Source organism: Streptomyces sp. NPDC036764 (assembly GCF_055609385.1).
Genome location: NZ_JBVJPT010000009.1, coordinates 234279 through 328257 on the forward strand (window position 1 = coordinate 234279; position 93979 = coordinate 328257).

Here is a 93979-nt window from a genome sequence, read left to right on the forward strand (position 1 = left end):
CGGCTCACCGGACCCCTGCTGGTGCTCGTCCTGTGGGCCGCCGCGTCCGCCGCCGAAGCGCTCGACCCCGCCGCGATACCCGCACCCTGGACGGTCGTGGAGACCGGCGCCCGGCTGTGGACCGACGGGACCCTGATCACCGACGTCCTCACCTCGTTGCAGCGGGCCGCGTCCGGCTTCGCGATCGGTCTGACCGCCGGCGTGGTGCTGGCACTGGCCTCCGGGCTCACCCGCACCGGGGAAGCGCTGATCGACGGCACGGTCAACCTCAACCGGGCCATCCCGACCCTCGGTCTGATCCCGCTGTTCATCCTCTGGCTGGGCATCGGCGAGACCTTCAAGATCGCGATCATCGCCATCGTCGTCTACATCCCGATCTACCTCAACACGCATGCCGCCCTGTCCGGCATCGACAACCGGTTCGTCGAGCTCGCCGAGGTGCAGGGCCTGAAGAAGCTGCGCTTCATCCGCGAGATCGTCATCCCCGGCGCGCTGCCCGGGTTCTTCGTGGGACTCCGGCTCGGCGTGACCGGCTCCTGGCTGGGCCTGGTGGTCCTGGAGCAGATCAACGCCACCAGCGGCCTCGGCTACATGATGTTCCAGGCCACGAACTACGGCCAGTCGGACGTCATCCTCGTCGGCCTGGTCGTCTACGGGATCTTCGGTCTGGTCTCGGACAGCACGGTCCGCCTCATCGAACGGAGGGTGCTGTCGTGGCGCCGCACACTGAGCAACTGACCCGCCCCGCCGTCCGACTCCGCTCGCTGACCCGCTCGTTCGACGAACGTGTCGTTCTCGACGGCATCGACCTGGACATCCCCGCCGGCCAGTTCGTGGCCCTGCTGGGGCACAGCGGCTCCGGCAAGAGCACCCTGTTGCGAGCGGTCGCCGGTCTCGACCACGAGGTCACCGGCAGCGGCCGGCTCACCGCCCCGGACCGGGTGTCGGTCGTCTTCCAGGACTCCAGGCTGCTGCCCTGGCGTCGCATCCTGGCCAACGTCCTCCTCGGACTCGAAGGCAGGGAGGCGGAGCAGAAGGGCCGCGAGGCCCTCGCCGAGGTCGGGCTGGAAGGGCGCGAGCGTGCCTGGCCCAACGAGCTGTCCGGCGGCGAGCAGCAGCGTGCCGCGCTGGCCCGCTCGCTCGTCCGCGAGCCCGAACTCCTGCTGGCCGACGAGCCGTTCGGGGCGCTGGACGCCCTCACCCGGATCAAGATGCACAACCTGCTGCGGGAGCTGTGGGAACGCCACCGCCCCTCCGTACTGCTCGTCACCCACGACGTCGACGAGGCGATCGTGCTCGCCGACCGGGTGCTCGTGCTCGACCGGGGCCGCATCGGCCTCGACCTGACCATCGACCGACCGCATCCGCGGACGTACCGGGATCCGCTGCTCGGCGAGTACCGCGAACGACTGCTCGCGGCGCTGGGCGTAACAGAGGACCACTGATGACCAGACAGCTCCACCTCAACGCGTTCCTGATGAACACCGGCCACCACGAGGCGTCCTGGCGGCTCCCCGAGAGCGACCCGTACGCACACGTGGACCTGGCCCACTACGTCCGCCTGGCCCGTGTCGCCGAGCGCGGCACCTTCGACTCCCTCTTCCTCGCCGACGGCCCGCAGTTGTGGAACAACCTCGCCCAGCGGCCCGCCGGCGCCCTGGAACCGCTCACGCTGCTCACCGCGCTGGCGACGGCCACCGAGCACATCGGCCTCATCGCGACCGCGTCCACCTCCTACAACTCCCCCTACAACCTGTCCCGCAAGTTCGCCTCGCTGGACATCATCAGCGGCGGCCGGGCGGGCTGGAACATCGTCACCACGGCGGGAGCGGAGGCCGCCCGCAACTTCGGCCTCGACGCGGAGCCCGCGCACGCCGAGCGGTACGCCCGTGCCGCCGAGTTCCTGGACGTCGCCCTGAAGCTCTGGGATAGCTGGGAGGACGACGCGATCGTCGCCGACAAGGCGGCCGGCGTGTGGGGCGACGACGCCAAGATCCATCCGCCCCGGCACCAGGGGACGTACTTCCAGGTCGAGGGCGCCCTCAACGTCCCGCGCAGCCCGCAGGGCTATCCGCTGCTCGTGCAGGCCGGGTCCAGCGAGGACGGCAAGCGCTTCGCGGCCCGGTACGCGGAGGCGGTGTTCACCGCACAGCAGACGATCGAGGACGCGCGGGCGTTCTACGCCGACCTCAAGGCGCGTACGGCGGCGGCCGGCCGCGACCCCGACCACATCAAGGTGCTGCCCGGCATCGTCCCGGTGATCGGCTCGACGGAGGCCGAGGCGCAGGCGGCCGAGCAGGTCCTCGAGGACCACATCGTGTACACGCACGGGGTGGGCCGGCTGGAGAGCCTGCTGCAACTGGAGCCCGGTGCACTGGAGTTGGATGCCCAGCTCCCCGACGACCTGCCCTCCGAGGACGCCGTCGAGGGCGCCAAGAGCCGCTACACACTCGTGGTCGAGCTGGCCCGGCGCGAACGCCTCACCGTGCGGCAGCTCATCGGGCGGCTGGGCGGCGGCCGCGGCCACCTCACCTTCGCCGGTACGCCCGAGCAGGTCGCCGACGCCATCGAGACCTGGTTCACGCAGGGCGCCGCCGACGGCTTCAACATCATGCCGCCGGTGCTGCCCTCCGGCCTCGACGCCTTCGTCGACCACGTCGTCCCGATCCTGCGCGCCCGCGGCCTGCTCCGGCAGGAGTACGGCCCGCGCCGGACCCTGCGCGAGCGCTACGGCCTCCCGCGCCCCGCCAACCAGTACACCGCCCGCGAGAACGCCCTCGTCTGAAAGGACCGCCCATGTCCGGCATCGAAATCCACAAGGTCACCGCGCACATCGGCGCCCGCGTGTCCGGGGTCGACATCAACCGGCCGCTCGGCTCCGACACCGTCGCCGCCCTGCGCGAGGCCCTGAACGTCCACAAGGCGCTCGTCTTCGACGACGTGAACCTGGACGACGACACCCAGCAGTCCTTCGTCCGCCACTTCGGCGACGTCACGACCGCCCATCCGACGGTCTCCTCGATCGCCGGGACCCCGAACGTCCTCCCGGTCGACAGCGAACGGGGACGCGCCGCCAACCACTGGCACACCGACGTCACGTTCGTCCTCAACCCGCCGCAGGCCACCACCCTGCGCAGCATCACGATCCCGCCGTACGGCGGCGAGACCCTGATCGCCAGCTCGGCGGCCGCCTACCGCCAGTTGCCCGAGCCGCTGCGGAAGCTGGCCGACACCCTGTGGGCGGAGCACACCAACGACTACGACTACGCCGTACCGGACGAGGAGGTCGACGAGCAGCAGGCCGCCAGTCGCGCCGAGTTCACGTCGATCAAGTACCGCACGGTGCACCCGGTCGTCCGCGTCCATCCGCTGACCGGTGAGCGCGGACTGTTCATCGGCGGGTTCGCGCAGCGGATCGTGGGCCTGTCGCCGGGTGAGTCCCGCAAGATCCTCGACCTGCTCCAGGCGTACGTCACCCGGCCGGAGAACATCCTGCGGCACCGTTGGTCCGAGAACCAGCTCGTCGTCTTCGACAACCGCATCACCCAGCACTACGCCGTCGACAACTACGACGGACAGCCGCGCCGCCTGCACCGGGTGACCGTCGCCGGTGACGTCCCGGTCGGCATCGAGGGCAAGGCGAGCTACTCGATCGAGGGCGACGCGTCGCACTACACGCCCGTTGCTGCGTGACAGTGGTGTCACTCACCGTGCGGTGAGTGTCCGCATAGTGGTCGGTCTCTCCTTCTGAACGGAGAGACCGACCACACTGTGGGCGTTTTTTGCCCTCTCACGCATTGGACGAGCCGCGCCCATGCAGAACAGCACCACCGCAGAGACGCCCGCGAAAGCGGAGGACGTCTCCCTCTCCCACGGCCTAAAGCAGCGTCACCTGTCGATGATCGCCCTCGGTGGTGTCATCGGCGCCGGTCTGTTCGTCGGGTCCGGGGCGGGTATCGCCGCCGCGGGCCCCTCGATCGTCATCGCCTATGTCATCTCCGGCCTCCTCGTGATGCTGGTGATGCGGATGCTCGGCGAGATGTCGGCCGCGTATCCCTCCTCCGGTTCCTTCTCCGCGCACGCCGAGCGGGCGATCGGCCCCTGGGCGGGCTTCACGGCCGGCTGGTCGTTCTGGGTCCTGCTCTGCACGGCCGTCGGCCTGGAGGGCATCGGCGCCGCGAAGATCGTGACGGGCTGGCTGCCCGGGACGCCGGAGTGGGCCTGGGTGGCCCTGTTCATGGTCGTCTTCTGCGGCGCGAACCTGGCCGCCGTGAAGAACTTCGGCGAGTTCGAGTTCTGGTTCGCCGCGCTGAAGGTCGGCGCGATCGCGCTGTTCCTGGTGCTGGGCGGGCTCGCCATCGCCGGCGTCCTGCCCGGCACGGACGCGCCGGGCACCGCGAACCTCACCGGTGAGGGCGGATTCCTCCCGAACGGCACCGAGGGACTGATCATCGGCTTGCTCGCCTCGGTCTTCGCCTACGGCGGCATGGAGACGGTCACCATCGCGGCGGCCGAGTCGGAGAACCCGGTCAGCGGTGTCGCGCGCGCGGTGCGCACGGCCATGTGGCGCATCGCCCTCTTCTACATCGGCTCGATGGCGGTCGTGGTCACCCTGGTCCCCTGGGACTCCAAGGAGGTCGTCGACAAGGGCCCGTACGTCGCCACGCTCGACCACCTGGGCATCCCCGGCGCCGGCGAGCTCATGAACGTGGTGGTCCTGGTCGCCCTGCTGAGCGCCATGAACGCCAACATCTACGGCTCCTCGCGCATCGCGTACTCCCTCGTCCAGCGCGGCCAGGGCCCCGCGGCGCTGGGCCGGGTCTCGGGCGGCGTCCCGCGCATCGCGGTCCTCGCGTCCTCGGTGTTCGGCTTCGTGTGCGTCGTCCTGTCCTACTGGCGGCCGGACGACGTCTTCCCCTGGCTGCTGAACATGATCGGCGCGGTCATCCTGGTCGTCTGGATCTTCATCGCCGTCTCCCAGCTCCGCCTGCGCCGCCGCCTGGAGCGCGAGACCCCGCAGAAGCTGGTCGTCCGCATGTGGGCCTTCCCGGTTCTGACCTGGGTCGCCATGGCCGGCATGGCGGCGATCTTCGTCCTGATGGCCCGCGAGCCGGACACGCGGGTGCAGCTCTACTCGACGGGCGCCATGACGGTCCTCCTGGCGGCCGCCGGGTACGCCTGGCAGCGCAGGCGCGCCAAGGCCTGACCCGCCCCGGACCGCGACAAGGCCCCCGTGTGATCCACACGGGGGCCTTTTGCTGTTAGCTTGTTGTTGCAAGCTACTTGCAATAAGAGCTCTGAGGGGACCCTTCATGCCCGTCTACACACTCCCGGAACTGCCCTACGACTACTCCGCGCTCGCGCCCGTGATCAGCCCCGAGATCATCGAGCTGCACCACGACAAGCACCACGCGGCCTATGTGAAGGGCGCAAACGACACACTGGAGCAGCTCGCCGAGGCGCGGGACAAGGAGTCGTGGGGGTCGGTCAACGGCCTGGAGAAGAACCTGGCCTTCCACCTGTCCGGGCACATCCTGCACAGCATCTACTGGCAGAACATGACCGGTGACGGAGGCGGCGAGCCGCTCGCGGCGGACGGTGTGGGCGAGCTGGCGGACGCCGTCGCCGAGTCCTTCGGTTCCTTCGCGGGCTTCAAGGCGCAGCTCTCCAAGGCCGCCGCGACCACGCAGGGTTCGGGCTGGGGTGTGCTGGCGTACGAGCCGCTGAGCGGGCGCCTGATCGTCGAGCAGGTCTACGACCACCAGGGCAACGTCGGCCAGGGCGCCACGCCGATCCTGGTGTTCGACGCCTGGGAGCACGCCTTCTACCTCCAGTACAAGAACCAGAAGGTCGACTTCATCGAGGCCATGTGGCAGGTCGTCAACTGGCAGGACGTGGCCCGGCGTTACGAGGCCGCCAAGTCCCGCACGGACGTCCTGCTGCTCGCGCCCTGACGGCACGAGGCCGTACCGGTCGTCCTGCCTCGTGATCGTCTTCTCACCTTTCGCGAACGGCAGGCGGAATGAAGGAAGCCCCCGCGAGGACGTGACTCGCGGGGGCTTCCCGTGTCTGCGGCCATGCCTGCCCGACCAGGGATGACCGCGCCCCGAGGGCTGCCCCGGGTGGCTTCACCGGGATTTCACGCGGCCGGACAAACGTAACTGGCATGGACAGGCCCAGCCGGACACGCCGCCGGCGAACAGGTGCTGTCACGTCAAGTCCGTTGCCGCTGGCGGCCGTTCATGCTGCCTCACGGGGAGAGCCATGACCTTCGACACGAACGAGCCCGGGCCGGTCACCGAGCCTCCGGGTGATGGGCGGCCGGGTCCGCCCGGCGGACCCGAACTCGGGCCCCGCCCCTATGTGCGGCTGATGGCCGCGATCGGCGGGATCGGGATCGCCGCCGCGACGGCCGCCGCGATCGTCGGCCTCACCACCGATCCGATGTTCCGGCTGCCGGAGACGATGCCGAGCATGCCGACGCCGGGGCAGACCTCCCTGCCGAGCGGATTCCTCAGCGCGCTCCCCACCGAGTTTCCCTCCGACCTGCCGACCGACTACACGAGGCCGACGCAGTTGCCGAGCGACTTCCCCACCGGTTTCCCCACCGACCTGCCTACCGGTTTCCCCACCGACCTGCCTACCGGTTTTCCCACCGACCTGCCCTCGGACTTCCCCGGCATGTCCGACCTCTCCCAGGCCGGAGGTGCCTCATGACCGCGGCGGCGGGGGCCGTACCGCCCGTCCCGGGCCGGCCGCCCGCGCGCGTGCCCCGAAACGGCATGGCGGGCGCGATCGTCCTGGCGCTGTCGCTGTCCGCGGTCTACGCGGTCGGCCAGATCCTCTTCTGGACCGCGCCCGAACTCACCTCGCGCTCGCCCTGGATCAGGTTCTTCCTGCTGCCCGCGCCGAAGCCCTTCCAGGTGACGAGGGTCCTGCTCCTGATCGGCTGGGGCGTCGCGGCCCTGCTCGCCCTCGGCCTGCTGCTCACCCGGCGCGGTGGCACCCCAGAGGCGGACTCCGGGGCTCGCGCCAGGTCCGGACGGGCCGTGCGTAGCTGCCAGTTCGGCATCCTCGGCGCCCTGCTGCTGCCGTTCACGGCGATGCCGCTGGCCGGCGCGTTCGCCAACCTGCCGCAACTGCTGATCTGTCTGCCCACCACGCTGGCGGTGCTCCTCCTCGTCCACCGGGTCCAGTTCTACCGGCGGATGCCGGGGTGGCTGCTGCTGACCGCTTTCGGGTGGGGGGCGCTGATCGGCGGCGGGTTCGGCATGGTCATGATCACCTGGTTCCAGCGGACCATGCCCGGCTACTTCATGTCCCGTTACTGGGAGCGCCCCCGCGACAGCGTCCGCGAGCTCTACACCCTGTTCCCCCTCAACACGGCCGTCGTGACGGAGCTCGGCAAGGCGGCCGGGGTCGCCGTCCTCTTCCTGCTCTTCCGGCGCCACATCGACGGCGTGGTCTCCGGAGTGGTCCTCGGCGCGGCCGTCGGACTCGGGTTCAACCTCACCGAGACGGTCCACTACCTGGGCTTCGTCAACCCCGAGCATCACTTCACCCAGTTCTGGGACCGGCAGGTGGTCGGGCTGATGGCGGCCCATGTGGCGTTCTCCGCGCTCGCGGGCGCCGGGATCGGCGCGGCCCGCTGGCTGCCGGCGCGCCGGGACCGGCTGCTCACCGTCGGCGGCGGACTCCTGGCCGCGGTGGGCGGGCACTTCGAGACGGACGTGATGCTGATGCATCTCGACAACCGCAGGGCGCGCTGGTACGCCGACGAGACCCTCGGTCTGCTCGTCGGAATCCCGGTGATGACGGTCGTCACCTCGGGTGTGTTCGTGGCGCTGTACGTGCTGATCCTGCGGCGCGGGCTCAAGGCCCAGGCGGCGGGACTGGCCGACGCGCTGCGCGCCGAGGTCGCCTCCGGCCACGGCGCGGTCACCGGGCCGGAGATCGGCCTGCTGCTCTCGCCGCGCCGCCGCCTCCTGCTGGAACTGCGCGTGTGGCGCCGGGACGGCACGGCCGGGCTGCGCCATCTCATGCGGTTCCAGCAGGCGCAGCTCGATCTCGCCGTCCAGCGCCGGCACCGCGCACGTCCCGGTGCCGACTCCTTCATCCCGCCGGAGCAACAACTGCGGGAGCGCGTACTGGAGTTGAAGGGCGCCCCCACGACCTCGCAGACACCTTCGCTGCCCGCCCAGGAGGCGCTGTCATGACCGGCCCCCGCATCGCACGGCTGTCCGCGCTGGTGACCGCCACCGCGACGCTCGTGCTCGGCACCCCCTCGCCCGCCTCGGCGGAGTGCGCGGCCCCCACGTACCACGGCGGCCTGCCGCTCCACGTCGGCGAGTGCCCGGAGGCGGTCGCCGGCGGTGCGTCGGCCGGCGTGTGGGCGCTCCTGATCCTGGCCGCGGGGCTGTGGCTCGCCGCGGCGTTGTCCCGGTCGCGGCGAGCCACGGACGCCGATCTGGCCACGGTCGACGAGGTGTTCAGCCAGGGCACGGCGGCCGAGCCGACGCCGCCGTCCGCTTCCGCCCCGACCTCCACACCCACCTCCCCGGAAGGCGGACGGTAGATGGACTCGCTCATTCGACGCACCCGGTTGGCCTCCTCCTGGGCACGAGGGCCGGCAGCGCTGCTTCTGGCGCTGCTCGTCCTGTTCGGCTCGGCACCGCCAGGGATGGCCGACGACAAGCGGCCCCCTGGGGCGGCCAAGGGGCGCGACCTCTCCACGCAACACGACAATCCGCTGCTGACCGCGCCATTCGAACCCGTCGAGAAGCTGCGCTACGACTTGTGGCGCAACTTGCCCAAGGCGGACAAGGACCTTGCCTGGGACCCGTACCGCAACGGAGCGGCCGTCTATCTGGATCCGACGGTGCTGGACTACGACGACCAGATCATGCCGCTCCTGCACGAGACCACCACCTACAGCTACACGGGCCGCGATGCGTTGGCGGCATCGATCGTCCCGTTCGACCCGCTGCGGGACTATCTGAAGCGCGCAGCCGTCCGGCGGCTGGTCGACGCGAAGGTGGGCGGACTCATCGTTGTCAGCGCGTTGAACGTCCGGGGGGACAAGAGGAGGCACTCCGAGAATGTCATCCAAAAGGCGCTGGACAAGTACGACATAGGCGACGAGGCGGAACTCCTCGGCAGCTCCGAACGACAGCATTGCTCGCGATGCGCCCAGTTGTACCGCCCGGACACACCGCTCGTCTTCGGGCACGAGTACGACCTCAGCGTGCGGGAGTGGGTCGACCGGAAAGCGGAGATCGCACAGGCACGGGCGAAGGTTTCGCACCTGGGCCCGGAGGCGGAGCGCAGGGCAGAGAAGAGGGTGATGGAAAAGTACGCGGAGAGGGTGAGGACACGGAACGCCACCACCAGGGCCAAACTGGTGACCGACGTCGACGAGGCGCGGCGCACGCTTCAGGCCCAGTACGGCAACGCGCCCTCCCCCGCTTTCTCCGTTGCCCCGAAATGCCCTGACCAGGGCGCCCAGTCACAGGGCCTCCAGCAGACGTTGGTACTCGCGGCGGCAGCCAAGGCCGCCGATCCATGCGGCGGCTCGGAGGACACCGGCGCCAAGGACTCCGCTCGCGCCACCACAGGCCTGGGCAACGTGCTCGCCGCCCCCGGGATGGGCACCGGTGGCATCGACTTCTCCAGCATGGAGTTGCGCTATCTCTCGGACCCCGGCGACGGAAGCGGCCTGCAGTACTCGTTCAGCGCCGACTTCAAGCCCTTGAAGGGGGACGCCCGCACCGCCACGGGACGCGCGGCCCTGTCCCAGTCCTCCGACGCCTTCTTCGTCTGGCTCTCCCTCAGCCCCCAGGACTTCTGGGTCAACCTCAACCCCAACGAGCCGGACCGCATCGTCGACGACGAGCTGGGGCGTACGGACGCCGGGCGGGTGCTGCTCGAAGCCGATCTGCGGATGAAGAAGACCGTCGGCAAGCTCATCCATCCGCACAGCTCGCTCGGCCGGAAGTTCTGGGCCGGGGTCCGGGGCGACTGCATGTCGTTCCGCAACTGGATCCTGCCGGCGACCGCGTCGGTCCACCAGGACGGAGACAAGCTCTACATCCTCGACGCGCCTCTCGACGTCCAGATGGAGACGCAGTATCTGGCAAAGAACGGGGCGTCGTCCGCTCGGTCCTGCCCCGAACAGGACAAGGCCACCGAGGACCACAACGAAGCGCTCTACCGCGACCTGATCCTGCCGAAGCTCAAGAAGGCCATCAACACCGCCCCCGAGTACGCCGCGCTGCGCCGCGTCTATCTCTCGCGGGTCGCCGCCGAGTGGTACCGCGAGCTGAGCCGGACCAAGGACACGACCTACGGCGACCTCATCGACAGCGGCGACGTCGACACCTGGCGGACCACCGACGACTGGCAGCCCGTCGACACCTTCGACCGGTACGTCGACTCGTACACCAAGGGCGAGTTCAAGGTCACCGACAAGACCACCGAGGGCAACACCACTTACGTACGCAGCTACGTCTACGGCGGCGTCGACCTCACCAGGATCCCCCTGGAGAAGGTCACGGACGACCGTTTCACCGCGGACTTCGCCGGGCTCCCCCAGAGCGTCGACCGTTCGCTGAACGCGCCGTCGGCCGCCGAGGGAGACGAGACCGTCCTGCTCGGCTCACCGACCCCGCGCCAGGCGGCCGTTGCCGGCACGGGCCCCGGTGCGCCCGAGGAGGAACCCGCGTCCATGAGCACCTGGGCGCTGCGGCTGCTGCCCGCGCTCGTCCTCGTGCTGATCGCGCTGCTGTGGCTGCGGCGGCGCCGTCTGAACACCGCCCGTCGGGCAAGTCCCCTGCGCCGGACCGCCGTAGGGGGGCGACGGAGGTGAGGCACGGGACGGCCGCCGCTCGGTGGCCGTCCCTTCGTCCTCGTCCTGGACCCGTCGGTCAGGGCTTGCGACCCACGCCGCCGTGCTGGCCGATCGGGCGGGGGGCCTCGTCGGACGGCTCGGGGCGCCACAGCGGGACGGAGACGATGCCCGGCTCGACCAGCTCCAGGCCCTCGAAGAACGCCTCGATCTTGTCGACCGGGCGCAGGAAGTACGGGACCGCGCCGGTCTCGTTGTAGGCGTCCTGCGCGTTCTCGTAGTCCGGGTCGGTGCCTCGGGAGCCTTCGTTGACGCAGAGGTAGCTGCCGGAGGGCAGGCCGGCCAGCAGGCCGCGGACCAGCTCGCGGGCCTGGTCGTAGTCGGCGACATGGCCGAGGATGCCGCTGAGGATCAGGGCCGTGGGGCGGGAGAGGTCGAGGGTCCGCGAGGCGGCCTGAAGGATCTTCTCCGGCTCGTACAGGCTCAGGTCCTCGTACGCCGTCACACCCTCGGGGGTGGAGGTGAGCAGCGCGCGGGCGTGGGCCAGGACCAGCGGGTCGTTGTCGACGTAGACGATCTTCGACTCGGGGGCGTGGCGCTGGGCCACCTCGTGGGTGTTGTCGACGGTGGGCAGCCCGGTGCCGACGTCGAGGAACTGGCGTACGCCGGCCTCAGTCACCAGGTACCGGATGCTGCGGCCCAGGAAGGCGCGGCTGCTGCGCGCGATGGTGACGATGCCGGGGAAGACGGCGGTGTACGCGTCGCCCGCCGCCTCGTCCACGGGGTAGTTGTCCTTGCCGCCCAGCCAGTAGTTCCAGATCCTGGCCGAGTGCGGTACCGAGGTGTCGATCTCCGTCATGTGCCCATGGTGCTACGGCAGGTCGGGGTCGCAGGGCACATTGAGGGAGAGAAGTGCGGCGGATCCGTCTGTTTTCACGAGGAGTTCGCTGATCGCGGCGTTGCGCAACCGGGGGAACACTCTGCGGTACTCCCCGGCCGGGATCGACAGCAGTGTGCACAGCACCAGACGGAAGAGTGTGTTGTGCGCGACCACGAGGACGCGCTCGCCCGGGTGGGCGGCGGCGATCCGGCGCAGGGCCGCCGCGCCGCGTTCGGCGGCGGCCGACGGGTTCTCCGCCCGGGGGAACGGGTGGGCCACCGGGTCGGTGCGGAACGCCTCGGCCGCCGCCGGGTCCTCGGCCGCGAACTCCGCGAGCGTACGGCCCTCCAGCACGCCGAAGTCGCATTCGCGCAGGCCGGGTTCGCGGTGCGGGGTGAGACCGAGGGCCCGGCAGGCCGGCTCGGCGGTGGCGACGGCACGGGACAGGGGCGAGGTCCAGATCGCGTCGACCGGGTGGGCGGCGGCCCAGCGGCCGAGGGCGTCGGCCTGGGCGCGTCCGGTGTCGGTGAGGGACACGTCGCTGATCCCGGCGTAGCGGTTCTCGGCATGCCAGACCGTCTGTCCGTGCCGGGCCAGCAGCAGCGTCGCATGGGTGCTCGTGCTCATGAGTGAGCAGTATCCCCGTCCAAGCGGGCGTGCGCGTGCGCCGCGACCGGTGGGGGCAGCCAGCCTCGGCTCGTCAGTTCGTCCACGAGGCGGGCGTACGGCTCGGCGAAGCGGGCCGTGCGGTCGGGGCGGGGTTCGACGGTCGTGCCGATGCGGACCATGGCTTCCGCGGCCTCGGCGAGAGCGGGCGCCGCGCCCGTGCCGTACGCCGCCAACGCGGCCATTCCCAGGGCGGGTTCCGTCTGCTGCGGTACTCGGGCCGGGCGGCCCAGGACGTCGGCGCGGAGCTGGTTCCAGTACGGGCTGCGGGCGGCGCCACCTGTGAACGTGAGGGGGCCGTCGAGGGGGGCGCCCAGGTGGTGCAGGTAGTCCAGGCAGAGGCGTTCGGTGAAGGCGACGCCCTGGAGCAGCGCCGCCCACAGATCGGCGTCCGACTCCGGTTCGCCGAGGACCAGCGCGGTGGCCTCCGGAGCGAGGAACGGGAAGCGCTCGCCGGGTGACACCAGCGGGTAGGCGATCGCGCCGGACGGCTCGTACGCGGCGGCCAGGGCGTCCATGGCCGCCGGATCGGCGCCCGCGAACGCCGCCGTGAGCACGCCCGCGCCCACGCTGGAGGCACCGCCGGGCAGCCAACTCCCGTCCGGGGCACGGTGGTTGTAGACGACGCCGGTCGGGTCCCGGACCGGCGTCGCGGACGCGCCCTTGAGGACCAGCGTGGTGCCGAGCACCGAGTTCCAGGAGCCGGGGCGCAGCGCGGCGGAGGCGATCTGGGCCGCGCAGCCGTCGGTCATCCCGGCGACGACGGGCGTGCCGGCGGGGATGCCGGTGGCGTCGGCGGCGCTCGCGCAGACCTCGCCGAGCGGGCTGCCGGGGCGGACGACCTCGGGGAAGGCGGTGCCGGACAGGCCGAGCCGGGGCAGTATGGCCGGCCAGGCGTCGCGCTCCAGGTCGTAGCCGGTCTTCAGGGCGTGACTGGAGTCGGCCGGGGGCAGCTCGCCGCTGAGGAGGGAGACGACCAGGTCCGGCTGGTGGGTGATCCGGCCGGGGCCGTACGTCTCGGTCAGCCACACCGCCTTCGGCAGCGCCCAGGTGTCCTGCACGCCGAGCCCCGCCATCCGCGCCCGCGCCGCCTGCACGGTCGCCCGTCCGTCGTCGTACATCAGGGCGGGGCTCATCGGCCGCCCCGCCCCGTCCGTCAGCAGCACGGTCCCGGACGTCCCGCACACCGCGAGCCCACCGACCCGCGCCCTCGCCCGCGGGTGCTCCCGCAGCGCGGCCCGGGACGCCGCGCACACGCCCTCCCACCACTCCCCCGGATCCTGCTCGTGCCGCACACCGTCGCGGCGCCCGGCGAGCGGTGCCGAGCCGCTGCCGAGGACCGTGCCGTCCCCGGTGACCAGCAGGACCCGCACGCTCTGGGTGCCCAGGTCGATCCCCAGCCAGGCCTCGTGCTCGTCAGTCATCCGGCCTCCCGCACATCTGGATCCGTTAACTTCTCACTCTGCACTGAGATTTTCCCGTGCGCGAGGGATTGACGCCCAACTTCCGCCGTTCCACCCTCTGTTAACGAGTCGACTCGCCGTGTTAACCCGAGCAATTGACCGAGCCCCACGTGGAGGTCACGGATGGACACGCACGTGCACGACCGCCGACGGTTCCTGGCGCTGAGCGCCGCCCTGGCCGCCACGCCTGCCCTGACCGCGTGCGGTGCCGGATTCGGCGGCGACGACAGCAAGAGCGACGGCTCGGCGGCGGACGACGTCACCGGCTCCTTCGACTGGAAGCGGGAGAAGGGCACCACCGTCAAGGCGCTGCTCAACAAGCACCCGTACACCGACGCGCTCATCGCCGACCTGAAGTCGTTCACCGAGCAGACCGGTATCAAGGTCGAGTACGACGTCTTCCCCGAGGACAACTACTTCGACAAGCTCACCGTCGACCTGTCCAGCGGACGCGCCTCGTACGACGTGTTCATGCTGGGCGCGTACATGGTCTGGCAGTACGGCCCGCCGGGCTGGCTGGAGGACCTCGGCCCCTGGATGCGCAACTCCTCGGCCACCGGTGCCGAATGGGACCAGGCCGACTTCTTCCCGAACCTCCTCCAGGCCGACCAGTGGTCGCTGAAGGCGGGCGCGCCGCTCGGGCAGGGCGGGCAGTACGCGCTGCCGTGGGGCTGGGAGACCAACGTCGTCGCCTACAACACGGACGTGTTCGGCAAGCTCGGTCTCAAGCCCGCCGAGAGCTTCGACGAGCTGCGCGAGATCGCCGGCGTCATCAAGCGCAAGGCGCCGGGCGCCGGGTTCGACGGCATGTACGGGATCGCCGTACGGGGATCGAGGAGCTGGGCGACCATCCACCCGGGGTTCATGACGATGTACGCCCGCAACGGCCTGCGCGACTTCACAGTCGAGGGTGGGAAGCTCACACCCGCCATGAACACCCCGGAGGCCGTCGCGTTCACCGAGGACTGGGCAGGCATGGTCAAGCAGGGCGGGCCGCCGTCCTGGACGTCGTACACGTGGTACCAGTGCTCCAGCGACCTCGGCGCGAAGAAGGCCGGGATGCTGTTCGACGCGGACACGGCCGCCTACTTCCAGGCGGTTCAGGGGGCGAGCCCGGCCTCCGGGAAGATCGCCTTCCACCCCGGACCGAAGGGACCGGACGGCTCCCTCGCCACCAACATGTGGATCTGGTCGCTCGGGATGAACGCCAAGAGCAAGAAGAAGAGCGCCAGTTGGCTCTTCCTGCAGTGGGCGACCGGCAAGGAGCATCTGCGCAAGAGCGCGATCACGCACAACCACATCGACCCGGTCCGCAAGTCGATCGCCGACGACTCCGCCTACAAGGACAAGATGCGGCACCTGCCGGGCTTCATCGAGACCTTCGAGACCGTGGTCGACCAGACGAAGATCCAGTTCACCCCGCAGGCGCAGTTCTTCGACGCCACCACGAGCTGGGCGGCCGCCCTCCAGGAGATCTACGGCGGCAAGGGCGCCGAGTCGGTCCTCGGCAGGCTGGCGGGCGACCTCGCCGACAAGGTGGGCTAGCGCGATGGGATGGCGGCTCGCCCTTCGCCCGTACGTCCTGATCGTCCCCGCCCTGCTGCTGACCTGCGGGATCCTCTACCCCTTCGGGCTCGGCCTCTACTACACGCTGTTCGACTTCTCGGCGAGCAAGCCACAGCCGGACATGGTGCGGTTCGAGAACTACGAGACCGTCTTCACGCAGGAGGCGTTCTGGAACTCGGCGTGGGTGACGGTGCTGTACGCGGTGGGGGCGGCCGCCGTGGAGACCGTGCTCGGCGTGGCCGTCGCGCTGCTGCTGCACCGGTCGTCCATCGTCGGGCGGGTGCTGGAGAAGATCCTGATCCTGCCGTTGATGATCGCTCCGGTGATCGCGGCGATCATCTGGAAGCTGATGCTCCAGCCGTCGGTCGGGGTCGTGAACTACCTGCTCAGACCCTTCGGGCTGGGCGGAGTGCAGTGGACGGACACCCCGACCGGCGCGCTGCTGTCGTCCATCGCCGTGGACGTGTGGGTGTACACGCCGTTCGTGGCGATCCTCGCGCTCGCCGGGCTGCGCTCGCTGCCCACCTCCCCCTTCGAGGCGGCGGCCGTCGACGGGGCGGGCTGGTGGTACACCTTCCGGCGGCTGACGCTGCCGATGCTGTGGCCGTACGTCCTGGTCGCGGTGATCTTCCGGTTCATGGACTCGCTGAAGGTGTTCGACATCATCTACGCCCTCACCGAGGGCGGGCCCGGTGACTCGACCGTGGTCCTGCAGATCCGGGCCTATCTGGAGGCGATCCGCTTCCAGCGCTACTCGTTCGGCATCAGCTACACGATCGTGCTGTGGGCCGTGGTGTATCTCGCCGCGATGGTGCTGGTGAAGCACCTCGGGAAGATCCAGCGGAAGGCGGCGGAGGTGAAATGACCCTACGAAAGCGCCTGCTCGGGTGGCTCGCGGACGCCGCCCTCATCCTCTACTTCGTCTTCGCGCTGTTCCCGATCGCCTGGATGGTGATCCTGTCGCTGAAGCCGGCGAACGAGCTCTTCTCCACCTACTTCTCCTTCTCCCCCACCCTCGACGGCTACCGCACGGTCCTCGGCGACAGCGAGGGCATCCCGTTCGTGCGGTTCTTCGTCAACAGCCTGGTGGTGTCGGTGGGCGCGGTGGTCCTGTCGCTCCTGGTCGGGCTGCCGGCCGCGTACGCCTCGGCGCGCTGGCGGTTCAAGGGCTCCGAGAACCTGATGTTCACGCTGCTGTCGTTCCGGTTCGCGCCCGAACTCACCGTGATCATCCCGCTGTTCGTGCTGTACCAGAAGCTCGGCCTGTTCGACACGTACGTCGGCATGGTGTGGGTGCTCCAGTTGGTCACGCTGCCGCTGATCGTGTGGATCATGCGGTCGTACTTCGCCGACCTCACGCCCGAGCTGGAACAGGCGGCGCTGCTGGACGGCTACACCCGCAAGCAGGCGTTCGTGCGGGTGGCGCTGCCGCTGGTGAAGCCGGGGGTGGCGGCCGTGTCCCTGCTGGCGTTCATCTTCGCCTGGAACAACTTCGTCTTCCCGTTGATCCTGACATCCAACGAGGCCCAGACCGTGACCGTGGGCGCGCTGTCCTTCCTCGGCGGCGACCGGCCCAAGTACAACCTCACGGCCGCCGCGGCGCTCGTCTCCGTCGTACCGCCGCTGCTGCTCGCGCTGACGATCCAGCGGTATCTGGTGCGCGGGCTGTCGTTCGGGGCGGTGAAGTCATGATCGTGCTGCGCGGCATCAGCAAGACCTACGGCAGGGTCACCGCGCTCGACGGGCTGGAACTGGACGTGCGCGAGGGCGAGTTCTTCTGCCTGCTCGGCCCGTCCGGAGCCGGCAAGACCACGACCCTGAAGACCGTCGCCGGGCTTGAGCTCCCCGACGCCGGCACCGTCGAGCTCGACGGCAGGGACATGCGGGGCGTCGAGCCGTACGACCGCGGCGTGGCGATGTGCTTCGAGAGCTACGCCCTCTACCCGCACAAGTCGGCCTACGACAACCTGGCCTCGCCGCTGCGCTCCCCGCGCCACCGCCTCCCCGCGGAACAGGCCCGGGAGCGGATCGGCGAGGTCGCCGAACTCCTCGGCATCTCGGCCCTGCTGGACCGTCCGGTGGGCCGGCTCTCCAACGGCCAGCGCCAGCGTGTCGCCCTCGGCCGCGTCCTGGTCCGCCCCGCCCGCGCCTTCCTCCTCGACGAGCCGCTGTCCCATCTGGACGCCAAGCTGCGCCAGCAGATGCGGGCGGAGCTGAAGGCGATCGGGGCGGTTCGGCGCACGACCACCCTCTACGTCACCCACGACTCGGTCGAGGCGCTGGCGCTGGGCGACCGGATCGGGGTGATCCGGGACGGGCGGATCGTGCAGACGGGCACCCGGGAGGAGATCTGGTACCGGCCTCACGACACGGAGGTCGCGCGGGCCTTCGGGCGGCCCCGGATCAACCTGCTGCCGGGGACGGTGACGGCCGACGGCGGCTTCCGTTCCGCCGACGGCGAGGTCGAGCTGCCGATCCGGGCCGCCGCGGCGTCCGGCACCCAGGTGCTGATCGGCGTCCGGCCCCGCGATCTCACCTTCGGCGAGGGCCCCGGGCACGAACTCACCGGCACCGTCTACGTCACCGAGGTGCTCGGCCGGTCCGTGGAGGTCACCGTGCGGCTCGGCGAGCAGCACCTGTCCCTGGTCGCCCCGCGCGGCGAGGCGGCCTCGCTTCGGCCCGACGATCCGGTACGACTGTCGGTCCGGCCTGAGAACCTGCTGCTGTTCGAGGCCGACCGGCCGGAGCGTCCAGGACGAAGGATCGGACCATGAACAACGCACAGCAGGGCCCCGCCGCCCGCCAGGCCGCCATGGCCGAGCAGGTCCTCGCCGACGGTTCCGCGACGGCCGCCGAGCTGGCCGAGCGGTTCGGGGTGAGCCTGATGACCATCCACCGGGACCTCGACGAGCTCGAACGGCAGGGGATCGTACGGAAGTCCCGGGGCGGGGTGACCGCGCAGCCGTCGGGGGTGTTCGAGTCGAACGTGCAGTACCGGCTGAAGACGATGCGCGCGGAGAAGGCCGCCGTCGCCGACCGCGCCCTGAAGCTGGTCGAGCCCGGCATGGCGATCATGCTGGACGACTCCACCTCCACCCTGGAGATAGCCCGCAGGCTGCGGCTCGGGGAGGTGACCCCGCTGACGGTCGTCACCAACTTCCTGGAGGCGATCAACATGCTCTCCGACCAGCGCGGCATCCACCTCATGGCCCTCGGCGGCGACTACGACCCGCTGCACTCCTCCTTCCTCGGCGTCTCCTGCGTCGAGGCGATCGAGCAGTTGCGCGTGGACGTCTGCTTCGCGTCGACGTCGGCCGTGCGCGGGGGTTACGCCTACCACCAGGAGCAGCACATCGTGTCGGTGAAGCGGGCGATGCTCGACGCGGCCGCCCGCAACGTCCTGCTGATCGACCACACCAAGCTCGCCCGCGTCGCCCTGCACCGGGTGGTCCCCCTGTCCCGCTTCGACCTGCTCCTCGTCGACGACGGGGCGTCGGCGGAGGCACTGCGGGACCTGGACGAGCACAAGGTCACCTACGAAGTCTGCGCGAAGCCACCGACCGTGACGAAGGGCAGCGATGACCGAGCTGGAGCTACGTGATCTGCGCAAGACCTACTCCGCGCGGGGCCGTCCGTCGGTGGACGCCGTACGCGGCATCGACCTGGCCCTGCGCTCCGGCGAGCTGCTCGGGCTGCTCGGTCCGTCGGGCTGCGGGAAGTCCACGACCCTGCGGATGATCGCCGGCCTCGAGACGGTGACCGGTGGAGACGTCCTGGTCGGCGGCTCGTCGGTGATCTCCCGGCCGGCCCGGCAGCGCAACGTCGGCGTCGCCTTCGAGAACTACGCCCTCTACCCGCCGCTCTCGGTGGCGGAGAACCTCGCCTTCGGCCTCAAGGCACGCAAGCGGGCCGACCGGGCCGACGTGGCCCGCAGGGTCAAGGAGATCGCCGAGCGCGTCGACCTCACCGGCATCCTCGACGCCCGCCCGGCCGGCCTGTCCAGCGGCCAGAAGCAGCGCGTGTCCCTGGCCCGCGCGCTGATCCGCGAACCGGACGTGCTGCTGCTCGACGAGCCGCTGTCCCACCTCGACGCGGCCCAGCGCGACACGACCCGCCGCGAACTCAAGCGCATCCAGCGGGACTTGGGCCATACGACCATCCTGGTCACCCACGACCAGGAGGAGGCCCTCTCCCTCGCCGACCGGATCGCCGTGATGAAGGACGGCGTGATCCAGCAGCTCGGCACCCCGTACGAGATCTACGACAGCCCCGCCAACCTCTTCGTCGCGGACTTCGTCGGCGAGCCCGCGATCAACCTCCTGCCCGGCGTGGCGACGGACGACGGCCACGCCCGGCTCTCCGACACGGCACGGATCGCGCTGCCGGTGCCGGTGGCGGCGGGCCGGGACGTGGTGGTCGGGATCCGCCCGGAGGACCTGGCGCTGACCGGCGAGGGCGGACTCGCCGCCCGCGTCGTGGCCCACGAACCCCTGCTGGAGTCGGGCATCGCGACCCTCGCCCTCGACGGCGTCGAACGCCCCCTCGTGGTCCTCACCGACGCCGAGGTACGCCTCGCCCACGACGACCGCGTCCACGTCACCGCCGACCCCGACCTCACCCATGTCTTCGACGCCGAGACGGGAGACTCCCTGCGATGACCAACGGGAACCGCGTGCGCGTGGTGGCCGCCGGCGACCATTTCATCCTGCCGTCGCTGATCAAGGACGCCCTCGCCCATGAACTTGCCTGCGATGTGGGCGAGTTGACGCTCGGCTGGCCGCTGGAGCCGTTCGGCCCGGTGGCCGAGGTGACCGAGGCGAGCGACGCCGAGGACGAGCTGATCGGCGCGCTCGCCGGGGCGCAGGCGCTGGTCACGCAGATGGGCCCGGTGACGGAACGCGTCCTGGACGCCTGCCCCGAGCTGCGGCTGGTGGTCGTGTGCCGGGGCGGCCCGGTGAACGTCAACCTGGACGCGGCCAAGCGGCACGACGTGCGGGTCTGCTACGCCCCCGGCCGCAACGCCGCCGCCACCGCCGAGTTCACCGTCGGCATGCTGCTGGCCGCCCTGCGCCGCATCCCGCAGGCCCACCACCTCTTGGCGCTGCGGGGTAGCTGGGACGGCTCGACGTACTACACCTACGACCACAGCGGCCTGGAACTGGAGGACCTGCCCGTCGGGCTCGTCGGCTACGGCGCCGTCGGCAGCCGGGTCGCGCGGGCGCTGTGCGCCTTCGGGGCGCAGGTGATGGTCTACGACCCCTACGCCCGCGGCGAGATCCACGGGCTGCGCCTCGCCTCCCTCGACGAACTCCTGCGCCGCTCCCGCGTCGTCACCCTGCACGCCCGGCTCACCGCGGAGACCCGCGGTCTGATCGGCGCCCGGGAGCTGGCTCTGCTGCCGCGGGGCGCGGTCGTCGTGAACGTGGCCCGCGGCCCGCTGCTGGACGAGGACGCGCTGTGCACGGCCCTGGAGGACGGGCACCTCTCGGCGGCGGCCCTGGACACCTACGTACAGGAGCCGCTGCCCGCGAACTCGCGGCTGCACGCCCTCGCCGACCGTGTCGTGCTGACCCCGCATCTGGGGGGTGCGTCGCGGGCGGTTGCGGAGAAGGCGGCGGCGATCGCGGCGGCCGAGGTGGGGCGCTGGGTGCGCGGGGAGCCGCTGGCGCACTGCCTGACGTGACGGGACTTCAGGAGGTCGGCATGTACGTCGGTATCGATGTGGGCACGTCCATGGTGAAGGCCGCCGCCTTCGACGACGCCGGTCTCGAACTGGCCGTCGCGGCCCGGCCGGTGGGCCTCGCGCTGCACGGCGGGTTCGTGGAGCAGGACATGGAGGAGGTGTACGGGGCGGTCGTCGCCGTGCTGGAGGAGGTGACCTCCCGGGTGCCGGAACCCGTCGAGCTGGCCGGGCTCACCGGGCAGGGCGACGGGGTGTGGCTGGTCGACGCCGAGGGGCGGCCGGTGCGGGCGGCGGCGTCCTGGATGGACGGGCGGGCGCACGAGCTGGTCGACCGGTGGCTGGCGGACGGCACGTTCGAGACGGTGTTCCGGCGGACGGGCAGCGCGATGTTCCCGGGCTGCCCGGGGCCGCTGCTGGCGTGGCTGGAGAGCCATGAGCCGAAGGCGCTGGATGCCGCGGCGGCCGCCCTGTACTGCAAGGACATGGTGTTCCAGCGGCTGACGGGGGCGGGGCCGGCCACGGATGTGTCGGACGCCTCGATGCCGTTCCTGGACCCGCGGACGCGGAGTTACGACAACCGGGTCGTGGAGCTGCTCGGGCTGGCCCACCGGCGCGGGCTCCTCGCGCCGGTCAGCGATCCGGTCGCGACGGCGCCGGCGCGCGGCGACGGCCTCGCGGCCGGGACCCGGCTCGCGAACGGGCCGTACGACCTGCCGGCCTGCGCGCTGGGCGCGGGCGTGACCTCGCCCGGCGACGGCCTCCTCATCGTCGGCACCTGTCTGGCCAGCCTCGTCGCCACCACCGACCTGGATCTGACCGGTGAGCCGGCCGGCCTGTACATCAGCACCGACCGGCCCGGGCACTGGCTGCGCGCGATGCCCGCGATGGTCGGTACGGCGGCGCTGGACTGGGTGCTGTCGACGACGGGCGTGCGGCACGAGGAGGTCGACGGACTGCTGGCCGAGACCCCGACGGGGGCGCACGGGGTGCGGGTGCTGCCGTACTTCGCGCCGTCGGGTGAGCGCGCGCCGTTTGTGGAGCCCCGGCTGCGCGCCGAACTGACCGGCGTCTCCCTGGAGTCGACGCGTGCCGATCTGGTCCGGGCGACCTGCGAGGGCATCGGCTACGCGGCCCGGCACTGTCTTGAGGCGGCCGGGCTGACCGGGACGCTCGCCGTATGCGGCGGCGGGACGCGCAGCCCCGCCTGGATGCGGCTGCTCGCCGACGTCCTGGGGCGGCCGCTCAGGGTCGTCGAGGGCGAGGTGGGCGCGCGCGGCGCGGTGCTCGCGGCGGCCGAGCGGTACGGCCGGGCACTCGACGCCGAGGCGTGGACCCGGCCGACGGCGGTGATCGAGCCGGACGCGGCACGGGCCGCGTACTACGCGGAGGCGTACGGGGAACACCTGACCCGCCTGAGTCAGGCGCGCGCCCGGGCCCGCGCCTGAAGAACCCCGCGACGAAAGGGAGTTGGATGCATCCGAGACGTAGATCCCTGCTGCTCGCGGCCGCCGGCACCACGGCGGCCGCCGCCGTACCCGCGACCGCCACCGCCGCACCCGGGTCCCACCCCGCGCGAAGGCCGCTCGTCATCGGCCATCGCGGCGCGGCCGGCTGGCGTCCCGAGCACACGGCGGCCTCGTACACGTACGCCGTGCAGACCGGCGCCGACTGGATCGAACCTGACCTGGTGCCGACGAAGGACCATGTGCTGGTGGTCCGGCACGAGAACGAGATCTCGCAGACCACCGACGTGGCCTCGCACCCGGAGTTCGCGGGCCGCCGGACGACGAAGACGGTGGACGGGCGGGCGGTGACGGGCTGGTTCACCGAGGACTTCACGCTGGCGGAGCTGAAGACGCTGCAGGCGGTGGAGCGGCTGCCCCAGGTCCGCAACCGCAACACCGTGTTCGACGGCCGCGAGGAGGTCCTCACCCTCCAGGAGGTCGTCGACCTGGCGCGCGGGCTGTCGAAGACGTACGGCCGGACGATCGCCGTGTTCCCGGAGACCAAGCACCCGACGTACTTCCGCTCGCTCGGCCTGCCGTTGGAGCCGAAGCTGGCGCAGGTGATCCGGCGCAACCGGCTGGGGCGGCGCGAGTGCGTCGTGCAGTCCTTCGAGCCGACGAGCCTGAAGCGGATCGCGGCCGAGAAGCTGGGGCTGGATCTGTGGCAGGCGCTGGGGACCACGGGCGGGCCCTACGACCTGGTCTCCTCCGGTGATCCGACGACGTACAAGGACATGATGACCCCGGCGGGGCTGGCGCGGATCGCGGCGTACGCCGAGTGGATCGGGCCGGACAAGTCCTCGCTCGGCGGCACCTCGCTCCTCGCGGACGCGCACGCTGCGGGGCTGCGGGTGGGGCCGTACACCTTCCGCGCGGAGAACCAGTTCCTGCCGCCGGACCTGCGGCGGGGAACCGGACCGAACGATTTCGGGGACGCGTTCGCGGAGTACGCGCTGTACTACGGGCTGGGGGTCGACGCCGTGGTGACCGACTTCCCCGATCTGGCGGTGATGGCGAGGAGGGGTTGATGAGGACCCGCACACTGGACTGCCCGACCTGCGGAACCATGCAGATCTTCCGGATCCTCGACAAGGAGGAGAGGGCGGCGGTACGGGAGAAGGAGGGACCCGGCTACTTTCTGGACAACCTGTGGCGGTGCACCGGCAAGGGCTGTCTGACGTACTACCCGCAGTTCAACAAGGCCGGCTACGGCCGCCTCCCCGAGAAGTTCCTCGCCAAGGAGACCGCAGCCGGCGAGTGAGCCCTACAGGTTACTGAAATCCGGGCCCTTGGTGCGCGTCCGCTTGATCTCGTAGAAGCCCGGCACGGAGGCCACGGCGAGGGTGCCGTCCCAGAGCCGGGCGGCGTCCTCGCCCTTGGGGGCCGGGGTGACGACCGGGCCGAAGAAGGCGATCTGCTCGCCGTCGGCGCCGGGGACGGCGATGACCGGCGTGCCGACCTCCTGGCCGACCTTGTCGATGCCCTCCTTGTGGGAGGCGCGGAGCTGCGGCTCGTACGCAGTGCCGTCCCAGTGGTCCATGAGGGACTCGGGCAGGCCGACCTCCTTCACGGCGGCGGCGACCGCCTCCTTGGTCGGGCCCTCGCCCTGGTTGTGGATGCGGGTGCCGAGCGCGGTGTAGAGGTCGCCGAGCACCTCGGCGCCGTGCTCCTCCTGCGCGGCGATGACGACCCGGACCGGGCCCCACGCCTTGGTCTCCAGCAGTTCGCGGTACTCCTCGGGCAGGTCGTCCAGCTTGTCCTCGTTGAGGACGGCGAGGCTCATCACGTGCCAGCGGACCTCGATGTCACGGACCTTCTCCACCTCCAGGACCCAGCGCGAGGTCATCCAGGCCCAGGGGCACAGCGGGTCGAACCAGAAGTCGACGGGGGTCTTGTCCGACATGTCTCTCCTCATGAGGCAAGCAGGTCTCGGCTGAACCTCTGGGGGAACACCGCTGCTCGCCCGGCCATTCCCCGGTGCCAGGGGTCGGGGGCACATGGCAGGATCGGGTGCTGTCCGCATACTGAACGCCACCCCAGGGAGTGTCACCCGTGCCCGGTGAGAATCTGTCCCGCGACGAGGCCCGGGAGCGGGCCGCCCTGCTGTCCGTCGACGGGTACGACGTGTCCCTCGACGTCCGTTCCGCGCTCGGCGACGACGACTCCGACAGCGGCGGTCCGCGCACCTTCCGCTCGGTGACCACCATCCGCTTCCGCTGCAACGAGCCCGGCGCGACGAGCTTCGCGGACCTGATCGCGCCGAGCGTGACGGCCGTCTCCCTCAACGGCAAGGACCTCGACCCGAGCGAGGTCTTCGACGGCTCGCGCATCGCCCTGGAGGACCTGGCCGCCGACAACGAACTCGTCGTCGACGCCCAGTGCGCCTACTCCCGCACGGGCGAGGGCCTGCACCGCTTCGTCGACCCCGAGGACGGCGAGGTCTACCTCTACACGCAGTACGAGCCGGCCGACTCCCGCCGGGTCTTCGCGAACTTCGAGCAGCCGGACCTCAAGGCGCCGTTCCGCTTCGAGGTACGGGCGCCCGAGGCGTGGACGGTGTGGAGCAACGGCACCGGTGAACACGCGGACGGCATCTGGAAGTTCGCGGAGACGAAGCCGATCTCGACGTACATCACGTGTGTCGTGGCGGGCCCGTACCACTACGTCACGGACTCCTACGAGCGCGCCCTCGCCGACGGCTCGACGCTGCGGATCCCGCTCGGCGCGATGTGCCGCAAGGGCCTCGCGCCCCACTTCGACGCCGACGACATCTTCCTGGTCACCAAGCAGGGGCTGGACTTCTTCCACGACCACTTCGACTACCCGTACCCCTTCGGCAAGTACGACCAGGCGTTCGTGCCCGAGTACAACCTGGGCGCGATGGAGAACCCGGGGATGGTGACCTTCCGGGAGGAGTTCGTCTTCCGCGGCAAGGTGACGCAGGCGTCGTACGAGGGCCGGGCGAACGTCATCCTGCACGAGATGGCGCACATGTGGTTCGGCGACCTGGTCACCATGGTGTGGTGGGACGACCTGTGGCTGAAGGAGTCCTTCGCGGACTTCATGGGCACGTTCGCCAATGTCGGCGCGACCCGCTTCAAGAACGCCTGGATCACCTTCGCCAACCGCCGCAAGGCGTGGGCGTACCGGGCCGACCAGCTCCCCTCCACGCACCCGATCACGGCGGACATCCGCGACCTGCAGGACGCCAAGCTCAACTTCGACGGCATCACGTACGCCAAGGGTGCCTCGGTCCTCAAGCAGCTCGTGGCGTACGTCGGCCAGGACGCGTTCCTGGAGGGCGCGCGGCGCTACTTCAAGCGGCACGCGTACGGCAACACGCAGCTCGGCGACCTGCTGTCGGTGCTGGAGGAGACCAGCGGCCGGGACATGGGCGCCTGGGCGCGCTCCTGGCTCCAGACGGCGGGCGTGAACTCGCTGACCCCGCAGGTGCTGCTGGACGGCGAGGGCCGGGTGAGCGAGCTGGCGGTGGTGCAGGAGGCCGCCGAGTCGCACCCGGAGCTGCGCCCGCACCGGGTGGCGGTGGGTCTGTACCGGCGCACCACGGACGGGGCGCTGGAGCGGTACGCGCGCGCCGAGGTCGACGTCGACGGGCCGCGCACGATCGTGACGGAACTGGCGGGCGCCGAGGCGCCGGAGCTGGTGCTGGTCAACGACGACGACCTGACGTTCTGCAAGACCCGTTTCGACGACACGTCGCTGGCGACACTGCGGGACGCGCTCGGCGACATGACCGACCCGCTGGCGCGTGCCCTGTGCTGGTCGGCGCTGTGGAACATGACGCGGGACGCGCTGCTGCCGGCCCGGGAGTTCATCGACCTGGTGCTGAGGTTCGCGTACCGGGAGTCCGACATCGGCGTCCTTCAGATGCTGCACGCGTGGGCGGAGTCGGCGCTGACCAACTACGCGGCGCCGCAGTGGCGGGAGAAGGGCGCGGCGTTGCTGCGGCAGGGCACGGAGGTCCAGCTCCTCGCCGCCGAGCACGGCAGCGAACACCAGCTCGCGATGGCTCGGTTCTACGCCCGGGTGACCGACGCATCGGGCGCGGAGCTGCTGACGGGCCTGCTCGACGGTTCGGCGACGGTCGACGGTCTCGACGTGGACCAGGAGCTGCGCTGGGCACTGCTGGACACCCTGGCCACGTACGGCGTCGTCGGCGAGAAGGAGCTGGCGGCCGAGCTGGCCCGGGACGACACGGCGTCCGGCAGGCGGCACCAGGTGCGCTGTCTGGCCGCGCGGCCGTCCGAGGCGGTGAAGGCGCAGGCGTGGGCGCAGGTCGTCGAGTCGGACGCGCTGTCCAACGCGCTGGTGGAAGCGACCATCGCGGGCTTCGTGCGGCCCTCGCAGCGGGAGCTGCTGGCGCCTTACGCCGAGAAGTACTTCGCCGTGATCGAGCGGGTGTGGGCCGAGCGGTCCATCCAGATCGGCATGGACGTGGTCCGTGGCCTGTTCCCCGGGCTCCAGCAGTCGCAGGCCACCGTGGACGCGACGGACGCCTGGCTCGCGGCGCACGAGGACGCGGCTCCGGCGCTGCGGCGGCTGGTGCTGGAGGCACGGGACGATCTGGCGCGGGCACTGCGGGGGCAGGCGTGTGACGCGGCGGCGTCAACCGACTGAGACCTTTGGCCAACGGTCATGGCCTGCGTGACCGTTACGGAATTCAGGCAATAGCAGCCGTAACCCCTGGTCCCACCCGATTGGACCAGGGGTTTTCCGTGCGTACTCGGCATCCGAACACCCGTCCTTTAGTGCCGGGTTGTCCGTTTTTGTCGACGGGCCTGTAACAGCGGTTAGCGGACCGGCCGGGCACGGGAACCTCCGGGTCATGAACCACAACACCCCGCTGTCCCCCCGCCCCCTGCGTCACCTCTCCGAGATCCACCGCCGTGTCATGACGACCGCTCAGCTCAAGTCGCACGGCGTCGCGGCCGCCGAGATGAACGAGCAGTGCCGCCCCGGTGGCCCCTGGCAGCAGATCCTCCCCGGCGTCCTGCTGCTCCACCCCGGCCCGCCCACCAGCGAGGAGCGTCTGCACGCGGTGCTGATGTACGCCTCGCGGGAGCGCACGCCCGGCGTGCCGGCCCAGCCGAACGCCGGCGAGGAGCACGCCGCCCCCGCCTACGCCGAGGTGATGATCACGGGCCTCGCGGCGCTGACCCTGCACGGCTTCTCCGCCACGCCGCCGCTGACCGCCCTGGACACGATCGACGTCCTGGTCCCGCGGATGCGCCGGCTGCGTTCCACGGGCTGCGCCCGCGTCCTGCGCGCCCCCGCGCTGCCCACGCCCCGGCAGGTCACCGGCCTCCCGGTGGCGCCGGTCCCGCGTGCCCTGGCCGACGCGGTCGCCGAGCTCACCGACGCGAGCGCCGTACGCCGTCTGCTGACCGAGGCCGTGCGCGGCGGGCACTGCGAACCGGCTTCGGTGGTGCGGGAGTTGAACCAGGCGAAGCTGCTCAGCCGCCCGCACGTGGTGGACGCGGTGGACTCCCTGCTCGCCGAGGGCCGCGCCATCGCCGAGGACCGCCTGTACGCGATGGTCCACGAGCACGGCCTGCCCGACCCGGTCTGGAACGTTGACCTGCGGCTGCCGGGCGGCCCCCACCTCGGTGGCCTGGACGCCTACTGGCCGGAGCAGGCGGTGGCGGTGGAACTGGACACCCGCGCACCGCGCCAGGGCCAGCGGCAGGACGACGACGCCCTGTGGTCGGAGTACGCCCGCAAGCGCGAGACCTTGGAGCGCCTCGGCATCACGGTCGTCTACATCACCCCGAAGAAGCTGCGGGACGCGCTGGAGCAGCAGGCCGCGGTGGTCCGTACGGCCCTGATGGCGGCGGCCGACCGTGATCCGGCCGCGTATGTCGTGGTGCTGCCGCGGTAGTGACGGACCGCGAAGGCAGCATCAGGAGGGGAGAGGAGGGGCCGCCGGCCACACCGGCGGCCCCTCCTCGTGTCGTCCCCGGCACCGCGTCATGCGGCCGGGCAGTCGACGGCGACGGGCCGGCGGGCCGTACTGACAACGCCGGCGCACCAGTTCCCGCTGGGCACCGTCCTGGCGCCCGAGCGGCGCGCCGCCCTGCTGCGATGGGCCCGCCGGGTGGACGGCGTCGTCCTGAAGGACGACTACGACGCGGAGTTCAGCTACGACCGCCGTCCGGTCGCGGCGCTGCAGGGCATGGACCCCTCGCGCGTCGTCCTGTTCAAGTCGCTGAGCAAGATCCACTCCCCCGCGCTCGGCATCGGATGGATCGTGGCACCGCCCCGCTGGACCCGGCATCTGCACCGTTCCGACCAGACGTCGGCCCAGCCCCCGACCCTCGACCAGCTCGCCTTCGCCGCGCTGCTGGAGTCGGGCGCGTACGACCGCCACCTGCGCGCCTGCCGCAAGCGGTACCGCGACCGCCGCGACGCCCCGGTGCGAGCCCTCGCCGAGGAGTTGCCCGGCGTCCCGGTCTGCGGCATCGCGGCCGGCCTCCACCTCATCCTCCAGTTCCCCGCCGACGTGGACTGCGCCGCCGTGGTCCGGGCCGCGGCCGCCCGGTCGTTGCGCATCGCCGACCTCACGGCCTATCACGCCACCGAGGACCACGCCGATCACGGCCTGGTCCTCGGGTACGGCAATCTCGCGGATGGGGCGGTGCGGGACGCCGTACGGCTTCTAAGCGAGGCGATCGAAGACGTGGGGGCGTCCAGCCTGCCCTGAGCAGTACTACGGGCGCATGAACCCGGTGCCCGGTGTCCGGGTCCGCTCGCTCACCGCAGTGGCCTTTCCGCAGAACTCCGCCTCGACCACGGCGTCGGTGTCTCCCGACCAGTCCCCGTTGAAGTTGAAGGCCAGGGAGTGGCGGCCGTCGGCCGTCGTCACCGCCTCCGACGTCGAGCCGTGGATGCCGCCGCCATGACCCCAGACCGTGACGCCACAGCTCAGCTCGCGTTCCATCAGGCCGAGGCCGTACCCCGCGTTCGGGATGGCGTCGACCTTGATCGTGGTCTTCATCTCGGAGAGCTGCTTCGCGGGCAGCAGCCTGCCCTTCAGCAGGGCCGTGTAGAAGCGGCCGAGGTCGGTGGAGTCGGAGATCATCTCGCCGGCCGAGTAGGCCAGGGACGGGTTGATCCTCGTGACGTCGTACGTCGGACCCGTCGCCGTCTCGGCCAGCTTGGAGTAGGCCCGGCTGCTCGGGCCCGGCACCGTCACGCGCGTGCCCGGGACGGAAGTGCCGCTCAGGTGCAGGGGCTTGACGATGCGGTCGCGGACCTCGGCGCCGTAGGGGCGGCCGGTGGCCTTCTCGATCACCATGCCGGCCAGGACGTAGTTGGTGTTGGAGTAGTTCCACGAGGTGCCCGGCGCGAAGTCCGGTTCGTGGGTCATGGCGAGGGCGACCAGTTCCGCGGGCTTCTTGGTGTCGTAGCGGTGCTCGAAGAAGCCGTCCTTGAGGAAGTAGGTGCGGCCGAAGTCCTCGTCGGCGGTGTAGTTGAAGATGCCGCTTGTGTGGTTCAGGAGCCGGCGCAGGGTGACCTTGCGGCCGTCGTGGCCGTTGCCGCGCACCAGGCCCGGCAGCCACTTGTCCACGCTGTCGTCGAGCGACAGCCGGCCCTCGGCCTCCAACTGGAGCAGCACGGTGGCGACGAAGGTCTTGGTGATGCTGCCCACCCGGTAGCGGTCGTCGGCCGAACGCGGCTTCCCCGTCCTGAGGTTGCCGACGCCCGCCGTCGCCGACCAGGTGCCGTGGCCGTCCCTCGCCGTCACCGTCACACCGGGGACGCCCGCCCCGACCGCCGCCTCGGCGGCCTTGCGGGTCGCCTCGTGGCCGGTGCTGGCGGGCGCCGCCGCCAGCGCCGGGGCCGCGAGGGCCACCGAAAGCGCCACCGCCGTCGCGGCCACGAGGGCCGCGCGGGTCGTACGTACGCTCATGTCTCTCCCCCTTCTGCACGCTCTCGTCGAGCGTGGTCGCGGGGAGAGACCGGGCGCCTGCTGCGAAGGTTGAAGCGGGATGGGGCAGTTGAGCGCGATTCAGCCCTTCTTCAGCACCAGCTCCGTGTTGCGGTCCTTGCGGTCGCCGCCCAGCTTCGTGCTCGCGCCAGGGGCGTTCAGGGACAGCTCCCGGTAGAGGGCGGCCAGGCCCGTCTGGGAGAGGTCGGTGAAGCTGGTGCGGTGCGGGGCCGAGGACTCGATCAGCGTGGTGAACAGGGAGATCGTGCCGTCCTTGTTGTCCACCACCTCGATGATGCGGGCGAGCTGGGGGAAGTCGACGTGGGAGGCGGTGGAGATCTCCCAGAACGCGTGGCCGCCGGTGCCGGAGTGCGGGGTGATGACGTTCTTGTGGATATGGCCGTTCACCCAGGCCAGGACGTTGCGATGGCCGCCGAGGAGCTGGACCAGCTCGGCGCCGCCCACCCGCCGCTCGCTCGGGCGGGCCGGGTCGCGGCGCAGGTTGTCCATCGTCTCGCTGGTGTGATGGCTGAAGATGATCGCGTACGAGTCCTTGTTCTCCCGCAGCGTCCGGTCCAGCCACTTGAACTGGGCCGCCCCGATGGACCCTTCGTAGTGGCCGCCCGGGTCGGTGGTGTCGAGGCTGATGCCGATGACGTCGTCGGCGATGCGGAAGCTGTAGTACTGCGTGCCCGCGTCCAGGTTGGCCGTCGAGTAGCCGTGGCCCACGGGACCGTGGCCGCGGTGGGCCGGGTTCAGGTGGGCACGGACGTAGTCCTTGGGCGTGAACGGGGCGCGGCTCTCGTCCGGCGTGACCGAGCGCATCGATCGGGCGTGGGCCTTGAGGAAGTCCTTGAAGACGGTGCCCCTCGGGTCCTTGTCCTGCTTGAGCGAGTCCTGGAGCTTCTTGGCGTCCGCGGCGGAGACGTTCATCAGCTTCTTGCCGCCGACGGCGAGGTCGGTGAGGTAGGAGTCGCTGTGCGAGGCGTAGGTGCCGAGCGGCATCGCGTCGTGGTTGCCGACGGTCGAGTACCACGGGATGTTCAGGCCGGGGCTGCGCATCTGGCGGATCGCGGCGGCCAGATAGCCGTCGATGTGCGGGAAGCCGAGCTGCTTGTCGGCGTCGCGGACGGAGTCGTCGGCCTGCCAGTACAGCTTCAGGCCGCTGTTCTGGACGCCCTCGTAGTGCCGCGGGTCACCGGTGTTGGGGGTGACCCGGCCACCGCTCATCACCGTCAGGAACCACTCCAGCTCGGACTTGCAGTTGTTGTCCGTGTTGTCGCCGGTGGTCATGGCGAAGTGGAGCGGGGCGCCGGTGACGGGGGCGCCCCGCAGCGCGTTGATCCGCTCGACGAGCGCGACGGCGCCCGGCACGGTCAGCGCCTCCTGCGGACGCCAGGCGTGCACGTCCGTCGAGCGCAGGTACTCCAGGCGCAGCGGGTGCTGGGCGTCGATCAGGTGCAGGTCGGTGAGCTGCACGAAGGAGGCGAGCGCCGTACGGCGGCTCTCGCGGCCGGACTTGGCGGCGGCCAGGTTCTCGCGGACGACCCGCTTCCAGCCGGGCCCGTCGACGAGCCGGCGGTAGCCGCCGCTGCCCTGCGGCGTGGCGACGTTCGCGACGGTGGTGCCGCGGGTGTACGGCGCGAGGGCGACCGGCACCCTGCGGGAGGCGCCGACGGGCGCCTCGGCGGCGGCGTTGTCCGCGGCGGCGTCCGGCGCGCCCGCGGCGCCGTGGGTGGTGGCGGCCTCACTGTCCGTGGGCCGCAGGGCGTAGCCGACGCCCGCGGAAAGGGCCACCGCCCCGGTGGCGGCGAGCAGGGTACGGCGGTGGACCCCCAGCGCGGAGCTGGCGACAGAGCGTATGCGCGACATGGCGCGATCTCCCCGAGTGCGAACGCGTCGGCAGTGGTCGCGGGCTGGTCGCGGATGCGAACATCCCGCTCACTGTGGATCGTTGGCATCGGGAGTGACCTGCGCATGAACATGACTGCAACGCGCAGCGCCGATCACCGTACGTCGATCTTGGCCTACCTTCCGCGTCCACGGCCGCTCCTCGAACGGCCGGGAGGTGGCTACTCCGCGTTCATCTTCCGGGGTAGGTGAAGCTACTCATCGGGCTGAGCGGAGTCGGGTGGATCCGTCTCGGGCACGATCGCCACGAAGGTGTTCACGGCCTCGCTGTAGACCGCCAGGGCCTCCTTCTCGACGGCCGGCCGGTACCAGGTGTTGACCTGGTAGGACTTGCCGCCCGCGTTGAACCCCAGCAGACGGGCGTGCCACGGGACTCCGCTGAGCTGGAAGGTGTACTCCCAGACGACGGCCGGGTAATCACGGAACGTCGTCGCCTTCAACTGGATCCTCCGGTAGCGCTCCCCCTGGGAGGCGTTGCGCTCCGAGGTCCGCCAGATCGCGAGCAGGTCCCCACGGTCGAGCGACGACTTGGCCGCGAGTTCCTGGGTGCCGTCGGGAGAGGTGTAGTGCACCTCGGCTCCCGTCTTCACATCCCTGCGCCAGCCGTCGGGCACCACCCAGGCGAACCCGCCGGACTCCTTGCGCGCCCCCTCCGGCAGCGTCGGCGACGGCGAAGCCCCGACGACGATGGGCAGGGGCTGCGTCGCACCGCCGCCCGAGGCCCACACCGAGACGCCGGCAACCGTGGCGACGACCAGGACCGCGGCGAGGACGAGTGCGCCGACCGGCCTGCGACGCGGCGCGGCCGGAGCCGGGGCGTATGCGACGCGCGGTCCTGCGGCTCCCAGGGCGATCGGCAGGTCGAGCGTGTAGTGATGCCCGGAGGCGGGAGGCTCCTCCCCTTGCGCCGGGGGCCGCTCGCTCGCCGCCGGCTCTTTCCCGTCGGCTTTTGCAAGGGGTTGCCGATCGCCTGGTCCCGCGGGATCGAAGTCGAGCAGCGCCGCCAGATACCTCCGCCACAGCGGCAGGTCCCTGCGCCGCCCGTGCTCGATCAGCCTCTCCCGTGCCTCGGGCCGGGCCTGGGTCAGCGAGATCCAGTAGCGATGCGCGAGGCGCCCGCTCACGATTCGAGCACCTCCGCCCCGCCCGGCACGTCCGTGGGGCCCTGCCCCGTCGGCTCGGCCCGGCCTCCCGCGATCGCCGCCTGCAAGGGCCGCAGGTTGCCGAGCTGCCCCAGCAGGGCCGGTGCCGTGGCGCCCACGGCGACGGCGGCGAGGCCGCCCGTGAGCTGCGGGGAGAAGATCCAGCCCGCCCCGGCGCCGAGCGAGACGCGGGTGAGGGCCGCCAGCGCGTCGGACGGCGGGTCGACGTACTTGGCGAGTCTCGGCAGCCTGTCCCGCCGTCTGCTCCGGGACAGGGCCCGGTGCCGGGCCTCCTGCCAGGCCGCGATGCGCCCGTAGAGGACCATGATCTCCACGACGAGACCGCCCAAGGCGCCGTATGCGATGGACATCGACCAGCCCATGGCCGTCCCCCTCGGCGATGGCGATGCGCGCGGCCGGACCCGCGCCCGCGGGCTCAGCATCCCAGAAAGGGGCACCTTCCGGGAGGGAGTTGGCATAGCCGGGCAGACCAGTTACTCCTGGACATCCACCGGTCCGACGACCCGCCCCGCCGCCGGTCGCTCGCGCCACAGGGACAGCCCCTTGTCGACCATGGAGACACGGGTCAGCTCCGGCACCCCGTCCATCGGATGCCAGGCCGCCATGTCGGTGGAGCCATTGGCCTCGTAGCGCAGTTCGCCGCCGGTGATCCGGGCCTCGTAGACGAGCCGTACGCCGTGGTGGTCGACGCTTCGTCCGAGGCGGCCCGGGAAGACGCGGTGGGAGGAGTCGATGCCGAGCAGGCCGGTCGGTTCGACGAGGTAGCCGGTCTCCTCCTCCACCTCGCGCACGACCGTGTCGTAGGGATCCTCGCCGTGTTCCATGCCGCCGCCGGGCAGCACCCATTCGAAGCCGCCGCCGGGGGCCGGGGAACGCGCGAGGAGGAGCTGTCCGTCTCGAACGCATATGGCGTAGGCCGCCACCCTCAACTTCTTCTGCACGTGGGGACGTTAGTCGGCCGGAGCCGAATCGGCAGGTGAATTTCCGGCACTACGGGCGGCTCACCCCTTTTGCGTCACCTGCCCCATATGCATCGCGGGTTTTCCCCACCCGTTCATTTCGATTGGGTCAACTCTTCCCAAACATCCTTCCCTTGCATAAGGCTGTGCGGTCGTCCGGGATCACATTCCGGACGCCTGTTGCTCCTTTACCAACAAGGGATGCCGATGACCCTCACCCCGCAGCGCGACCCGAAGCCGGGCGCGAGACGCGCGGCCCGCATAGCCGTGGCCGCCGGCCTCGTCGCCGCGCTCTCCGCGGCCGGACCGATACCCATGGCCGTCGCCGCGGACCCCGCGCCCGCCGTTACGGACCCGAGCGTCAAGTCCGCCCATGACAAGCTCGGTTCGGACGACGCCGACCTGCTCGCCGAGGCGAAGGCCGACGACGCCAAGAACGTCACGATGATGATCGCGACCGCGCCCGGCCAGACCGAGCAGGTCGCCGAGCAGTTGGACGCGGTCGGCTCTGTGGGCCGTACCTACGACAAGCTGGGCTACGTCCGGGCGACCGTCCCCACCGGCAAGGCCGACAAGGCCATCGCCGCCGCCGCGAAGCTCTCCTCCGTGCACGGCATCGACCTGCGCGAGGAGATACCCCTGGACGACCCCGCCGTCGACACCAAGAAGTCGACGGCCGCCGCGACCGCGTATCCGGCCCCCGGCAAGGGGACCCCGGCGGAGAACCCGTACAACCCGTCCTTCGAGACGGGCGCCGTCGACTTCGTCGAGGACAACCCGAAGGCGGACGGCCGCGGCATCACCATCGGCATCCTCGACTCCGGCATCGACCTCGCCCACCCGGCGCTGCAGAAGACCACCACGGGCGAGCGCAAGATCGTCGACTGGGTCACCGCAACCGACCCGCTGGTCGACAGCGACCGCACCTGGCGCCCGATGGTGACCTCCGTCTCCGGGCCCAGCTTCACCTACGGCGGCAAGACCTGGACCGCGCCGGCCGGCTCCTACCAGGTGAGCACCTTCCTGGAGTCGTACACCACGGGGGGCGACGCGGCGGGCGACGCCAACCGGGACGGCGACAAGACCGACTCCTGGGGCGTCCTGTACGACGCCGCGAACGGCACCGTCCGGGTCGACCTCAACAACAACTTCGACTTCGGTGACGACACCCCGATGAAGCCGTACAAGGACGGCTACCAGATCGGGTACTTCGGCACCGACAACCCGGCCACCGACGTCGCCGAGCGCCAGCCGTTCGTCGTGCAGATCCGCAAGGACGTGCCGATGGACCCCCTCGGCGGGGACTGGGTCGGCCAGAAGCGCGACTTCGTCAACATCGGCGTCATCGAGTCCGAGCACGGCACCCACGTCGCCGGCATCACCGCCGCGAACGGCCTGTTCGGCGGGAAGATGAACGGCGCGGCGCCCGGCGCCAAGCTCGTCGCCTCCCGCGCCTGCACCTGGACCGGCGGCTGCACCAACGTCGCGCTCACCGAGGGCATGATCGACCTCGTCGTCAACCGCGGCGTCGACATCGTCAACATGTCCATCGGCGGTCTCCCGGCGCTGAACGACGGCAACAACGCCCGCGCCGAGCTGTACACGCGGCTCATCGACACCTACGGCGTCCAGCTCGTCATATCCGCCGGCAACTCCGGCCCCGGCGCCAACACCATCGGCGACCCGGGCCTTGCGAGCAAGGTCATCTCGGTCGGCGCGACCATCTCCAAGGAGACCTGGGCCGCCAACTACGGCTCCGCCGTGGAGAAGAAGTACGCGATGATGCCGTTCTCCTCGCGCGGTCCGCGTGAGGACGGCGGCTTCACCCCGACGCTCTCCGCGCCGGGCGCCTCGATCAACACCACCCAGACCTGGCTGCCGGGCGGTCCGGTCGCCGAGGCGGGCTACTCCCTGCCGGCCGGCTACTCGATGCTCCAGGGCACCTCGATGGCGTCCCCGCAGGCCGCGGGCGCGTCCGCGCTGCTGCTGAGCGCCGCCAAGGCCAAGCACATCGACCTCACCCCGGCGAAGCTGCGCACCGCGCTGACCTCGACCGCCGACCACATCAAGGGTGTGCAGGCGTACGAGGAGGGTGCCGGCCTCATCAACATCGAGGACGCCTGGGACTCCATCCGTGACGGCGCCACCGCCCACGAGTACACGGTGAAGGCGCCGGTCGACACCGCGATCGACCAGTTCCTGAAGACCCCGGGCTTCGGCACGGGCGTCTACGACCGCGAGGGCGGCCTGAAGGCCGGGCAGAAGAAGACGTACGACGTCACGATCACGCGTACGTCCGGCGCGGACAAGGCGATCCGGCACGAGCTGCACCTGGAGAACAACGCCGGTGACACCTTCCGCATCGTCGGCTCCGACGAGATCAGCCTCGGCCTGAACAAGCCGGTCACCGTCAAGGTCTCCGCGAAGCCGGGCTCGGCGGGCATCAAGAGCGCGATCCTGGAGGTCGACGACCCGCGCACCGAGGGCATCGACAAGCAGGTCCTCAACACGGTCGTGGTCTCCGAGCCGCTGAAGTACACGTACTCCGCGTCCGGTTCGACCCAGCGCAACAGCACCAAGTCGTACTTCGTGACCGTCCCCGAGGGCGCGAAGTCGCTGGAGGTCGCGATCGGCGGGCTGAAGGACAAGAGCCAGACCCGCTTCATCGCCATCCACCCGTACGGCACCCCGTCGGACAGCACCGGCACTCCGTACTGCTACAACAACTACCTCGACGGCAACGGCTGCAAGCCGGACGTGCGTGCCTACGCCGACCCGCAGCCGGGCGTCTGGGAGATCGAGGTCGAGTCGCGCCGTACGTCGCCGCTGCTCGACAACCCCTACAAGCTGGACGTCACCGTCCTCGGCGCGGCCTTCGACCCGGAGACCGTGACCGTGCCCGAGGCCAAGGTCGGCACGCCGGCCGCCGCCTCCTGGAAGGTGACCAACAACTACGCCGCGATCGACGGCAAGCCGGCCGGCGGCCCGCTCGGCTCGTCGAAGACGGCGCGTCCGACCATCACCGAGGGCGTCACGCAGACCACCACGGTCGACGTGCCCGCGGGCGCCACGTCGCTCGACGTCTCCATCGGCAACGTCTCCGACGCGGCCGCCGACCTCGACCTGGTCGTCCGCGACGCGGCCGGCACCGAGGTCGGCAGCTCCGCCGACGGTGACTCGGAGGAGTCGGTCTCGGTCGCTGCCCCGGCCGCCGGCAAGTACAGCATCGAGGTGATCGGTTACTCGGTGCCGAGCGGCTCGACGGCGTACGACTACCTGGACGTGTTCTTCTCCGCCTCGCTCGGCACCGTTTCGGTGTCCGACGCGCCGGTGAAGCTCGGCACGGGCGAGTCGGCCACCCTCGCCGGCAGCGTCACCGCTCAGGCGGCCGCTCCGGAGGGCCGTGAGTTCTTCGGCCAGGTCCGGTTGCTGAACGCACGCGGCACGGTCGCGGGCGTCGGCAGCGTGAAGATCGAGAAGGTCATTCCGTAGTCCGCGGTACGGCAGTGGGGGCGGGCGTCCGTGCGGGCGCCCGCCCCTTGCCGTTCAGCAGCCGAGCTCCCGTGCCTCGGGCAGCGAGGCGGTGATCCAGGCCCGTTCGGGGGCGATGTCCGGCTCGCCGACCGCCCAGAAGTCGGGCTCGCGGGCGCCCCGCGGGATGCCGATGAGGACCTCATCGCCCTTGCGCAGGCCGGGGACGAGGTTCTCGTCGACGACGAACGTCAGCTCCTGCTCGCCCTTGTCCGGCAGGTAGTAGCGGGTCATGTGCAGGGTGACCCGCAACGAGGCCGTGCCGGGGAGCTGTTCGACGGAGGTGGCCCGCCCTTCCGCCACCAGGCGGGAGCAGGCGAGGTACTCGGGGCTGCCGAAGGCGACACCGGCGGACGCCTGGGCGTCCGCCTTGTCCGCGGCGCTGCTCCCCTCGTCACCGCCCCCGGCACCTGAGGTCGAGGTCAGCAGCCAGCCCATGCCGACCAGCACGGACCCGGCGGCGGCCACGGCGAGGCCGCCGAGGGCGACGGTGAAGAACCGGCGCCTGACGCGGGAGGGCTGTCGTACGGGAGCGGGCTCGGGCTCGGGCACCGGTGGCGGTGGCTCGGCGAGCGCGTGCCCGATGATGCGGAGCTGCTCGCGCAGCAGCGCCACGTCGGCGGCGGCGGAGTCGTGCTCGGCCATGAAGGCGGCGTCCGCCCGGGCCTCGTCGGACAGCGGTTCACCGGTGATCGCGGCCATCAGCGCGTCGGCGCCGCGGCCCTGGTTCTCGGCGGTCATGTCACACCACCTCGTCCTCGTGCAGGCGGGCGCGCAGGGCCCGTACCGCCGTGTGCAGCCTGCTTTTGACCGTGCCCTCCGGGATGCCGAGCTCCGCGGCGATGTCACGCACCGGGAGGTCGCCGTAGAAGCGCAGGACGAGGACCTGACGCTGGGCGTCGGGCAGCTCGTCCAGGCCCTTGCCCACGGCGAGGGAGAGCAGGCTGGTGTCCTCGCCGGAGGGGTGCTCCGTCTGGCGCAGGGAGGCCAGCCGTTCGCCGAGGCGTTCCTGGCGCTTCTTGGCCCGGTGCCAGTCCATGGCGAGGTTGGAGGCGACGACCGCCGCCCACGCAGACACGTCCCGCGGCGCCTCGCGTCCGCTCGCGGCGCGCTCCAGCAGCCGCAGCCGGACCTGCTGTACCCCGTCCGGCAGGTCCGCCTGCGGCACCCCGCCGAGCGCGAGCACCGCCCGCACCCGACGCTCCTGGGCCGCGTCCAGGGGATCGGTGTGATCGTCCTCCTGGGCACGGCGGGCCTTTCTGCGCAGCACAAGCCACCCCCTCACCGCGTTTCCTCTACGACGCCGCAGCGCACGGAAACGTTCGACCGGGTCGCCGGGAGTTTTTGCGAGGTGTACGTCACACCGCCGCGCGGGCGCAGCACAGCTTGCGGCCCGAGCGCCCCGTGGGACGAATTTATGCAGCTCAGCATGGGTGCGGACGGGAGTTCCGGAACCGTCCGGCCGGTCGGGGTGTCCCTGTCGGGGGGTATGAAGCGCAAAGAATTGGACAGGCGGACCTGGGTCGGCCGCATGATGGAAAGGCCGCAGACATGCAAGAACGCGTAGAAGGAGTCGCCGTGAGGGTCGGAATCGTCGGAGCCACCGGTCAGGTCGGCACGGTCATGCGCAGGATCCTCAAGGAGCGCGACTTCCCGGTCACCGAGCTGCGCCTGTTCGCCTCGGCCCGTTCGGCGGGCTCGGTCCTGGACGGCGTGACCGTCGAGGACGCGGCGACCGCCGACTACTCCGGCCTGGACATCGTGCTGTTCTCCGCGGGCGGCTCGACGTCGAAGGCGCTGGCTCCGAAGGTGGCCGCCCAGGGCGCCGTGGTGATCGACAACTCCTCCGCCTGGCGCCGCGACCCCGAGGTCCCGCTGGTCGTGTCCGAGGTGAACCCGCACGCGATCGCCGACCGCCCCAAGGGCATCATCGCCAACCCGAACTGCACCACGATGGCCGCGATGCCGGTGCTGAAGCCGCTGCACGCCGAGGCCGGCCTCGAAGCGCTCGTGGTCGCCACCTACCAGGCCGTTTCCGGTTCCGGTCTGGCCGGCGTGGACGAGCTGTTCGAGCAGGTCAAGAAGGTCGGCGACGACGCGCCCAAGCTGACCCACGACGGCTCGGCGGCGGAGTTCCCCGCCCCGAACAAGTACGTGGCGCCGATCGCGTACAACGTCCTGCCGCTGGCCGGCTCCATCGTCGACGACGGCCTGAACGAGACCGACGAGGAGCAGAAGCTCCGCCACGAGTCCCGCAAGATCCTGGAGATCCCCGGCCTGAAGGTCTCCGGCACCTGTGTGCGCGTCCCGGTCTTCTCCGGCCACTCCCTCCAGATCAACGCCCGCTTCGCCCGCCCGATCAGCGCGGAGCGCGCCAAGGAGCTGCTGGCCGGCGCCCCCGGCGTGGCCCTCAGCGAGGTCCCGACCCCGCTGCAGGCGGCCGGCCAGGACCCGTCCTACGTGGGCCGCATCCGCACCGACGAGACGGTCGAGCACGGCATCGCGCTGTTCGTCTCCAACGACAACCTCCGCAAGGGCGCCGCGCTGAACGCGGTGCAGATCGCGGAGCTGGTGGCGGCCGAGCTGAAGGGCTGACGCCCACCCGTACCAGGCACAGGGGCGCCCGCCCTCACCGGTGGGCGCCCCTGTGCCGTGTTCAGCGGGGCCTGCGCACCTCGTACAGGAAGCACCCGTACTCCACGGCCCTGACGTGCACCAGCGCCACCTCCGGGTCGGCGAAAGCCTCCGTGAACGCCTCCTCGAAAGCCCCCGACTGCACGAGCCGGCCGCCGAGGATGCGGCCGTCGGCCGAGTAGCGGCGCACCGTGCGGTGGGCGTTCGCGAAGGGCAGGGCGTCCCCGTCCGGTCCCCCGCACTCCTCGGCGTGGATGAACACCGGCCCCTGCTCGTCGTACGCCCCGGGATCGGCCCCGTTCTGCGCCGCCCACCGACGCAGCGGGGCGTACGACACGAGGGCGATGCGCTCGCCGGGAGCGCCGCGGCGCAGGCAGCAGCGCAGGGGTGCGCCGCCCTCGTCGTCGGTCAGGGGAACCGTGCGGCGCCCCGCGTCGTCGAGGGAGCGCAACTCCTTCAGGGCCGTCGGATCGATGGCGCGTGCAAGATAGATCGTCATGGCCCCAGCCTCACGCGCGAGGACCGAGCTCACCGGCGGTCAACGGACATCGCGTTCCGGTCAGGTCCCGTGGAAGGATGGCGCAACCGACACATATCGAGGAGATGACCGCGTGCCTGGCACAAACCTGACTCGCGAAGAGGCGCAGCAGCGGGCGAAGCTGCTGACCGTTGACTCGTACGAGATCGATCTCGACCTCTCCGGCGCGCAGGAGGGCGGCACCTACCGGTCCGTGACCACGGTGCGCTTCGACGTCGCCGAGAGCGGCGCCGACTCCTTCATCGACCTCGTGGCTCCGACCGTCCACGAGGTGACCCTCAACGGCGACCCGCTGGATGCGGCCGAGGTCTTCAAGGACTCCCGGATCGCCCTGCCCGGCCTGCTGGCGGGCCGCAACGTCCTGCGGGTGGTCGCCGACTGCGCGTACACCAACACCGGCGAGGGCCTGCACCGCTTCGTCGACCCCGTCGACCAGCAGGCGTACCTGTACACCCAGTTCGAGGTGCCGGACGCCCGACGCGTCTTCGCCTCCTTCGAGCAGCCCGACCTGAAGGCCACCTTCCAGTTCACCGTGAAGGCGCCGGAGGGCTGGACGGTCATCTCCAACTCGCCCACCCCGGAGCCCAAGGACAACGTCTGGTCCTTCGAGCCGACGCCGCGCATCTCGACGTACATCACCGCGCTCATCGTCGGCCCGTACCACTCCGTGCACAGCGTGTACGAGAAGGACGGCCAGAGCGTCCCGCTGGGCATCTACTGCCGTCCCTCGCTCGCCGAGTTCCTCGACTCGGACGCGATCTTCGAGGTGACCCGGCAGGGCTTCGACTGGTTCCAGGAGAAGTTCGACTACGCGTACCCGTTCAAGAAGTACGACCAGCTCTTCGTGCCGGAGTTCAACGCGGGCGCGATGGAGAACGCGGGCGCGGTGACCATCCGCGACCAGTACGTGTTCCGCTCGAAGGTGACGGACGCGGCCTACCTGGGCCGCGCGGAGACCATCCTGCACGAGCTGGCCCACATGTGGTTCGGCGACCTGGTCACCATGGAGTGGTGGAACGACCTGTGGCTGAACGAGTCGTTCGCCACCTACACCTCCATCGCCTGCCAGGCGCACGCTCCGGGCACGCGCTGGCCGCAGGCGTGGACCACGTTCGCGAACCAGATGAAGACGTGGGCGTACCGGCAGGACCAGCTCCCGTCGACGCACCCGATCATGGCCGAGATCCGCGACCTGGACGACGTGCTCGTCAACTTCGACGGCATCACCTACGCCAAGGGCGCCTCCGTGCTCAAGCAGCTCGTGGCGTACGTCGGCCAGGACGAGTTCTTCAGGGGCGTGCAGGCGTACTTCAAGCGGCACGCGTTCGGCAACACGCGCCTGAGCGACCTGCTGGGCGCCCTGGAGGAGACCTCCGGCCGCGACCTGAAGACCTGGTCGAAGGCGTGGCTGGAGACGGCGGGCATCAACATCCTGCGCCCCGAGATCGAGACGGACGCCGACGGTGTGATCACGTCCTTCGCGATCCGCCAGGAGGCCCCGGCCCTGCCGGCGGGCGCCAAGGGCGAGCCGACGCTGCGCCCGCACCGCATCGCGGTGGGCCTGTACAACCTGGACGACACCTCCGGCAAGCTGGTGCGCGACGAGCGCATCGAGCTGGACGTGGACGGCGAACTGACCGCCGTGCCGCAGCTCGCGGGCACCCGCCGCCCGGACGTGATCCTGCTCAACGACGACGACCTGTCGTACGCGAAGGTCCGCCTGGACGAGAAGTCCCTCGCCTTCGTCACCGAGCACCTGGGCGACTTCGAGGCGTCGCTGCCGCGTGCGCTGTGCTGGGCGTCGTCCTGGGACATGACGCGGGACGCCGAGCTCGCCACCCGCGACTACCTCTCGCTGGTCATGTCGGGCATCGGCAAGGAGTCCGACATCGGTGTCGTGCAGTCGCTCCAGCGGCAGGTGAAGCTGGCGATCGAGCTGTACGCCGCCCCGACCGCCCGCGAGGCCCTGCTGACCCGCTGGACGGACGCCACGCTGGCGCATCTGCGCGCGGCCGAGCCGGGCGGCGACCACCAGCTCGCGTGGGCGCGCGCGTTCGCCGCGACGGCCCGCACGCCGGAGCAGCTCGACCTGCTGGAGGGGCTGCTGGACGGCTCCCAGGCGATCGAGGGCCTGGCCGTCGACACGGAGCTGCGCTGGGCGTTCGTGCAGCGCCTCGCCGCGGTGGGCCGCTTCGACGAGACGGAGATCGCCGGCGAGTACGAGCGGGACAAGACCGCGGCCGGTGAGCGGCACGCCGCCACGGCCCGGGCCGGCCGCCCGACCGCCGAGGCCAAGGCCGAGGCATGGGCGTCGGTCATCGACTCCGACAAGCTGCCGAACGCCGTCCAGGAGGCGGTGATCGGCGGCTTCGTCCAGACCGACCAGCGTGAACTGCTCGCGCCCTACACCGACAAGTTCTTCGAGGTGGTCAAGGGCGTCTGGGACTCCCGCTCGCACGAGATCGCCCAGCAGATCGCCGTCGGCCTGTACCCGGCGCTCCAGGTCTCCGAGGAGACCCTGCGCAAGACGGACGCCTGGCTGTCGTCGGCGGAGCCGAACGCGGCCCTGCGACGCCTGGTCTCGGAGTCCCGCGCGGGCGTCGAGCGTGCCCTGAGGGCACAGGAGGCGGACACGGCGGCCGAGTGACGACTCGTCACTGACGCCGACACATCGGCAGGGGCGTCCGGTGCTACGGCACCGGGCGCCCCTCGCGCGTACGCGACGCCGCTTCCGCCAAGGCCGTCAGTACCCGTCCCACCGCCGGCGCGTCCTCCCCGCCCTTGCGTACGGCCGCCACCACATGCCGCACCGGCCGCTGCTCCCCGAGTTCCCGCATCACGACCGCGTCCCGCGCCACCGCGGCCATCCGCGGCACCAGCGCCACGCCCATCCCCGCCTCCACCATCGCGAGGATCGCCGTCCAGCCGGCCGCCGAATGCCCCTGCCGAGGGCTGAAGCCGGCCGCCTCGCACGCCCCGCGCGTGATGTCCGACCAGGGCCCGCTGCCGCCGAAGATCCAGTCCTCCCCGGCGAGGTCGGCCAGCCGCAGCCCGGCCCCGGTGGCGAGCGCGTGCCCCTTCGGGAGGGCGACGTCCAGCGGGTCCGCGAGCAGTTCCACGCGGGTGAACCGCTCGTCGCCGACCGCGGGGGCCTGCGCGGCGAGCGACAGCGCGAGGTCCACCTCCCCGGCGGCCAGCAGCTCGTACGCCTCCCCGGCCTCGGCTTCCCGCACCCGTACGACCACACCGGGTGCCGTCTGCCGCAGAGTCCGCACGGCCGGTACGACCAGCGCGGGCACCGCCGTCGAGAAGGCCCCCACCCGCACCTCGCCGGCCTCGCCGTGCCGATAGGCCGCCAACTCGGCGTCCGCCCGCTCCAGTTGTTCGAACACCGCCTCGGCGTGCCGCAGCACCAGCCGTGCCGCGTCCGTCAGCCGCACCCTGCGCCCCTGCGCCTCCAGCAGCGGCACCCCGACCTGCTTGGCGAGATTCGTCAGTTGCTGCGACACGGCCGACGGCGTCATCCGCAGCGCCTCGGCCGTCGCGGTGACGGTTCCCCGCTCCCGCAGCGTCCGCAGGATCTGAAGCTTCCGGATGTCCCACTCGACCATGGCCGCAACCTACGTCAACGTCACCGGCGCCCCGCCGCCCCCAGGGCGACTCCGCCCAGGATCAGGCCCATGCACAGCACCTGGGCACCGCCGGTCGCCTCGCCGAGCACCGCCCAGGACAGCAGGGCCACGCACACCGGCTGGAGGTAGTAGACGGCCCCGGCACGGCTCGGGCCGACCAGCGCGACCGCCCGGTTCCAGGCGAAGAAGGCGACGGCGGAGGAGGCGACGCCGACGTAGAGGATCGGCAGGACGGTGCCGGGCGTCGCATCGAAGCCGCCCTGTGCCGCCAGGCTCACGCCCTGCGCGGGCAGCAGCAGGACGGTGCCGAACAGGAACGTGGTGAACAGGAAGGCCGCACCGCCCGGTTCGGCCGGCTTGCGCCGCAGCAGACCGCTGTACGACCCGAAGCAGCACGCCGCCGCCACCATCCACAGGTCCCCCGCCGCGAACCGGGCCCCGCCCGCGCCGCCCCCGACCAGCAGCACGACACCCGCACAGGCCGCCAGCAGCCCCGCGACCCGGCGCCCGCCGAGCCGTACCCCCGCCGCCCGCTCGAACACGGCCATCAGTACCGGCGAAGCGGCCATGATCATGCCCATGTTGGCGGCCGGCGTGCTCGATGCGGCCTGGTTGACGAGGGTGTTGTAGCCGGTGACGCCGAGGAGCGAGGCGAGCAGGACGAAGCCGAGGTGCCGGCGGATCGCCGCCCGCTGCCGCCATGCCTGCCGCGCTCCGAACGGAGCCACCACGGCCAGCGCCACGAGCCACCGCCAGAACGCCTGCTGCACCGGTGGCACGCTGTCGGCCAGCGCGCGGGAGGTGACGAAGCTGCCGGACCAGACGACGGTCGCGAGGGCCGCGAGCGCGATCCCGAGGGCGGCTGCCTTCGGGATCGGGGCGGTGCGGGGTGCGGTCCTTTCGAGGACGACGGTCACTTGGGTCCCTTCGGTGGTCGATGCTCCCGGTGGATCCACCGTCGCCTCGCCGAACCCGTCGCGTCCATCGAATCTTTTCGAGCATTCCTTTCAGGAAAACTGAAAGGTGAGGCCCTTCTCGATCGCCGCGGCGTCCGCGTCCTCCGCCGCCCAGGCCACGTATCCGTCGGGCCGCACCAGCACGGTCGTACGGCTCTCGCCCGCCCAGCGCTCGACGGCCGGCAGGCCCTCGCGGCCGGCCCGGCTCCCGTACGGCTCAGGCAGCGCCCGTGGAGTGATCAGCACGAACCGTCCGCCGCGCAGCGCCTCGTACAGGCGCCCGCTCTCCAGCGCCACGTCCGGGACGCGGGTGCCGACCAGGCGGTGGGCGCCGCGCGGGGCGGGGTACCGGTAGCCGATGCCGGAGATCTGGGCGAGGGCCTTCGTCCGGACGGGCCGGGCGGCGCCTGCGACGGCGGAGACGAGGGCGCGTACGGCACGCAGGGCCGGGTTGTGCGCCCGGGCCAGCCGGACCAGCCCGCCGCTGCTGCGCAGCACCGCCTTGCCGACGGGGTGCCGTTCGGCCTCGTAGGTGTCGAGGAGGCCGTCGGAGGCCCGGCCCCGGACGACCGCGGCGAGCTTCCAGCCGAGGTTGGCCGCGTCCTGGAGACCGGTGTTCATGCCCTGGCCGCCGGCCGGGGAGTGGACGTGCGCGGCGTCGCCGGCCAGGAGGACCCGGCCGACCCGGTAGCGCGGCACCTGGCGCTCGTCGCTGTGGAAACGGGACAGCCAGCGGGCGTCGTGCATGCCGTAGTCGGTGCCCAGGGCGCGCCTGGTGATCTCCTTGACCTCGTCGAGGTCGAGCGGGGCGTCGTCGGGGACCTCGTGGTCGCGGTTCCAGCCCATGACGCGGTACCAGCCGTCGCCGAAGGAGGCGATCATCGCGAAGGCGTCGCCCGCGCCGTTGACGGTGAGCACACTGTCCGGCCGCTCGGCGAGCCGCACGTCCGCCAGGATCAGCGACTTGATGACCGAGACGCCGGGGAAGGGCAGCCCGAGCGCCTCGCGTACGGCGCTGCGGTGGCCGTCCGTGCCGACGACGTAGGCCGCGCGGTGGGTGGCGACCGTCCCGTCGGCGCCGCGCACGTCGAGGTCGACCCCGTCGGCGTCCTGCCGCAGCCCGACGACCTCGCTCTCGTGGCGGAACTCCACGCCGAGCTCGCGCGCCCGCCGCTCCAGCAGCCGCTCGACCTCGTACTGCGGGGTGATGAGCAGGAACGGGAAGCGGGACGGCAGCGTGCCCAGGTCGAGGGAGAGACGGCGGAAGAGGCGCAGTCGCGTGATGGTGCTGCCGGTGGCGATCAGCTCGTCGGCGAGGCCTCGGGCGTCGAGCTGCTCCAGGGTGCGGGCGTGGACGCCGAAGGCCCGGGAGAGGTTGCTGATCTTGCGGGGGCGCCGCTCGACGAGGGTGACGGGGACACCGGCGGCGGCGAGGTCACCGGCCAGAAGGAGGCCGGTGGGGCCGGAGCCTACGACGATCACGGGGTGCGGGGAGACGGTGCCGGTCATGGTGGCCTCCTGCCAGTGCTTTGCTGCCAACGTTCGGTTGCCAACGCTCGTTTACCAACGTTCGTTTGCCAACACTTGTTGGTCAACGCTTGTTGGCAACGTTAGAAGGGCATCCCGAAGCTGTCAACACTTGTTGGCCTACATGTGTTGACCTACGGTTGTGGGCATGACCCAGAGCAGTCCCACACCCCCCGCCCCGCCCCGCCGTTCCGACGCCACGCGCACGGCGATCCTCGACGCGGCCCGCGAGCGCTTCGCGGCCGACGGGTACGAGCGCGCCACCATCCGCGCCATCGCCAAACACGCGAACATCGATCCGTCGATGGTGATGCGCTACTACGGCAACAAGGAGGGGCTCTTCGCGGCGGCCATGGCCATTGATCTGAAGCTGCCGGAGCCCGGGTCACTGAGCCGCGACGACGTCGGCCGGGCGCTCGTGACGCACTTCCTGGGCATGTGGGAGGAGAACGAGGTGCTCACGGCGCTGCTCCGGGTGGGCGCGACCAACCAGGCCGGAGCCGAGCGCATGCAGGGCATCTTCGCGGACCAGCTCCTGCCGCTCGCCCGCCGGGTGTGCCCCGACCCCGAGCAGGCCCCGGCGCGGGCCGCGCTGGCGTCGTCGCAGTTGCTCGGGCTGGCCCTCACCCGCTACGTGCTGCGTTTTCCGCCGGCCGTGGCTCTGGCCCCCGAGGAGCTCGTGGCCTGGCTGGCACCCACGGTGCAGCGGTATCTGACCGCGCCGCACCCGGCGTGAGAGCGGCCCCGCGGGATCGGGATCGGCCGGTGCGGAAACGCGTCGAGGGCGCCGGCCTCGTCGTCCATACGGCGGATGCGCGTACGCACGGCGGGGCCGGCGCCCTCGACGAAAGCAGGGGTCGGGCGAAGACGCCCTGATCGGGCCTTCGCCCGGCCTTGTCAGGCCTTCGCCTTGGCCTTCGGCTGGCGGTCCGTGGAGCGGTCCAGGACCATCACGAGGCCCACGATGACCGCGAAGATCACGATCGGGGCAATGACGAACTGGGCCAGCGTCTCCATGACGGTCAGGCCCTGACCGGGATCGTCGCCGTCGTCACGCGTGAGCGCGAGCGCGGGGGACGACATCAGGAGCATCATCAGCGTCGTACCGGCAGCCAGGGCGCCGGCGCGCAGGGCGTTCTTCTTGTCCACGGGGCCAAAAGTATCGAACGACGGGAAGCCCCGCGCGCCCGGGGTGCCGTATGTGGCCCGCCCCGGCCCGGACACAGGGCCGAGCACCGCCCGCTCCCGGCCCACCGGACACCCCGTCGCGTCACCCCTGCCGCCCGCCCCCACCCCGCAGCACCTCGACCAACCCCCACAGCCGCGCCGATCCCGCGAGCTCCTCCAGCGTCACCGGCCTCCCGTCGGCGTCTGCGATCGGCAGGCGCCAGTTCGGGTACTGGTCCCATGTCCCCGGCAGGTTCTGCGGGCGGCGGTCGCCGACGCCGTCGGGGAGCCAGACGCCGATCATCCGGGCCGGGGTGCGCAGCAGGAAGCGGTGGACGGCCTGGATCTCGGCCTCCTCCTCCGATGCGCAGTGCCCGCCGCGCGCCCCCCGCAGCAGTCCGAGGCGGGACAGCAGCTCCAGCCACTCCCCCGTGTCCGCCGCGGCCTCCGCCCGCTCCTGCTCCAGCGGACGGGTCGACAGGCCCAGGCTGTCGCGGAGTTCGACGTGTTCACCTGTCAGGCGGGCCGCGGTGGACGGCAGGTCGTGGGTGGTGGCGGTGGCGAGGCAGTCGGCGCGCCAGGACTCCGGCGGCAGCGGGCGCCCGTCGCCGTCCCAGTCCCGCTCGAACCAGAGCACGGAGGTCCCGAGCACACCCCGCGTGCGCAGCGCCTCCCGCACTCCCGGCTCCACCGTGCCGAGGTCCTCGCCTATCACCACCGCCCCGGCCCGTGCGGCCTCCAGCACCAGGATCGCGAGCATGGCCTCGGCGTCGTAGCGGACGTACGTCCCCTGCGTCGGCGCCTGTCCCTGCGGTACCCACCACAGCCGGAACAGCCCCATGACGTGGTCGATGCGCAGGGCGCCCGCGTACCGGCACAGCGCTCGCAGCAGGCGGCGGTACGGCTCGTACCCGGACTCGGCGAGCCGGTCGGGGCGCCAGGGCGGCAGCCCCCAGTCCTGGCCGCGCGCGTTGAAGGCGTCCGGTGGCGCGCCCACCGACATGCCGGCCGCGAAGTACTCCTGCTGCGCCCAGGCGTCCGCGCCCCCGGGGTGCACCCCGACCGCCAGGTCGTGCACGATCCCGACCGGCATCCCCGCCTCCCGGGCGAGACGCTGGGCGGCGGTCAACTGGCCGTCGGTGAGCCAGGCGAGGCGGCAGTGGAAGTCGACCCGGTCCATCAACTCACCCCGTGCGCGGGCGGTTTCGGGCGACCGGGGGTCCCGTAGCCCCTCCGGCCAGCGCTGCCAGTCCGAGCCGTGCACCTCGGCCAGCGCGCACCACGTGGCGTGGTCCTCCAGCGCGTCGCCCTCCCTGGCGAGGAAGTCGACGTACGCGGCCCGCCGCCCGGGCCCGAGCGGCACCTCGCGCACCAGTTCCAGTGCCTCGCGCTTGGCCTCCCAGACGGCGTCCCGGTCGATCAGCGCGCCCTTGCCCAGCACCGCCTCACGCAGCTTCCCGCCCCGCTCCAGCAGCGCCCGCGTCCGCGCGTGGTCCTCGACGTACGCGAACTCGGGCACGTCCTCGACCCGCAGATGCACCGGGTCGGGGAAGCGGCGGGAGGACGGGCGGTAGGGCGAGGGGTCGGTCGGGGTTCCGGGTACGGCCGCGTGCAGCGGGTTGACCTGGACGAATCCGGCGCCGAGCGCCCGGCCGGCCCAACTGGCCAGTTCGGCGAGGTCACCGAGGTCGCCCATGCCCCAGGAGCGGTGCGAGAGCAGGGAGTAGAGCTGGACGAGGAGGCCGTAGGAGCGTCCGGTCGGGGTGGGCAGGCGGGGCGGGGCGACGACGAGATGGCTGGTCGTCGTACGGCCGTCCGGTGTGGTCGCCGTCAGCCGGTGGACGCCGGGCGGGAGTCGGTCGGCGGCGGTGCGGGTCTCGCCCTGCTCGGTCTCGATGTGCAGCCGGGTGCCGGACGGCAGCGCGGCCAGCGCCTCGGGCTCGGCCCCGCTCCAGCTCACCACCGTCGGCGGCAGCAGCCGCTCCCGCAGCTCGCGCTCCCGCGCGGCGAGCGCGGCACCGACGGCGGCGGGCGTGCTCGCGTCCACGTCGAGGGCGGCCAGGGCAAGGGTGAGCGCGGTCGGGGATGCCGTGACCGTGCGGTCGGCGGACGGCTGGTAGGAGGTGGCGACGCCGTGCAGTTCGGCGAGCCGGGACAGGGCGTCGGAGGGGGGTTCCTCGCGCCCCTCGGAACCGTCGGGGCCCTCGGGCCCCTCAGCGAGGGCTTCGGCCGACCGCTGCGCTGTCATCTACGGCCTCGTGGGATCCAGGTCCATGTCCATACCGATGTCCATACCCAGGTCCCACGTCGCCGCCTCACTCGTCAGCGGCGCGGCGTCGGCGAGCGGCGGCTCACTGGTGAGGGGCTCGGCGTCGGGGAGGGGTGGTTCGCTGGTGAGGGGGGTCTCGGTGCAGGCGCCCTCGGCGCTGAAGACGCAGTCGTGCATCTCGGGCTCGATGGGCGCCTCAGGTTTGGACGGGGCCGGGAGCAGAACGTATGCCGATGCTGCGGCCATGGGGGCCTCCTCTTCTGGTGCGGCGTACGGGTTAACGCAGCCCTACCCAGCAGGCGCTGCGGCAGACGTACAGAGTGCAACAACGTGCCTCTCGTCACATTCTGTTCCGCCGCCGAGGTCTTCTCCGACTGCTCGAACGGGCCACTATTCACTCAGTACATGTACTCAGTGCATAATGATCGGCATGAGCACCCGCCACATCCTGCTGGGCCTGCTCGCCACGGGGCCGAGCCATGGCTACGACCTCAAGCGACGCCACGACGAACGCTTCCCGCAGGCCCGCCCGCTGGCATACGGGCAGGTCTACACGACCCTGCAACGGCTGGTCCGCGACGGCCTCGCCGAGGTCGAAGGCACCGACTCGGACGGCGGTCCGGAGCGGACGATGTACCGCTCGACGGACGACGGAGCGCGTGAACTGGCGCAGTGGGCCGGCCGGATCGCGCCGCCGGCACCGTTCGTGACGAACGAGATCTTCGCCAAGGTCGTCGTGTCGATCCTGTCCGGCGGCGACCCGGACGCCTATCTGCGGGCCCAGCGCGCCGCCCACATGACACGTATGCGGGAGCTCACGGCGCTCAAGACCGCGCCCGGCGCAGATCTCGCGTCGGTGCTCTCGGCGGACTACGCCCTCAACCACCTCGACGCCGACCTCCGTTGGATGACGACCACGGCGGCCCGGCTCACCACCCTGACCGCGGAGGTCGACTCAGCATGAGCAACGAAGAGGACGGCGCGGTGCCGCTTCTGACGGCCCGTGACCTCGTCAAGGCGCACGGCAGGACCGAGGCTCTGCGCGGCGCGTCCATCGAGTTGCGGCGCGGCGAGATCCTCGCCGTCACCGGCGCCAGCGGCAGCGGGAAGTCCACGCTGCTGCACTGCCTGGCCGGCATCGTCCGCCCGGACTCCGGCTCGGTGGCCTACGCCGGCGAGCGGCTCGACCGGCTGCCGGAGCAGCGGCTGAGCGAGCTGCGGCGTACGGAGTTCGGGGTGGTCTTCCAGTTCGGGCAGCTCATCCCGGAGCTGACGGCCCTGGACAACGTGGCGCTGCCGCTGCTGCTCGGCGGTGCCCGGCGGCAGGAGGCGCAGGCGAGTGCCGGTGAGTGGCTGGAGCGGTTCGGGGTGCGCGGGCAGGAGGAACTGCGGCCCGGCGAGATGAGCGGCGGCCAGGCACAGCGGGTGGCCCTGGCCCGGGCGCTGGTCACCGGCCCGAAGGTCGTCTTCGCGGACGAGCCGACCGGCGCGCTGGACTCCCTGGCGAGCGAGCAGGTGATGTCGGCCCTCACGCACACGGCCCGCGAGTCGGGCACGGCGGTGCTGCTGATCACCCACGACGCGCAGGTGGCGGCGTACGCGGACCGTGAGGTCCGGCTGGCCGACGGCGCGGTGCTGCCGCTCGAGGTGACGGCATGAGAGCCGACCTCCGGCTGGCCTGGCTGCTCACCCGGGGATCCGACCGGCGTGAGTGGTGGCGCATCGCGCTCACGGCCATCGGGGCGGCCCTCGCGACCGGCATCGGGCTGGCGGTCGCCGTGATCGCGGCGATCGACGGGCAGTACTCCATCTCCGTCGGCGCCGGACTGCTCGACCACCCCAGCGACCGGCAGGGCGTGATCATCACGCTGTTGCTGCTGTTGGTCCCGGTGCTCGGGTTCCTCGGCCAGTGCGCCCGTGTGGGGGCGGTGCACCGGGACCGCCGGCTGGCCGCGCTGCGGCTCGCGGGGGCCACACCCCGTCAGGTCCGGCGGATCGCGGCACTGGAGGCGGGGCCGGCCTGCCTGGTCGGTTCGGCGGTGGCCACCGTCTTCTGCGTCCTGCTCCTGCTGCGCCTGTGGCAGCACCCCGAGCCGCCGGCATGGCTCGGCATCGCCCTGGTCGCCGTGGCAGTACCGGTGCTCGGCACGGTGGTGAGCGCGCTGTCGCTGCGCCGGGTGGTGGCCTCGCCGTTGGGCTGGGTGCGGCGGGTGCGGCCGACCCGGGGGCCGGGGCGGGCGTTCCTCGCGGTGACCGGGCTGCTCGCGGTCACGACCCTGGCCCTGTTCCTGACCACGGTGTTCGGCAACCCCCTCGAATTCGCCTTCGGCCCGCTGGCGGTGTTCGCCCTGTGCCTGCTGATCGGCGTCTCGGCCGTGTGGCTGGCGGGCTGGTCGTCGCGGCGGCTGGGCACCGCGCTCGCCGCCCGTGCCCAGCGTCCGGCGCTGCTGATCGCGGCCGAGCGGCTGCGGGACGACCCGTGGGCGGCGGCCCGTACGCATGCGGCGGTGTTGCTGGTGACCGTCGTGGGCACGGCGTTCGCGGGCATCCGCGCGGTGCTGCTGCACGTCGTGAACCACACCGAGCACCTGGCGGAGAACAGGTCGTACTACACCACCGGCCTCGATCTCTCCGGCGCCGCGATCCTCGTCGCCCTGGCGCTGACTCTGTCGGCGCTGGCCGTGGGCACCGCCGAGTCGCTGGCCACCCGGCGCCGGGGACTGGCCGCGCAGGCCGCGGCAGGCGTGCCGCAGAGCGTGCTGGGCCGGGCGCTGCTCCTGGAGACCGCGCTGCCGCTCGCCCCCGCGCTCCTGCTCGCGGGCGCCGGTGGCACGGCGATCTACCTGGGCTGGTCCGCGCTGATCGACGACGCCGTCGGGGCCGTACCGCTGGTGCCGATGCTGGTCCCGGTGGCCGTCTACGCCGCCTGCCTGCTGGCAGCGGCCATGTCACTGCCGCTGCTGCGGCGTTCCGTACGGCCCGCGGAGCTGCGGTACGCGTGAGCTGCCGTAGCGCCTGCCCGTGCCGCGGTCACCCGCCCGGGCAGCCGTCCGGCCCCGAGGGCACGGGGGACCCTCGGGGCCGGTGGCACGCGCGCCGTCCGCCAGGTGTGCGAAAGCCCGGATCGTCAGGCGGAAATGCCGTCGATCCGGGCCAAGGCGTCGTCCGCACCGAATGGCTGCAAGTACGGCAACCAGCGCGGGTCCCTATGCCCGGTGCCGATGATGCGCCAGGCGAGGCCGGTGGGTGGAGCGGGTTTGTGGCGCAGCCGCCAGCCGATCTCGAAGAGGTGTCGGTCGGCCTTCACGTGGTTGCAGCGGCGGCAGGACGCCACCACGTTGTCCCAGACGTGTTTGCCCCCGCGGCTGCGCGGAATGACATGGTCGACGCTGGTTGCGACGCCACCGCAGTACATGCACCGGCCCCCGTCACGCGCGAAGAGCGCCCTGCGGGTAAGAGGAACGGGCCCCCGATAGGGAACCCGGACGAATCGCTTGAGCCGGACCACGCTGGGTGCGGGGACTGTGACGGTCGCGCTGTGCATGAAGGCGCCGGACTCCTCGAGGCATACGGCCTTGTTCTCGAGGACGAGGACGAGCGCGCGGCGGAGCGGTACGACGCCAAGTGGCTCGTACGACGCGTTGAGGACCAGGACATGCGGCACGGATGCCTCCTTGGGCGTCGGCGGCGCGTGGCTCGCGCCGGGACGATCTGTAGTCAGTCTCCCCTCTTGCCTGGTGAAAGCGCCACCATGTCCCGGTAACGGGCTGGGAGTGTTTTCGACCACATCTGATTCATCCCCTGAGCGATGAACGGTTCATCCCACCAGTTCATCCCCAGGTGGGCACGATTCCTCCCTCGAACATGGCGACGATCCGCACACGATGCCCCGATAGTGTGGTCAGCCTGCCCCGCCGGTGACCTTTTCGTGACCTTGATCGACCTTGACCGCCTACCGGTGGGGCGGGCCGCTGCACTGGAGGTACCTGCCGTGTCCCTGTCCGCCGTCCTACTGGCCGCCGGTTCGTCGCCGTCCCCGACACCCTCGGAGACGACGACCCCGCCGGTCCCCTCGCTCCAGGACGCCCACGAGAGCGCGACGCAGGCCGCGAGCTGGGTCGAGCAGAACTGGTCGACCTGGCTCGCGATCGGGCTGAGAGTCCTGCTGATCCTGGTGATAGCGGCGGTGCTGAGAGTGGCCGTGCGCCGCGCGATCACCAAGCTCATAGACCGGATGAACCGCACCGCGCAGGCGGTGGACGGCACGGCCCTCGGCGGACTGCTGGTCAACGTCGAGCGCCGCCGTCAGCGCTCGCAGGCGATCGGTTCGGTGCTCCGCTCGGTGGCCAGCTTCGTGATCATGGGCACGGCCGCCCTGATGATCCTGTCCACCTTCGCGATCAACCTGGCCCCGCTGCTGGCGTCCGCCGGTGTCGCGGGCGTGGCGATCGGTTTCGGCGCCCGCAACCTGGTCACCGACTTCCTCTCCGGCGTCTTCATGATCCTGGAGGACCAGTACGGCGTCGGCGACTCGATCGACGCGGGCGTGGCCTCCGGCGAGGTCATCGAGGTCGGCCTGCGGGTGACCAAGCTGCGCGGCGACAACGGCGAGATCTGGTACGTCCGCAACGGCGAGGTCAAGCGCATCGGCAACCTCTCGCAGGGCTGGTCGACGGCCGGCGTGGACGTCACCGTCCGCTCCTCGGAGGACCTGGACAAGGTCCGCGAGGCCATCGGCGAGGTCGGCGAGCGGATGAGCAAGGAAGAGCCCTGGAACGAGCTCCTGTGGGGCCCGATCGAGGTGCTCGGCCTGGACAGCGTGCTGCTGGACTCGATGGTCGTCCGCGTCTCGGCGAAGACCATGCCGGGCAGGGCCCTGACGGTGGAGCGCGAACTGCGCTGGCGCATCAAGCGTGCCTTCGACGCCGCCGACATCCCCATCGTCGGTCGCGCCCCGCTCATGGTGGAGGAGGAGACCGCGACGGACCCGACGGCGGGCATGGCGGCCCCCTCGGCCTACTCCAGCACCACCTCACCCCAGTCCCAGGCGGCGACGCCGCTGACGCCGCCGAGCGTGACGAAGTAGGCGTAACGCGTCAGAGGGGCTCCCGGCATCGACGGGAGCCCCTCTTTTCTGCGCGCGCCAAGCCCCGGCCCCGCCTGTGCGGCGGTGTACATCCGCCGGTTGTACGGCCCTGCCCCTCGGTTGTTTGATCCGTGCGCGTCCGGCTGGCTTGGATGGCCCCGGATCGGCGGGCGGACGCGAGTGAGCGGGGTGGTGGGCGGTGTCGGGCGGGCGGTCGCTGGGGCGGCGGTTCGGGTGGCTGTGGGCGGCCTACGCGGTCAGCTCCCTCGGGACCTGGCTGGCCTTCGACGCGTTCTCGTTGATCGCGGTCGTCGTGCTGCACGCCGGAACGACCGAGGTGGCGCTGCTGGCGGCCTCGGGGCTCGCGGTGGGGGCGGCGCTGGCGGTGCCGCTCGGGGCGTGGGTGGAGTTCCGGCCGAAGCCGCCGGTGATGGTCGCGGCGGATCTGGTCCGGTGCGCGGCGCTGCTCAGCCTGCCCGTCGCGTTCGCGCTGGACGCGCTCGAGCTGGGGCAGCTCCTGCTGGTGTCGGTGGTGGTGGCCGCGGCGGACATCACGTTCAACGCGGCGAGCGGGGCCTTCGTGAAGTCCCTCGTGCCGCCGGAGGACCTGCTCGTGGCGAACGGCCGCTTCGAGGCCACGATGTGGACGGCCACGGCGCTCGGCCCGCCGCTGGGCGGTGCGGCGTTCGGCATGTTCGGCCCGATGGCGACGGTGCTGGCGAACGCGGTCAGCTTCCTTCTCTCCGCGTTCGGTATCCGGGCGATCGGCAGTAAGGAAAGGCAACAACCCCGCAGGGAGAGGCACGCGCCCGGTAAGGAAAGGCAACAACCCCGCAGGGAGAGGCACGCGCCCGGTAAGGAAAGGCAACAACCCCGCAGGGAGAGGCAAGCGCCCGGTAAGGAAGGCCAACAACCCTACGGAGAAGGGCACGCGCCCCGTGAGGAAGGGCAACAATCCCGCCCTGACGCCCTCTCAGGGCGGCCCCCGGCGCGCGACCTGCGGGCGGGCTGGCGGCACCTCCTGAGCGATCCCACCCTGCGCCCGCTGTTCCTCAACACCGTCCTGGTCAACTCCCTGATCATGGCGTCGGCTCCGCTGCTCGCCGTCCTGATGCTCGGCCGGCTCGGCTTCGCCCCCTGGCAGTACGGCCTCGCCTTCGCCGTGCCCTGCCTGGGCGGCCTGCTGGGCTCCCGGCTGTCGCGGCGCCTGACCGCGCGGCATGGCAGGCACCGGATCCTGCTCGCGGCCGGCACCCTGCGCGCCTGCTGGCCGCTCGGCCTGGCCTTCATCGGCCCGGGCACTCCCGGCCTCCTCCTGGTCATGGCCGTCGAGTTCGGTCTCATCACCTGCGCGGGCGTCTTCAACCCGGTGCTCGCCACCACCCGCCTCGACCTGACCCCGCCGGACCGGGTCACCCGCACCCTCGCCGCGTGGTCGATCAGCACCAAGACGGCGACCGCGGCGACGACAGCGCTGTGGGGATGGCTGGCGGCCCTGACCGGTCCACGTACGGCGATCGCCCTCGCCGGCGCCCTGTTGCTGGCGACCCCGCTTCTGCTCCCATGGCATGAGCACGCACGGCGGGTCGGCGCCCTCAAGTAACGACTCTGTTGCCTGCCGGACCACCTCTCTTGACGCCGACTTCCCGCCGGGCTTACGTTCCTCCGCAGCGGATAGGAAACTTTCCTAACAGTGACCTTGGATGGACTTCCGTCGTAGATCACTGAGAAGCTGGTCAGCCGAGAGGCAGGTGTCGAACCCATGGCAGGAACCGCCGGTACGCCGGGCACCCCGCGCGTCCTGCGCGCCATGAACGACCGTGCCGCCCTGGACCTCCTCCTGGAGCACGGGCCGCTGTCCCGCACGCGGATCGGCAAGCTCACCGGCCTTTCCAAGCCGACCGCCTCCCAGTTGCTGGCCCGCCTGGAGGCCGCCGGCCTCGTCCTGGCGACCGGCACGACGGAGGGCCGCCCCGGCCCCAACGCCCAGCTCTACGAGGTCAATCCGACCGCCGCGTACGCCGCCGGGCTCGACGTCACCCCCGAACGCATCCTCGCCGCCGTCTCCGACATCACCGGCCGCAGGGTCGGGTCGTACGAACTGCCCACCCCCGGCAGGCGCCCGGCCCACCCCGTGGTCCGGCAGGTCACCGACGCCCTCGACGGCGCGGTGAAGGCGGCGGGACTGGCCCGCGACGACGTCCACCGGCTCGTCATCGGCACCCCCGGCGCCTTCGACCCCAACACGGGCCGGCTGCGCTACGCCTCCCACCTCCCCGGCTGGCACACCCCCGCACTCCTGGACGAACTCGCCGCGGCCCTGCCGATGCCGGTCGAGTACGAGAACGACGTCAACCTCGTGGCGGTGGCCGAGCAGCGGCTCGGCGCGGCCCGCGGCCACGAGGACTTCGTGCTGCTGTGGAACGAGGGCGGTCTCGGCGCGGCCCTGGTCCTCGGCGGCCGGCTGCACCGCGGCTGGACCGGCGGCGCGGGCGAGGTGGGTTTCCTGCCGGTTCCCGGCACACCCCTGGTCCGGCAGGTGACCAAAGCCAACAGTGGTGGCTACCAGGAACTGGCCGGTTCCCAGGCCATCCCCCGGCTCGCACGCGAGATCGGCATGTCGTCCGTCCCCTCGACGCCGTACGCCGAGGCCGCCGCCACCCTCGTCGAACGGGCCGCAGGCGAGGACACCGTCCTCAACCGGCTGCTCCTGCAGACCTACGCGACCCGGCTGGCCACCGGTCTGGCCTCCCTGGTCTCCGTCCTCGACCCCGAACTGGTCGTCCTCAGCGGCGCCTCCCTCACCGCCGGCGGCGAGGTGCTGCGGTCCCTCGTCCAGTCCGAGCTGGAGGAACTGGCCGCGTCCCGGCCCCGGCTCGTGGTCGGCGACGTACGCGAACACCCCGTGCTGCGGGGCGCGTTGGAGAGCGCGCTGGCGACGACACGCGACGAGGTCTTCAACACCTCACGCTGACCGCCCGCCCCGTTCGACCCACCTGATCAACCCACCTCTCGCCTCACCCCCGCCTTCCCTTCACCCACCCCGTCCCGCCCCTGGGAGACCTCGCCATGCCCGGAAAGTCCTGGAAAGTCATACCCTCCGCATCCCGGAAGACCGCCGCCGCGCTCGCCGCCTCCGCCTCCCTGGCCCTGCTCGCCACGGCCTGTACGGGCTCGTCGGAGTCCGCTGCGAACGACGACCCCAACGCCAAGACGACGATCACCTTCTGGCACGGCTGGAGCGCGCCCGCCGAGGTCAAGGCGATCCAGGAGAACGTCGACGCGTTCGAGAAGGCGCACCCGAACATCACGGTGAAGGTCGTCGGCAACATCAACGACGACAAGCTCAACCAGGCGCTGCGCGCGGGCGGTTCGAACGGGCCGGACGTGGTGTCGTCGTTCACGACCTCCAACGTCGGCAAGTTCTGCTCCTCCGGCGCCTTCCTCGACCTGAAGCCCTTCATCGAGAAGTCGAAGCTGGACCTCGGCAAGCTCATCCCGAAGCCGATGCTGGACTACACCCAGTTCGAGGGCACCCGCTGCGCGCTGCCGCTGCTGGGCGACGCCTACGGCCTCTACTACAACAAGGACGCCTTCGAGAAGGCCGGCATCAAGTCCCCGCCGAAGACCTGGTCGGAGTTCGCGCAGGTCGCCAAGAAGCTGACTGTCAGCAAGGGTGACAGTTACCAGCAGCTCGGCTTCATGCCGACGTACCACGGCTACGAGACGGTCGTGGACCACTACATGTCCCAGTGGGACCATGCCTACTTCGACAAGGACGGCAAGTCCAACATCGCCAAGGACCCGGCCTTCGCCGAGATGTTCACGTACCAGAAGAAGCTCATCGACGACCTGGGCGGCTTCGCGAAGCTGGAGAAGTACCGCAACACCTTCGGTGACGAGTGGGGCGCCAAGCACCCGTTCCAGACCGGTCAGGTGGCGATGCAGCTCGACGGCGAGTGGCGGCTCGGGATGGCGAAGGACGCCGGCGTCGACTTCGAGATCGGCACCGCTCCGATGCCCGTCGCCGACGACGAGGTGGACGAGTACGGCAAGGGCTTCCTCTCCGGCACGATCATCGGCATCGCCCCGCAGAGCGAGAAGCAGAACGCGGCCTGGGAGCTGGTGAAGTACCTGACCACGGACACGCAGGCCGTCGTCTCCTTCGCCAACGCCATCCACAACGTGCCCTCCACGTTCGAGGCCCTGAAGTCGCCGGACCTGAAGGTGGACGCCGGCTTCAAGACGTTCCTGGACATCGCCCAGAACTCGCACTCGACGTCGCCGCCGGCCTCCGTCAACGGTTCCACGTACCAGACGACGCTCCAGGACTTCGGCTACCAGTACGAGTCCGGCAAGGCGAAGGACCTCAAGGCCGGTCTGGAGAAGACCGCGAAGCAGATCGACACCGACATCGAGCAGGCGAAGTAGCGCCGTCGATGTCCACGCACACTCTCCGCGCGAAGCGCCGCAGGTCGGCGCTTCGGACGGTGGCCTTCCTGTCACCGTGGCTCATCGGGTTCGGCGTCTTCTTCGCCTATCCGCTGGTGTCCACCGTCTACTTCTCGTTCATGAAGTACGACGGCTTCGGCGCACCGGTCTTTCGCGGCCTGGGCAACTGGGCCTACGTCTTCAACGACTACCCGCTGTTCTGGCCGGCGCTGCGCAACACGCTCTGGCTGGTGCTGGTGATGGTGACCTGCCGGGTGGTGTTCGGCCTCGGCATCGGCCTCCTGATCACCAAGATCAAGACCGGCACCGGCGTCTTCCGCACCCTCTTCTACCTGCCCTACCTCGCCCCGCCGGTCGCCGCGACCCTGGCGTTCGTCTTCCTCCTCAACCCCGGTACCGGGCCGGTCAACTCGGTCCTCGACAGCCTCGGCCTGCCGACCCCCGGCTGGTTCACGGACCCCGCCTGGTCCAAGCCGGCCCTCACCGCGCTCGCGCTGTGGGGCGTGGGCGACCTCATGGTCATCTTCATGGCCGCGCTGCTCGACGTACCGAAGGAGCAGTACGAGGCGGCGGAGCTGGACGGCACGTCGGCCTGGCAGCGGTTCCGCTTCGTGACGCTCCCGAACATCTCACCGATCGTGATGTTCGCCGTGGTCACGGGCGTGATCCAGACGATGCAGTACTACACACAGCCCCTGGTGGCCGGAAAGGTCGCCTCCGGCATCATCGGCGGCTCCGGCCAGCAGTTCGAGCCGGGCTACCCGGACAAGTCAACGCTCACCCTCCCCCAGCTCGTCTACAACCTCGGCTTCCAGCGCTTCGACTACGGCTCGGCCTGTGTGGTCGCACTCGTACTGTTCGCCCTCGCCATGGCGTTCACCGCGCTGCTGATGCGGCGCCGGGGCGGACTGATCCAGGCAGGTGACTGACCATGACCCAAGTGCTGGACAAGCCGGTGCAGTTGGACACCCGGACCGCCGCCGAGCGCACGGCCCGCCGCAGGGCGCTCCTGGAATGGATAGCGGTCCACTCCCTCGGCATCGCCGCGGCGCTCTTCTTCACCCTGCCCTTCGTGTTCGTCGTCCTGACCTCGCTGATGAGCGACCAGCAGGCGCTCACCCGCGACCTGGTCCCGGACACCTGGGAATGGAGCAACTACACCAAGGTCTTCGACACCCCCGGCTTCCTGACCTGGTGGAAGAACACCCTGATCTACGCGGGCCTGGGCACTCTCCTCACGGTCGTGTCGTCGATCCCGGTGGCCTACGCGCTCGCCAAGTTCCGCTTCCGCGGCCGGAACCTGTCCCTGATGCTGGTCATCTCGATGATGATGCTGCCGCCCCAGGTGGTCATCATCCCGATGTACCTGTTCTGGGCGAAGCAGCTCGACCTCTCGGGAACGCTGTGGCCCCTGATCATTCCGATGGCGTTCGGGGACGCGTTCTCGATCTTCCTCCTGCGCCAGTTCCTGATGACCATCCCGAACGAGTACCTGGACGCGGCGAGGGTGGACGGCTGCGGCGAACTGCGCACGCTCCTTCGGGTCGTCCTCCCGATGGCGAAGCCGGGCATAGCCGCGGTGGCCCTCTTCCAGTTCTTCTACGCGTGGAACGACTACTTCGGGCCCCAGATCTACGCGTCCGAGAACCCCGGCGCCTGGACGCTCTCCTACGGCCTGGAGTCGTTCAAGGGGGCACACCACACCGACTGGAACATGACCATGGCGGCGACCGTGCTGGTCATGGCCCCCGTGATCGTCGTGTTCTTCTTCGCCCAGAAGGCGTTCGTAGAGGGCGTCACACTCACCGGAGTAAAGGGTTGATGCACGCATGAAACTCACCGTGGTCGGCGGAGGTTCGACCTACACCCCCGAACTCATCGACGGCTTCGCCCGCCTCCGGGACACCCTCCCCATAGAGGAACTGGTCCTGGTCGACCCGGCGACCGACCGCCTGGAACTGGTCGGCGGCCTGGCCCGCCGTATCTTCAGCCGCCAGGCCCACAACGGCACGATCACCACCACCACCGACCTGGACGAGGCGGTGGACGGCGCCGACGCGGTCCTCCTCCAGCTCCGCGTGGGCGGTCAGGCGGCCCGCGAGCAGGACGAGACCTGGCCGCTGGAGTGCGGCTGCGTGGGCCAGGAGACGACAGGAGCCGGCGGCCTGGCGAAGGCCCTGCGCACGGTCCCGGTCGTCCTCGACATCGCGGATCGCGTCCGCCGCGCCAACCCCACCGCCTGGATCATCGACTTCACCAACCCGGTCGGCATCGTGACCCGGGCCCTGCTCCAGGAGGGCCACAAGGCGGTCGGCCTGTGCAACGTGGCGATCGGCTTCCAGCGGAAGTTCGCGACGATGCTCGGTGTATCGGCGTCCGACGTCCACCTCGACCACGTGGGCCTCAACCACCTCACCTGGGAGACGGGGGTGCGGCTGGGCGGCCCCGAGGGCGAGAACGTCCTGCCGAAGCTACTCGCCGACCACCCCGACGCCATCGCCGCGGACCTGCGCCTGCCCCGCGCCGTACTGGACCGCCTGGGCGTGGTCCCCTCCTACTACCTGCGCTACTACTACGCACACGACCAGGTGGTCGAAGAGCTGCGCACCAAACCGTCCCGGGCCGCCGAAGTGGCCGAGATGGAAAGGAAGTTGCTGGCTCTCTACGCCGACCCGGCCCTCGACGAGAAGCCCGAGCTGCTCGCCAAGCGAGGCGGTGCGTACTACTCCGAGGCGGCGGTCGATCTGGCGGCGGCGCTGCTGAACGGCGCGGGCAGCCCGTACCAGGTGGTCAACGCCCACAACAACGGAACGCTGCCCTTCCTGCCCGACGACGCGGTGATCGAGGTACAGGCGGCGGTCGGCAGACAGGGCGCGACCCCGCTCCCCGTCTCCCACATCGACCCCCTGTACGCGGGCCTGATGGCCCAGGTGACGGCGTACGAGGACCTGGCCCTCGACGCCGCCCTGCACGGTGGCCGCACCCGCGTCTTCAAGGCGCTGCTGTCCCATCCCCTCATCGGCCAGTACGAGTACGCGGAACGACTCACCGACGAACTCATCGCACACAACCGGGAGCACCTCGCGTGGGCATGACCGCACGTGTCCTCGCCGTAGACGCGGGCAACAGCAAGACCGACGTGGCGGTGGTGGCGGCCGACGGAAGCGTCCTCGCCACCGCCCGCGCGGGAGGGTTCCGGCCGCCGGCCGTGGGCGTGGAGCAGGCGATGGACACGCTCGCCGAGGCGGTGGACGAGGCCTTCACGGCCGCGGGCGTGACAGCCGTCGACCACCTCTCGGCCTGCCTGGCGAACGCCGACTTCCCGGTGGAGGAGGAGACCCTGGCGGCCGCCCTGCTCGCACGCGCGTGGGGCACGACGGTCGAGGTCCGCAACGACACCTTCGCGATCCTGCGGGCGGGCGTGACCGAACCCCGCGGTGTGGCCGTCGTCTGCGGCGCCGGCATCAACTGCGTCGGTATGCGCCCCGACGGCCGTACGGCCCGTTTCCCCGCGCTGGGCCGGATCTCCGGCGACTGGGGCGGCGGCTGGGGCCTTGCGGAGGAGGCCCTGTGGCACGCGGCCCGCGCGGAGGACGGCCGCGGCGCCCCCACGGACCTCGCGCGCACCCTGCCCGGCCACTTCGGCCTGCCCACCATGTACGCCCTGATCGAGGCCCTGCACCTGGAGCGCATCGAGGACATCCGCCGCCACGAGCTGACCCCGGTCCTCTTCGCCACAGCGGCGTCCGGCGACCCCGTCGCCCGCTCCGTGGTCGACCGCCTGGCCGACGAGGTGGTGGCGATGGCCACGGTCGCCCTGACCCGCCTGGACCTCCTGGAGGAGGAGACACCGGTCCTGCTGGGCGGCGGCGTCCTGGCAGCCCGCCACCCCCAACTGATCGACACCATCCGAGACTTGCTGGCATCCCGGGCCCCCAAGGCAGTCCCGAACGTGGTCACGGCAAGCCCGGTCCTGGGAGCGGCACTGCTGGGCCTGGACGCCGTGGGAGCCCCCACAGAAGTCCACACCCGCCTCCGCAGCCACTTCGAGCCGTAGGCGACGGCCGGGGGTGCCACGGCCGGTCGTATGGCGGCTGCGGGTCCATCGTGGCTGGTCACGCAGTTTCCCGCGCCCCTAGGGGGTTGCAGGCGACCTGCGCCAGGACGCACCTGCACTCGCGTACGGCGTAAGGGGACGTGCCGGGGGGTGTCCGCCCGCAGCGGCGGGCGTAAACGAACGGGCCCTCTTGAGGCACGGCAACCGCCCGACCGAGGACGGACACCCCCCGGCACGTCCCCGACCCACCCACCGAACCGTCGGCGCTACGCGAACCCCCGACCCCCGAACCTGGAACCGAACAGATTCCCACGACGTATTCATGGGCAGGGGGTGGTGCGGGGCGTGTTTCGGGGTGCCGGGGCCCGGCACCCGCGCTGCGATCCGATCAAGATCCAGCGAAGGCCGGTGCGGATGTCAGTCCCGGCAGCGATACTTGCCGCGACGGATGACCACGGGGGAGGTCAACAGTGACACAGACGCCGAAGAGCAGCGCACCACCACCGGGAAACGACCCGGCCCACGGCGCACCCACCATGCCGTCCATCCCCCCACAGCCGCACGAACCCGCCACACCCGCACCCGCACCCGCTCCCACCCCCACAACCACAGCCACACACCCACCCACAACACCCGGCGCAGAACCCCGCCGCACCGCCTTCGCCGAGGGCTTCGACCAACTACGCGCGGCCGCCACCACCGAACCCGGCCGCCTGCGCATCATCGGCGCCCTCCTCGCCCTCCTGGTCGTCGCCTTCGGCGCCATCGCCGCCTGGCAGATGACCGAGCGCGCGGCAGCGGCCGACGACGTCCTCAACCGAAGCCAGCCCCTCACCTCCGACGCGGCCGACATCTACCGCTCCCTGGCGGACGCCAACACCGCGGCGGCCAGCGGCTACCTCGCCGGCCTCCAGGAGAAGCCGGCCATGCGCGAGGGCTACGAGCGCGACATCCGCACGGCCGCCGCCAAACTCGTCACCGCGGCGGCCAACTCCGAGTCCGGCTCGACCTCGGCGAAGACGATCGCCGAACTGAGCAGACTGCTCCCGGAGTACAAGGGCCTGGTCGAGACCGCGCGGGCCAACAACCGCCAGGGTTACCCCGTCGGCGGCGCCTACCTGCGCGCCGCGAACGAGATGATGCAGCAGCGGATGCTCCCGGCGGCCCAGAAGCTCCACGAGACGGAGAACCAGCGCCTGCGCGACGACTACGCGGACGCGAAGTCGTTCCCGTGGCCGGCCGTCGGCCTGGGCGTCCTCGCCCTGGCCGCCCTCGTCTGGGCCCAACGCCGCAACTACCAGCGCACGAACAGGATCCTGAACCACGGCCTGGTCACCGCCACGGCCGCCTCCACGGTCGTCCTGCTGTGGCTCGCCGTGGGACACGTCGTGGCACGCGCGGGCCTCAACGACTCCTACGACCACGGCGTCCGCTCCCTGAACGTGCTGCACGAGGCCCGTATCGCCTCCCTCACCGCCCGCAGCGACGAGAACCTCACCCTGGTCCGCCGCGGCGCGGACACCAGGAAACTCGCCGACGACACGGTCGTCGACGCCTACGAGTGGGGCTACGACAAGGAGATCGACGAGCTCGGCAAGGCACTCACCCGGGCTGAGGGCCTCGCCGACGACACGGCGGGCAAGAAGCCCGTGCAGGACGCGAACGGCTTCATGAAGGTCTGGAAGGACCGCCACGTCCTGGCCCGCGACGACAACGACTCGGGCAACTACCAGGCCGCCCGCGACCGCGTCATCGGCGCCGCGAAGGACCCGACGAGCGTGTGTTTCGACAACGTCGACAAGGCCCTGGCGACGGCGCTCACCCACGAGCAGAACGAGTTCAGGCAGGCCGCGGGCGACGGCCGTGACTCGCTGACCGGCCTGCCGACCGGCGCCGCGGTCCTCGCGGTCCTGGGCGCGGCCGGCGCGGTCCTCGGCATCGGCCGCAGGCTGTCGGAGTACCGGTGAGAGGGGGCACGACGATGAACGCACGCGGCACGACGAAGGGCGACACCCCGGTCCACCTCCGGGGCGCGGCCGGCGCATGGCGCCGTCTGCGGGCCGGCGTGCGCGGCTGGGGCGGGGTGGGCGCGATGGCCGTCGTCTGCGCCCTGGCGCTGGCCTTCGCGCTGCTGCTGCCGCTGTCCCAGCAGGGCGGCACCGGGGACGCGTCCGGCGTAGGCCGGAGCGTCGCCCACGGCAGCCAGGTGAAGGCCGAGGAGTGCGAGAACCCGCAGAACCAGTCCCTGTCGCCGTCCGGCGGCGACGGCGGGTCCCCGACCGTCGACGCGATCAAGGACCGCAAGGACCGACGGCTGATCGTCGGCGTCGACACCAACAGCTACCGCTGGGGCTACCTCGACCCGAACAACCCCTCCGGCGAGCTGGAGGGCTTCGACATCGACCTGGTCCACCGGATCGCCGAGGACATCCTCGGCGACCGTGACGCCGTGCAGTTCAAGGCGATCCCGACCAGCCGCCGTATCGAGGCGATCCAGAAGGGCGAGGTCGACATGGTGGTACGCACCATGACGATCAACTGCGACCGCATCGGGCAAGTCGCCTTCTCCGCCCCGTACTTCGTCACCGGCCAGCAGGTGCTGGCCCCCAAGACCTCGACGATCACCGGGTTCGACAAGACCCTGGCCGACCGCAAGGTGTGCTCGGCGGAGGGCTCCACCGCGTACGACAACCTCGAAGCGGGCAGGAAGAACGGCGACCTTCCGGCCTCCACCGACATCGGCACCACCGTCCCCAACCAGCTCGACTGCCTGGTGAAGTTGCAGCTCGGAGACGTCGACGCGGTCGTGACGGACGGCGCGCTGGCGGCGAGTCAGGCGGCGCAGGATCCGACCGTGGAACTCAAGGGCAGCCTGTTCACGGACGAGTACTACGGCGTGGCGATGAAACTGGGCTCGGACGATCTGGTACGCCAGGTCAACCGGACCCTGGAGAACTACGTCAAGGACGGTGGCTGGGAGGCGTCGTACGAGAAGTGGCTCCACCCGACCATGGATCAGGGCGACAAGAAGTCGGCGTCGGCGACTCCTCCCGAGGCCGACTACAAGTAGCCGGCCGTCAACTGACGGACGACTGACGGAACACAACGCAGCGAGAGGTGATCGATGGGCGTCACGGACCCCGCCGGGCCGGTTATGGACCGGGACGAGGTGGACCGTGCGCTGGCGCGGCTCGGCGCGGAGCACGAGGCCATCGAGACCTCGCTGCTCGCCCTTCAGGACCACGCGGGCCGCAGACTTCTCGAAGGCGCCGAACTCACCGGCGTCACCAAGGAGCGCTGGACGGCCGCCGAGGCGTCGATCACGCTGCTGTGGGCGTACTTCGACGCCTACACCGACGCGTTGCGCTCCGCCCGCGAGATCCGCTCCCGCCGCCGCTGGTCCAGCCGGGACGACCTGGTGGAGCTGACGGAGCTGCTGCGCGGCGACTCGGTGACCGTCGCGGGTTCGGCGACGGCGACCGCGGCCGCCCCGACGCTCCAGGGTTCCGCCAGCAAGCTCAGCGAACAGTTCTCCCTGGTCACGCTGGTGGACCGGATGAACGAGCTGTACGCGACCTCGCTGGACATGGTGGTCACCGCGGACGCGGTGTGGTCGGCGCTGCCGGCCCGTATCGATTTACTGGCCGCGGAGCTCCAGCGCACCCGGCAGCTCGCCCACTCCGTGGGGGTGCGCCCCGGCGAGCACCCGGCGGGCGACGACCTGGAGCGCATCACGCGCACGCTCACCAACCTGCGTGCGCAGGTGGTGTCCGACCCGCTCGCGTACTGGGTCCGGGCGCAGGGGAGTTCGGCGCCGGGCGGCGGCAGGCCGGACACCACGGTCTACGACCGCGAGGCGCGCGCCCTGGAGGACGTACGCCGGGAGATCGACGCGGTACTGACGGTCCGTCAGGATGCCGAGCAGCGGCTGGTCAGGCTGCGGGACGTGCTGTCCCGCGCGGACCGTACGCTCGCGGAGGCGCGCACCGCGCGCGGCGAGGTGCTGGCGAAGATCGCCGCCACGGAGGTGCCGGTCGTCAGCGGCCCGCCGACCGTGCTCCAGGAGCAGCTCGCGACGGCCGCCGAGTACCGCAGACACGCCCAGTGGCACCGCCTGTCCCCGCTCCTTGAGTCTTTGGAGCAGAAGGCTGAGGACGAACTGCTGCGCGCCCGCGAGTCGTTGACCGCGGTCACCGCGCCGCTCGCGGTACGCGCCGAGCTGCGCGGCCGCCTCGACGCGTACAAGGCGAAGGTCGCCCGGCACGGCCTCGCGGAGGATCCGTTCCTCATCGAGCGCTACGACGCGGCCCGACGGATGCTGTGGAGCGCGCCCTGCGACCTGCGGGTCGCCGAGCAGGCGGTGCTGCGCTACCAGCATGCGGCGGCCGACCTGCTCGGCGGCGGCCGGGTGCCGGGGCCGCGCGGGCCGGAGGATCGCGGGGGATCATGAGAGACAGGGGGGAGTCGTCGTGAGTCAGGCACAGCGCACCTGTCAGCGACCGGACTGCGACGGGACGTACGAGGACGTCGGCGGCGGCGAGCTGTACTGCGACACCTGCGGCCTGGCCCCGGTCGTGTCGGGGTCCGGCATGGTCGGCTCGCCGCCCACCGGGATGACCGGCGGCAAGGGGGCGCGCGGCTCGGCGGGCAGCGGCAGCTCCCGCTCCACCGGCCGCGGCAGCTCCCGTACGTCGTCCCAGTCGTCGAAGTCCCGGCGCTCGGTGTCGGGACGGCTGTCGCGCTCGCTGTCGGGCCGGTCCACGGGCCGCTCGGTGTCGGTACGCAGCTCCGGTTCGAGCGCCGGCTCCAGCGGGCGCGGCCGGCTCGGCGTCGGTCTGGTCCAGGTCCCGGACGTGCCGCGGCCCGATCCGCGCGCGATGGTGCTGGAGAACCCGGAGGTGCCCGAGCGCAAGCGGTTCTGCTCGCGTTCGGACTGCGGCGCGCCCGTCGGCCGGGCCCGCGGGGAGCGCCCGGGCCGCACCGAGGGCTTCTGCACGAAGTGCGGGCACCCGTACTCGTTCGTGCCGAAGCTGAAGGCGGGCGACATCGTGCACGGCCAGTACGAGGTCGTGGGCTGTCTGGCGCACGGCGGCCTCGGCTGGATCTATCTCGCCGTGGACCGCGCGGTCTCCGACCGCTGGGTGGTGCTCAAGGGCCTGCTGGACACCGGCGACCAGGACGCGATGGCGGCGGCGATCTCCGAGCGGCGCTTCCTCGCGGAGATCGAGCACGCCAACATCGTGCGGATCTACAACTTCGTCGAGCACCTCGACCAGCGCACCGGCTCCCTCGACGGCTACATCGTCATGGAGTACGTCGGCGGCAAGTCCCTGAAGGAGATCGCGAACGCCCGCCGTACGGAGACGGGCCGGCGCGATCCGCTGCCCGTCGAGCAGGCGTGCGCGTACGGCATCGAGGCCCTGGAGGCGCTCGGCCATCTGCACAACCGCAACCTGCTGTACTGCGACTTCAAGGTCGACAACGCCATCCAGACCGAGGACCAGCTCAAGCTGATCGACATGGGCGCGGTGCGCAGGATGGACGACGACGAGTCGGCCATCTACGGCACGGTGGGCTACCAGGCGCCGGAGGTCGCGGACGTGGGCCCGTCGGTCGCCTCCGACCTGTACACGGTCGCGCGCACCCTGGCCGTGCTGTCCTTCGACTTCCAGGGCTACACGAACGTCTACGTCGACTCGCTGCCCGACCCCGACCACATCGAGGTCTTCCGCAGGTACGAGTCCTTCTACCGCCTCCTGGTCCGCGCCACCGACCCCGACCCGGCCCGTCGATTCGCCTCCGCGCAGGAGATGACGGAGCAGCTCACGGGCGTGCTGCGCGAGGTCGTGTCCTTGCAGACGGGGCGCGCCAGGCCGTCGCTGTCGACGCTGTTCGGGCCCGAAGTGCGGGTGACGGACACGGAGTTGTTCCCGAAGCTGGACGGGGACGTGTCGCGGCTCGGGGCACGCGTGGCCGCCGGCAGGCAGCTCGCGGCCGGCTCGCCCGTCGCGGAGACGGGCAACGGCCGGCCGGACGGCGTGGCAGCGAACGCCCTGGCCGCTTCCGGCTCCCCCGGCATCGTCAAGACCGTCAACGCCCCCCTCGCGGCCCTCGCCCTGCCGGTCCCGCGGGTCGACCCCTCCGACCCCAACGCCGGTTTCCTCGCGGGTCTGATGACCACCGCCGCCGCCGAGCTGCTCGGCGTCCTCGCGGCCGCACCGGCGCCGTCGACCGAGACCCGGCTCAGGCAGGTGCGGGCCTGGCTGGAGAACGGCGACACCGGCACCGCGCACGAGACATTGCTGAAGCTGGAGGACGAGCGGCCCGACGACTGGCGGGTGGTCTGGTACCGCGGTGTGGCCGCGCTCGTCACCGGCGACCACGAGGGCGCGGCGCTGGCCTTCGACGCGATCTACGACGCGTTCCCCGGCGAGTCCGCCCCCAAGCTGGCCCTCGGCCTGTGCGCGGAGGTGCTGGGCCAGCTCGACAACGCCGCCGAGTACTACCGCCTGGTGTGGGCCACCGACCCCAGCTATGTCAGCGCCGCCTTCGGGCTCGCCCGCGTCCAGCTCGCGACCGGCGACCGCCGCAGCGCCGTGCAGAGCCTCGAGTCGGTTCCGGAGAGCTCCATCCACTACACGGCCGCACGCGTGGCCGCCGTGCGCGCCCGGCTGCGTCAACGCACGGCTCTCGCCGCCGACGTACCGTTCCTGGACGACCTGACCGCAGCGGCGGGGCAGGTCGAGGCGCTGGACGCGTACGGTCTCGACCCGGCGCGCCGGGAGCAGTTGTCGACGGAAGTCCTCGGCTGCGCGCTGGACTGGATACTCTCCGGGGGCCAGGGTTCCGCCCTTCCCGCCGCCGGAGGACGGACGCTGCTCGGCAGCGGCCTGGACGAGCGGGGACTGCGTTTCGGCCTGGAGCGTTCGTACCGCATGCTGGCCCGTCTCGCGCGGGGCGGCGAGGAGAGGATCGACCTGGTGGAACGTGCCAACCGTTACCGCCCCCGGACGTGGGTGTAGTTGATGTCGCAGATGCCCCAGTTGTCCGCCTGCCCGAGCTGCGAATGGCCGCTCGAGTCGGGTGACCGTTTCTGCGGTGCGTGTGGATACGACCTGTCCGCCGTGCCCGTACGGCCGGACGACCACCCCACCATCGCCCTGAACGGCTCGGCGCCGCCCCCCGCCCCGGGTGCGCCGGGCGCGGACTGGCCTGTGGCCCCCGCCGCTGACGGCCCCGCCGTCCCGGCGCCCGCGCATCTGCCGGCCGGCCCGACCGGCACGGACCCCGGCGGCCCCGCGCTGCCCCCGGGCACTCCCGCACCCCCGCAGGCACCGCCCCCGCCCGGACCGGTGCCGCCGCCGGCGAGCCCTCCCGAGATGCCGCAGGGCCACCCGGGCCCGTTTCCGCCTCCGGTGCAGGCAGGTGCCCCCGCCGCAGCTCCCGCTCCGACCGGCTCGCCCGGGTCCCCGGCCTCCGGCGTGCGGTTCGACCGTCCGCCGGAGCCCGACGACTACCCCTTGCAGGCGCCCGACCCGCGGGTCGCGGCCGACCTGCCGACCCCGCCGGAGGGCACCGAGGTGTGCGTGGCATGCCGTGCGGGCCGCGTCGACCACGACGGGTACTGCGAGAACTGCGGGCACGCGCAGCCGCGCGAGCGCGACCACATGGAGCAGGACGCGGGCCCCGTCGCCGCCGTCAGCGACCGGGGTCTGCGCCACCACCGCAACGAGGACGCTTTCGCCGTCGGCCGCACCGCGCTGCCCGACGGCCGGCCCGCGGTCGTCGCGATCGTCTGCGACGGCGTGTCCTCGGCGACCCGCCCGGACGACGCCTCGATGGCCGCGTCGCGGGCCGCGAGCGAGTCGCTGCTGACCGCCCTGCCGCGCGGCACCCACCCGCAGCAGGCCATGCACGACGCGATCGTCGCCGCCTCGAACGCGGTCAACGCCCTGGCCGCCGAGCCCGCCACGGCCCGCGAGCAGGCCCCCCACCAGAACGCGCCCGCCTGCACGTTCGTCGGCTCCGTGGTGACGCCCGAGCTGCTGATCGTCGGCTGGGTCGGCGACAGCCGCGCCTACTGGGTCCCGGTGGACCGCGGCACTCCCCCGGCCCGGCTCACCGAGGACGACTCCTGGGCGGCGCAGATGGTCGCCGCGGGGCTGATGAACGAGGCCGAGGCGTACGCCGACGAGCGCGCCCACGCGATCACCGGCTGGCTCGGCGCGGACGCCTACGAACTGGAGCCGCACACCGCTTCCTTCAAGCCGGACCGCCCGGGTGTGGTGGTGGTGTGCACGGACGGCCTGTGGAACTACGCGGAGGCGGCCGAGGACATGGCCGACGTCGTGCCCCTCGACGCCGCCGTGCGCCCCCTGCACAGCGCCCAGGTGCTCGTCGGTCACGCGCTCGACGGCGGGGGCCACGACAACGTAACAGTGGCCGTGGTGCCGTTCCCGGCACCTCCGATGGGGGCAGGATCGGCCTGAGGCCTGCTGCGGGGACGGCCTCATCGGACCGGAGGGGACCGGTCCGTCGGCAGCCATGGCCCCACCACGGGGTTCTTTAGGGGGATTTGAGAACGTATGGCCAATTTCTCGAAATCAAACGTGCCGCAGTTCTCGGTGGACGTGTACCAGAACGAGTACCTGCCGGAGGGCGGCCGGGACGTCAGCGCGATCGTCACGGTGACCGCGACCGGCGGCGGCACGGTCGGCAGCGCGGTCGCCGCGCCCCACCTCTACGCACCGGGGCAGGGCCCGGCCGCGGCCGTGGCGATCATGGTGGACTGCTCGGGGTCGATGGACTACCCGCCGACCAAGATGCGCAACGCGCGCGACGCCACGGCCGCCGCGATCGACACCCTGCGCGACGGCGTGCACTTCGCCGTGATCGGCGGCACGCACGTGGCCAAGGAGGTGTATCCGGGCGGCGGACGCCTCGCCGTGGCCGACGCCACCACCCGCGACCAGGCCAAGCAGGCGCTGCGCCGGCTCAGCGCGGGCGGCGGCACGGCGATCGGCACCTGGCTGCGTCTCGCCGACCGGCTGCTGTCCTCGGACGACGTCGCCATCCGGCACGGCATCCTGCTCACCGACGGCCGCAACGAACACGAGTCGCCCGAGGACCTCAAAGCGGCGCTCGACGCCTGTGCCGGACGCTTCACCTGTGACGCCCGTGGCGTGGGCACGGACTGGGAAGTGAAAGAAGTCACAGCAATCGCCTCGGCGCTGCTCGGCAGCGCCGACATCGTCGCCGATCCGGCCGGTCTCGCCGCCGACTTCACGCAGATGATGGAGACGGCGATGGGCAAGGAGGTCGCGGACGTCGCCCTGCGGCTGTGGACGCCGGTCGGCACGACCATCAAGTTCGTCAAGCAGGTCGCGCCCACGGTTGAGGAGTTGACCGACCGCCGCACCGAGGCCGGACCGCGCGCCGGGGACTACCCCACCGGCTCCTGGGGCGACGAGTCCCGTGACTACCACGTCTGTGTCGAGGTCCCGGCCGCCGACCTGGGCCAGGAGATGCTCGCCGCCCGGGTCTCGCTGGTCGTCCCGCAACCCGACGGGACGGCGCACAACCTGGGCGCCCAGGGTCTCGTACGGGCCGTGTGGACCGACGACATGGTGGCCTCGACGTCGATCAACCCACAGGTCGCCCACTACACCGGCCAGGCGGAACTGGCACAAGCCATTCAACAAGGGCTCGATCTTCGCAAAGCGGGCGATATGGATGGAGCAACGGCCAAACTGGGCCGCGCCGTTCAGCTCGCCAGCGCCTCCGGAAATGCGGATACCGCGAAACTCCTTGCGAAGGTGGTGGACGTGGTCGACGCCGCGGCGGGTACTGTGCGACTGAAGGCGAAGGTCGCGGAGGCCGACGAGATGACTCTCGAGACACGGTCCACAAAGACTGTTCGTGTAAAGAAGTGACGTAGCAGGACCCGGAAAAGAACGAGCCTGACCCCCCGGGGTCGGAGAAATCCGGTCGAGAGCGACCGGAAAAGAGAGGGGGAAGCGCCGACATGCCGACCTGCCCGAACGGACACCAGTCGGGTTCCGACGACTGGTGCGAGGTCTGCGGTCACCGCATGGCCGGTGCCGTACCTCCGCCCCCTCCGCCGCCCCCGCCCGCCGGAGGCTACGGCTTCCCGCCGCCCGGCGGTCCTGGACCCGGTGGCCCGTCCGGTGGCCCGAACATCGGTCAGCAGGGCGGCCCGCCGCCCATGCCCGGTGCCCGGGAGCCGGAGCTCTGCCCGCAGTGCCGTACGCCCCGTGAGGGCGGTGCGCCGTTCTGCGAGGAGTGCCGGTGGAACTTCCTGACCAACACGGCGACGTCGTACACGCCCGCGGCCCCGCGCCCGCCGGCGCCCGGCGGCCCCGGTCTGCCGTCCCACTTCCAGCAGCAGTCGGGTCCCCCGCCGTCGTTCGGCGGCGGTGACTCTTACGAGTACCAGGGCTCGCGCCCGTCCCAGGTGAACCGGCCGGCAGAACCGATCCCTCCGTTCGGCGCGGACCCGCACGCTCCGGGGGGCCCGGGTGCTCCCGGAGGGCCCGGCGGTCCGGGCGGTCCCGGTGCCTTCGGTGCAGGTCCCGGTGGTCCGGGTGGCCCCGGTTTCCCGGGTCAGGGCCATGGTGGCCCCGGCGGCCAGGGAGCTCCTGGTGGCCCCGGGGGTCACGGAGCTCCTGGCGGCCCGGGTCCCGGTGGTCCCGGTGGTCCCGGGATGAACGCTCCTTCCGCCTTCGGCGGCGACCCCTCGCGGCCGGTTCCGCCTCCGCCCGGCCCGACCCCGCCCGGCGGCCCCGGCGCGACCGGCGGTGCTCCGCAGGCGTTCCACCCGGCCGGCCCCGGTCCCTCCGCTCCGCCGGCCCCGCCCGGGTTCGGGCAGGACCCGAACCGTCCGCAGCAGGGCGGCCCGTCCTTCGGCGGCGGTGACGACGACTGGGTGATCTCCCCGCCGTCGTCCGGCCCCGGCGGCCCGGGTGCCCCCGGCGCTCCCCCGCAGGGCGGCTACGGCTATCCGCAGCCCGGCGCGAACCAGGCCCCGCCGCCGCCCGGCCCCGGCTACCCGCAGCAGCACGCCGGTCCGGTGACCTGGCTGGCGACCATCGGTCCGGACCGTGACTACTTCATGGCGATGATGCAGCGCTCCGGCCCCGAGGCCGCCGGCCTGAACCTGCCCGCGTACTCGCCCGAGCAGCAGCGCACGCTCACCGGCAACCAGGTCACCATCGGCCGCCGCCGCCACTCCACCGGCGAATCCCCCGACATCGACCTGTCGGTGCCGCCGGAGGACCCGGGCGTCTCGCACCAGCACGCGGTCCTGGTCCAGCAGCCGGACGGCACCTGGGCGGTCGTCGACCAGAACTCGACGAACGGCACGACGGTGAACGGCTCCGAGGAGCCCATCCAGCCCTTCGTGCCGGTGCCGCTCCAGGACGGCGACCGGGTGCACGTGGGCGCCTGGACGACGATCACGATCCGGCGCGGCTAGCACTTCAGACCCGGGAGGGGTCGGTCGTACGGCGATGCAAGCCCCGTACGGCCGACCCCTTCCGGCGTCTCAGGCGGGCAGCGACCAGGCGTACGGGCCCTCGGGGTCGTCCAGCCAGGCCCATTCGTGCTCGCCGCGCACCGTGATTCCGTACCGCTCCCGCTGCGGCTGCCCCTCGTGCTCCCACAGCGTGTACGCCTCCTGCGGATCGAGGCTGCCGCGGGTGAGGGCGAGCAGGAAGCGGAACAGCTCGTGCTCCCTGGCCCGGCGCGGCAGCCCGGCCACGTGCGGGAGCTCCGGTTCGCTCCGGCTGCCGCCGCGCAGCGGCACGAAGTAGGCGGGAGTGTGCAGAAAGCGGCCTTCGGCGTGCTCGGCGTCCCGTACGTCGAGGGTGACCAGGCCGGTGGCGAGCGGGGTCAGGATCCGGCCGCCCGGGCGGCACTGGGCGAGCCAGGCACGGGGGATCGACGGCAGGCCGCAGGTCGCGATGATGCGGTCGAAGGGGGCGCGGCCGGGTACACCGCGCGCGCCGTCGCCGGTGACGACCTCGGGGTGGTACCCGGCGGCCGCCAGATGCCGTCGCGCGGACTCGGTGAGGTCCGGCTCCAGGTCGATCGTGGTGACGAGGTCGTCGTCGCCGAGCCGGCGGGCGAGCAGAGCGGCGTTGTAGCCGGTGCCCGCGCCGATCTCCAGGACCCTGTCGCCGTCCGCCAACCCCAGTGCGACCAGCATCATCGCCATCAGGGACGGCTGGCTGCTGGAGGAGACCAGCTCGCCGTCGCGCAGCTTCGTGGCCAGCGGGGTGTCGGCGTAGGCGCCGCGCACCCAGCGCTCGCGGGCGGCGGGGTCCGGGTTCTGACCCCAGCGCCGCTCGTAGCCGCCGGGGGCGCCGATGTAGTAGTAGGGCACGAACAGATGCCGCGGAACGGCGGCGAAGACCTCCCGCCACACGGGGTCGCCGGCCCACGCCCCGCTCGCCTCGATCTCCCGCACCAGTGCGGCCCGCGCCGAGGCGGCGAGGTCCTCCAGGTCGCTGTCGAGAGCGTGCGCGCTCATACGTCCACTGTCCTGCGGGAGGCGGTGCGAGGCGAGCGCCCGACCGGACGATCCGGAACTGGTCCTAAGCCTGGAGTCCTCGGTCGCCGCGTCTGAGACCATGGATGACGTGAATGAGATTCGGCGCGGCACGCTTCAGGAGCAGACCTTCTACGAGCAGGTCGGCGGGGAGGAGACCTTCCGCCGCCTCGTCCACCGTTTCTACGAGGGTGTCGCCGAGGACCCGCTGCTGAAGCCCATGTACCCCGAGGAGGACCTGGGCCCCGCCGAGGAGCGCCTGACCCTCTTCCTGATCCAGTACTGGGGCGGCCCGACGACGTACAGCGAGAACCGCGGCCACCCCCGCCTCCGTATGCGCCACGCCCCCTTCACCGTCGACCGGGCGGCACACGACGCGTGGCTGAAGCACATGCGGGTCGCCGTCGACGAGCTCGGCCTCTCCGAGGAGCACGAGCGGACGCTGTGGAGCTACCTGACGTACGCGGCGGCGTCGATGGTGAACACGGCCGGCTGAGCCGACGGTCAGCGGACGCTGACGTCCAGGGCGCCGAGTCCCGCACGCCGTACCGCGATCGACCCGTACGGCGTGCGCAGCCGTAGCCACGCGCCGGACGAGAGCAGTGCCAACTCCCCGGTGGCGCGCAGGAATCCCAGTGACTGCGCCGCGTGCACGGCCCGCACCGGCAGATGGGTGTCCCCGACGGCGCGGGACCAGATCTCCCGCCCGATCCGGTCGAGTTCGGCCCGGGTACGCCGCTCGTCCGCCAGCTCCTGCGTACGCGAGCGGAATTCCGCGACACCCGCACCGATCATCGCCCGCAGGGCATCGGGCGCGGGCAGTCCCGGCACCGGCCGCCATCCGCCGCGCGGCGGGAGCACCCCGGCCCACGGCGGCCCGGTCACGGCATCCGGCACCACGGCGGTCGCCGCCGACTCGTCGACGGACTCCAGCAGCTCACCCGCGGAGACGGTCACGTCCAGCGTGACGTCGAGTCCGTTCTCGTACGGCTTCGCGAGCCGCACCGCGCGGATCGCCAGCACCTCGAAGGACGGCGGGCGCCCGAAGACGGCGAGCGCGGTGCCGGCCGCCTGGAGGCGCACGGCGGCGCCGCGGTCGTAGTGGAGCAGCCGGGAGAGGAAGGCCGCGAGATCCGCCGCCTCCCCCTCATCGGCGAGGTGGAGGACCGTCATGCGGCGACGGCCTCCTCCTCTTGGGTGCCGTCGGGCGCGTCGTCCATGTACTCGCGGAGGAACTCCTTCTCCTCCGCGGTGATCCGGCGCGGCCGCTCCGCCTCGAAGTCGAACGGTACGACCACCGTCGAGGCCCGGACATAGACGACGTCGTCGTCCTTCACCTCACAGGTGATGGTGAAGGACGCGGCCCTGATCTCGGTGATCCACAGCTCTATGTCCACCGGGTGGTGCCGGTGGACGAGCTGCCGCTTGTAGTCGATCTCGTGGCGCGCCACCACCGACCCCTGCCGGAAGTCCTTCTCCGGACGGAACAGGAAGTCGATACGGGCTTCCTCCAGGTAGCGGACGAAGACCGCGTTGTTGACGTGTCCGTACGCGTCCATGTCGGACCAGCGCAGGGGGCAGCGGTAGATGTGGCGCAAGATCGATCAGCCCCGGGTCAGCTTCTTGTAGGTGGCGCGGTGCGGACGGGCGGCGTCCGGGCCGAGCCGCTCGATCTTGTTCTTCTCGTACGACTCGAAGTTGCCCTCGAACCAGAACCACTTGGAGTCACCCTCGTAGGCGAGGATGTGGGTGGCGACGCGGTCCAGGAACCACCGGTCGTGGGAGACGACCACGGCCGCGCCCGGGAACTCCAGCAGCGCGTTCTCCAGCGAGGACAGGGTCTCGACGTCGAGGTCGTTCGTCGGCTCGTCGAGGAGCAGCAGGTTGCCGCCCTGCTTGAGGGTGAGCGCGAGGTTGAGGCGGTTGCGCTCACCGCCGGAGAGGACGCCGGCCGGCTTCTGCTGGTCCGGGCCCTTGAACCCGAAGGCGGAGACGTAGGCCCGGCTGGGCATCTCGACCTGACCGACGTTGATGTAGTCGAGCTCATCGCTGACGACGGCCCACAGCGTCTTCTTCGGGTCGATGTTCTCGCGGCTCTGGTCGACGTACGAGATCTTGACGGTCTCGCCGACCTTGATGTTCCCGGAGTCGGGCGTCTCCAGCCCCTGGATCATCTTGAAGAGCGTGGTCTTGCCGGCGCCGTTCGGGCCGATGACACCGACGATGCCGTTGCGCGGCAGGGTGAAGGAGAGGTCGTCGATGAGAACCTTGTCGCCGAAGCCCTTGGTGAGGTTGGTGACCTCGACGACGATGCTGCCGAGCCGCGGGCCCGGCGGGATCTGGATCTCCTCGAAGTCCAGCTTCCGCATCTTGTCGGCCTCGGCGGCCATCTCCTCGTACCGGGCGAGGCGGGCCTTGGACTTGGCCTGGCGCCCCTTGGCGTTCGACCGCACCCACTCCAGCTCTTCCTTGAGCCGCTTGGCGCGCTTGGCGTCCTTCTGGCCCTCGACCTTGAGACGGGTCTGCTTGGTCTCCAGGTACTTGGAGTAGTTGCCCTCGTAGCCGTGCAGCCGGCCGCGGTCGACCTCGCAGATCCAGCCGGCGACGTTGTCCAGGAAGTACCGGTCGTGGGTCACGGCGACGATGGTGCCGTCGTACTTGGCGAGGTGCTGCTCCAGCCAGTTCACCGACTCGGCGTCGAGGTGGTTGGTGGGCTCGTCGAGAAGCAGCAGGTCAGGGGCTTCGAGCAGCAGCTTGCACAGCGCGACGCGCCGCCTCTCACCACCGGAGAGGTTGGTGACGGCCCAGTCGCCGGGCGGGCACCCGAGCGCGTCCATGGCCTGCTCGAGCTGGGCGTCGAGGTCCCAGGCGTTGGCGTGGTCGAGCTCCTCCTGGAGCTTGCCCATCTCGTCGAGCAGCGCGTCGGAGTAGTCGGTCGCCATCAGCTCGGCGATCTCGTTGAACCGGTCGAGCTTGCCCTTGACCTCGGCGACGCCCTCCTGCACGTTCTCCAGGACGGTCTTGTCCTCGCTGAGCGGCGGCTCCTGGAGCAGGATGCCCACGGTGTAGCCGGGCGACAGGAAGGCGTCGCCGTTCGACGGCTGCTCCAGCCCCGCCATGATCTTCAGAATGGTCGACTTACCGGCACCGTTCGGGCCGACCACACCGATCTTCGCGCCAGGCAGGAAGTTCAGCGAGACGTCGTCAAGGATGACCTTGTCGCCGATTGCCTTGCGCGTCTTGCGCATGGTGTAGATGTACTCAGCCAAGAGAAACCGTCCGGCAGCTTGAAATCTGGCAGTGGGCAGATACACCCCATCTTGCCGTACCGCGACCCCTTGGGGAAAACGCGTATGGCGGAGGGCTCTGACCAGGGATGCAGTGACGTGCCCCATGCCCGGTACCCGTCGTTGCCTGTCGTTGTTTGTCGTCGTAGGCCACCCTCGGACGGCCCACAGACGGCCCGGCGATGGGGGCATGACCTGGCACAACATGCGATCCGAGAGCCCTCGGGCCGCGCTTGCCAGGGTGACGCGCTCCCGTGTTCACCACTGGCAGTAAGCCACAGTTGCATCGTCCCCAGACTTGTAGCGCGGCCACCGCAGTCCCGTGGGGTCCGTGGCCTCAACCTCCCGCACCGCCTCAATCAGCTTGCGCGGCCCTCTGGCCTGGAGTGTGGCGAAGACATCAGACCAGGTCGCTGTCCCGTATTCCGTGACCAGCCTCGACACGCCGTCCGACATGACGGCAGCCGACTGCACATCTCTGAGCGGTGTAGTGCCGGTCAGGGCGTGCTGTGCCGCCTCGGGACAGGCAGCGGCCACCCAGTACCCCTCTGGCGTGTTCCGTACCTGCCGCTGAGCAAGTACGAGTCGCTGTAGCGCTTCCCTGTGTCCAGGGGTGTGAGTCTGGTGACTCTCAACCTCAGCCCGCAGGTCAGGCAACACATCGTCCACGCGAAGGTCACTGATCACGGTGTAGTCCTCGGGGCCGCTGAAGACGATCGGCGAATCGGCCAGTACTAGGTGATCAAGAACCCCGTACTTGTGCCGCAGGATCGCAACCGTGGCCGATGGTGTCCCAGGGTTGCTGAGGTCGCAGCTTGGATGCAGCGCCGCTACACGTTCGACAGCATCGGCGAAGCCGTCCGAAAGGGGCCGGTCAAGGTCTGCCAGGGCGGCTAGGAGATGCCCTCCGAGGTTGGCGACGTACCACGGGACGCCATGGCGGCATCCTGTGGACAGTCCAGCCGTACTGAGCCCATCCAGCACCACGGCGAGTGTGGGACTTCCAGCCACCCAATCTTCATTCGGGTTGGCTCCCCCACCTTGCGTTTCAAAGCAGACGCGCATGATCAGCCCTCATGTCGGTACAGCGGGGTGACGCGGCGGCTCTCCAGCACTTCCAGCGTCTCGGGGTCGTAGCGGCACGAGATCAGCGTCGAGAAGCGCCGCGTGCGAACCTCCCTGTATAGCTCTGCCAGGTTGTGCTCCAAGTAGTGCACGACCCCGTTGGCGCCTATGGCATGGATACCGGCGATGTACAAGAACGTCCCGCGCCCGTCCAGACGCGGGAGGCGCCCGAGGTAGCCAAAGTCGCCGGCTGATCCGTCCTCGTCCAGCGGAGACCGGAACTCATCGCCAGTCCTCTGGTCCAGCAGGTGCCAGGCACGGTCTTTGTTAAACCGCAGGTTGTCGTCCCCCTCTAGCACCTGGGCAACGATTGGCGACAACCGAGGGCCGCAGATGACCACGTGGTTCTCACGGTTGAGGTTGACGATGCCGGTCGGCGGGATCACTTCGTACTGAGCCTCAAGCTTCATGCCGCCGAGGAGCTTGCGCAGATGCTCGAAGTTGTCGAGGTCTTCCCTCACCACGACCGCACTCGGGTTCTCGTCGGGAGCTTTGCCCGCCTCGGTCTTTCCGCCCAGGGAGACAGTGACCAGGTCCGTACCGAAGAACGCCCTTTCCGGGGGTGGCCCAGCGGACGCGAGTTGCCCGACTCGCCCTCGGCTCACACCCAACTTCGCGGCGATCTCCGCTTGCGTCATGCCTGACGCCTGCGCCTCTTCGATGGCCTCGCGGCGGATACGGGACAGCTCCAGCACCCACCCCTGATAGGTCGCCATCAGGTCAATCGCGGCCTTGGCACGGTCAACCGGCTCGGTGATCCCGGAGACCTGCTCCATGTCTGTGTGCACGACTCTCCATCCATTGCCTAGGGGGGCTACCAGACTGTACCGCGAGAGGGGGTTGCGCGCAGCTTTCCGGTTGCCTATGGTCTCTAACAAGCGAGATGGCAACCCCCCCTAAGCAAGCTGGGGGGAGCCCTTCTTCGCCTGTTTCACCTGCACAAACGCATGACCAGGAGCCCCGCATTGGACGGGGGGAGGGCACCGGACAGTCGTCTGCCTCGCGGCAGGCGATCCCTTGGCAGTCCGGATGGCAGACCGAAAGGTCAGGTCTCTGCCTACAACGGGGCCCTAGCGAGCTGTTCCTTGATCCGGCAGCCGCGTCCCCGAAAGAGACCACTCATCCACCGCAGCTCGCTGCTGCCGGTTGCCTCCGCTGCTCGTCTCGTACGAGCAGCGGAGGGGAGCCGGAACATCCCTTCGCCTCTTAGGAGTCCTGCATGTCTGCTTCCGTCGAGATCGTTTCGTTCGGCTACCTGCACGACGCCCCGCCGGCCGCTCACCTGACCATCGACCTGCGACACCACTTCCGCGACCCGCACGTCGCCCCGGAGCTGCGCTACATGACCGCCGACGACGAGCCCGTCCGTACGGCCGTGCTGAACACGCCCGGCATCACGGCCCTGGTGGAGGCCACCGTCACCGCGGTTGCCGCGTTCGCGTCCGGCCCGAGTGCCGGAACGGTGACCGTGGCCGATGGGTGTGCCGGCGGCCGGCATCGTGCCCCGACGTTCGCCCGTGCCCTCGCTGAGCGGCTCACCGCTGCCGGGCACAGCGTGACCGTCTCGCACCGCGACATGGGCAAGGACGTCGTCCAGCGCTGACGACTGCCCGCGCCGCAGGACCCCGCACGACCTGCGGCAAGGGGAGTCGCCAGACCCGACGGCCCCACCCATCCCCCACTCAAGGAGTGCCCTTCATGGCTCAGCACGGCAACAGCAACATCAGCGGCGACGTGACCGGCACGCTCATTCAGGGCGAGGTCAACGGCACGGTCACCAACGAGCACCACGCCTCCCAGAACAACACCGTCGTGATCACTGGCGACAACGTCACGGTGCACGAGGGCGGCAACAAGAGCGGCATTCGCCAGAACTTCTGACCCGCTCTTCCAGCCCTCGCCGGGCCGATCCCGGGCCTACGCCGCAAACGCGGGCGAGGGCACGCACCACCAACTCATCAACAAGCAGATCAAGGAGGCACGCACATGGACTGGATGTGGCAGAGGAAGGCCGAGGCGTCCGGGGAGGCCGAGGAGATCCGCGTGTACCGGCGGAAGAGGGCCAACGAGGAAGCAGATGCCGAGATGAACCGGAAGTTCTGGGAGGACGCCGCCAAGTTGCACGGCGAAGACGGCATCCACGGCAACTGAACGAAGCGAGGGCCCCCGGGCGGACGATCCCGCCTGATTGCCGCGCCACCGCGCACTGACCCACCCAGCCCCGGCAGTCAGCCGTGAAGGGCGCGGGATCGAATCCCGCCCGGGGCACTCCGGCCGCTGCTCTGTGGCCGCGCCGCACCTGCTGTGTGCGGCTCCTTCCCCTCAACGGCGCGCACCCCCGGAGATTAGGGCCTCCGGGGGTGCTGTTCGGGCCGTTGTCACCTACCAGGGAGAACACGACCCATGGACCACATTCTCACGGTTTCGGACGCTGTCACCGCGTTCGCCGACTGGATCGAACCCACGGACGCGGAGCTGGACGCCATCGACGCGGAGATGCCCCTCATCCGCGCAGAGATGGAGTTGCTCGACGCGCAGATCATCACCATCGACCGCACGCCGACCATGCTGGACGAGCGGCGCATCCGTCGGGCCCGTCGGCGCGTGCTCGCCGCGCACCGGGACCAGGTGAACGGCTCTGGTGGGCGGACGGGCGGTGTGGCATGAGCCTGCACCGCAAGGGCCGCGCCGCGCTGGTGTTCGCGCTGGTCGTCGTGGTCGGGATGGCGTTTCGGGTGTCCTGGAACGCGCTGCGGGATATCGCGGGCGCGATCGGTGCGGACGACACGGCCGCGACGCTGTACCCGTTCGTGGTCGATGGCCTGATGGCCCTGGCTCTGATCGCGACGCTCGTGCTCGCCGGGCGGGACCGCACGTTCGCGCTGCGGGTGCTGGCCGCCTACACGATCGCCTCGCTCGTGCTGAACTACGTGCACGGTCTGGTGCCGGAGCTGCACGGCCGCTCGGTCGACTGGGGTCGACTGGCTGACTGGGATCCAGCGAACTGGGCGCTCGTGCTGCTCGCTACCTCGTTGCCGGTCGGGTCGATCTACTTCGGCTCGGACCTTGTGGCGAAGGTGCTGCACCACCGCCCCGCCCCGATCGCCGCCCCGATCGATAATGCGGAGGAATCGGTCGATAGCGAGATGAATCGGTCTAGGTCTGACCTCGCGGTATCGACCCGAGAGCCGATCACGCCGAACGTCACGGTGCTGCCCCGACCGGTGGCCGTCGGCTTCATCAAGTCGACCATCCCGGCGAAGCCGCTCCCCTCGATCGAGCCGACTCCGGTCGTGCCGATCGAGACGCGTGCGGTGGCTGCCGAGTCGACCCGTCCGCGTCGGGCCACGGGCCGCGTGCCCGACGTCGCCCGCACCCCGCGCGTCAAGCGCACACCGGACGAACTGCTGATCGAGGCCCGCAAGGTGACGGCCGATTGGCCAGACACCAGCCTGACCGCAGAGGGCATCCGGCGTGAGGTTCGCACCTCCCCGGCGAACGCCCGCACCCTGCGGGACACCCTGCGCGCCGAACGCGGCCTCCAGGTCGCGTGATGGCTGGGCTGCCGGTCTACCGGTGGCGGCTCGCCCCGGACGGCTACGCCACCTACCGCCAACTCCGCGCCCGGGGCCTGCGGCCCGGGGGCCAGGGCGTGGCGGCGCAGCTCGAACGGCCCCGGCGGCGCCGGGGGCCGCTGGTCGCCTACCTCTACCTCATCGAGCGGGCAAAGCCTGTGCGTCCGATGACGCCGGCCCGGTGGGCGGCCCTGGCCAAGGCCAACGCCGCCCGCCGCATGTGCCCCAAGTGCCGGCGGGACGCGGGATACGTCATCCCGCCCTCGCTCGGCATGTGCTCCACCTGCGCATTCCCCGACAGCTCCGTGCCCGCGAAGGAGGGCTGATGTCCCACCGCGACCCGCCGGGGATCATCGCCCCGCACATCCCCGCCGACGCCTACCGCCGCGCAGAAGCCACCGGACAGCCCATCGTCATCGTCGTCCACACCACCGACCCGAGTGGCCAGCCGCTGCGTCACTACCTGGTCCCGCTCGTCATCGCAGGGGCCGCCACGATGGGCTGCTGGGGGCTAGTCGCCGCGCTGTGCGCGCTGCTCGATGCAGCCGCCCACACGGTCACCGTCATCGCACAGACCGCCGGACCCATCGGCGTCGGCGGCATCACCCTCAAACTCACCCGCCCGAAGGGCAATTGACCGCCCCGAGAAGGCGGGAGCCGTAGGCGGCCCGTAGAGCGCCCGGACCCCCTCGCGCGGGGTGGAAGACCTCAGGGCCCGTGAACGGCCGCACACGCCCCCGTGGAGACGCTACGTGACCGCGTTTTCCACCGCCCAACGCGCGCGTGCGCGTAGGGCCCCCCTCCCCGGAACGGCGCAACTCCGCAACTCCGCAGGTCAGACGCGGTTGCGGGGCCTCAACCAGCACTGTCGATGCAACCGACAGTGCCAACTACCCCATATCGGACGGGCCGGTGACGCCACGCGACGGCGCACCGGCCCTCATCCACGGTCTTGAAGGGACCCTTTCGTGGACTGGAAGAAAGCATGGTCGACCACCACCGACACGACCAACACCGCGTTGGACGCCCTCGCGCCGATGTGCGCGCCGCTCGCGGTCCGTTGGGACCGTGAGGCAGAGCGCCGGACACTGCTGCGGACTCCGGAGAACCTGACGGCGCTGCTGAAGGCGCAGCGGGTCCACAACGCGGCCACGTCGAACCTTCGGGTCGCCAAGAGCCTGCGGGAGAAGGCGCGCGCATCTTCCAGCGGTCTGCTCTCGAAGGAGCGTCGTGCGGCGCGCGCCGCTCTTAAGGCGACTCGGGCCGACGTCAAGGCAACCGGTGCCGGGCTGAAGATTGCTCGGCACAACTACCCGTCGACGCTCACGAGCGTGGCGGTCAAGGCCCACGCCGTTCATGCGGTGCCGGGCGGTCTGGCGTCGTGGCTGATGTCGGAGGCCACGCACGCGCTCACGGTGTGGCCGGCGACTGTGTCCGCCGGGCTGATCGGTCTGAACGTCGCCGGTCTGTGGCTTGGTCGACGTCAGCCGTCGGTGCGGCTCGATGACGGGATGAGCGCAGAGGAGCAGCGCCTTGCCTCCCGGCTCGATCCGTCGTTCTGGGTGCCCAACGCCGATGCGCGCGGACTGTCGGGCACCGTGCCCACGCCCGCAAAGCTGACACCTGCCGGGCTGGTCTCGCACGTGCGCCTGGACGGCCGGTGGACGCCGAAGACGTTCCGCGCCAAGTCGGATGAGATCCGAGCCCTGCTCGGCGCGCGCACGGACCTGCGTGTGGAGATCACGTCCGGCAGCCACGGTGACCGCGCCACGATCACGCTGCGGACCCGCAGCGCGGCCGATGGCATCGACCTGAGCGGCTGGAAGCCGGGCGACCCGTGGGGCGTCGACACGATCACGGGCGAGCCGGTCATGGTCCCGCTCGGACGCCGGATGCTGATCGCGGGCACGTCCGGCTCGGGCAAGAGCTGGTCGACCCGCGCTCTGCTCGCTGAGGCGTCCGAGGCTCCGGATCACCGCCTGGTGGTCATCGACCCCAAGCGAGTTGAGGCGATCAACTGGGAACACCGCGCACGCACCGCGATCACGATCGATGAGGTCCTGGACGTCACCGACGAACTGGTCGCTGAGATGCACGAGCGGCTCGCTCTGGTCCCGCGCGGCCGGGACACGATCGAGATCTCCGAAGAGCGCCCCCGGATCACGGTGTTCGTGGACGAGGGAGCCGAAGTCATCACCATGGGCCGCAAGAAGCGGGCCAGGGGCAGCGACGGCGAGTCAGGTGATCCGGACTGGTCGCAGATCATGGAGAACCTGGGCACGCTCGCCCGCATGGCACGCGCGGCCGAGATCATCCTGATCTGGGCCACACAGAAGCCGACCATGGACGCCAAGGGCGGCATCGACCCGCAGATCAGCGGCCAGATCACCTACCGGGCCGCGCTCGCACTGTCCACCTCAAGTGAGTCCCGCGTGGTCTTCGGCGAGGACGCCACCGAGAAGGGCTGGCACGCGCACGAACTGCCCATGCCCGGCGTAGCCATGCTGCGCTCCGGGCCCAAGGCCAAGCCCCACCCGATCAACACCCGCGCCTTCTCTCCCGCAGACGTCATCGCCCTCCCCTCACGGCCCGTCTGGCACCGCGCTTCCTCCCGGCCGGCCGCGAGCACGCTCCGGCTGGTCAAGGAGCCGACCGCCACGGCATCTGCCGCGCCGGCCGGGGCGGAGACAAATCGGGATCGGGTCCTGCGGGCCGTCCAGGGCGGCGCCCGGACCGCGCGGGACATCACTGACCGGACCGGAATCAACAAGGGCACCGTCTCCCGCGAGATCAAGGCCCTCACGGCCACGGGAGCCCTCCGTAAGAGCGACGACGGCATGCTCCTGCCCGGCCGCGAAGCCGCGTGAGCACGACCGCCCGAACCCATCGCTCACCTCCACCGCAACGGCTGACAGGAGTCCCTGTGTCCGAGCACGACGTCATCCACTGGCCTAACGCCACCCAGGCTTACGCCACCGCTCCCGAGCCTCACACGGAGCTGATGTGGCTGAGCACGACCGAGGACCGAGGGCGTGAGTGGTGGCTGCGCCGCGCCGCCCTCACCGACCGCATGGCCCACGGCCTCACCCCCGGCTACACCGCCACCACCAGCAACGCATTCGACCTGGCCTCCCGGCTGATGGCCCTGGACGGAGCCGTTGTGGGCTGCAACCCGCGCGCCTACGTCCGTCAGCAGTACGCCCTGTGGGCCACGAACCGCTAGCTACGCCAAGGGCGGCCCCTCCGTCTCGCCAAAGTCGCGGGGCCGCCCTTGCCCAACCCGTCCTCAACAGACCTGTTGGAGGTCTCCCAGCATGACGCAACCGACCGACATTCGGGGAGAGCACCTGCGTGCCGCTCTCTCCCTGGCAGCCTTCGGCATCCCGGTGCTGCCGTTACGGGCCAAGGTGCCGTTCGGTAACTGCCGCCGCTGCGCGGACAACGCGTGCGGCGGCCGGCCGAACATGAAGACCGCCGGGCCCTGCGCCTGCCCGGCCCCCTGCCACGCATGGGCCGCCGCCACCACCGATCCGGACGTGATCCAGTCGGGCGTCTGGCGTCGCGCATGGATGCGGGCGACTGGTATCGCCTACCACCCGGGCGGGGCGCGGCTGACGGTCGTCGACCTGGACAACGCCGACGCGGTGACGTGGGCACGCGAGAACCTGCCCGCCACGCAGACCGTGGCCACGACGCGTGGTGAGCACTGGATCTACCAGGGCCCCATGCGCTCGGTGAACGCGGTCCGTCCCGGCGTCGACATCAAGTCCACGATGGCGTACGCCCGTTGGCTCGGACCCGGCACCGGCACCATCACGGCACTGCCGGACGTCGTACGCGCGCTGGCCGTGAAGGAACCTTCAACAGCCCGGCCGGCAGCCGTCACTGCGCCTGTGCCGGCCGGTGGCGGACAGTGCCGTCACCGCACACCCGCCTTCCTCGAACGGGGCATCGCGATGGCGGAGCAGCGCATCACCAGCGCCACCAGCGGCGTACACGCCACCGTCTACCGCACATTCCTGGCCGTGCTGTCCACGCACGGCCGGTGCGGCTGCCTCACCGACGCCCACGTTGCTCGGCTGTTCAACGCTGCGCAGGCCAAGGGCGAGAGCCCCCGGCACTGCACGGACGCCTGGACCAATGCCCGCACCACGTTGGGAGTGTGACCGTGGCTGACGACGACAAGACCCCGGCCCGCGAGATCATCACCGACTACGCGCAGGCCCACTTCCGGTACTTCCGCACCCCCGACGGCACCGTGTACGCCCAACGCAAGGGCCACCCCGTGGCACGTCCGATCCGCTCGCAGGGAACCACGGGAAGCCACCGGCAGGAACTCATGGTGGGACTGTTCCGTGACGGGAAGGGCGTCTTCAACGGCAGCGCGCTGAAAGAGGCGCTGGACCTGATCGAAGCGCTCGCGCTGAGCGAGGACGTGCAGCCCGTCTACATCCGCGTCGCTCCGGGCTTTGACGGGGCGACGTGGCTGGACCTCGGGCGCGATGACGGGCAGTCCGTACGCATCCACCCCACCGGGTGGGAGATCACCACCCCTGACCCGCGCGAGGTGTGTTGGCGGCGCACCCAGCTCACTGGGGAGCTGCCGTTGCCGGCGAAGGACACCGAGGGCAAGGGCATCGACGCGCTGATGCGGCTGTGTAACTTCGCCACCGCCGAGACCGAGTGCCTGGCCATTGCCTGGCTCATCGGCTGCCTCGGTCCGTCGGTGCCCGTCCCGGCGCCGTTCCTGACCGGGCCGCAGGGAGCGGGCAAGTCGACCGGCGGGCGGATGCTGATCCGGATCGTGGAGGGCATGAGCGGAGACCTGCGCCGGGCCCCCAAGGATGAAGAGAACCTGATCGCAGCGGTGTCGGCGGGATGGGTCACCGCTCTGGACAACCTGTCCCACATGACCCCGGACCTGTCGGATGCGATGTGCTGCATCGTGACCGGCGCCGAGAACGTCAAGCGGGCGCTGTTCACCGACGGAGACGTCTTCCGCGTCGGCTACCGACGCCCCCTGCTGCTGACCGGCATCGACGTCGGCGTCATCCGCCCCGACCTGGCCGAACGGCTCCTGCCGCTGCGCCTGGAACGGCCCAAGGTGCGGCGCACCGAGGCCGAGTTGTGGGCGGAGTACGCGGAAGTGCTGCCCGTCGTCCTCGGCTCGCTCCTGGACCTCACGGTCAAGGTCCGCGCGGCGAAAGCCGAGACACCGACGGACCTGCGGATGGCCGACTTCGCGCACCTGTGCGCACAGCTCGACGCCGCGACCGGGCTCGGGGTCCTTGCCGCCTACCGAGCCAGCCTGGACGACCTGAACGACGACGTCATCGAAGGTGACCTTCTCGCGCAGACCGTCCTGCGTCACGCCGACACCATCTCCCCGGGCGCGGCACAGCGGATGACGTCCACGGAGTGGCTGCACCTCCTGAGCGGCCTCTACAACGGCGAAGGAATGCGTCCCCTGCCGAAGGGGTGGCCGACCACCGGGAAGGTGCTCTCCGACCGTCTCAAGCGCCTACAGCCCACCCTCGCCGCCCGGGGCGTGCTCATCGACTCCGGGCGCACCAGCGCCGGCCGCTACCTCGAAATGACCCGCCCCGCCCCGCCCGCCCCGCAAGAACACCGGCGCATGTTCTAACCCGCACCCCGTACCTGCCTGGACAAGCAAGAGGAGCACCATCGGCCAGGCGTGCTCCTCTTGCTGTTCGGCGGAACGCCGCCCAAAGGACGCGCCGCGAAGCGGCCCCTCATTGCTCCTCCGCCGGCATCGGCGGCGCCCCGAGTCGCGCCGCGCAGCGGCTCCTTCTTCACGCTTTGAGGCGCCACCGCACTACAACAGACACCCCCTCTTTTGTCCTAAGAGGGAAGACGCTGCGTCATGTGCGTCACGCGGGACGCTAAACGGCCCCTGACCTGCGGATACAGGCATGACGCAGACGGAGACCTCCGCGTCATCCTGCGTCATCTGCGTCACCCGATGACGCAACCCATGCCGCACGGATGACGCAGCACCTAACCACCGCGTCAAGCAAAACCACAGGTCAGAAGCCTGAATGTCGCTGATGACGCGATGACGCAGAAATCCACACCTCGGACAGACGCAGGCTCCTGGCCCGTCTGCACTCAACCCACGACGTCAGGACCCACCGCAGGGCACCTCACCCACCCCGCCACGGACATGAGGAGTCACCAGCATGGCCACCGAAGAGCCGACCGACCCGCGTGCCCTCCTGCGCGGCGGACTCCCGGACCGCTACCTGACCCCGGAAGACCTGGTCACCATGTTCAGCCTCCCCAGCGTCGAGACCGTCTACCAGTGGCGACGCAAGCGCATCGGCCCGGCTGGCTTCCGCGTCGGGCGCTACCTGCGCTTCAACCCCGCCGCCGTGCGGGCATGGGAGGCCGAACGCACCGCCATCGAAGACGCGGCATGAGCCTGCCGCACCCCGCACCACCCAACGCTTCGGGGAGGGCCACGCCGTGGCCCTCCCCTACCCAGAAGGGACCACGCCCTACATGGCAGGCCACATCCAAGACCGCTGGTTCAAGACCGAGACCGACTCCGCCGGCAAAACCGTCCGTCTCAAGACCGACCGCCACGGCACCGGACTGCGCTACCGCGCCCGCTACATCGGCCCCGACGGCACCGAGAAGTCCAAGAGCTACCCCGATGGACAGAAGCGCCTCGCCGAGAAGTGGCTGACGCGGATCGAAGCGGACATGGACACCGGCCAATACATCGATCCGAAAGTCGGGAAGATCACGTTTCGTGAGTACGCCGAAAAGTGGTTGGTCGGACTGACGACGGACCCGGTGAGTCAGGAAGTCGTGGACAGGCGGATTCGACTGCATGCGATCCCTCACCTGGGATCACGTCCGATGGGGTCGTTCAAGCCCGAGCACATGCGCACATGGTTGAACCGCCTCAACTCCGCAGTGCCGAACGGCACATACCGCCGTGCGATCTACGACTCGGTATCGTCTGTGTTCAACGCTGCGGTGGATGATGGCGTGATCAAGTCGAACCCCTGTCACGCGCAGTCCGTCAAGCCCCCGATTCCCGAGGACCGGCTCATCGTTCCGTGGACCAAAGAGCGCGTACTGGACGTTCGTGAGGGACTTCCCGCGCGGTACGCGGCAACCGTGGACACCGGTGCGGGCTGCGGGCTCAGGCAGGGAGAGATTCTCGGGCTTGCCGTGGACAACCTCGACTTCAACACGGGTTGGGTCCATGTGCGCCAACAGGTCAAGCGGGTGGGCGGCAAGTTGGTCTTCGCTCCGCCCAAGCGTGGCAAGCTGCGGGACACGCCACTCAGTCCGGTGGTGGCTGCGGGCTTGCGTGAGCACATGGCACAGTTCCCGCCCACCGCAGTGACGTTGCCCTGGAAGACCCCGGACGGGTCGCCGGTCACGCTGAAGCTTGTCTTCACCAACAGAGTGGGCAACGCCATCAGGCGCAGCTACTTCGACGACTTCGTGTGGAAGCCCGCTCTTGCCCACGCTGGCGTCATCCCACCCAAGGAGCGAGGCCAGCGCTATGCCGCCGCTCCGGACGACGGCATGCACGCACTGAGGCACTTCTACGCCTCGGTCGTCCTAGAGACGGGAGGCAGCATCAAGGCTCTGAGCACGTACCTGGGACACTCCGACCCCGGATTCACGCTGCGGATCTATACGCACCTGATGCCCAGCAGTGACGAGAAGGCGCGGGCGGCCGTCTCCTCCGTGTTCCAGCGCCTTCACCCGGTGCGGGAGCTCCCCTCAGCGGCCTGACGGCCCACAGACGGCCCACGGCCCCACGACGGCCCCTGCCCAGCGGTTCCGCCGCTGCTCAGGGGCGGTTTGGCGCCTTGGAGGCGGCAGAAACACCCCATCTTGCCCGACGGCCACCCCTGGGGGGAAACGCGTATAACCGGGTAGCTCTGACCTGCGGGTTTCGCTGCGGCCGGCTGCGGCTCGTCTGTCACTGCCGGTCGGCGTCGAGTACCCTCGGGCACCTTCGCACGGCCCGCAGTGGGTCCGTGGGTGCAGGCAGGCCCGCATGCCGTTACAAACCGCGCAGCGCCTCGTACAGATCGCCGTAGGTTGCCCAGCAATCAATGCTGCCGTCGTCGTACAGGCTGCCCATGTACCAGTCGTCGTCATGAACGGTCTTCACGAGGCACAGGCCGTGGAACCCGAGAATGATCTCGGGGTGCAGCACCTCGTTGGCTCCGGCGCCGTCCACCCACTTCACCACCCGGTCCGGATCCAGCGCGACAGCCTCTCGGTCCCCGGATACGTCGCGGATCTGCGGAAGGGCCCAACCCGGAGGTAGCTGTGCGTCTGCCATCCACAGATGCTCTCACCCGCCGGGTGTCGAGCATCACTTCGGGAGTTCGATCATGTGGGTCGGCCGGGGAGGGTCATACGGGTTGGTCGGGAGTGTCTGATGGGGGTTGGAGGTCGGGGGCGGTTGCTGAGGCTGCCGTATCCGGTTGCTGTACGGCTGCCGCAGCATCACGGGCGCTGGCGAGGTTGCTGCGGGCGGTGAGGGTGTTGGGGTGGTCGTCACCCAGGACCCGTTCGTAGTCGGCCAGCACCCGCTCGCGCAGACCGAGAGCGTCCTCAAGGCGCCCGGCATCGCCGTAGGACTCGGCGAGGTTGTGGCGCGCGTTGAGGGTGTCAGGGTGATCGTCACCCAGGACCCGCTCCCGGCCCGCCAGAACCCGCTCGCGCAGGTCGAGGGCGTCCTGGACGCGCCCGGCATCGCTGTAGGAGCCGGCGAGGTTACTGCGGGCGGAGAGGGTGTTGGGGTGGTCGTCACCCAAGACCCGTTCGTAGTCGGCCAGCACCCTCTCGCGCAGACCGAGAGCGTCCTCAAGGCGCCCGGCATCGCCGTAGGAGACGGCGAGGTTGTGGCGCGCGTTGAGGGTGTCAGGGTGATCGTCACCCAGGACCCGCTCCCGGCCCGCCAGAACCCGCTCGCGCAGGTCGAGGGCG

Annotated in this window: 86 protein-coding genes (1 of these 86 running past the window's edge); 59 read left to right on the plus strand and 27 right to left on the minus strand. The window is 70.9% G+C overall.

The annotated features are described in order from the left end of the window. The 10 genes from ACZ69Q_RS29570 to ACZ69Q_RS29615 all read left to right on the plus strand — a co-directional run. Window positions 1-738, plus strand: partial view of an ABC transporter permease gene (locus ACZ69Q_RS29570; protein ID WP_471047295.1) — the 3' portion only. The gene continues 108 nt to the left of window position 1, outside the view; only the last 738 of its 846 coding nucleotides appear in the window; the start codon falls outside the window, past its left edge; the stop codon is at window positions 736-738. Continuing rightward, entirely contained in the window at window positions 714-1445 is a 732-nt protein-coding gene (locus ACZ69Q_RS29575) for an ABC transporter ATP-binding protein (protein ID WP_471047298.1), read from the plus strand. Before ACZ69Q_RS29570 ends, ACZ69Q_RS29575 begins: the two co-directional genes overlap by 25 nt. Further along, window positions 1445-2785 carry an LLM class flavin-dependent oxidoreductase gene (locus ACZ69Q_RS29580; RefSeq protein ID WP_471047301.1) on the plus strand — a complete coding sequence of 447 codons (1341 nt, stop codon included), beginning with the start codon at window positions 1445-1447 and terminating at the stop codon, window positions 2783-2785. Before ACZ69Q_RS29575 ends, ACZ69Q_RS29580 begins: the two co-directional genes overlap by 1 nt. A gap of 11 nt (window positions 2786-2796) precedes the next feature. Then, window positions 2797-3693 (plus strand): TauD/TfdA dioxygenase family protein, encoded by an 897-nt coding sequence (locus ACZ69Q_RS29585; protein ID WP_471047303.1) that lies wholly within the window; start codon window positions 2797-2799, stop codon window positions 3691-3693. A 121-nt stretch (window positions 3694-3814) separates the two neighbouring features. Further along, window positions 3815-5206: an amino acid permease gene (locus tag ACZ69Q_RS29590; RefSeq protein ID WP_471047306.1), complete on the plus strand. Its 1392-nt coding sequence runs from the start codon at window positions 3815-3817 to the stop codon at window positions 5204-5206. Between the two features lie 106 nt (window positions 5207-5312). Further along, entirely contained in the window at window positions 5313-5954 is a 642-nt protein-coding gene (locus ACZ69Q_RS29595) for a superoxide dismutase (RefSeq protein WP_471047309.1), read from the plus strand. A gap of 310 nt (window positions 5955-6264) precedes the next feature. Continuing rightward, a complete protein-coding gene (locus ACZ69Q_RS29600) occupies window positions 6265-6717 on the plus strand; it encodes a hypothetical protein (protein WP_471047311.1) in 453 nt (150 codons plus the stop codon). Further along, window positions 6714-8216, plus strand: coding sequence for a PrsW family glutamic-type intramembrane protease (locus ACZ69Q_RS29605; RefSeq protein WP_471047314.1), 1503 nt, complete (start codon window positions 6714-6716; stop codon window positions 8214-8216). The genes ACZ69Q_RS29600 and ACZ69Q_RS29605 overlap by 4 nt, the downstream gene beginning before the upstream one ends. Beyond that, window positions 8213-8575, plus strand: a complete 363-nt coding sequence (locus ACZ69Q_RS29610) for a hypothetical protein (RefSeq protein ID WP_471047316.1) — start codon at window positions 8213-8215, stop codon at window positions 8573-8575. The genes ACZ69Q_RS29605 and ACZ69Q_RS29610 overlap by 4 nt, the downstream gene beginning before the upstream one ends. Then, on the plus strand, window positions 8576-10864 hold the full coding sequence (locus ACZ69Q_RS29615) for a hypothetical protein (RefSeq protein ID WP_471047318.1): 2289 nt from the start codon (window positions 8576-8578) through the stop codon (window positions 10862-10864). 58 nt (window positions 10865-10922) lie between these two features. Here ACZ69Q_RS29615 and ACZ69Q_RS29620 read toward each other — a convergent pair whose 3' ends face one another. From ACZ69Q_RS29620 to ACZ69Q_RS29630, 3 genes are read right to left on the minus strand one after another with little or no spacing between them, the layout of a single operon-like run. Next, complete coding sequence (locus tag ACZ69Q_RS29620; protein WP_471047321.1) at window positions 10923-11702, minus strand: SAM-dependent methyltransferase; 780 nt, start codon at window positions 11700-11702, stop codon at window positions 10923-10925. 12 nt (window positions 11703-11714) lie between these two features. After that, window positions 11715-12350, minus strand: a complete 636-nt coding sequence (locus ACZ69Q_RS29625) for a histidine phosphatase family protein (RefSeq protein ID WP_471047323.1) — start codon at window positions 12348-12350, stop codon at window positions 11715-11717. Beyond that, the gene (locus tag ACZ69Q_RS29630) at window positions 12347-13813 is read right to left on the minus strand and encodes an FGGY-family carbohydrate kinase (RefSeq protein ID WP_471047326.1); all 1467 of its coding nucleotides are present in this window, start codon (window positions 13811-13813) and stop codon (window positions 12347-12349) included. The genes ACZ69Q_RS29625 and ACZ69Q_RS29630 overlap by 4 nt, the downstream gene beginning before the upstream one ends. A 162-nt stretch (window positions 13814-13975) precedes the next feature. On the opposite strand from ACZ69Q_RS29630, the gene ACZ69Q_RS29635 reads away from it, so the two are divergent. The 10 genes from ACZ69Q_RS29635 to ACZ69Q_RS29680 are packed head-to-tail and all read left to right on the plus strand — an operon-like array spanning window position 13976 to window position 23867. Further along, entirely contained in the window at window positions 13976-15397 is a 1422-nt protein-coding gene (locus tag ACZ69Q_RS29635; RefSeq protein WP_471047329.1) for an ABC transporter substrate-binding protein, read from the plus strand. Window positions 15398-15401: 4 nt separating this feature from the next. Then, entirely contained in the window at window positions 15402-16283 is an 882-nt protein-coding gene (locus ACZ69Q_RS29640) for a carbohydrate ABC transporter permease (protein WP_471047332.1), read from the plus strand. Further along, complete coding sequence (locus ACZ69Q_RS29645; protein WP_471047335.1) at window positions 16280-17110, plus strand: carbohydrate ABC transporter permease; 831 nt, start codon at window positions 16280-16282, stop codon at window positions 17108-17110. The genes ACZ69Q_RS29640 and ACZ69Q_RS29645 overlap by 4 nt, the downstream gene beginning before the upstream one ends. After that, window positions 17107-18192 (plus strand): ABC transporter ATP-binding protein, encoded by a 1086-nt coding sequence (locus ACZ69Q_RS29650; RefSeq protein ID WP_471047338.1) that lies wholly within the window; start codon window positions 17107-17109, stop codon window positions 18190-18192. Before ACZ69Q_RS29645 ends, ACZ69Q_RS29650 begins: the two co-directional genes overlap by 4 nt. Then, window positions 18189-19019, plus strand: a complete 831-nt coding sequence (locus tag ACZ69Q_RS29655; RefSeq protein ID WP_471047341.1) for a DeoR/GlpR family DNA-binding transcription regulator — start codon at window positions 18189-18191, stop codon at window positions 19017-19019. Before ACZ69Q_RS29650 ends, ACZ69Q_RS29655 begins: the two co-directional genes overlap by 4 nt. Then, a complete protein-coding gene (locus tag ACZ69Q_RS29660; protein ID WP_471047343.1) occupies window positions 18997-20076 on the plus strand; it encodes an ABC transporter ATP-binding protein in 1080 nt (359 codons plus the stop codon). Before ACZ69Q_RS29655 ends, ACZ69Q_RS29660 begins: the two co-directional genes overlap by 23 nt. After that, on the plus strand, window positions 20073-21101 hold the full coding sequence (locus ACZ69Q_RS29665) for a 2-hydroxyacid dehydrogenase (RefSeq protein WP_471047345.1): 1029 nt from the start codon (window positions 20073-20075) through the stop codon (window positions 21099-21101). The genes ACZ69Q_RS29660 and ACZ69Q_RS29665 overlap by 4 nt, the downstream gene beginning before the upstream one ends. Window positions 21102-21121: 20 nt before the next feature. Further along, on the plus strand, window positions 21122-22546 hold the full coding sequence (locus ACZ69Q_RS29670; protein WP_471047566.1) for an FGGY family carbohydrate kinase: 1425 nt from the start codon (window positions 21122-21124) through the stop codon (window positions 22544-22546). A gap of 26 nt (window positions 22547-22572) precedes the next feature. Further along, window positions 22573-23634: a glycerophosphodiester phosphodiesterase family protein gene (locus tag ACZ69Q_RS29675; RefSeq protein WP_471047348.1), complete on the plus strand. Its 1062-nt coding sequence runs from the start codon at window positions 22573-22575 to the stop codon at window positions 23632-23634. After that, window positions 23634-23867 (plus strand): hypothetical protein, encoded by a 234-nt coding sequence (locus ACZ69Q_RS29680; protein ID WP_471047351.1) that lies wholly within the window; start codon window positions 23634-23636, stop codon window positions 23865-23867. The genes ACZ69Q_RS29675 and ACZ69Q_RS29680 overlap by 1 nt, the downstream gene beginning before the upstream one ends. A 3-nt stretch (window positions 23868-23870) precedes the next feature. Here the strand turns inward: ACZ69Q_RS29680 and ACZ69Q_RS29685 are convergent, their stop codons facing one another. Next, window positions 23871-24509 carry a mycothiol-dependent nitroreductase Rv2466c family protein gene (locus ACZ69Q_RS29685; protein WP_471047354.1) on the minus strand — a complete coding sequence of 213 codons (639 nt, stop codon included), beginning with the start codon at window positions 24507-24509 and terminating at the stop codon, window positions 23871-23873. A gap of 149 nt (window positions 24510-24658) precedes the next feature. On the opposite strand from ACZ69Q_RS29685, the gene pepN (ACZ69Q_RS29690) reads away from it, so the two are divergent. The 3 genes from pepN (ACZ69Q_RS29690) (at window position 24659) to ACZ69Q_RS29700 (ending at window position 29327) form a co-directional block, all read left to right on the plus strand. Continuing rightward, the gene (pepN, locus tag ACZ69Q_RS29690; RefSeq protein ID WP_471047357.1) at window positions 24659-27244 is read left to right on the plus strand and encodes an aminopeptidase N; all 2586 of its coding nucleotides are present in this window, start codon (window positions 24659-24661) and stop codon (window positions 27242-27244) included. A 208-nt stretch (window positions 27245-27452) separates the two neighbouring features. After that, on the plus strand, window positions 27453-28505 hold the full coding sequence (locus ACZ69Q_RS29695) for a hypothetical protein (protein WP_471047360.1): 1053 nt from the start codon (window positions 27453-27455) through the stop codon (window positions 28503-28505). Between the two features lie 69 nt (window positions 28506-28574). Next, window positions 28575-29327, plus strand: a complete 753-nt coding sequence (locus tag ACZ69Q_RS29700) for an aminotransferase-like domain-containing protein (RefSeq protein ID WP_471047363.1) — start codon at window positions 28575-28577, stop codon at window positions 29325-29327. A gap of 6 nt (window positions 29328-29333) precedes the next feature. Here the strand turns inward: ACZ69Q_RS29700 and ACZ69Q_RS29705 are convergent, their stop codons facing one another. From ACZ69Q_RS29705 to ACZ69Q_RS29725, 5 genes are all read right to left on the minus strand, one after another. Next, window positions 29334-30536, minus strand: coding sequence for a serine hydrolase domain-containing protein (locus tag ACZ69Q_RS29705; protein WP_471047365.1), 1203 nt, complete (start codon window positions 30534-30536; stop codon window positions 29334-29336). A 99-nt stretch (window positions 30537-30635) separates the two neighbouring features. Beyond that, window positions 30636-32426, minus strand: coding sequence for a TIGR03767 family metallophosphoesterase (locus tag ACZ69Q_RS29710; RefSeq protein ID WP_471047368.1), 1791 nt, complete (start codon window positions 32424-32426; stop codon window positions 30636-30638). Window positions 32427-32659: 233 nt separating this feature from the next. Further along, window positions 32660-33589 carry a hypothetical protein gene (locus tag ACZ69Q_RS29715; protein ID WP_471047370.1) on the minus strand — a complete coding sequence of 310 codons (930 nt, stop codon included), beginning with the start codon at window positions 33587-33589 and terminating at the stop codon, window positions 32660-32662. Further along, complete coding sequence (locus tag ACZ69Q_RS29720) at window positions 33586-33978, minus strand: hypothetical protein (protein ID WP_383410868.1); 393 nt, start codon at window positions 33976-33978, stop codon at window positions 33586-33588. The genes ACZ69Q_RS29715 and ACZ69Q_RS29720 overlap by 4 nt, the downstream gene beginning before the upstream one ends. 123 nt (window positions 33979-34101) lie before the next feature. Continuing rightward, complete coding sequence (locus tag ACZ69Q_RS29725; protein ID WP_471047373.1) at window positions 34102-34569, minus strand: NUDIX hydrolase; 468 nt, start codon at window positions 34567-34569, stop codon at window positions 34102-34104. A gap of 225 nt (window positions 34570-34794) precedes the next feature. On the opposite strand from ACZ69Q_RS29725, the gene ACZ69Q_RS29730 reads away from it, so the two are divergent. After that, complete coding sequence (locus ACZ69Q_RS29730) at window positions 34795-38079, plus strand: S8 family serine peptidase (protein ID WP_471047569.1); 3285 nt, start codon at window positions 34795-34797, stop codon at window positions 38077-38079. Between the two features lie 54 nt (window positions 38080-38133). Here the strand turns inward: ACZ69Q_RS29730 and ACZ69Q_RS29735 are convergent, their stop codons facing one another. Together ACZ69Q_RS29735 and ACZ69Q_RS29740 are read right to left on the minus strand one after the other, a co-directional pair. Beyond that, entirely contained in the window at window positions 38134-38859 is a 726-nt protein-coding gene (locus ACZ69Q_RS29735; protein ID WP_471047376.1) for a hypothetical protein, read from the minus strand. 1 nt (window position 38860) lies between these two features. Next, a complete protein-coding gene (locus ACZ69Q_RS29740; protein ID WP_471047379.1) occupies window positions 38861-39388 on the minus strand; it encodes an RNA polymerase sigma factor in 528 nt (175 codons plus the stop codon). A gap of 308 nt (window positions 39389-39696) precedes the next feature. Here ACZ69Q_RS29740 and ACZ69Q_RS29745 point away from each other — a divergent pair, with 308 nt between their 5' ends. Continuing rightward, entirely contained in the window at window positions 39697-40713 is a 1017-nt protein-coding gene (locus tag ACZ69Q_RS29745) for an aspartate-semialdehyde dehydrogenase (RefSeq protein WP_471047380.1), read from the plus strand. 61 nt (window positions 40714-40774) lie between these two features. Here ACZ69Q_RS29745 and ACZ69Q_RS29750 read toward each other — a convergent pair whose 3' ends face one another. Beyond that, window positions 40775-41251, minus strand: coding sequence for a DUF1203 domain-containing protein (locus ACZ69Q_RS29750; RefSeq protein WP_471047383.1), 477 nt, complete (start codon window positions 41249-41251; stop codon window positions 40775-40777). 112 nt (window positions 41252-41363) lie between these two features. Between ACZ69Q_RS29750 and pepN (ACZ69Q_RS29755) the strand changes: the two genes are divergently transcribed. Continuing rightward, the gene (gene pepN, locus ACZ69Q_RS29755) at window positions 41364-43937 is read left to right on the plus strand and encodes an aminopeptidase N (protein ID WP_471047385.1); all 2574 of its coding nucleotides are present in this window, start codon (window positions 41364-41366) and stop codon (window positions 43935-43937) included. Between the two features lie 43 nt (window positions 43938-43980). On the opposite strand, the gene ACZ69Q_RS29760 is transcribed toward pepN (ACZ69Q_RS29755), so the two are convergent. The 3 genes from ACZ69Q_RS29760 to ACZ69Q_RS29770 form a co-directional block, all read right to left on the minus strand. Then, window positions 43981-44901 (minus strand): LysR family transcriptional regulator, encoded by a 921-nt coding sequence (locus ACZ69Q_RS29760; RefSeq protein ID WP_471047388.1) that lies wholly within the window; start codon window positions 44899-44901, stop codon window positions 43981-43983. A 20-nt stretch (window positions 44902-44921) separates the two neighbouring features. Further along, window positions 44922-45839, minus strand: coding sequence for a DMT family transporter (locus ACZ69Q_RS29765; protein ID WP_471047391.1), 918 nt, complete (start codon window positions 45837-45839; stop codon window positions 44922-44924). Between the two features lie 90 nt (window positions 45840-45929). Then, window positions 45930-47387, minus strand: coding sequence for an FAD-dependent monooxygenase (locus ACZ69Q_RS29770; protein WP_471047394.1), 1458 nt, complete (start codon window positions 47385-47387; stop codon window positions 45930-45932). A 166-nt stretch (window positions 47388-47553) separates the two neighbouring features. Between ACZ69Q_RS29770 and ACZ69Q_RS29775 the strand changes: the two genes are divergently transcribed. Continuing rightward, window positions 47554-48141, plus strand: a complete 588-nt coding sequence (locus ACZ69Q_RS29775; RefSeq protein WP_471047396.1) for a TetR/AcrR family transcriptional regulator — start codon at window positions 47554-47556, stop codon at window positions 48139-48141. A gap of 161 nt (window positions 48142-48302) precedes the next feature. Here ACZ69Q_RS29775 and ACZ69Q_RS29780 read toward each other — a convergent pair whose 3' ends face one another. The 3 genes from ACZ69Q_RS29780 to ACZ69Q_RS29790 form a co-directional block, all read right to left on the minus strand. Next, window positions 48303-48554 (minus strand): hypothetical protein, encoded by a 252-nt coding sequence (locus ACZ69Q_RS29780; RefSeq protein WP_471047399.1) that lies wholly within the window; start codon window positions 48552-48554, stop codon window positions 48303-48305. 121 nt (window positions 48555-48675) lie between these two features. Further along, window positions 48676-50820 (minus strand): 4-alpha-glucanotransferase, encoded by a 2145-nt coding sequence (gene malQ / locus ACZ69Q_RS29785; protein WP_471047401.1) that lies wholly within the window; start codon window positions 50818-50820, stop codon window positions 48676-48678. Further along, a complete protein-coding gene (locus ACZ69Q_RS29790) occupies window positions 50821-51087 on the minus strand; it encodes a hypothetical protein (RefSeq protein WP_471047404.1) in 267 nt (88 codons plus the stop codon). 184 nt (window positions 51088-51271) lie between these two features. Here ACZ69Q_RS29790 and ACZ69Q_RS29795 point away from each other — a divergent pair, with 184 nt between their 5' ends. From ACZ69Q_RS29795 to ACZ69Q_RS29805, 3 genes are read left to right on the plus strand one after another with little or no spacing between them, the layout of a single operon-like run. Beyond that, entirely contained in the window at window positions 51272-51805 is a 534-nt protein-coding gene (locus tag ACZ69Q_RS29795; RefSeq protein WP_471047407.1) for a PadR family transcriptional regulator, read from the plus strand. Beyond that, window positions 51802-52500, plus strand: a complete 699-nt coding sequence (locus ACZ69Q_RS29800) for an ABC transporter ATP-binding protein (protein ID WP_471047410.1) — start codon at window positions 51802-51804, stop codon at window positions 52498-52500. The genes ACZ69Q_RS29795 and ACZ69Q_RS29800 overlap by 4 nt, the downstream gene beginning before the upstream one ends. Then, window positions 52497-53843: an FtsX-like permease family protein gene (locus ACZ69Q_RS29805; RefSeq protein ID WP_471047413.1), complete on the plus strand. Its 1347-nt coding sequence runs from the start codon at window positions 52497-52499 to the stop codon at window positions 53841-53843. The genes ACZ69Q_RS29800 and ACZ69Q_RS29805 overlap by 4 nt, the downstream gene beginning before the upstream one ends. A 125-nt stretch (window positions 53844-53968) precedes the next feature. Here the strand turns inward: ACZ69Q_RS29805 and ACZ69Q_RS29810 are convergent, their stop codons facing one another. Continuing rightward, complete coding sequence (locus ACZ69Q_RS29810) at window positions 53969-54505, minus strand: HNH endonuclease (RefSeq protein ID WP_109498769.1); 537 nt, start codon at window positions 54503-54505, stop codon at window positions 53969-53971. Window positions 54506-54832: 327 nt separating this feature from the next. On the opposite strand from ACZ69Q_RS29810, the gene ACZ69Q_RS29815 reads away from it, so the two are divergent. The 15 genes from ACZ69Q_RS29815 to ACZ69Q_RS29885 all read left to right on the plus strand — a co-directional run bounded on the left by ACZ69Q_RS29815 (window position 54833) and on the right by ACZ69Q_RS29885 (window position 75930). Then, window positions 54833-55927: a mechanosensitive ion channel family protein gene (locus tag ACZ69Q_RS29815; protein WP_471047416.1), complete on the plus strand. Its 1095-nt coding sequence runs from the start codon at window positions 54833-54835 to the stop codon at window positions 55925-55927. 199 nt (window positions 55928-56126) lie between these two features. Continuing rightward, window positions 56127-57530 carry an MFS transporter gene (locus ACZ69Q_RS29820; RefSeq protein ID WP_471047418.1) on the plus strand — a complete coding sequence of 468 codons (1404 nt, stop codon included), beginning with the start codon at window positions 56127-56129 and terminating at the stop codon, window positions 57528-57530. A gap of 159 nt (window positions 57531-57689) precedes the next feature. Then, window positions 57690-58901, plus strand: a complete 1212-nt coding sequence (locus tag ACZ69Q_RS29825) for an ROK family transcriptional regulator (RefSeq protein WP_471047421.1) — start codon at window positions 57690-57692, stop codon at window positions 58899-58901. Window positions 58902-58996: 95 nt separating this feature from the next. After that, on the plus strand, window positions 58997-60358 hold the full coding sequence (locus ACZ69Q_RS29830) for an ABC transporter substrate-binding protein (RefSeq protein WP_471047423.1): 1362 nt from the start codon (window positions 58997-58999) through the stop codon (window positions 60356-60358). Between the two features lie 8 nt (window positions 60359-60366). Then, window positions 60367-61308, plus strand: a complete 942-nt coding sequence (locus tag ACZ69Q_RS29835; protein ID WP_471047426.1) for a carbohydrate ABC transporter permease — start codon at window positions 60367-60369, stop codon at window positions 61306-61308. Window positions 61309-61310: 2 nt separating this feature from the next. After that, window positions 61311-62201, plus strand: coding sequence for a carbohydrate ABC transporter permease (locus ACZ69Q_RS29840; RefSeq protein ID WP_471047428.1), 891 nt, complete (start codon window positions 61311-61313; stop codon window positions 62199-62201). Between the two features lie 7 nt (window positions 62202-62208). Further along, on the plus strand, window positions 62209-63474 hold the full coding sequence (locus ACZ69Q_RS29845; RefSeq protein ID WP_471047430.1) for a 6-phospho-beta-glucosidase: 1266 nt from the start codon (window positions 62209-62211) through the stop codon (window positions 63472-63474). Then, on the plus strand, window positions 63465-64436 hold the full coding sequence (locus tag ACZ69Q_RS29850; protein ID WP_471047431.1) for an N-acetylglucosamine kinase: 972 nt from the start codon (window positions 63465-63467) through the stop codon (window positions 64434-64436). Before ACZ69Q_RS29845 ends, ACZ69Q_RS29850 begins: the two co-directional genes overlap by 10 nt. A gap of 470 nt (window positions 64437-64906) precedes the next feature. Further along, window positions 64907-66403: a hypothetical protein gene (locus ACZ69Q_RS29855; RefSeq protein WP_471047434.1), complete on the plus strand. Its 1497-nt coding sequence runs from the start codon at window positions 64907-64909 to the stop codon at window positions 66401-66403. Window positions 66404-66528: 125 nt separating this feature from the next. Continuing rightward, a complete protein-coding gene (locus tag ACZ69Q_RS29860) occupies window positions 66529-67506 on the plus strand; it encodes a glutamate ABC transporter substrate-binding protein (protein ID WP_471047572.1) in 978 nt (325 codons plus the stop codon). A 54-nt stretch (window positions 67507-67560) separates the two neighbouring features. After that, entirely contained in the window at window positions 67561-68886 is a 1326-nt protein-coding gene (locus ACZ69Q_RS29865) for a hypothetical protein (protein ID WP_471047436.1), read from the plus strand. Between the two features lie 19 nt (window positions 68887-68905). Continuing rightward, window positions 68906-71458: a serine/threonine-protein kinase gene (locus ACZ69Q_RS29870; protein WP_471047437.1), complete on the plus strand. Its 2553-nt coding sequence runs from the start codon at window positions 68906-68908 to the stop codon at window positions 71456-71458. 3 nt (window positions 71459-71461) lie between these two features. Continuing rightward, complete coding sequence (locus tag ACZ69Q_RS29875) at window positions 71462-72925, plus strand: PP2C family serine/threonine-protein phosphatase (RefSeq protein ID WP_471047440.1); 1464 nt, start codon at window positions 71462-71464, stop codon at window positions 72923-72925. Window positions 72926-73021: 96 nt separating this feature from the next. Beyond that, a complete protein-coding gene (locus tag ACZ69Q_RS29880; RefSeq protein WP_471047443.1) occupies window positions 73022-74368 on the plus strand; it encodes a vWA domain-containing protein in 1347 nt (448 codons plus the stop codon). A gap of 92 nt (window positions 74369-74460) precedes the next feature. Next, window positions 74461-75930, plus strand: a complete 1470-nt coding sequence (locus tag ACZ69Q_RS29885) for an FHA domain-containing protein (protein WP_471047445.1) — start codon at window positions 74461-74463, stop codon at window positions 75928-75930. A gap of 69 nt (window positions 75931-75999) precedes the next feature. Here the strand turns inward: ACZ69Q_RS29885 and ACZ69Q_RS29890 are convergent, their stop codons facing one another. Continuing rightward, window positions 76000-76986 carry a methyltransferase domain-containing protein gene (locus ACZ69Q_RS29890; protein WP_471047448.1) on the minus strand — a complete coding sequence of 329 codons (987 nt, stop codon included), beginning with the start codon at window positions 76984-76986 and terminating at the stop codon, window positions 76000-76002. 100 nt (window positions 76987-77086) lie between these two features. Between ACZ69Q_RS29890 and ACZ69Q_RS29895 the strand changes: the two genes are divergently transcribed. Further along, window positions 77087-77500 carry a globin gene (locus ACZ69Q_RS29895; protein WP_471047451.1) on the plus strand — a complete coding sequence of 138 codons (414 nt, stop codon included), beginning with the start codon at window positions 77087-77089 and terminating at the stop codon, window positions 77498-77500. 8 nt (window positions 77501-77508) lie between these two features. On the opposite strand, the gene ACZ69Q_RS29900 is transcribed toward ACZ69Q_RS29895, so the two are convergent. The 5 genes from ACZ69Q_RS29900 to ACZ69Q_RS29920 all read right to left on the minus strand — a co-directional run bounded on the left by ACZ69Q_RS29900 (window position 77509) and on the right by ACZ69Q_RS29920 (window position 82204). Next, window positions 77509-78177, minus strand: a complete 669-nt coding sequence (locus ACZ69Q_RS29900) for a DUF8185 domain-containing protein (RefSeq protein ID WP_471047452.1) — start codon at window positions 78175-78177, stop codon at window positions 77509-77511. Further along, complete coding sequence (locus ACZ69Q_RS29905) at window positions 78174-78602, minus strand: acyl-CoA thioesterase (protein WP_471047454.1); 429 nt, start codon at window positions 78600-78602, stop codon at window positions 78174-78176. The genes ACZ69Q_RS29900 and ACZ69Q_RS29905 overlap by 4 nt, the downstream gene beginning before the upstream one ends. A 6-nt stretch (window positions 78603-78608) precedes the next feature. Next, window positions 78609-80273 (minus strand): energy-dependent translational throttle protein EttA, encoded by a 1665-nt coding sequence (gene ettA / locus ACZ69Q_RS29910; protein ID WP_471047457.1) that lies wholly within the window; start codon window positions 80271-80273, stop codon window positions 78609-78611. A gap of 276 nt (window positions 80274-80549) precedes the next feature. Next, entirely contained in the window at window positions 80550-81275 is a 726-nt protein-coding gene (locus ACZ69Q_RS29915) for a hypothetical protein (RefSeq protein WP_471047459.1), read from the minus strand. Window positions 81276-81358: 83 nt separating this feature from the next. Then, entirely contained in the window at window positions 81359-82204 is an 846-nt protein-coding gene (locus ACZ69Q_RS29920) for a sigma factor-like helix-turn-helix DNA-binding protein (protein ID WP_471047461.1), read from the minus strand. A gap of 431 nt (window positions 82205-82635) precedes the next feature. Between ACZ69Q_RS29920 and ACZ69Q_RS29925 the strand changes: the two genes are divergently transcribed. The 13 genes from ACZ69Q_RS29925 to ACZ69Q_RS29985 all read left to right on the plus strand — a co-directional run bounded on the left by ACZ69Q_RS29925 (window position 82636) and on the right by ACZ69Q_RS29985 (window position 92770). Beyond that, entirely contained in the window at window positions 82636-83019 is a 384-nt protein-coding gene (locus ACZ69Q_RS29925; protein WP_471047464.1) for a RapZ C-terminal domain-containing protein, read from the plus strand. A 95-nt stretch (window positions 83020-83114) separates the two neighbouring features. After that, window positions 83115-83297 (plus strand): hypothetical protein, encoded by a 183-nt coding sequence (locus tag ACZ69Q_RS29930; protein WP_471047467.1) that lies wholly within the window; start codon window positions 83115-83117, stop codon window positions 83295-83297. Window positions 83298-83402: 105 nt separating this feature from the next. Beyond that, a complete protein-coding gene (locus ACZ69Q_RS29935) occupies window positions 83403-83567 on the plus strand; it encodes a hypothetical protein (RefSeq protein WP_471047468.1) in 165 nt (54 codons plus the stop codon). A gap of 252 nt (window positions 83568-83819) precedes the next feature. Continuing rightward, window positions 83820-84083, plus strand: a complete 264-nt coding sequence (locus ACZ69Q_RS29940) for a DUF6284 family protein (protein WP_471047471.1) — start codon at window positions 83820-83822, stop codon at window positions 84081-84083. Further along, a complete protein-coding gene (locus tag ACZ69Q_RS29945; protein WP_471047473.1) occupies window positions 84080-84970 on the plus strand; it encodes a DUF2637 domain-containing protein in 891 nt (296 codons plus the stop codon). The genes ACZ69Q_RS29940 and ACZ69Q_RS29945 overlap by 4 nt, the downstream gene beginning before the upstream one ends. Continuing rightward, window positions 84970-85317, plus strand: a complete 348-nt coding sequence (locus ACZ69Q_RS29950; protein WP_471047475.1) for an RRQRL motif-containing zinc-binding protein — start codon at window positions 84970-84972, stop codon at window positions 85315-85317. Before ACZ69Q_RS29945 ends, ACZ69Q_RS29950 begins: the two co-directional genes overlap by 1 nt. Then, window positions 85317-85628, plus strand: a complete 312-nt coding sequence (locus ACZ69Q_RS29955; protein ID WP_471047478.1) for a hypothetical protein — start codon at window positions 85317-85319, stop codon at window positions 85626-85628. The genes ACZ69Q_RS29950 and ACZ69Q_RS29955 overlap by 1 nt, the downstream gene beginning before the upstream one ends. Before the next feature lie 331 nt (window positions 85629-85959). After that, on the plus strand, window positions 85960-87858 hold the full coding sequence (locus ACZ69Q_RS29960; protein WP_471047481.1) for a MarR family transcriptional regulator: 1899 nt from the start codon (window positions 85960-85962) through the stop codon (window positions 87856-87858). A 56-nt stretch (window positions 87859-87914) separates the two neighbouring features. Further along, window positions 87915-88214 carry a hypothetical protein gene (locus ACZ69Q_RS29965; RefSeq protein ID WP_471047484.1) on the plus strand — a complete coding sequence of 100 codons (300 nt, stop codon included), beginning with the start codon at window positions 87915-87917 and terminating at the stop codon, window positions 88212-88214. 91 nt (window positions 88215-88305) lie between these two features. Continuing rightward, window positions 88306-89157, plus strand: a complete 852-nt coding sequence (locus ACZ69Q_RS29970) for a bifunctional DNA primase/polymerase (protein ID WP_471047487.1) — start codon at window positions 88306-88308, stop codon at window positions 89155-89157. A gap of 2 nt (window positions 89158-89159) precedes the next feature. Beyond that, window positions 89160-90635, plus strand: a complete 1476-nt coding sequence (locus tag ACZ69Q_RS29975) for an ATP-binding protein (RefSeq protein WP_471047490.1) — start codon at window positions 89160-89162, stop codon at window positions 90633-90635. Window positions 90636-91191: 556 nt separating this feature from the next. Beyond that, window positions 91192-91431: a helix-turn-helix transcriptional regulator gene (locus tag ACZ69Q_RS29980; RefSeq protein WP_471047493.1), complete on the plus strand. Its 240-nt coding sequence runs from the start codon at window positions 91192-91194 to the stop codon at window positions 91429-91431. A gap of 82 nt (window positions 91432-91513) precedes the next feature. Continuing rightward, window positions 91514-92770, plus strand: coding sequence for a tyrosine-type recombinase/integrase (locus tag ACZ69Q_RS29985; RefSeq protein ID WP_471047498.1), 1257 nt, complete (start codon window positions 91514-91516; stop codon window positions 92768-92770). A 274-nt stretch (window positions 92771-93044) separates the two neighbouring features. Here the strand turns inward: ACZ69Q_RS29985 and ACZ69Q_RS29990 are convergent, their stop codons facing one another. Together ACZ69Q_RS29990 and ACZ69Q_RS29995 are read right to left on the minus strand one after the other, a co-directional pair. Continuing rightward, a complete protein-coding gene (locus ACZ69Q_RS29990) occupies window positions 93045-93329 on the minus strand; it encodes a hypothetical protein (protein WP_471047501.1) in 285 nt (94 codons plus the stop codon). Window positions 93330-93402: 73 nt separating this feature from the next. Beyond that, window positions 93403-93979, minus strand: a 577-nt coding sequence (locus ACZ69Q_RS29995; protein ID WP_471047503.1) for a tetratricopeptide repeat protein, incomplete at its 5' end; no start/stop codon positions are given.

What these genes read in the sequence shown, in the direction of transcription:
- ACZ69Q_RS29685 (WP_471047354.1), bottom strand. Translation starts at nt 24,509, where the DNA reads ATGTCGGACAAGACCCCCGTCGACTTCTGGTTCGACCCGCTGTGCCCC.
- ACZ69Q_RS29865 (WP_471047436.1), top strand. Translation starts at nt 67,561, where the DNA reads ATGGGCGTCACGGACCCCGCCGGGCCGGTTATGGACCGGGACGAGGTG.
- ACZ69Q_RS29770 (WP_471047394.1), bottom strand. Translation starts at nt 47,387, where the DNA reads ATGACCGGCACCGTCTCCCCGCACCCCGTGATCGTCGTAGGCTCCGGC.
- ACZ69Q_RS29790 (WP_471047404.1), bottom strand. Translation starts at nt 51,087, where the DNA reads ATGGCCGCAGCATCGGCATACGTTCTGCTCCCGGCCCCGTCCAAACCT.
- ACZ69Q_RS29630 (WP_471047326.1), bottom strand. Translation starts at nt 13,813, where the DNA reads ATGACTGACGAGCACGAGGCCTGGCTGGGGATCGACCTGGGCACCCAG.
- ACZ69Q_RS29615 (WP_471047318.1), top strand. Translation starts at nt 8,576, where the DNA reads ATGGACTCGCTCATTCGACGCACCCGGTTGGCCTCCTCCTGGGCACGA.
- ACZ69Q_RS29605 (WP_471047314.1), top strand. Translation starts at nt 6,714, where the DNA reads ATGACCGCGGCGGCGGGGGCCGTACCGCCCGTCCCGGGCCGGCCGCCC.
- ACZ69Q_RS29950 (WP_471047475.1), top strand. Translation starts at nt 84,970, where the DNA reads ATGGCTGGGCTGCCGGTCTACCGGTGGCGGCTCGCCCCGGACGGCTAC.
- ACZ69Q_RS29805 (WP_471047413.1), top strand. Translation starts at nt 52,497, where the DNA reads ATGAGAGCCGACCTCCGGCTGGCCTGGCTGCTCACCCGGGGATCCGAC.
- ACZ69Q_RS29875 (WP_471047440.1), top strand. Translation starts at nt 71,462, where the DNA reads ATGTCGCAGATGCCCCAGTTGTCCGCCTGCCCGAGCTGCGAATGGCCG.
- ACZ69Q_RS29595 (WP_471047309.1), top strand. Translation starts at nt 5,313, where the DNA reads ATGCCCGTCTACACACTCCCGGAACTGCCCTACGACTACTCCGCGCTC.
- ACZ69Q_RS29695 (WP_471047360.1), top strand. Translation starts at nt 27,453, where the DNA reads ATGAACCACAACACCCCGCTGTCCCCCCGCCCCCTGCGTCACCTCTCC.
- ACZ69Q_RS29675 (WP_471047348.1), top strand. Translation starts at nt 22,573, where the DNA reads ATGCATCCGAGACGTAGATCCCTGCTGCTCGCGGCCGCCGGCACCACG.
- ACZ69Q_RS29935 (WP_471047468.1), top strand. Translation starts at nt 83,403, where the DNA reads ATGGACTGGATGTGGCAGAGGAAGGCCGAGGCGTCCGGGGAGGCCGAG.
- ACZ69Q_RS29735 (WP_471047376.1), bottom strand. Translation starts at nt 38,859, where the DNA reads ATGACCGCCGAGAACCAGGGCCGCGGCGCCGACGCGCTGATGGCCGCG.
- ACZ69Q_RS29775 (WP_471047396.1), top strand. Translation starts at nt 47,554, where the DNA reads ATGACCCAGAGCAGTCCCACACCCCCCGCCCCGCCCCGCCGTTCCGAC.
- ACZ69Q_RS29750 (WP_471047383.1), bottom strand. Translation starts at nt 41,251, where the DNA reads ATGACGATCTATCTTGCACGCGCCATCGATCCGACGGCCCTGAAGGAG.
- malQ (WP_471047401.1), bottom strand. Translation starts at nt 50,820, where the DNA reads ATGACAGCGCAGCGGTCGGCCGAAGCCCTCGCTGAGGGGCCCGAGGGC.
- ACZ69Q_RS29925 (WP_471047464.1), top strand. Translation starts at nt 82,636, where the DNA reads ATGTCTGCTTCCGTCGAGATCGTTTCGTTCGGCTACCTGCACGACGCC.
- ACZ69Q_RS29665 (WP_471047345.1), top strand. Translation starts at nt 20,073, where the DNA reads ATGACCAACGGGAACCGCGTGCGCGTGGTGGCCGCCGGCGACCATTTC.
- ACZ69Q_RS29940 (WP_471047471.1), top strand. Translation starts at nt 83,820, where the DNA reads ATGGACCACATTCTCACGGTTTCGGACGCTGTCACCGCGTTCGCCGAC.
- ACZ69Q_RS29900 (WP_471047452.1), bottom strand. Translation starts at nt 78,177, where the DNA reads ATGACGGTCCTCCACCTCGCCGATGAGGGGGAGGCGGCGGATCTCGCG.
- ACZ69Q_RS29830 (WP_471047423.1), top strand. Translation starts at nt 58,997, where the DNA reads ATGCCCGGAAAGTCCTGGAAAGTCATACCCTCCGCATCCCGGAAGACC.
- ACZ69Q_RS29895 (WP_471047451.1), top strand. Translation starts at nt 77,087, where the DNA reads ATGGATGACGTGAATGAGATTCGGCGCGGCACGCTTCAGGAGCAGACC.
- ACZ69Q_RS29955 (WP_471047478.1), top strand. Translation starts at nt 85,317, where the DNA reads ATGTCCCACCGCGACCCGCCGGGGATCATCGCCCCGCACATCCCCGCC.
- ACZ69Q_RS29825 (WP_471047421.1), top strand. Translation starts at nt 57,690, where the DNA reads ATGGCAGGAACCGCCGGTACGCCGGGCACCCCGCGCGTCCTGCGCGCC.
- ACZ69Q_RS29970 (WP_471047487.1), top strand. Translation starts at nt 88,306, where the DNA reads ATGACGCAACCGACCGACATTCGGGGAGAGCACCTGCGTGCCGCTCTC.
- ACZ69Q_RS29885 (WP_471047445.1), top strand. Translation starts at nt 74,461, where the DNA reads ATGCCGACCTGCCCGAACGGACACCAGTCGGGTTCCGACGACTGGTGC.
- ACZ69Q_RS29660 (WP_471047343.1), top strand. Translation starts at nt 18,997, where the DNA reads ATGACCGAGCTGGAGCTACGTGATCTGCGCAAGACCTACTCCGCGCGG.
- ACZ69Q_RS29670 (WP_471047566.1), top strand. Translation starts at nt 21,122, where the DNA reads ATGTACGTCGGTATCGATGTGGGCACGTCCATGGTGAAGGCCGCCGCC.
- ACZ69Q_RS29705 (WP_471047365.1), bottom strand. Translation starts at nt 30,536, where the DNA reads ATGAGCGTACGTACGACCCGCGCGGCCCTCGTGGCCGCGACGGCGGTG.
- ACZ69Q_RS29990 (WP_471047501.1), bottom strand. Translation starts at nt 93,329, where the DNA reads ATGGCAGACGCACAGCTACCTCCGGGTTGGGCCCTTCCGCAGATCCGC.
- ACZ69Q_RS29710 (WP_471047368.1), bottom strand. Translation starts at nt 32,426, where the DNA reads ATGTCGCGCATACGCTCTGTCGCCAGCTCCGCGCTGGGGGTCCACCGC.
- ACZ69Q_RS29720 (WP_383410868.1), bottom strand. Translation starts at nt 33,978, where the DNA reads ATGTCCATCGCATACGGCGCCTTGGGCGGTCTCGTCGTGGAGATCATG.
- ACZ69Q_RS29680 (WP_471047351.1), top strand. Translation starts at nt 23,634, where the DNA reads ATGAGGACCCGCACACTGGACTGCCCGACCTGCGGAACCATGCAGATC.
- ACZ69Q_RS29860 (WP_471047572.1), top strand. Translation starts at nt 66,529, where the DNA reads ATGGCCGTCGTCTGCGCCCTGGCGCTGGCCTTCGCGCTGCTGCTGCCG.
- ACZ69Q_RS29730 (WP_471047569.1), top strand. Translation starts at nt 34,795, where the DNA reads ATGACCCTCACCCCGCAGCGCGACCCGAAGCCGGGCGCGAGACGCGCG.
- ACZ69Q_RS29590 (WP_471047306.1), top strand. Translation starts at nt 3,815, where the DNA reads ATGCAGAACAGCACCACCGCAGAGACGCCCGCGAAAGCGGAGGACGTC.
- ACZ69Q_RS29620 (WP_471047321.1), bottom strand. Translation starts at nt 11,702, where the DNA reads ATGACGGAGATCGACACCTCGGTACCGCACTCGGCCAGGATCTGGAAC.
- ACZ69Q_RS29800 (WP_471047410.1), top strand. Translation starts at nt 51,802, where the DNA reads ATGAGCAACGAAGAGGACGGCGCGGTGCCGCTTCTGACGGCCCGTGAC.
- ACZ69Q_RS29625 (WP_471047323.1), bottom strand. Translation starts at nt 12,350, where the DNA reads ATGAGCACGAGCACCCATGCGACGCTGCTGCTGGCCCGGCACGGACAG.
- ACZ69Q_RS29610 (WP_471047316.1), top strand. Translation starts at nt 8,213, where the DNA reads ATGACCGGCCCCCGCATCGCACGGCTGTCCGCGCTGGTGACCGCCACC.
- ACZ69Q_RS29835 (WP_471047426.1), top strand. Translation starts at nt 60,367, where the DNA reads ATGTCCACGCACACTCTCCGCGCGAAGCGCCGCAGGTCGGCGCTTCGG.
- ACZ69Q_RS29635 (WP_471047329.1), top strand. Translation starts at nt 13,976, where the DNA reads ATGGACACGCACGTGCACGACCGCCGACGGTTCCTGGCGCTGAGCGCC.
- ACZ69Q_RS29760 (WP_471047388.1), bottom strand. Translation starts at nt 44,901, where the DNA reads ATGGTCGAGTGGGACATCCGGAAGCTTCAGATCCTGCGGACGCTGCGG.
- ACZ69Q_RS29655 (WP_471047341.1), top strand. Translation starts at nt 18,189, where the DNA reads ATGAACAACGCACAGCAGGGCCCCGCCGCCCGCCAGGCCGCCATGGCC.
- ACZ69Q_RS29640 (WP_471047332.1), top strand. Translation starts at nt 15,402, where the DNA reads ATGGGATGGCGGCTCGCCCTTCGCCCGTACGTCCTGATCGTCCCCGCC.
- ACZ69Q_RS29985 (WP_471047498.1), top strand. Translation starts at nt 91,514, where the DNA reads ATGGCAGGCCACATCCAAGACCGCTGGTTCAAGACCGAGACCGACTCC.
- ACZ69Q_RS29945 (WP_471047473.1), top strand. Translation starts at nt 84,080, where the DNA reads ATGAGCCTGCACCGCAAGGGCCGCGCCGCGCTGGTGTTCGCGCTGGTC.
- ACZ69Q_RS29645 (WP_471047335.1), top strand. Translation starts at nt 16,280, where the DNA reads ATGACCCTACGAAAGCGCCTGCTCGGGTGGCTCGCGGACGCCGCCCTC.
- ACZ69Q_RS29880 (WP_471047443.1), top strand. Translation starts at nt 73,022, where the DNA reads ATGGCCAATTTCTCGAAATCAAACGTGCCGCAGTTCTCGGTGGACGTG.
- ACZ69Q_RS29580 (WP_471047301.1), top strand. Translation starts at nt 1,445, where the DNA reads ATGACCAGACAGCTCCACCTCAACGCGTTCCTGATGAACACCGGCCAC.
- ACZ69Q_RS29650 (WP_471047338.1), top strand. Translation starts at nt 17,107, where the DNA reads ATGATCGTGCTGCGCGGCATCAGCAAGACCTACGGCAGGGTCACCGCG.
- ACZ69Q_RS29600 (WP_471047311.1), top strand. Translation starts at nt 6,265, where the DNA reads ATGACCTTCGACACGAACGAGCCCGGGCCGGTCACCGAGCCTCCGGGT.
- ACZ69Q_RS29890 (WP_471047448.1), bottom strand. Translation starts at nt 76,986, where the DNA reads ATGAGCGCGCACGCTCTCGACAGCGACCTGGAGGACCTCGCCGCCTCG.
- ACZ69Q_RS29930 (WP_471047467.1), top strand. Translation starts at nt 83,115, where the DNA reads ATGGCTCAGCACGGCAACAGCAACATCAGCGGCGACGTGACCGGCACG.
- ACZ69Q_RS29845 (WP_471047430.1), top strand. Translation starts at nt 62,209, where the DNA reads ATGAAACTCACCGTGGTCGGCGGAGGTTCGACCTACACCCCCGAACTC.
- ACZ69Q_RS29840 (WP_471047428.1), top strand. Translation starts at nt 61,311, where the DNA reads ATGACCCAAGTGCTGGACAAGCCGGTGCAGTTGGACACCCGGACCGCC.
- ACZ69Q_RS29980 (WP_471047493.1), top strand. Translation starts at nt 91,192, where the DNA reads ATGGCCACCGAAGAGCCGACCGACCCGCGTGCCCTCCTGCGCGGCGGA.
- ACZ69Q_RS29795 (WP_471047407.1), top strand. Translation starts at nt 51,272, where the DNA reads ATGAGCACCCGCCACATCCTGCTGGGCCTGCTCGCCACGGGGCCGAGC.
- ACZ69Q_RS29585 (WP_471047303.1), top strand. Translation starts at nt 2,797, where the DNA reads ATGTCCGGCATCGAAATCCACAAGGTCACCGCGCACATCGGCGCCCGC.